The sequence below is a fragment of the Staphylococcus parequorum genome (genome assembly GCF_039237145.1).
Lineage (GTDB): Bacteria > Bacillota > Bacilli > Staphylococcales > Staphylococcaceae > Staphylococcus > Staphylococcus equorum_A.
Window position 1 is genome coordinate 1,902,398 of the sequence record NZ_CP150682.1, and the last position, 115,343, is coordinate 2,017,740.

Here is a 115,343-nt window from a genome sequence, read left to right on the forward strand (position 1 = left end):
TATGGTTGGTTAGACCAAGTTAATTTTTTAGGTGGTACATTGCCCACTTTAAGCGTTGCGCCTTTCTTAACTTCTTTAATTGGCGTTGGCGAAATGTCTGTTAAATCTACATTTTCATCTACGAAATCGGGAACAATGAAGTGTGTTAAACCTTCAAAATTATCAGTTCTTAATTTTGCCGGGCTATTTGCTAACGTGTCATAGTTTTGTTCTAAGATAACAAATGTTTCAGTGCCTCCGCTGTTGTCCCAAACTAAACCAGTATGACCCCATTTTTTATAAATGCCTTCGGTAAATACTGCAATTGAGGCGATAGGTGGCACATAATCCGGTGTGTTTTCAACAAGTTTCCAACCTTTAGGTAAAGCAACCCATGTTAAATCTTTTGCATTACCCCATATTCTGTAGCCGTTTGTTACATGGTCTGCATAATCAACAATTAAATCCATGCATTGAAAGGCAAATTTTTTATCAAAATCAACAAATAGACCTTTGAGGCTGTGCATGTACTCGATAGCCTCTTTGTAAGAAATATTTGTTTTAGGGCTTTCTGTTGGTTTTTCTTTCGTTGGTTCTGATAATTCTTTTGAAGGTTCGTTGTCGATTTCTTCATCTACGCCGTTAATATATTTAGCAATGATTTTATCTAAATTACTAACGTCACGACCATAACCGGCATGTTCTAATAGGTTGCCGGGGTCTACTTTACCTACTTGAATATCTTGGTGTCCCGGCACTTCCGTTTTGTAATCTATATTCCAATAGTTACATAGATAAGCTATAACACGTGCTAAATTGTCTAATGATTTTTGAGAACGTTTTTTATCTGTGAAATATGAACCTTCGGCACCAAACGCCCCGTCGTTAGCATCTACACCGTACATTTGATTATCAGCACTTGCACCATATAGTACATGCCATGCTTTTTCAGTAACCGGTATACATACCACACATTCTTTGTCGTCTACGAATATATGGGCGCTTGCCACGATAGACCAATCAATATTATATGAGTTCTTGTAATAGTTTATATTGTCTTGTGCTGTTGTATCTTTATTGCCTGTATCGTGTGCTACTGCGAATTTTGGTTTGCCTGTAGTTAAAGGTTGTCCGCTACGTCTTGTTCCAATTGGCAACCAGTCATAACGTACCGGAACGCCATTCCATTTTTCTTGTGCCATTTATAAAACCTCCATTAAATTTTCATATATAAAAACCGATTAAATGAATAACCGGTTAATCATTAATTATTTAATATTGCCCCCACCTTGTTTTTGGTGGTCGTCTTTTGTATTACCACTGCGTTGTTTACCTGTTTCCCATAATCCAGTAGCCATTAAACCACTAATAATACCACCTAAAATACGGGCGCCTACAGATAATTCAGAAAAGATTTCTGGAATGAATACGGAAACACCACCAATAACACCACCGATTACGATTGATATTAACGGTATAATATTTTTAGGTATTGCACCGGTTTGTTTTATGCCTTGTATAATTCCAATTGTTAATACTGATATGATTGTTGCGAAAGTTATAATTTGTTCCATTTATAAAAACCTCCAATTAATAAAATAAAAAACCGACTAAATTAATAGCCGGTTTGTTCGGTATTACTTTTTAGCAATCGCCGAACCAAAAACAAGTTAAAAATGAACCTAGTACGGTTACTTGTGGTAGTAGTTTGAACATAGTTTTTCACCTCCTTTAAAGGAAAAAATATTGGATAATGGCAATAGTTAACGGTATTAAAAAACTAAATACCATTCCCATAGTCCACCGCCTTGTATTTTTTATTTCTTTATTGGTTTTATCTCGTTCTTGTTTTTCAATTTTTTTGTTTTCTCTTTCTCTTACTAAATCATCGTTTACGTTATTCAAAGTAAATCGTAATTCTTGGTTAATTAACTTTTGGTCTGTTTGATTAGTATTGATTTCATCAAGTTTATTAGCTAATCTTTTGGAATCTTCAGTTTGTTCTTTGTGTTTAGCGTCCAATTTTTTATCTAAATCGTTGAAACTTTGTTCAATTTTCTTTTCTAAATTTTGGTCCGTTTTCTTTAATTCTCGGTCCGTTTGTTTTAACTCTTTAATATCTCTTTCTACTGCTCTTAATCGTGCGTCGTGTGATTCCAACGGATTAATTACCCTCCCGGTCAAATGTAGTGGGTAATGTAATTCTTTGTTACTGTTGTTTATTATGTTGTTTTACCGTCTGTGTTGTCTGTATTGTTTTCTGTTGTGGCATCATCTACATTTACGCCTTCTTTATCAAATAAAGTACGTGTTATATTTTCTTCGGCGTAATAAACAATGTTAGATTCTCCAAACATTTGGTTCATGCTATTTTGTAATTGGCACGCATTTTTTGCTTTTTCCGGCGTATCAAATTTATAAGCGTTGAAAGTTGTTGATGTACGTGAAAAGGCACTACCGTTATATACTTTTTGCATTGGGTATTCTTTACCTGTTTCATCGTCTTTCTCAACTAAATAAAATAATTGTTCTTTGCGTTCTAGCATAATTAATTCACTCCTAATAATTTTTGTATATTAAAAAAAGCTAACGATTTAATCGTTAACTTCTTGTGATTCGCTTAACTCTTTAAACTTTTCGTTTTGCTCTTGGATAATCGCTTTTAACATTGCGTTTTCTTTAGTTACTCGTGCGTTCTCGTCCACTAGGTAATTAACCATGTAGTCCGAATTAGGTTTGTGTTGTTGTGGTTGTTCACTTTGGTTATTTTGCATTATATCCACTCGCTTTCATTTGTATTTCATAATTGTAATAGACACTTTTACCTACTTGTCCTAGATGTTCTTCAACTGTAAGGTAGCATTGTAAATCTTCATTTAATTTATCACTGTGTAGAATAGTTAAATATTTTTTCTTGTTACTACCACTTGGCATTTCAACCATTCTTAGTGGCGTTAATGTTTCTTCAAAATATTCTCTAATATCTGTTTGTAAATTTGAAGGCGTTACACCACTAAAACTCATTGATTCTTCACTTTCTGTAGTACGATATATTTTATTAGTATAATCATCTACATACAAATGCTCTTGGTATTCATAACCCTCAAATTTATATGTTAAGATTCCTAGTTTTTGTAATTTATCCATTAATAATAGCCTCCAATGATTTTATTTTTCTTTCTAATTCATCATTTCTTTCAATTTGCTCTTTTAGTGCTTTAGTGTTTGTTGAAACCATTTCATATAAATCAATGGTATCAGTCCCTTTAATATGGTCCGGTGTTTCTCGTTCTAAAATAACCCCATGTTTTTTTATATCTTCGCCACGTTCTAAGTCCGAAATATAATTGTATTCATATAGTTTTGTGTCACGCAATGTTTGAGTTGCATCAATATTCCAATTTTCTATATTTGTTTTATATTTCTCAGAAGAATTGGGTTCAAGTGAACCATAGAAAGTGCGTGCTCTCACATTTTGATATTGCGTATCTCCACCATTCCACCAATTATTTGCTGTAATTCTTAATTCGTTATAACCTACACCAAAATAAACATCGGACCCACTGTGGTTGGCAAATGCGTAACTGTGATAAGTATTCAAACGCAATGCCTCTATATCTCTATAATTAGGGTCGCCACCGTTATAACCCATGATGTCGGTAACTCTTAACGAACCATTACTTTGTACACAAGCGTATAAATTGGTGTTTTTAGTTAGCCAATCGCCTTGAAAACCTTCGCCGTAAAAATAGCCACTTCCCATATCGCCATTATCATTTGTAGCGTAAACTACTGGTGCGCTTTTACTAAATCTGATACCGGACCCCATTTTGGTGCCGGAACCTGTTAAATTACCGTATAGTAATACGCCGTCTGTTGCGTCGGCTGTGGGATTGTCTTTAACATAATATTGAAATTCATTTACACCAACACGTGTATTTACGAACGGTCTAAGGTATACAGAATATTTATTACTACCAATGTTAACGGTATCGTCTGCCTCAATAACCATTCGGTTTGAATCAGCCCTTAATGCCACAACACCTAAACCGGATTGCAATGTCACACCACGTGCGCCACTATCGTATGTGTAATCAAAAAACTCTAGTGTCCCCGATGCGTTTCGTGGGTCGCCATCAAGATATGTTGAAACACCAAAATCAGATAAATAAATAGAACGGCTTAAATCATTATTTCTAAATCTTAAATGACCGTCTTTTAATCTTGTAAAAACTTCGTTGTAATCTGTTGAGCCTTGCCAAGTTCTTGTGTAACTACCATGTAATTCGATAGTGTCGTTTTCGATATTTAAGTATTGGTTGCTGTCGCCACCTCGAATACCTAAATTATTAACGTCAATATCCAAGCCTTCGGGCGATAAGTTTAAACGGTTAATAATGTTGTCTTGGTCTACTTTGTTATCTAAATCTTGTGCTACGACTTTAAAATCATCATTGACCGTAATATCTACGCTATCGCCTCTGATTGTCACACCGTCATTACCAACGTTAAAACTTGTTATCTTACCGTTTTCATCAAACGTATAAGTTAAACCGTTTGTCGTGTCTTGTGTGAGCGTTGAAACAACTTGCGATAATGTTTTATTACTTTCGTTAAACTCGGTTAAACTAACTCGGTCTTGTATTTGTTCGCCATTTTGTTGGATTGATGTTTCCATTTCGTTCAATCGTGTATCGGCTTGTTCCGGCGCCTCGTCGTAATCGCCGGCTTTATTACCTTCAACTAGCATTGCGTTTTTAATAACAAAGTCTTTTGTTGGGTCTGTCATTCCGGCAAGACCTTTATAAAGATACATCTTTTCACTTTTTGCTTGTGCTGTAAACGTTGCAATTACTTTATTATCTACGACCGATACATCTTTTCTCTCGCCTGCCGGGTCATATGGTAAATAACTTACTCGGTTTATCTGTTCCCCGGATAAATCATAAATTTCATAAGACAATGTGTATTCATCGCCAACGGTTAATGGTCTAGTAAGTTCATATTCAATATACCTATGAGTATCTTCCAAACCTATAAAATCATCACGTTCATTAGTGTTTAACATTAAGTTACGTGTACCGATGTTAAGATTCTGATATTCGGTTAACGTCACTCTATCATTAATTTCATCGCTTAATTGTTGGCGTTCTGTTTCGGCACTGTCTAATCGGTTAACAACATTTTCTTGGTCTGCTGTGTAGTCGCTAGTTGAAACCTTACTGTTGATTTCATCAGATTGTATGTTTAATTGTGCTGTATTATCTTCTACTCGTGATTCAACTTCGCCAAGCTGTTGTGTAACTGTTGTTTTATCAGCTTTTAAATCGATGCTATCTTTCATCAATGAAATTTCTGTGTTTTGTTCTTCGACTGTTGCGCCAATGCTACTAATATCATTTTTAAAATCTTCCGGTGCCGGTGTGTAATCTGTTTCTACCGTACCTTTTTCAAGTTTTAAATTAGTAATACGTATATTATCACTTTCTGATACTTCAACAGTTTGTGTTGTGTCTGTTGTTGTGCCGTCTGTTTGCTCTTGTGTGCCGTCGTTAACACTGCCTGTTGTATCTGTTGTTGTGTCATTTGTTGTTGTGTCATTTGTTGTTGTGTCATCTGTAGGCTCTTGAGTGCTTGTTGTATCGTCTGTTGTTGTTTCAGTTGTGTTTGTGTCTGTTGTTGTGTTTTGTTCGTCTGTGGTAGGCTGTGTGCTTTCTGTGGTGTTATCAGTATCGTTTTGCGTTGTATCATCAACAATTACGCTACCTCTAAACAAATTAGAATAGCCTATTAAATCATAATCGCCGGTTTTCATTTCAAACGTTTCTGAAATGTGTTCGGTATAACCGATTTCACGTGGCATTTCTTTTCTTGAACGCATTACATAATCGTTTGTCGCTCTATCAAAAAGAATTAATCCAGTAGATAACATTGTAGGTTCTAACTGTTGGTCTACGTCCGTTAATCCGATAACTTCAACATCGTATGAAATGGTATATTTTTCTGTAGGTTCCAATTTCTGATTGATATATTCGCTTAAATACAAATCTACGCCCCAACCGGAAAAATCAAAACCTTCTGTGCTTTCAATATATGATTTAACCAAACCGTTATATTGGTCTGCATAACTTACTAATAAGTTTCTAGCGCCTACTTCCAAACCGTTAACTTTTTCTTCCACGCTTGAAACACTAGCGCTTAATTCTTCTTTTGTTGCTTTAATATCGGTGTTAATCTTATCTACTAAATTATCGTTAAGCGTTTTTATTTCGCCGTCTACATAAGCATTAACGGTTGTTTTTAAATCGTTCAATTGCTCTTGGTTAGGTATATCAGCTAATAATTGACCTGTTTCACTGTTCCATTCCCCGTTTGGTAGTGTTTTTGCTACTTCGGTCATTGCATCATTAAATTTTTCTTCGGTGTATTGCTGTTGTAATAATTTTAAACGCTCGTCAATGCTTATTTTAGCGTTTTGTAGGCTATCATTTAGTTTTTGTAGGTTTTCCCTATAATCTTGAAACATTGCTTGTGTATCAATCAATTTGCCTATTGTAGCCGTATCTTTATCCATGCTATCTAAATTAGTTTTGATTTGATTAAATACAACGCTAACGCTGTCTAAATCTGTTTGTACTTGTTCTTTTAATTGCGTATCAACCAAATATTGACTATTTATTACATCGTATACATCAGTTTGTAGCATTGAGTGTTGTAACTGCAAATCTTCAAATGTGCTTACTAATTCATTATAAATTGTTTCTTCTCTCGTCATACCACCTAGTTGTTGTACGTCACTTGCTGTTTGGTTGTGCCATTCGCCGTTTCTGTATCTTCTTAATACTGCAACGTCCGGATTGCTTGTGTCGTACCATAACATGTCGTCAACGGGGTTTGTGGGTGGTTCGGGTTGCTTAACAATCTTTTGTTCGTAATATTTTTCTGTATATTCTGCTGTTTCTTGTAGTTGGGTATTAAGGTTTGTAATATCATCATTTAATTTTTCTCTTATTTCTTGTAAACGTTGTCTAAAGAATTGTGTCAAATCTTCTTCATTATATCTTATGACTTTACCAAATGAATAAACACTTTCTTTTCCTAGCAAGTCGTATTCTTCGCCGATAACCTCCGCCTCTAAATATAACGGTGGGTTAAAGTCTGTGTCCTTAACTCTAATTGTATCGCCGATTGATGTTGATTCATGTTGATGTAAATAATCAATATCTAACGATGAAATTTCATAGGTAACACTTGCTGTTTTAATTTTATCTAATTCGTTTTCGCCTAACGCTTTTAATCGACTTTCTGTTATATCACTGTCTTGCGATTCCGGTTTATATACGTCCCATATATAACGTTGAGGTAATCCGAATTGTTCTTGTGCTTGGTCGTCTGTAACGATAACCTCGGTTGTATTTCCGTTGTCATCTTCGGGACCTACAACCATTAAAGCCGTTTTAATTTCAGTGAAATCAATTTCTCTTGATAAACCTGTTAAATCTTTACCAAAAACAATTTCTTTACCTTTAAATAATCGTTTCGGTTTTTTCAATACGGCGTAACGATGTTCAACTTTATTTGAACCTAGTTCGATATAGAAATCTAATTCCATATCATAGGTAGTTTCAAGCTGTAATGCTACATCGTAAGGGGCTTTGTGTTCCGTCCATGTTGTTGTTTTTAAGCCGTTGTATTCTGTATCGGGTGCAACTTCCCAACCTGTATCACGTAACACCTCGGAAAGTGCTTGTGAAGTTGTCATATTTTCAAGTTTGCCCGGCACAAATGGTTTAGCTGTGCCAATATCTTCAAGATATGATGCGTTGGTTTGTATATCTGTCAAACCGTCCATATCGTCCGAAATACCAGTAATAATAAATTCCCTGTATTGACCGTCGCTGTCTTTGGTAATTACTCGGTTACGTTCTCTAAACTTTTCAGCTCGGCTTGAAAGAATAGTAAAATCAAATGTTTCTTTTTTATCTTTTTGTTGCCTGTCATGAACCGCCTCAAATAATGCCCCGTCATCTTCCGAAATAAAATCTATGATTTCGCCTTTAAAATTTAATAGATGAATCAATTAAACACCTCCATTCTTTTATAAATATCTATCTCGCCAAAATATCGATGTATCAAAAGTATCTTCGGGTAAAATGACTAATTCGTTTGTCCCACTTTCGATATTAAAGAAATCACTTGCAAAGGTTTTTTCTTGTAACATAGGTTCTTCATTAATGACTACAATATTATTTTCTGTGTCTACTCTAATGTCGTCCCCTTTTTGAATTATCATATCTCTAGCGCCTTTAGGTTTTTCCAATAATTCCCTATTGTACGTTCCTAAAATATAAATGTTAGCAAAATCGGTATTTTGATACCTAGCTTGATAAAGTGTGGTACTCGCTACTTTGCGTTGGTAAAAGTTTCCGGAATCGGTAAAGGTTTTTTCTCTTACTGCAATCGGTACTAATCTTTGTGGGTATGGCGTTTCGTCATACTTCCAACTTTTAACCGTAAACTCATTACCTTTTCTAGTTAAGGCGATATAAATAACAAAACTATCAAGACCTTGTATATACGGGTCATTATCAAAGTCATATATTTTCACTTGTTCGCCACTTTGATTAAATAAAGTAACAATAATTGTTCCTGTTCGTCTTGATTCACTTTTCTTAACATATCCGATTGATGCCAATAATCTATTATCTACATCATAAATAAATTGCGAAAATTTAGCCGTTCCTTTTTTCGTATTATTAAGTAGAATTTTAACCGTTGCCCTAAAATCTTGAACACTTTTTGAAAATGATTTTTTTAGACCGGCACCATTCCAACCGTTGTTTTCTAACGTATCTACATTTAGATATATACTATTGTTTGATGATGAACTTTGTAATTCGCCACCAGTGGTACCACCTAAATAATTATCGTTAATACTGCCACTACCTAATTCAATCCAATCTCTCATATCTCGCATTTCAGACGTTAATACGGGTGGGCTGTAATTATCTAACGGTTTATCTACATCATCATCGCCAACCATAAAAAATTCGTCACTATCGCCGTTATATCCTTTTGCAATCATAAAGTGACTACTAGGTTCTAAGGCTCTTGCCTGTATCTCGATTGGTGTGTTTTTATTACCGGCATTATATAACGTTGCTTGGTCTGATATAGCTGTTTGTTTGGTTCTTGTACTAGCGTATTTATAAGGGTCGATGCAAAGAAAATTAACTGTAGCTTTACCAAAATTAACAAAATAATCTTTATCAATTGCACCTTCTAATATCCCGTAATATATTCTGTCGGGTTCTCTAGCGAATTGTATCGGTTTTGGTTCGTCGGTTGTTAACCAGTCTGCCAAATCTTCGGCTACGTGTTCCAAACTTTCCCCAACTTCCAAACTATCAATTAATAAATTAACTTCGATTTTTCTAACTTTATCTCTTACAGATGTTAGGACGGTACCGGACCGTCCATTTACATCAGTAGTGTTAATTTCTCTATCTTGCCCCCAACTCGTTTTATAGTCGGTATAATAACAGTAATCTTTTTCAATACCATTAAATGAGAAATTACTCATTAGCAACCTCCTTTCTATCTACGATTAAAGCGTTTGTTTCTTCTTTCGATGTTTTCAATTTCAGTTTTAACCGGTTCTGCAACTTGTTTACCAACTTTCTTATTATCAAGATAAATTGGATTGTTGCCACTGTTACGTGTGTTAACTTCGATTGTTTCGTTCGTTTCGTTGCCTTCTTCGATAAGTTCCATGATACGACGTAACGTTTCGCCTTCGGTACTGAAACCTAGCTTGTCGCCTGTTTCTTTCCAAATAGCTTGTGATTTAACTTTGTTTGAAGGGTCGTGACTTATTATTGATTCACTGAAACCGCCTTCGGCAAGCCATGCGATTTCGGGACTATTAACAATGCCACCACTAGCATAGCCATGCCCATGTCCGATTACATCAAGTAATGATGAACCGTATTTTGCGCTTGCGTAACGCATACCGGCAATTAGGTTATCCGTACCGTTCATGATGTTGTCATGACCGGGTAGTTTAAAGGCGTTAAATGTACCGGGTTTAACTTGTACAAGTCCTTTAGCTCGACCGTCGAACAATCCGTCTGTACCACCGATAGCTTTGGGGTCGCCTCCACTTTCGGTTTGTATTTGTCTTTGCCATGCACTTACATAATCTTTTGAAGTTGGCAAACCGGCTTTTTTCAATGCACCTTTAACGTCCCATTTACCACCAGAACCACCAACATGTGATTTCAACCATGGTAACGGGTCAAATGGTTTGCCGTCTTGCCTCATTTCGTAATGTAAATGTGGTCCCGATGAACGCCCCGTATCGCCCGATGTACCTAGTTTGTCGCCGGCTTTAACTTGTTTCGTTCCGTCAAATGCAAAATCGCTTAGGTGTCCGTAAATAACTTCTAAACCACTACCATTTTTAATAGATACGTGATTACCAAAACCGCTACCGTCTTGCGGTATTGCTCTTGCTAGTCCACTGATTGTTGAATAAACTTTCTCATAGATATAGTTTAAATCAATGCCCATGTGTGGACTGTTAAACGGATAACCGGGCGCTCTACCGTTTGGACTATAAGGGAAATTTAGGTTGCCCGGCGAAAAGTCTAGGAAACTACTGTTGCCGGCTGTTACTTGTGCAAACCAACCTTTAATTTTTTCTTCTGCACCTTTTTTAAGGCGTTTTAATCCACCTCTAGCAAAGTCGCCAACGATACCGGAATAATCCCCAAAATCAACGCCAAATCCTTCAAGCGCTTTATCAAGTAATTTACCGGGTTTCTTGACCCAATCCATAACATCGCCGACGCTATCTTTAAGCCAATCTGCGCCTTTACCTACTTTGTCTTTAGTCCAATTATAGCCTTGTCCTAATTTATCGCCCGCCCAACTTAATGCGTTGCCGACAGTACCACCGTTTAAGCGTGGGTTTGCGTCGCCACCTAGCGTGCTGTTGGTTGGACTTTGGTTTAATAGTGCGTGTGTTTGTTTACCACTATATACTTTTGAACCTTTAGGCAAGTAAGTGTTGGTATCTCTATTTGGTGTAAATGATATTTTCCCATTAGGGTATTTAATCATTTCGTTACGATAACCACCCGGTCCATTGCCTTTACCTTTGTCGCCAACTGTAGCAAATGTACCTTCTTTTAATGCACCGTCACTTGATGTTTTAACTTTTCTATTAACTTGTTGATTGTGTGTTGTACCAGTGCTTAAATGTGGTATCTCTTTATCAATACCTAATTTATCGCCAACCCAATTAATACCGTCAATTAATTTATTTAATCCGTCTTTAATTGAATCGACCATATCGCCAATAAAACCTTTGATTTTATCAATGATATTTGATAAACCATTTTTCATATTATTAAAAATTGATTCTACTCGGTCCCATAAATCGCCTACAGTATCGACAACCGTATTTCTTATTGAGTTCCAAATATCGGAAAGGAAATTAAATACGTTGTTGAAAATGCGTTTAGATGTATTCCATAAATCTGTGAAATAACTTTTAACGCCATTGAATAATTTTTTCGCTAAATCTACTACTGTATTTCTGATTTTTCGCCAAGTATCATATAAGAAATTTTTAACAGATGTGAAAATTGATTTGATTGAACCCCATAAGGAATTGAAAGCACTTTTTACTTTGTTCCAAATATTACGGGCAAATGAAATAACTTTACCAGAAATATAATTCCAAGTTGAGATTAACCAATTTTTAACAGATGTAAAAATTGATTTAATGCTATTCCACAACCAAGTGAAATATTGCTTAACTTTAGACCAAATATTACGGGCAAAACTAGAAATTTTACTATAAATATAATTCCAAGTGCTTACTAACCAGTTTCTAACCGTTGTAAAGATAGATTTAATACTGTTCCATAACCAAGTAAAGTAATTTTTCACTTTAGACCAAATTAACCTTGCGAAATTACTTATTTTTGTATAAAGATAATTCCACGTACTAACTAGCCAATTTTTAACAGTCGTGAATATTGATTTAATACTGTTCCAAAGCCATGTGAAGTATTGTTTGACCTTCGACCAAACCAACCTAGCAAAGTTTGAAATTTTTCTATAAATAAAGTTCCACGTACTAACTAACCAGTTCTTAACAGTAGTGAAAATTAATTTAATACTATTCCATAACCACGTGAAGTAGTTTTTAACACCCGTCCATATCCATTTTGCAAAAGCTGTTACTTTTCCATAAATGAAATTCCACGTGTTAACTAACCACGTTTTAACGGTTGTGAAAATAAGTTTGGTATTAAGCCATAAGTTAGTGAAATAATTCTTAACACTCGTCCAAATCAACCTTGCGTAATAACTCACTTTTGAATAAATGGCAAGCCATACGGCAAAAAGCCAATTTCTAACTGTCATAAAGATTGATTTGATGCTAAACCAAAGTTGATTAAACCACGTCTTAACTTGGTTGTACATTTGTACAACTCTTGCAATGACTTGCGTTTTAATAATATTCCAAACCCAAACGAAAAAGTTCTTAATACCATTAAAAATCATTGTGATTGTAGACTTCCAAAATAGGAAATTCGCTTTGAGGTTTTGCCACCACAATTGAATAACTTTCATTACAAGGTTTTTTGCGTTCGTCCATATAAAGACTAGGAAATTTTTAACGGCTGTAAAAATCGTTACCGCCCAATATTTAATTGAGTTCCATATTCCTATTACCGCATTTCTAAAACCTTCGTTGGTTTTCCATAAATGAATGAACACACCAACAAGCGTTGTAATGATTCCAATAATGATTGTTACCGGTCCACCCATGAAACGAATTGCTAAACCTACTGCCTTCATGATTGGCGGTAGTATTTTTAATACCATTCCTAAACGTCTGATAATAGGTAGCACAATGCCAATTCCGATACCAATAAATTTAATAACACCGGATAAAGCAACTGCCGACGCTATAAATTTAGTTATTTGTGGGTGGGCTTTCATAAACTCGGCTGTCATTTTAGTTATTTTAACCGCAATGTTTAACACCGTTGCGCCTATTGGCGATACTGCTTGTACAAAGCGTACAAACACATCAACAATGTTACCGATTAACTGCCCAACCATTGGGGCATTTTCTCTTATATAAGACAAGAAATTTTGGAATGATTTATTTTGACTTAATGTAGCCGACCAATTTTTAAACTTATTAGTCATACTATCTAAACCATTTAACACCCAACCTGTTTCACTACTAAACGCTTTGAATAGGTTAATAATGCCGTTAAATACATTGCCAAAAATACTACCTAAAATAGGTAAGTTTGTTTTCGTGTAACTGATAAAGTCTTTAATGCCGTTTGCCGTTGATGTACTGTTAGCCCATTTTTGGAAACTGCGTGCCATGTTCTCAAAGCCTTGTGATGCCCATGTGAACAATGGATTAAGTTTGTTAAATAAAGCTACTGCACCGTCGCCAAAACTACCTATAGCATTTAAAATGTTTTTAAATACTTGTGGTCCTATCTTGTTTAATATCTTAAACATGTTTTGGGCGTTCTTGCTATTCTGCGCCCATTCTAGCAACTTGTTTGATGCTTTTGATGTAATACTAGCAATTTCGTTTATAGCCGGTGTGAGTTGGTCTAAGGCAAAATTTGCTGTCTTAATACCATTAGTCATAGTATTAAATATTTGTGCTTGATTACCTCTAACCAAATTATCAAATTGGGTTTTGATACCGGCTAACGCATCTTGATATTTTTGTGTTTCTGCTGTTGCTTTTAACAACCCTTCATCAAGCATCGCTAATGCACGTTTTGACATGCCAACCATTGTCATTGCGCCGGCACCGGCTATACCAAATGCACCGGCAAGCCCAACGGCACCACCTACTACGGCTGTTAATGATGAACCAATAGCCATAACACTTGAAACAACTGCACCGGCAACGGGTATGATTGCTGTAAAACTTGAAATCATTAAACCTTTAAACATACCACTAGCTACTTCGCCAACGTTACGTAAGGTAGTACCAATTTTATTTATTGTCTTAAACGTTTTTGAAAAATCGTTTCTCATACCACCAAGCGTACGTTTAACAGTTCCACCAACACTATTAACAACACGTGTTGTTGTACTAAATTTATCGTTCATAAACTTAATATCTTTGTTTAGTGAAGTCATTTCGTTACGGATTGAATTAAACGCAATTTTTGCCTTGCCCGGTAGCTGTGAAAACGAAATGCTTTTGATGTTCTTGTTTAGTTTCTGCGTTGTTTCATATGAGATATTACCAAATTGTTTAAATTCCTTTTCGGCTTGATGCAATGTTGCGTTGATTTCGTGCATACTTTTTGAATATGATTTGAAATCACTTTCATTCATTTTCTTTTGCATACTATATAACGACAATTCAGTGCTATTTAATTTGCTTTGTAAGTCTTTAAAACTATATCCAACTGTTTTGAAATCATCGCCCAATGACTTGCCGAAATTAATTTTGTCAATTTCTGTGAGTTGTGTATCAAGTTTGCCAACGTCTTTTGATAATGTGCTAAACGCTTTACTTGTCTTGTTTGTCATTTCAGATGTATCAACATTAGATATTGATTTTTGTAAATTAGTAAAGGTCTTTTGCGATACGCTACCAGTGTCTTTAAATTCCTTTTTAGCACTGTTTAATTCTGATTTAACGTTACTTAAATCTACGTCATCGCCCATTTCTGACATTGATTTATCAATTTTAGAAACCGATGTATTCATCATATCGAAACGTTTATTAACGTTCTTTTCAGTCGATGTTGTTTTGTCGTCAAACTCTCGCATTTTACGTTCCATACGGTCTACGGCTCTTGTAAATTTCGTTACATCAGCATTAAACTTTACATTAACTTTATCCATTTCAGCCATTCACTTTTTCCCTCCTTTCTTACCACTTTTTTGTATTACGCTATGAGTTTTCGATTCGTTTTAACTTCTCTAAACTGTCCCACTCTAATTCTTCACTTGAACGTGCTTGATTTTGTCCGGCGTTACCTTCTTTTCCGGGTTCAATGTTCTTCATGAATTTTTTGTTAGCTTTGTCTTGGTGCTTGTCTTGTGGGTTTGCGTGCATACGTGAAAGGTGGTTAAGATACAAGCGTTGTTTTTCTGCGTTTGCCTCTTGCTCTAAGGTTTCAAAGTGAATCAATAAATAACCTAGTAAATCAACCGCCGGTGCATCTATGACTTGTTCACGACCACCAACGATTGGACTAAGCGTATATACTAAACTATCTTCGACTGTTATTGTTTCTTGCTTGTTGTTTGTTTTGTTTCCTTGTTGAAATTCAGTGCCTTTCCCACTTTATCCATAAGTGATTTAACACGTTTAACGATTTTTTCAATATCGTTCACTTCAACTACTGCCTCGATAATTTCAAAGAAAGTATCCATATCTTGCACTTCTAAGTAAGCGCTATCAATACCACTTGCTACACTCGTCAATTCAATTGTTCTTTCCGGTACTGTTTCGATTAAGAAACCAAACGCCGATAATACATCGAAAATATTAAAATCTTCACTACGAATTAAATCTTCAATATCAAAGCCTTCTTGATACTGACCGAATAGTTTAATTACTGTATCTTGAAATTCTTTGTTATCTTGTAAATCTTTTTGAATAGCATTAACAACTTTTGCAATTGCGCCTAATTGTCCGGGTCTAATTGCTTTAATTTCTACTGCTTGTGATTGGTCTGTTTCGTGTAAGTTACCTTGTTTGTCTTGGTCGAATAATTGAATATTTACTTTAGTCATTTAAAATTCCTCCGATAATTGTTTGTTTTGCTTAAAATATTGTTTTTTGAAAAATAAAAAAGGTAGCCAATTTGACTACCTTCTAACTCTTGAAACTATTATGAAACTGTTACTGTTACTGTTGAAGTCACGTTGCTACCGTCATTTGCTGTTGCTGTAATTGTCGCCTCGCCTGTTGCTACTGCTGTAACTACACCGGCGTTATCTACTGTTGCGATTGATTCATCGCTTGATGCGTAAGTTACTGATTTATCAACTGCGCCTACCGGTTGTACTGTTGGTTGTAACGTTACCGTTTCGCCAACTGCTAATGTTTGTGATTCACTATTAAATGCAATGCTTGAAACTAACGTGTTATCTGTGTTTGAAGTGTTGCCATTTAATAAGTCGTCCCATTTAGGCAAGATACCGTTAGGGTCAACTGCGCCTGTAAAGAAATAGTTACCTTTACGGCTAGGGTTTGCGTTATCACGTGGGTATGCACTCATTGAGATTTCAAGTGAACCTTGTTCGTTTGCACTTGAAATTTCTACTTCATCGTTTGCGCCGGCTTTGTAGATATTAATATCGTTGTCGTGATTGTCGCCGTCTGCACGTCTATGAATACGTACCGGTCTAGCGTTCTTACGGTTTGATGCGCCTAACGGTGCGTCTGCTACACCTGTGATTTTACCGTTTTCGTCTACAGTATCAGTACCGGCAATAGCAAGTAATAACATATCTATTGTCTGTTGTGCTGCCACAATACTTACTGTTACGTTATAACCTGTTGAACGTTGGTCGTATGGGCTGTTACCGTAATCGGCAATTACCACATCTTCCATTTCCGGTTCGAACGATACCGAACCACCCTCGGCTTGTAAGTAACTGTTTGAATCGCCGTTTTTACCGTCGAATTTAATAATATCGTCGCCTTCGCCAACGATAATATCCGAAATACCGAATATAATTTCATCATCGCCACGACGTGTAGCTTGTGCAAAGTGCTGTAAGTTTAATTTAATATGGTCGCTTTTATCAGCGAATGGAAATACTTTTTGTTGTGTCATTCCTTTTGCCTCCTAATTTGAATTAAAAAAAGCGAACGCTATTTTTTGCGCTCGCTTGCTTTCTTGATTTGTGTTTCAAAATTTAAACTATATGACATGATGTTATCTTCATCTACACCCAACCTTGCCGGTAGGTGCAACCCGTCTATTGAAAACACATTGTAATCAATTTCACGTGTCTTATAACTAACTGTCATAGTGTCATACCTGTGTTGGTGTAATGCCTCGTAAATCTCTATTGCTACATCATTTGCTTTAGCAAAATCAGACGACTTAACAATTATTTGATAACGTGGTCTTATCAATTGACCTTCGTACATGCTCGGCGGTTCTCCGGGGTCGCTATAAACAACAATCGTATTATCGTTACGTGTAGTGAAATTCATAGAAATTAACATATCTGTTTGTATGTTCGATTTTAAATAATTCATTATCGCTTGTTCTATCATGTTTAACCTCCATAAGTTTCGGTAACGACTTTAGCCAATTGAGTGCGCCACCTATTTTGATTAAGTAGTTTTGCATTGGTTAAGTATTTTCTACCCGGTTCAAAACTACCAACATTAGGTTTAGCACGTGTTAACTCGCCCCGTCCGTTAAAGTAATAATCGGTATAAGTAACGCCCCTAGCGTATTTATTGTATATGCCTTTTCTTGAAGGTTCTTCGTGTCTACGCAACGCATAAACTAACGGCGAACCAACAGATAAAGATATTTGACCGTTTACATATTTTGCGCCGGTACTTCTTATTGATTGTTCTAACTGCCCCGTATCTCTTGGTGCCAATGCTTTCGCATCTGCCTCAACTTGGTAGCCTACTCTATTTGCCTTTTTAACCATATTGGTAACTAATTCTTTATCGGCTGTTTTCATCTTGGCAATAAAACTTTCTGTATCTTGGTTGTTGATACTAAAATGTTTACTTGCCATTGATAATCAACGTTCTAAAATAAGTTCTACTTGCCGATAAATTAGTAGTTTCCGTATAACTTTTAACGGTACCTGTCTTAACTGTTCCACGTCTTGTCGTGTACTCAACTTTAACACCTGTTTGAGCCGGTACGTTGTGCATTACGTCTACCTCGTCTACTGCGTCATCATATACAAAGGTTTTACTTCTTTGTAATTCAGCGTGTTCATTAACACGACATTTGAATGTTGATGTATCAGTTAACGGCTGTCCGTAATCGTTGTAACTTTCATTACCGTTTTCATCAAGTATTGGTACAGACATTGTAATGCTTTGTCGCATTGGTGGAATCATATTAACCTACCTACTTGCATTGTTGTTTTCGGTGTACCGTTTTTCTCGTGTTCCTTTTCGATAATAGAAACAACGTTAGGGCTTAATATTTCGTCTTGTTCTAATACGGCTTTCACATCTTTGACAGTATAATCAGTGATTCCCTGTCTTTTCAACATCGCTATGCCTTCATACTCTGATTCAACGTTGTATAAAGTCTGTAGGGCTATCATACGCTTTGATAAATCTACATTAGGATAGTTGGTTAGGAAATCGTTAATTTGTTCCTGTGCGCTAAATATATGCTTTGTAAGTGCATCTTCTGGTAAGTCGTCGAAATAATCCGGTGTGGGTAGTTTTAATAAATAACTTTTAACTTCTTGTTCGTTTATTTCCATACCTTACACCTCACGTTTCTAATTCTTTTAAAGCATTAATATAATCTGATTTTTTAGCCTTACGACCAACTTCGATATTATTATCTTTTGCTAGTTGCTGTAGCTCTTTAACTGTCATTGATTCATAGTCAACACTATTTGTATCGTTTGGTTCTTTGTTGTCTGATTCTTCGACAACCTCCACCAATTGATTAAGGCGACTATATTCGTCATCGTTTAGATAAATATAATCGCCTGTGCTAACTAATGATTTATGATGTGATATTGAGCCTTGTATAACTCTACATTTCTTCATCATAAAACACCTCTAATTAATTATGCTGTTGTTCCGTCGTCTACTGTGCCACCGTCTGTAGTTCCACCACTTGTTGGCGCTACGTTAAGGTAAACTGTACCGTTAACATTTTTAGTAACTGGCATAACAACTTGTCCTACAATTGTTTTTTCTGTTACTGGGTCTTTGTCAATTACAGTGATAACAAATTTGCCTTTTTCGAAATTGTTTTCAACACTTGGACCACTCATAGTAGAACCTAATACAGATGAACGTAATACTACTTTGTCGTCTGCTAAGTGTTCGTGTGTTTCAATCTCGCCAAGTTCGTTTTCAATTGCCGTTTCTGTGTCATCAATAACGATTGGTGGCAACTTAACAGAATTGAATAACGCTATAACGTCGTCATCTTTAACAATGCGTGGACTGTTTGTGTCGTTAAATAATTCTGTTTTGATTTGTCCGGAACCAACTAACTTGTTATAAGTAGTTGAGTTCATGTTAATAACTTCCGGTTTTTTACGACCATTAGTTTTTTGGAATTGCTTAACGGCGTTTTGTAAGTCTGTAATTGGTGTAGCTTGTTCCGTACCCCATTCATTAGATACCGCAACGTTGTTTTCTTCCGGACGGTCTAAGTCGAAAGTTAAACGTGTTTGCGTCATTGGGTCTACATAGTCTACACGACCGTTGTAAGCCATTTGAGAACGAATGTACTCTACTGTGTCATCAACTGATACTGATAATTCGTTAGTATCAATTAACACACCGTCAACAATTTTTTGACGTTCTGCGTCATTACGTGGGTTTCTGTAGTGATACATTTCAATTTCATCTAAGAAATTAGCGTTTTGAATTTTAGTAAGGCTTGCAATTGCTTGTTTGCCTTGTCCTTTGTTTTTGATTGGTGCGCCGGCGTTAAAACCTGTAATTGATGCCGATGCATTAATTTGTTGTTCTACAACGTTGTAAACGTTTTCAATTTCTTCTACTTCTTCAACTGGGTATGCGCTCGCTAACGGGTACTGATTCGGCGTATCTTGTGAACGTAAATTATCAGCCTCTTTAACAAACGCTTTTAAACTTGCTTGTTGTAAGCGTGTATCTTCTAATACCATTAATAATCCTCCTTATGATGTTAATAAAATTAAATGTCGAATACTAAACGACCTTGCGTCGCTTGTTTAAAGTTATCAGTAACACCTTTACAGCGTGCCTCAATAACCGATGCTTTGCGTACTGCACTAACAATTTCATTTTCGTTAGGCTCTACTGTTACATCGTTCGCTGTTAATACTGCACCTTTCATTGTTGCCGGTGTACTTCCTGTTACAAGTTCAAATAAACCTGTTTCTTCATTACGGAAAATAGCCGTACCAATTGGCACTTCTGTTACTTCTGTGAATGTTGAACCGTCTAAAGTAGGATTACCTACAGTATATTCAACGTTCTTGCCGTCACGTAAAAACTCAACTGATTTACCAAATGTTTTGTATGTTTTTGGTTTTAAATTCATTGGTTATGCCTCCTTGCCTAATAATCTTTGTGCATTACTTTTCCCGATTGCCTCGTCACTGTTATTAAAACCGTTATTGCCTTTTTTAGCACCCGGATTATAATTATTTGTTTGTGATTGGGCTTGTTGCTGTTGTGAGCCTTGAGCCGGGTCATCGGTATTTGAAGTTTCAACGAATAAATAAGAATCTGATTCACGTAATTTTTCCAGTTGGTCTTGTAATCCTATAACCTCGTTATCTTCATCGTTGAATTTAAGGTTATCTGATTCAAGTAATGCCCTAACCGCCTTAATGTTACGTGCGCCCGAATCACGTAATTTATTTTCTAAACTGTGATTGAAGTTTAATTCTTTAACTTCATTTTGGCGTTGTTCTTCTTTTTCTTGATTCGCTTGTCGCAAGTCACTAATAGTTTGTTGCAAGTCATCGCCGTTTTTCGCTTTCTCTTGTAAGTCTTTTAATTCGTTATCTTTTTGCTCGTTATCCTCTTTGTAAGAATCAACGGTAGTTTGTAACTCTTTAAGTTTGGAATCTTTTTGACTTACTTTATCTTTAAAACTTTGTATTTCTTGCCCATGTAGTGACATGATACCTTCAATCTTTTCATCATCAATTCCGATGCCTCTTAAATCTTCTCTTGTAAAACTCATTTACAATTCCTCCTTACGTTTTTTTCTACGGTGTGCGACACCGATTAGGATTAGCGTTGTAACGTAACGCCTACGAATCACGTATAAGGTAAACAAAAAGGCACACACCTTTTATTGATGTGTACCTTCAAAATTTATGTTCGCCAAATACATGAGGGATATATAATGACTACAACTTTCGTTGCAAGTTACATTGTACCGTATAACGTTACTTTATAGCAAACCATGTTATATACGTCACTTGTGCCACTGTATTTAATTCATATATGGCGTGTAATCTTCTGTGTTTTTATTGTATTCATTCGCTATATCTTTGTCGGCATCATCTATATATTTATATAAATCATTAGGCATTAACATAAATATATGTTCTAACGGGTCATTGTCTGCGTATGCCTCGATTACATCATCAAAACTTTGTTCGTTATCAAATGATTGCGCTATGTTATAACGTTCAATTGCTAACGCTAGTATTTTGTCTAACCAAAACATTTGTGTTTCTCTAGTCATTTACAACACTCACTTTTCCACGATTTAATAATACATAGTATTGTTGCCCTTCAATATACAACACGTCATAGCCTAACATAACAGCTAAGTTTGAAGAATTTCGGGTAATACCTTTTAATAAATCTTTTGTATTAGTATCTAAATCAGATAATTTAATATCCATTTCCCATTCTTTTTTAATCTTGTTCAAATCTTTTTTACTTATTACGTTAGCATCATCATTAAATTTCATGTTCATTATATTACTTGCGTTGTCTTTAGCGTAACGTGATAAAACAAGTTCTTTATTTTCTTCGGTCATTACTGCTGTATAAGTACCATGCCCAAATATTCCACGACCTATATAATGTTCGCCGGTCTTGTATTGTTCTATTAATTCACTTGCCGGTGTATCGCCAAAATCATTAAGCCCACGCATTAATTTATTACTTTCGTCTAACTTATCAAATTCATCTTGTGTAATTAACTGTGGTAATTCATTATATCCAAACATTTCAGAAATAACTTCCTGTGATTTTCTATTGAATGGTATTTCGTTTTCTTTATCAAAATCATCAAGTTCAAATTTAAGTTCGTTTTTTTGTGCATCTGCAAAATTAGTTCCAAATGTATTATCAAATGTTTCTAATAAAGTTGGTGCTAAATCTATTAATTCGTCTAATGTTTCGATAGGTTCAAATGAATTATTATCCTGTGTTGCATTTTGAGTATCGTTTTCGGCTTGTTTATTATCATCTTGAATATTTGTATCAGATACATTGTTTGCGCTTGTGTGTTCTTCCTGTGTGCTTTGTGTTTCATCTGATACTTTGTTAGGGTCATAGACTTTTTTCATCTGTGCTACCCATTCATGATATTTAGGTTTGTCATTTGTCTTAACCTGTAGGTATTCTTGGAACGTCTGCGGTCCGTCACTACCTAATCGGTTACGCATCTTGTTATACGAAAGACTGTTTCGTCTTGCTTTAGCCTTTGCCTTTTGGTCTGTGTTGTATCGTTCTTTTTCTGCCTGTGTTCGATTGTCTGTAGATTCATCAAATGTTTTTGAATGTTCCAAATCTCTTTTAATTTCTTCATCACTTTTAAAGTCTATGATATACGGTCTAAAGTTACATTGACAATTAGGGTGTTTTGGAAACGTTGTATATAAATTGATATACGGGAATTGGTCGCCACGTTCTGTAGCGAATACATGCCCTCTATATCTTACACATTCCCCGCATGTTGGAATGTTCCCCGTTACAGTTACATGTTTTATATCATCTTCGGCATATCTGTTTAAATGACTATGATTATATGCCGTTTGTGTTTTTGTTCTTACTACTGTTTCGGCGTAAAAGTCCAATGGCAAATGTTTGCCGTCTACTGTAACGAATGAAGTCATACCCTGTTCGCCAAACTTTTTAGCAACTCTTTGTGACATCTGCTTATTAGTCATACCAACCATTAAGCCTTTTGATATTTCGTTTTGTACATCTTTAACTGCAACGTCCACATTCTTTTTAGAATATTGTTTAGCTGTCCTAAATGCACTCGCTAAGTCTTGCATGGTATCAGTGACGATTGATGTTATAGCGTCTGTATGAACATACTCTTGGGCAATTGCATTTTGCACATTAAACGCGCCGTTACTTGTAATTAATCCTACATCAATTAATTGTTGTTGTGCGTTAGATAAACCATTTGCGTATTGCTCGTATATCGTTTGTGGCACTTCTTGTTGTACACTTGACCCAATGTTATCAAATAACTTTTCTATAGCCATATACATGCGCTGTGTGTCCTTATCGCTTTCGATGTTTACACCACTAACTAATTCTTTAACTTGATTCTGTAAAAACTGTGATAACTTCTTAATTTGTTCTGGTGTCAATGCCATTTATAACACCTACTCATTCAATGTTGGTGCATTTGTATTTTGTTCAATAGGGTTTCCCATTTCATCAAGTGGGTTGCCGTTGTCATCACGATTGTTCATAAAGTTTTGTAGTGATTGATTGCCTAAGTCCATACTCATGCTATCGCTTTGTGTCTGATTGCTTTGTATACGTTCAATTTCTTCTTGTACCCATTCTTCCGACTTTTCCGGATTAATGCGTCTTATTGTTTCTTCTAACGATTGAACACCTGCGTTATATTTAGAAATGTTTTCAGTGCTTACTTCTTCTTGTGGTTTCGGCAACATGTCTTTAACAATGATATTGGGTCTTTCGATAATGATTTCGTTGTCTTTATCATTCGCAAACCATAAAGCCGATTCAAAGGCATTTTGTAAAAACTCTACGTATTCATCACGTATCTTTTCAGATTTGATTACAGATAACATTAAGTCATAGAATTTAGCTATGCCGGATTGAGTACCACTACTTGATTCTTTTACTAACTCAATAGCGCTTTCCGACGTTTGCGTTTCTGCTAACATCATACGGACGATATCTTTTACATACGACATATCGCCAATTTTACTTGTGTCGATTTGGTGTACTTCCATTGATTTGCCGTTCTCGTCTATTTCTGTAACTTCTAAGTCCCTATGGTCTATCTTGTTCTCGTCCCCGAATTTATCTTGCGCAATGATTTTAAGCTGTTCCATTGTTCCTTTTGGTATAGATATTCTAGGCTTACCATTACGTTCGAATGTTTGCGCTGTACGTGTTACCGTCCAATTGATTTCTTCTTGCTTACCGGATATACCACGTAAAGCCGAATTACCTAGTTTGTTAGTAAATGTTGGGTCGTTTGCTAGATAACTTACGAATGTACGTTGACGCCCTTTAAATACTTTGTGTGTGTCTGCTAAATCAATTTGTAGTTTCTCTTGGATTATTTCCGGTTCTTCCACTAATACAAGATTGTTTTCATCGTTAGATTTATATAATCTATCCAGTGTTTCAATAGCATCTTCGCTTTCTCTTTCAGTGTATACGTGTACAAACCTAACGCCTTGTTCTTCTTCTTGCTGTGTTGGTTCCAACTCATATACTAAATCAACGCCTAGCCCGTCATCATGTGGATAATAAACATTACGTTCTTTAATATCAATTGCTATTTTACCGTTCTTAATCATTGGTACGGCTACGATTCCACCGTCAATTTGTAATTGGTTTAGATTCATAGTGTGATTGATATTACTATTCTTTTTAATTTGGTCTATAACTTCCTGTTGCTTGTCGGTTGTTTGCCCGTTAAAGTCTGTTGTTTCTGTTTGCTCTATAAATTCCTCTTGTTGTTGTCCCTGTGTGCTTACTGTAGTTTGTTGTATGTTGTTTAACATATCTTCTTGGGCTAAACTATCACTTGGATAATTGGTCTTAATTCCGTTAAGTGTGCGTGCTACAAGCATACTAGGTAAATCAACTATCACACGACTAATATTAATCATTAGGTAAGGCGTGCGAACGTTCTTTGATGCTACTTCATTTTGTGTGCTGTACACGTCGATAATCTCGCCTTGTTCGATTAGGTTAATTGCACGTGGAAACAACTCGTGGTGTCTACCCTCGTATAACCCCCTGTAGTAATACATATCGTCATGTACTTGTTTAATGACTTCTTTATCAAACTTAACCCATGTGTTATCTTGATTTCTAAATTGCATTGTGTACCTCCTTAATTCTATTTAGGTTATCTATTAACCTAATACGTTACATATTACCATGCGTTACCTGTAATCACACTAGCCGTTGGTTTAGATGCAAAGTAGTTTAACGCTTGTGTCATAGCATCTACGGTATCGTCATGTACTGCGTTATCAAACATTGTTAGTTCATCAATGAAATCATCAACACTAGGAACCTTCTTACCAACAAATACATTACCCGCCTCAAAGAATGGCGTTACGGCGTATGCCCTTGCTACCTTACTTTCTCTTGGTGTGATAGGTATGATGCCACTAATCTTTTGTTTTAATGTTGTAATGATTGCCGGACCATTTGCCTTATCCTCAATCAATATCTTTCTACATTTAGGATATTTATTCTTCATGCTTTCTACTGCTCTAACGCTTTGTGTAAAGTCCATTTTTGCCCGTATTTGGTCGATTAAATAAAAGTCTGCACCCTTCTTAATCCATACTTGCCCGACCGCATAGTCGCTTGATTCACTATCTTTAAAGGTAAAGTCCCAACTTACTAACATATCATCATGTTGTGGTGGCACCCTATCATAGTATTGTACCCATTCACGTTTAAATATGGTACCTTGTGCCGGCGACGGTCTTTGTTGGAATAACGATGCCCACGTTCTCGAACCTACTTCACGTTTTTTAAGGTCTGCCCATTCTTCATCATAGCCCAATTCTCTACATAATGGTTCTCCTTCTTCACGATTTAATAAATCGTCGTCATCTTCTGCAATTGCCGGCAACCTTAACCTGTTCCAATCATAAGGCGATTGCTCTAATAAACGCCCTATAAAATCGTCTTGGTGCCAACGGGTCATAATAACTATAACGCTTGCGCCGTCGTGCAAACGTGTAGATAAAGTGCTTTCCCATTCGTCCCAAATGTTCTCACGTATTGTTTTACTTTGTGCCTCTTTTGAGTTTTTAATAGGGTCATCAATTATCATTAAGTCGGCACCTTGTCCGGTAATACTACCGCCAATACCTGTAGCAATCATGCCACCGTTGTAATCTGCTAAACCCCAATCGGTTGTACTGTTGTTATCAGCCGATAAACCAAGATTAAATAAATCACTCGAAAATTCTTCAAACTTGTTACGGTTTAATCTACCGAATTTACGGGCTAACCCTTCGGAATATGCCGATGTAATAACTCTTTTTGTAGGGTTTTTCATTAAGAAGTACGACGGAAACGTTTCGGTAACAGTCATTGATTTACCATGACGTGGTGGCATTTCAATCATTAAGTGCATTTGTTCGCCGTCTGCTATACGTTGCAAATAATCACATATTAAATCAGTGTGTGCGTAATGTTCAAAGTTTCCATGATGCGCCGATTTAACATAACTGCGATAACTACGCCTTGCGCTTTCACGTCTTGCCTCTCGTATAATTAACTTCTTTTGTTCTGCTGTCATCGTCATTCTTCATCACTCATATTCGCTAATTTTTCTATATCTTTATCGCTTAATCCGGATAAATCAACTTTCTGTTCTATGCCACCGGCGTGTTCAATATTTTGTTTCTCTCGCCATACTTCTTGCTTACGGTTTTTAAGCCAAAATATTTGTGCTGTTGTATTAGGCTTTGCGTATTTCTCTACATCTACTACTTCGCCTGTATCTGTTAACTGTTGTTCTATATATTTAAAGCCTAGTGCGTTTTTAAACAAAGCGTTCTCTACTTGCCTGTCTGCACTATCTCTACTTACTTTTAAGGCGTCCGAAAAGTCTTTGCTCTTTTCAATCCATTTGTACAATGTTGATTTAACTATTCCTATGTTATGGGCTATCTGTTCCATTGTTAGTCCGTCCCTCGCCCAACCTTGTACACGTATTAAATTTTCTTCTTTTAACCAATCTTCAATTCTTACACGTCTTGCCATTGTTCCACCTCCTTAATTAAAATATGGTAAAAAAATAAACGCCACTTAATTAAAAGTGACGTTTTAAACAAAATAAACAAAAAGAAAAAAGCAAACAAAGAAAAACATTTAGAACACCACTTGTAGATGTTCTTAATTGATTTTACCACCTGTTTTAAATAACTACCACATGTGCATAATGTGTAATTTACGTCACTTATTATTAAGCAATATCATGCTTTTCTTTATACTGCTTATATTCTTCATCTGATTTACACATAACTTGAGCTATCTCGTTAATAATGTTTTGTACTCTAGTACGTTGTACCCTTAATGTACCGGCAATGTATTGGCAAGTATGCCCTTGTATTCTCAAAGCAAATACAATAATATGTTGGTCTTTGTGTAACTTGTATGCGTTATTGTCTATAAACGCTATTTTCTGTTCTAAATTATGAATCACATTATTGTTTTTCATTAATTGTTTAGCTTTTCTAAATGTTGGGTCGCTAACACCATTACCCTTTGGCATTGTTGCATCAATTCCGTATGCCATTGCACCGGCGCCCGGTTCCATGCTGTCGTTATATTCTTCTACTAAACAATGCAATGTGTGAACATCATCATTGTATGTTTTAAGCATATTAATAACTTGCTTTGGTTCGTATATCAATATAGCACCCACTTTTCATTTGTTATGCGATATTTAGATAATCGTAATAAATACCGTTTTTGCTTTTAATTTGTGTTTTATTTTCTCTAAACCAATTTAACGGAATTGATTTCCGTTCCATGTTTTCTTTTAAATACTCGTATTCGCTTATTGTGAGCTTATACAGTTCGTTTTCTTTAGTGAATAGTATTAATATAAACGCTAAGCCTTTTTGCTTATGTGCGTTCTTTAAATAGCTTTCTTGATGCTCTTGTAATCTACTAAATTCAAATCTAGGTGTATTACATTGTTTAGCATCGAATGAAACAAATTGACCTAGTGATACGCCTGTAAAATCAACTGTACTTTTCTTTGTATAACGAAATGTATTTTTTCTAGTGTTACCACTCATTGGCGTTGGTATTTTGTCTATCAATGCTAAACCTCGTTCTAAATATTGGTTGTTGGACTTCTCTATTACTTTTTCTAAAAAAGCCCCTCTATTCTTGTATATTGTATTAGTCATTTATGATTACTTCTTTTCTTTTTAATAAGTCCGTCAAATTATGAAACGACGGTGTACCAACATGTATTGGCATGATGTTTAAATTCTTAATTTCCCAACCGCCTATAATCTCGTCATTCTCGTTAATCATGACCAAACTAGGTTCGCCCGGTATTGAGTACATGAAATATCTATCGTTCGATTCTTCACTTATGTGTTCATCTTGAAAGTTTAAATTCTCATAGTTGATACGCATTGTAACGCCTCCAAGCCTAAAGTATCTTTAACCGTTACTTAACTTTAAATAAATAACTTTCGGGTCTTTCGTAAGCATCTTTAACATGTGCTTTTGGTTTATATGACATATAACCTTTAGTAAATTGATATATAGTTTTCGAACATTCCCAAATAGATATAACTAGAAATGCACGTGATAAACTTAATGCAATTTTCTTCATGCTATCCCTCTTTTCTTTAAATAACGTAATACGTTACTACTGTCATTATTATATCATTTGTAGCCTTGTAATTCATGTTAGATAAATAAAAAAACCATTGAAATTAATCAATGGTTAAAAGTTCGTACTTAATAAATAAAGGAGTTTGTAACATAGCTTTAAATTACGTCTGCAATTAAAAGTAAAACAAAAACTGTAAAAATATAAGGAAACAAATATATGGAAAAACTAAAAAAATAAGAAAGGTATAGATGAAATAATCTATAAATATATATTATAACGTATTACGTTATTTATCAACTCAAATGCAATAAAAAAAACAACGCCTTTTATTGACGTTGTTTAATAATACATAATATAGTATTGCGTTGATTTATACATAAACCGTTCTTATTGGTATTAATGTAAGTAAAAAGTACAAGGAATAATATAAGCGTATATTTAATATAACGTATAACGTTATTTATTGCAAATAAAAAACAACGGTCTGTCTATATGCAAACCGTTGTTACCCTGCTAAGTGGAGATATTAAATTTGAATGAATATAAAAGTTAGGTTTGAGCGACCTATTTATTATAATAACCTATTACGTTACTATAGTCTAATAAAAAATACTTGTTAGAACACCGTTGTGTCGATTAACAAATACACTGTGACGACCATATAAATAATTAAAGTAACTACAAACAAAAATATTCCAAATGCTATTTCGTTGTTGTCTTTATGTTCAATGCCTTTTTGTGCTGTAATCACACTATTAACCAATGGATATACAAGCAACACATAAGCTGTAATATAAAGAATAATTATTAACACCTACTTGTTATACTATTTTAAATTGAATAGCCTCTATATCCTTCTCATATAGCATGTGTGCTTTTTTAGTTTTATCGACAACAAACATTCTTGATATTTGATAACCTTCGGCGTGTATATCTTCAACGCAATCAAATATACAATCCTCAATCGTTTCATTTTTTGTTAAAACTGTTATTACTTCGCCCCTACGTATTTTATCAGTAATTAATTTTAAATTCATAATATCATATCCCATAACCAATATGCACCGGCACCCAATACAGATACTATAAAAAATGCTAGTGCAATCATTACAATTGCTACAAGTACGTTTATTACCTTGTTTTCGTTTTCACTAAGATTATTTTTCAATTTATCTTCATTCCTTTTATTTTGTTATTTGATTATCCATTACAAGAATCATCATAACGCCAATGTAAAGTGACCATACACAAACTAATGCAATTGTGAATGTTACTGCTACTTTTACATAACCCCTTTTATATGTTTCTCTAAGTTCTTGTGCAAAGTTGATTGTTTGATAAAACAAGAAAGCAAATGCAATTGACCCCACAACGTAAATCAAAGCGTTTAACATGTTTACCCTCCTTTTTTTATTCTTTTTGAAACTTCATTCAGCTTATCAGCATAATACTTCATTTTATTGCTAAATTGTTTCATATCCAATTTAACTTTTAACTCTACTGCATTTTTTGCCTCGACAATCATATAACTTTCATTCTCTTTTACTTTCTTCGCATCTATAAATACTTCGCCTGTATTGTGTTCTGTTTGCTTAACTAAATATTTCATTGCGTGACCTCATATGTTTTGTGGAATATATCCGGTTTGCATGGGTAGACTTCGCCGTTAACCCCTTTAATAATATAATCGCCTTTATTAACTAGCATATCTCCTTCTAGTGTGTTTACATACAAACGCTTTTGTTGTGTATCACTTTCAAAAACTAATTCGATTTGGTCGTTAGACCAATCGTATAAATCAACAATGTTTGTACCGTTTGTGTACTCTACAAACTCAATTTCTACCGGTTTTTTTCTCGCTTTGTTAATCATTTTTTGCCCTCCATTATTTCGTCTGCTTTACTTTTAACTTGTTGTCTTTCTATTTCTGCTACATTGCCTTGTGATTCAGTTTCTAACTTTAACGAATGTACAAAATACATGTTAACCAACCATTTAATAAATGCGTCTTTGTCTTGTATTTCGTCTAATTGTCTTTTTATAACGCCTGTCATTTAATCCCTCCTTACCTATCCGATGTAAACATTGCGGTTAATATACTTACTATTAGTGCGAAAACACTAATATATAAACCAAATTCATCTAAATTCATTTACCTAGCACCTCTTTTACTTTTTCGTATATATCTTTAGATTCCTGTTGAGCCGAAACCGTTTCGTCCTCTTGCTGTTTCATTGCTAAATTCATCTACTTTCTGTAATTCCGGCGTCCATATCGGAACAATAACCAATTGTGCTAACTTGTCGCCTTTGTTGATTTTGTACTTCTTGCCACTGATTATTTCAAACGGGTTGCCATTTTCGATTTTTTCGCCTTTGATGTCGTATACTAAAGGTTCATAACCTCGTTCTAATTCCTCGTTTCTTTGTAGTGTATGCCAATCCAAATGTTGTTCATCATTCTTAATATCAATCTGCATATGACCTATGTAACCGGCGTCAATCTTGCCTATTTCAATTACAAGGTTTGAACCGGTACTTACACCACTGCGACTTGTAAGTAATCCTACATAGCCTTTGGGAATGTTAACGGCTAAGTCTGTTTTAATCTTTGCTTTGTCTTGTGGTTCTAATATTTTTGTTTCTGATGAGAATATATCAAAACCGGCGTCTGTGTCATGGTGTCTTTCCGGCATTATTGCGTTCTCACTTAATAATTTTACTTCTAATGTATTGTTCATTGGTTCGCCCTCACATTCATTTTTATTTATTTCATCAAATGCTTTCGCTTTCTTCTCTAATTCTTCAACATATTCATTTTCAACATACACAAAACCGATTGGACGTGGTGCGCCTCCTTCTACCTCTAAATCTTCGCTATTCAATAAATTATTGCTATTTACGTTAAAAACTATTTCATCTTTCATTTACTCGTCCTCCACGTTCTTTTCAAACAACACATTGTTTTTTCTAGTTAATTCGTTTTTCTCATTTCGCAATTTACCGTTCTCACGTTGTAATCTTACGTTTGATGCCCTCACTACCGGCAAATCGTCTATTAATGTATCTCGTTCTTCCTTCATTTTTTTATATTCATTCAGCAAAGTATTATAATCATTTTCTAAACTTGATAAACTCGCTTTTAATTCTTTATTCTCTTGTTCAAGTTGTAATTTATTTTCCATTTCATGACCTCCGATTAATAAGGCACTAAGCCCAATTCTTTTTTTATTTCAGCAATACTTACTTTTTCAGCGTACATAATTCCACCACGTCTTTTTTTAATCGCTTTTTCTTCATGATACCGCCGGGTTGATGTCATGCTATCAAACATGCCCCCACTAATATTCATCTTCAACATGATTTCTTTACGTGTTCCGCCACAAATTACTTCATCGCCTTTATAAACTACATATTCATTTTCGGCTATACGTGGCATTTTCAAACCTCCTTACATAAAACTAAACAAATCTAACTGTTCTACTTCTTTTTGTTTAACATCTTCCACTTTTGGTAATTCACGATTGTATTCAATTTCATAATCGCCAATGAAAAAACCTTCAATTGCTCTTGTGTTGTTGTTCTCGTCTTTGCCTAAGAACATATCAATGTTGCCGGTTTCTCGTTTAAAAAACTCTATATATGCTACGTCGTTTATACCTACTTCCAATGCTTTATCTTTATTACAAACTTTTTCAATCATTTTATTACCCCTCTAGACTTTTTAAATTGTTATCAAAAATAATAAAGTTGTCGTTAATTTCTACTTTGATTCTTCCAATCCTAATTATTGCCGTACAGTCGCCGTTGTTATATATTAAGTCGTCCACAACCCCAAAATGAGATTGCGAATGACCTTTTTTAACAAACCAAATTTCCTGTTCTTGTATCAGCTCGTGTGTTTTTAAATACATATAAACCCCCTAACGTTACAAAGAAACTTATTACGTTACTCAATATTGTAATAAATCATCTAAACTTATTTGACCTAATTCAAATTCGCTTACAACGTCGAAATTTCGTTTAAATTCTTCTAATTGATGTTCGGTTAGCATTTCATCTTTGTAGCTTATATTCGTGCCTGTATGTCCTTTCAAATGGAAATCAATAGCATTTACTTTTATAACTGTCGCTACTTTGTTTCTTGAATGGTCGTAAAGGTAAAATTCCAATGTTATACCTCCCCGTCTAAATCTTTATCAAATTCGATTTGTACATCGTGTAACTTTGCTAAATCACTTGTAATTGATTCTGTAGGGTCTGTATATCGTGTGACTATATTACCTATCGTGTCGATTGATAAATTCATATTACTTAATTTTAATACGGCTGTTAACAATTCGTTGTAATCATAGTCTTTAACTTGATTAAAAATATCTTGCCATTGCTCGTTATTCGTTTCATATGTGACTAGCGCTATTATCTGTGGTGTGTCGTTCTTCGGACTAATACTTTTGTAGTCGATTGGAAACATAACCGAATGACTACCGATAAAATCGTTTAGTATGTTTTCAAATTCCGCCATGTTGTCCGTATAACCACTTATTGTTTCAACTTGTAAACTCATTTGTTGACCTCCTAGAATTGTTTCATCATTTGATTATATGTGACTTTCCAATACCTACTAATTTTTACTTTGTGCGTTTTATCTTGTTTAACTTTTTTTCTTAATTCTTTTGGTTTAATAACATTCTGTTTTTGAGTTTCGTGGTATTCTTCGATGAACAATCGTTCTTCTAAATCTTCTAAGTTCTCACTTACTTTTCGTTTTATCGCAATTTCAAAAGGTTCTCCTTTCGCAATGCGTGTATAAATTCGGTTCAAATCAACGCCAATCTCTACTAAATGTAAATATTGTTTGCTTGATAAGTGGTATAACTCGCCTTTAACTCTAAGTTGCTTATAAATTAATCCGTCGTCTGCTAGTTTAAAAGTTCTCGGTAATGAAATTGTTTCTTCAAGCGACCAACCTTGATTAATCCGTTTATTAAACATCTTGTTTGTTACGCTGTTTTTTCTCATTGTTTCTTTTTGTTCTTCCGTCAAATCTCTAATCGTTTCTATGTTCATCGTTCTTACTCCTTTTTAATTTCATTTATATATTTTGTATTTTTAATTTAGAACGGTAAATCGTCATCTTGTATATCAATTGGACCATTAGCATTAGAAAACGGGTTTCCTTGCGTTTGATTGCCTTGTGATTGGTTATTTTGCTGTTGCCAATTGTTTTGTGCTTGTCCTCGTTGTTGCTGTGGTTGTTGACTATTAAAGTTACTTTGTTGTTGTGATTCTTGGTTGTTTCTACCTGTATTGATTAACTGAATATTATCTGTAACAACTTCCGTTAAGTACACCATTTGCCCTTCATTGTTCTCAAACTGTCTTGTTTGCATACGTCCATGAATATTACATAAATCGCCTTTGTTCAAACGGTCATTCGCAATTTGTGCCGTACCTCTAAACGCTATAACGTTAATAAAATCGGCTTGATAGTTATTGTCTTTGTCCTTAAAACTTCTTTGTACTGCAAGCGTAAACCTTGCTACCTGTACACCACTTGTTGTTACTTGAAATTTAACTTCTTTTGTTAAACGTCCGCTTAACGTCACTGAATTAATCATTTTTTATTTCCTCCAATATCATAAAATTTTTCAACATAACTATTGTTTTTAAGAAATGCTTTTTACTTACTTCTTTTTCAAGCTCTCTATAAGTTTCAACAATAATATTTAATGCCTCGTTCCTACCTAAACGTTTTACATTTCCGTTTTGTTTTTCAAACACTTCTTTGTTAGCGAAAATACTTGCTATTGCGTATTTGATTATTCTTGGTTTTTCTACTTCAAAACTATTACTATCTGTTAATTTTAAACCCAATGCCTTAACTACTGATTTTGCTGTTTGATGTTCGTTTCGTACTTCCCAATTCTCTAATAAAAATTCAAATTCTTTCAAACCACCGTTTAACGCCTCGTTTATCATTTCGTTTTCTAAACCGCATAATAATTTTTCCATTTTATATCCTCCTACATCGCTTGTTGTTCGTTATCGTCATTAATTGATTGCTTGATTAAAAATACTGTCGATTGTGACGGGTACCAATTTAAAATCATATCTAGCACATCGTTAAAGTGTTTTTGTTTTAATTGCGTTCTAGTAACAATACCTGTCATACGCTTAATTTGACCGTTAATATCTTTGTACAACTCTTTGTTAACCTCGTTTGCATTTGGGAAGTTATACGCCGACTTGATGTATTTAACCCGTTTAGATACTGAAATACTAATTTGATTATATTCGCCTGTATCTAATCTTTGGTTTTCTTTCAAGTCGTGTACTTCATCTTGCAAGTAATCTACTTGTTCCTTTGTTTCCATTTGAGCTTTCATTGTTAACATCAATTGTTCATTAGCTGTCATTGGTGGTTGGTAACTTCCGGTTTTTCTAATTTCTTTTAAAATCTCTTTAACTTGTTTCTTAAATACTTTTGCAATTGGTTTTTGTGATTGCATTAACACTTCATAAACTCCTTGTTCTGTTAAAAAGGCTTTACTACCGCCACTATTACTATTTGTAATAGTGGTTTTTTCATCTTCATCAATTGTCATAAGCATTTTAGACACGTTGTAATAACCTTGACTTGTTTTACTGTAATCAATCCATTCTGCTATATCTTTCGCTAAGAACAATGGTTCTTCCGCTGTTCCGTAAATCGAAAAATCATTACCTAAAATGTCTTTCTGTTCCAAAACTTTTAATTCGTTCATAATCCAAAAAACCTCCTGTATTTTTACCTAGTTTCTTAATGCGTTACTTAAAATCAAATTTAAGGTATCTCATAAAGCGTATATTAAGCGAAATTACGTTTTTCGATACTTACTAACCGTTTACCTTTTTGTTTTAATTTGGTACTTATATTGCCTTTGTATAAACTAACGCTTTTTTCGTTAGGTTTAATTTCAACAATCGCTTGGTTATTTCGTTGTTTGTATAACTGTCTGTCGATTTGATAATTTAACTTGTCCTCGTCGCCGTCTGCGTACTCTACAACCTTCTGTGCGTATATTTCACTGCAATTTAAAACTTCTTGTATTTCTTTAATTAGCGTTACCATGCGTCGCCCTCCCTGTAATCATCGCCTAATACATTTAATCGTTTAGCATTAAACTTCATTCGTGAATAAACACGTTGCCAATTCAAATCATCGTTTAGTTGCTTGTTAGTGTAGTTTGTTGTGAATATGTTGTTTAGCCCTGTTCTATTATCGACTATATCCGATAGCTTATTTATTGCGTGTACGCTATCGTCTACGCCTACATCATCAAGAACCAATAAATCTAAATCGGTTAATTGCTTAATAATGTCCTCGATTGTTTCCGTTGCGTCACGTTTATAAGTTGATTTAATTCGATTCATTAATTTAGGTATGTGCATAAATGCCACTTTGTAACCTTGATTCTTCAACGCTTTAGTTATTGCAAATGCTAAATGCGATTTACCTGTGCCAATAGACCCATGTAATATTAATGATTTCGGATTATCTAACGAAAATGTTTTAACGTACTCTACAGCTATATCTTTTGCTCTTTGTTGCGATTCGTTTGTCGGTTTGTAATTGTTAACTGTAGCTTGTTTAATTGACGGGTTAATCTGTGACTGGTTAAACATTGCGTCAATCTTACGTTGTTCATGTTCTTGTTTACGTCTTTCGGCTGTTTCTTTTGCTTGTTTGATATTTTCACACTCGCAACCGTCTTTTACAGTGTAGCCACTTTCAAATTCGTGTAAGTCGTATTTATGACCGCAATATTCACAATATAAACCGGGTGTGACCTTTGTAGCCTCGTACTGTTTGAGTTGTTTTTTTAGTTTTGGACTTATTAATTTTTGCATTTGTTTGCCTCCTAATCCCAATAATTCGGGTCTTGCATTGCATCTTTCAACGCTTGCCCTTTTAATTGTCCGTCGGTGCCATTACTTTGTTTACTTCTTTGATTTTCTAGCGCTTGAATATCTTCAATGCTCTTAATACCTTTTTGGTACCATGCCTTTAATATTCCGTTTGCATAATTCCAATTAGTCTTGTTATTCATCAAAGATACTTTCATTGCCTCTATAACTATTTCATCGCCATGTTCTTTAAAATCATCTAACCATGCCCCTATTTGGTCTGCTATAAATGGTTGTAACATTCCAAAACCGTTTTGTTGGTAAAAATCAAACGATGATACCGATTGTTCTTTTGGTTTTTCTTGCTTGTCGTTCTTGCTAGATATAGGCATTACATTACTTTGTTTTTTAGATTCAAAATTTCTATGTTGGTTATAATAAGGGTCTAGTATGTGGTATACATTATGAAAGCCTTTAGCCGTCTTTTGTTTTGCTATATACAAATAACCTTTTTTACATAATGATTTTAAGTTAGTGTTTACCGTTCTCGTTGCCATGTTTATTTCTTCGGATATTCTTACAATACTTGGAAATGCACTATTTTTTTTACCGGCATACATTCTTAGATAAAGATATATTTTTAATTCGTTACCAGTAAGACTTGATAGTATTAAATCATTAAATGCTTTTACAAAATATCTATCTTGTTTTTCTACTTCGTCAATTATTGTTCCATTGACTTGATTTTCAAATTCCAACTCTTAACCTCCCAAAAACTACGACGATTTACTGTTCTCGTTATAGTTAATCTAGTTATAATTAATCTAGTTATAATTAATCTATATTACGTGTTAATTTTTAACATGTACCAATGTTAATTTTTAACATGTACCGATGTTAATTTTTAACATGGACCAATGTTAATTTTTAACATCACTTACCTTAACCTATGTTAATTTTTAACATGCTTGTTTTTACATACTCATACTACCGGCTGTTACGTCCTTAATTTCAAAAATATCTTCAAATTTAACGCCTAAGTTATCACAAATCTTTTGTGCTACTGCCGGCGCCGGACTTCTACGGTGTGATACAATCATAGAAATATAATTCGGTGTAATCCCACAACGTTTACCTAATTCAGTAAACGTTAATTCTTTTTGTAATAACAAAACTCTAAACTCAAAACTCTTTAAAACAATTTTTCTTTTCAAAATCATGTTTTAACCTCCTGTGATTAACTGATAAATACATTGTAACACAAATTGCGTTACTTGTAACGGATTACGTTACAATTTAGTTATAAAAAAGTTAATGCCAATAAATCAACTTGGCAAAAACTCTTTCATGTTCTGTTGTATGCGTTTCTATCCAATCATCTAAGTATCTTAATGATTCGCCCGTTACAAATTCTAATTCGTGTTCACTTTCGATAAACTCTTGATATATAATTTCATTTTCAGATAAGGGCGTTAGCATTAAAGCTACGCCGTTATCTACTAATTCAATGTTTTTGTTAAATTTAAAACCCTTATAAATGAATGTGCCTTTGTTACTACGCATAAATTAATTGCCCTCCTGTAACTGTGCCGGTTCGTCATTAACTTGTGAATAGTCTGTTACATCAATTATGTTTCCGTCATCATCTAATTGTTGCGCTTTACTGTCACTTGATACTGCGTCGTTCATTTCAATAGATTTAGGCGCAAATTTCAGTAAGTCTTTTAATACTGTCTTTTTAGCCATTGCGTTAAAATTTGTTTTCCATGGACTTTGCCAACCTTTTTGTACGGCTTTAGAAAATTGGTTTGCGTGTTGGTCTATCTTCGCTCTACTCCAATAAACAAAATCATAACCACCGTTTAACAAGTGATAAACTGCATAATATCCAATTGGTTCACTTTGTGGATTGTCTGCCGGCTTGTGTACCAAATCTTTTTGTAATCCGTACTGATATTCAAAATAATCTTCTTGGTACACTTCATGGGCGTAAATTGCCTTATATTGCTTACTGCGATTTGCTAGTTCAATCATACCTAAATACGAAACTTGCAATTGTACTTCTTTACCGTATGGAATCAAATATGCTTGTCCTAAATTTGTATTTGGTTCTAATCCAATTTGTGACGCTTGCATCAATGCCCCAATTAATGATTTAGGGTCACACTCTAATAATTTCGGCGTGCTTGATACTGCCGTCATGGCGATTCTTGCCATTCTGTCTGCGTTCATGTGTTTTGGTAATGCTTTTTGTATTTGGGGTGCCATTTGGTCTAACAAGTTACTAATTTGTTGTTTTGGTCCTACTGCCTTTTGTTGCGGTTGGTTGTTGCCGTCTTTCTTTTGTGTTAATTGATTTTTAAATTGATTTTGTGTAGCCATGTTTATATTCCTCCATATTTGCCCGTACAACGTATATACGGGCTATTATTTATTTTAAGTAGATTTATTCATAAAACTTAATTTCGCTTAATGTGTGCTTTGTGTATTCAATATAGCGTTACTTTGTTTCTTTATCCGTTACTTACTTTCAGTTTTTTAACATTCAAAGTACGTGTTGTACTTGATTTCTTAAATTGCTCGTATAATTCCGGGTATTCTTCTTTAAATCGTTTTGCATCAAATGATTCTCGATTTTGTTTCTTCCAACTCGCTTTGTAGTCTGATACTTCGCCAAACTCATTTTCGCCCAATAACTCTTTGAGTTGGTTTTGATGCCCTTTTAACTGTTTGTCTAATTCCTTTTGCTGTTCTTTGATTGCTAAAATACCTTTAAATAAAGCTGTTTTTTCTTCGTCAAAGTTTACTACGTCGGGTCTTGGGTTCTTCCAAAAGTTGTTTAACGCTTTTGAAGTAACTTCGCTATCGTCTGCCGGTGGTCTTTGACCTTTAACGATGTATTCGTTCCAAAACTCAACTTCGGCATTTATAATATCGTTTATGATTTCTTCGTCACGTTCGATTGGTTCGTAATGAAATTCACTGTTTCCAAACAATACGGCTATATAAACAACGTCCACGCCTGTTACTGCCATGTAGTGATAACATTGTGCCATGTAGCTTGCCGGTACGTTTCCGTCTTTCCATTTATCCTTTAGAAACTCACTTGTTGTTTTACATTCTAGCAAAGCATTTTCGCCAATTACTACTCTATCAACGTTTGCACTAATAAAATCATAATCTTTGTGATACATCATTTTGTTATGCTTGCGTACTTTTTTACCTGTTGCATCTTCAAATAGTTTCGCTACAAATTGTTCGTTGTAATGACCGAATTTAACTTGTATCTTGTCGCTTATATCTTCTTCGTATTCGTCCGCCCACAATTTCTTTTGCCATAAAGTGAAAGGACTTTCGTAATTGTTCATACCTAAGATAGTACCGCAATCAGAACCACCGATTGAGTGCGTTCGTAATTGTTTCCATTCTTCATCGCTCATATTTTTAGTATTAATTGATTTTAGTTTATTCATTTGATAAGACAAATGTTTAACCTCCTTGTATAATTAACCCATGCTTTAAATAAGCATAATCTCTTTTTTTAATTACATTTTTTATATTTTGGCGTTCGGTTGACAGCCGGACGTTTTTTTATTTCAAAAAATAATAAACTTCTTTAGTGATATTAAAGTTAGCGGTATTTTTTAATAAACAAGCCATAGTTTCCAAAATATCATTTTGGTTACTCCCACAAATTACTTGGTCAAAAGTATTACTACTCATTTCATAATATTTATAATTTGATTTTGTTTTACGTTTAATAACAATTTCATAATCTGCAACGCTTAAAACCACATTTTCTTTTTCTTGCTTATAACCACACTTAAATGTTCTTGCAAACCTTTTTATTGTTTCCAATTGTTATACCTCCCATTTTTAACCTCTTATGTTTCTTTCTTCTCTCATTTCGTCGTGTGCGCTTTCTTCTAAATATCCGAAAACATTTTCTTTTTCGTCCTCGTCGTGCATTGCGTCAAATTCTGCTAAACCATAAATTTGTCTGATTAAATCATTCATTCGTTAACCTCCAAAAGTTTTATTTTAGTTACTAGATAACTTATTACGTTACTTTATTACAAAAAATTTTTAACGTAATATCTTCCTATTTGTTTTATACCAAATGCCATACCCATAAAAATAAAGAAATAAAGAAATGTAAGCCATGTACCGTCGTTAACAAAATATGATGTTAAATGACTAAATACAAAAGTTAATGTAATACCAGTAAATAATAACGTTATATTAAACAACTCTTTTAACATTTTCATTGTCTTTTTCCTCCCAAAATAATGTATCTAATGATTCATTAAAGGTTTTTGCTATCGTTATCATTTCAGTGGAAGTAAAATCAGAATGTCCGTTTTCCTTGCTGTTATATGTTTGTTTTGAAATGTGTAGCAAGTCGGCTAGTTTCTGTTGCGTGAATCTGTTTCTCTCTCTAATGTTTGATAGTTTGAAATTTTTGTTTCCTTTTTTCAATTTTTATTCCCCCTCAAAATCTATATCAAAATAATCTTCAAGTTTGCCACCTAAATAATGACTAACTCGTAACGCCCCTTTAAGCGATTGTGCTTTACCATTAATAATATTCGTGAAATAAACACGTGACATATTAATTTCTTTTGATGCCTCAATATTATTAAGTATCTTCTTTTCTCTAAGTTGTGATTTTATCTTGTCTTTCATTGGTGTAATAACCAAGTGATGACCTCCCAAGTATTTTTCGAAAGAGTTTATACTTTCTTCAAAATCTTTCTTTCACAATAGTAATACAAAATTTAATATTTGTAAACAAGAAAATTACAAAAAAGTATTAAAACACGTTACTTTTTAGTGTATACTAACCTTATAAGTTACTTGATATTGATATAAATTATTGTGAGGGGGATTCGATGAGTAACAAAAAAGCTAGACCAAGAGCAAGCAAAGAATTAACAGATGTTCTTTTTAATGCTCGTAAGAATAAAGGTTACAGTTTGCACCAAGTTTCTAATAAAACCGGATTATCACACACATTCATTTCTGAATTAGAACATGGCAAACGTATGACACCAGTACCGGAAGATTTAAGAAAATTGGCAGATGCGTTTGATATAGATTATGAATATCTAATGGTTAAAGCTGGTTACTTAGATGAACCAAGAAACAATAATGAAGATGAATACTTTATGTTTAGGGATAAAGATGCTTTTGATAGTTTACCAAGTGAGGATAAAGAAAAAATCTTACTTACACTACGTGAACAAGCCGATTTTATGATTTCTAAATACCGAAATAGTAAGGGGGATTAATCAATTGGAAGAATATAGCAAAAATCTTAAATTTCTAAGGAAACAAAGAGGTATGACACAAAAAGCATTAGCAGATAAGACCGGACAAAGTAAACAAATCATATCAAATTTGGAACGTGGTTATACTTCGCCAAATAACAAGCAACTTTTAAAATTAGCACATGCACTTGATTGTACGACTAACGACATTTTGGGAGATGTTGAAAATACTAAAAGAAACTATCAATCAATCATGTTTAAAGATAAGGAATCATTTGATGAATTATCAAGTGAAGAAAAAACAAGAATCATACAGTCGTTGGAGGACCAAGCCGACTACTTAATAGCAAAAACTATAAAAGAAAAAAACGATGAAACATAGCATCGTTTATTTTTTTCACAAAAAATACATCAATGTAACTTAAAAGGGAGTAATAGTTATGCTTATAGATGATAAAGTTAATGAGTTAACAAATGAATTAAATGTAAACAATGTAGAATTTACTATTGAAGGAATAGCAGATTACTTAAATATAATAATCGTATACAATGAACATATGAGTTGTACGATGAAGATTAAAAGTTATGACATAATTTATATAAAGCAAGATGAACGCTGTAAAATGTGGGAAGATTTTACGCATGAATTAGGTCATTATATGCTACACGAAACAGACCAACGCAACATGAACGATATGTTTAATAAAAAACAAGAAAATGAGGCTGATAAATTCAGTTTGTTAATACGTATGCCTCAAAAAGAAATTGAATTACATGAATTGTTTACTGAAAAAGACTTAATGGTTTTTTATGATGTTGGGCATGGTGTAGCTAGAAAACGTTTAATTAGTTTATGCAATTATTATTGTAATGATGAAGTGAGTATATCAAATGACTGTTCATAAAGACCCCAACACAAATAATTGGTTCTATTCTGTACGTGTTGAAAATGTACAAGGCGAAAAAGTACATAAGAAAAAACGGGGGTTCGCCAAAAAGAAAGATGCCCTAATTGCCCAACAAAGATTTTTAGAAACATACGATACAGACATTGAAGAACAATATACATTTAGAGAAATCGCCGAAAGATTTATGCGTTATTCTAAAGGACGAAAAAAAGAAACTACTATTTATAATCAGAATAATCTGATAAATCATATTCTGATACCACACTTTAAAACCACACCGATTAAGAATATAAAGCCAAAACATATCGACGACTTTTATCAAACTATTTTCGATAAATACAGTAATTCCATGTTAAGTAATATACGACGTAATTTATCGGCTATATTTAATTTTGCTGTTAACTTCTACAACTTATCACGTAACGTTGTAAAGGTTGTATCACTTCCAAAACATGAAGAACGTCGCAAACAAGAGTATTGGACTATTGATGAATTTAATCACTTTATAAATGTAGTAGATAACGTGGTATATAAAACGCTGTTCATGGTCTTGTTTTGGTCCGGCGCTCGTAAAGGCGAAATATTAGCCTTACGATATTGCGATGTTGATTTTGAAAATGAAGAAATAGAAATAAATAACTCATGGAATGATAAAACAATCACTACAGTTAAAACCACACCGTCGGAACGTACAATAACAATACCAAAACACGTAATAGAACAATTAAAAGAATTAGAACAATACCAATTAGAAAAATTTAAATATATTAATAACGATGATTTCATTTTTACAGTTAGAACAATAGCAAAACCAATGGCATTATCAAATGTTAATAAACAATTTAAGATTGGTATTGATAAAGCGAATGTTAAACCAATAAGAGTACACAACTTGCGACACTCACACGCAACATTGTTAATTAACAATAACGTACAGTTGTATACTATTTCTAAGCATTTAGGACATTCAGATATAACCACAACTGCGAACACATACGGACATTTATATCCGAACACTGAAAAGGAATTACAATCCGTATTAACTAACGCTTATAATAATAGTTTTTAGTTTTGTTGCCAATTTGTTGCCAATAGCAAAAAGAACGGGGTTTACTAACACTTATCAAAGTGCTGTAAACCCCGTTCTCATGCCTTATTTAGGCTTTTTCATTTGGTCTTGCTGATTCTTGTTCATCATCGTCATCATTTGATTTATTTTCTTTTGAGATGGTTTTTGACCCATTTGCATCATCATCATACGTAGCATTTCTTCGTTAATTGGTGGGTTCTTTTTAAGATAATCCATCATATATTTTCTTGCAAGGAAAAATCCACCGACTAGTCCTAGAATTAGTGCTAACACGATTAATAAAATTGCTAACCAAGTTGCCATTGTTTCACCCACTTTCCTATCCTAATGAATTTTACTAAAATTGGTGCTCCTTTTCAAGAGCAACTCAATTAATATATATTTTTTCAACCTTATGTATTATATCAATTACAAAATCAATTTGTAAATATAAGCTATGCTTTATATCTAATAATAAAAATTGGTATGAGAACTTTCGCTCTCATACCAACAATTTAAATAATTAATTATATTAATTAGAATGTTTGTATTTGATTCAATACGTTTTCTTTAGTGAAACCATATTTTTCAATTACTAAATCGCCAGGCGCACTTGCACCAAATCCATCAATTGCGATGACTTTGCCTTGTGTGCCGACATATTTATGCCAACCAAGTGGTGAAGCCATTTCAATAGCTACACGTTTTGTAATTGATGATGGTAATACTGATTCTTTATACTCAGCAGATTGTTGATCGAATGCATTCCAGTTAGGCATTGATACAACACGAACGCCTTTACCTTGTGCTTCTAAATCTTTTGCTGCATCTACAGCAAGATTAACTTCAGATCCTGTTGCTAATAATAAGAATTCTGCTTCTTTGTCAGATTCAAACACTACATAAGCACCTTTACGTACGCCCTCTTCAACTGTTTCTTTTGGTAAGTCCATTGTTGTAAGGTTTTGACGCGTTAATACTAATGATGTTGGTGTACTTTCTGATTCTAGAGCTACTTCCCAAGCCACACGTGTTTCGTTACCGTCTGCAGGACGAATCACATTCATATTAGGAATCGCACGTAAACCAGCTAATTGTTCGATTGGTTCATGTGTTGGACCATCTTCACCAACAGCAATTGAATCATGCGTAAAGATGAATGTTGAATTTAAGCCCATGATTGATGATAAACGAAGTGCTGGTTTTAAGTAGTCACTGAATACGAAGAATGTTGCACCGTATGGATGTAATCCACCATGTGCAGCCATACCATTTACTGCAGCTCCCATTGCGAATTCACGCACACCAAACCAAATATTTTTGCCTTCTGGTGTATCTTTGTCAAAATCAGCCGCATCTTTTACGTTTGATTTGTTAGAACCAGCTAAGTCTGCTGACCCACCAAAGAATGAAGGTACTGTTTTACTTAATGCTTGTATTACTTCACCAGAATCAGCACGAGAAGCACCACTATGGCCAGCTTCGAAGTTTGGTAACTCATCTTTATAATTTACTGGTAATTTACCACTAATAGCTAGTTTAAATTCTTCAGCTAAATCTGAGTACTTACTGCTATATTCTTCAACAAGTTTATTCCATGCTTCTTCGTTTTCGTTAGCACGTTTTAGCATAGTTTGTTGGAAAATTTCATATACTTCTTCAGGCACATTGAAACGTTTTTCAGGATCTAAACCATAATTTTCGAAAGCTAATTTTCTTTCGTCTTCACCTAATGGCGCACCGTGCACACCATGAGAAGCTTGTTTGTTTGGTGCACCATAACCAATAATTGTTTTAACTTCAATTATTGTAGGTACATCATTAGACTTCGCTTCTTCAATTGCTTTATCAATTGCTTCGATATCATTACCGTCTTCAATTAAAATATGCTTCCAACCGTATGCTTCGAAACGACCTTTAACATCTTCAGAAAATGCTTTATCTAAATCACCATCTAAAGAAATATCATTTGAATCATATAAAACAATTAGTTTATCTAATTGACTATGACCTGCTAATGAAGCAGCTTCATGTGAAACACCTTCCATTAAGTCACCATCAGAAGCAAGTACATAAGTATAATGATCTACAACTTGTGCGTCATCTTTATTAAATTTACCAGCTAAGTGTTTTTCTGCCATTGCCATACCAACTGACATAGCGAAACCTTGTCCAAGTGGACCTGTTGTTACTTCAATGCCATCCGTATGTCTAAATTCAGGATGACCAGGCGTTTTAGAATCCCATTGTCTAAATTGTTTTAGCTCTTCTAATTCTAAACTACCTGAAACATGTAATAAACTGTATAATAACGCAGACCCGTGTCCCGCAGATAATACAAAGCGATCTCTATCAAAGAAATCTTTTGATTGGGGGTTAAAGTTTAAATGACGCGTCCATAAAGTATAGGCCATAGGAGCAGCGCCCATTGGTAATCCAGGGTGACCTGAGTTTGCTTTTTCAATAGCATCGATACTTAACGCTCTAATCGTATCTATCGCTAATTGATCTTTTTCTATATTCATCTAACATGACTTCCTTTCTTCTAGCAAGATTCAATACCATTATACATTAATTTTCTTCTATTTAACAAAAAAGTGATTTAGTTTTTATCTTCTTTGTCTTTAGAATCTAATATTTTTTTCACTTTATTAGGTGTAACATCATTTCCTTCTGAATCAATAATTCTAGTACTTTCAATTTGTTGCTTGAACTTGCCTCTAAATTCGTCTAAATAAGCTTTGCGCAACTTAGATTGCTCTTTGGCTTCAATTTGAGTAAGTCCCTGTTCTTTTTTCTTCTTTGCTAATTCATTAATACGTTCTAAATCTACGCTACCCTTGTTAGCCATAGTTAACCTCCGTAATTTATAATCTAGGAAAAATATAACAAAAAAGTGAGCGAAACTAAATCGTTTCGCTCACTTTATCCCTATTTACTATTAACATGCTTGCTTTCCCAAATCACTTCTATTTAAAAAATTATTTAACCGCTGCTATAACCGGTTGTTGTTCGTGTTCGCTATTCTCTTCGATTTTCACATTGTATTGTTCGCTTTGTGCTGGTTCATGCGTTATTTGATGATCGGTCATTTCGTACGTCTGTTCTGATTCTGCATTGTTATGTGCACTTAAAATAAATAATGCGCTTAATAGCATCGTAACAAGTAACACTGTTACATACGCTTTTATTTGGTGTTTATATATTTTCAACATTAATAGCCACTCCTAGAACGTTTGTTTGTATTTACACCTTACCAGAACACTTGTTCCGAGTCAACAAGAAACGAACAAACGTTTGTAATATATATATATGCATGCTATAATAAAAACAAATTAATCTAGGGAGTGCCTACTATGAGAGAGTTAACAAAGCGACAAAGTGAAATTTTCGAATATATAAAACAAACAGTTCATTCAAAAGGATATCCGCCAAGTGTAAGAGAGATTGGTGAAGCCGTAGGATTAGCATCAAGTTCTACAGTGCACGGTCATTTATCAAGATTAGAAGAAAAGAGTTATATAAGAAGAGATCCTACTAAACCTCGTGCAATTGAAATTGTATCAGAACAATTAGGTGATACTTTAAATATGGAAGAAACTATTCATGTTCCTGTAATCGGTAAAGTAACAGCCGGTATACCGATTACTGCCGTAGAAAATGTTGAGGAATATTTCCCGTTACCCGAACACTTCACTTCAACTCATAATAGTGATATTTTCATTCTCAATGTCGTTGGAGACAGTATGATTGAAGCAGGTATCTTAGATGGTGATAAAGTAATCGTTAGAAGCCAAACAATCGCTGAAAATGGAGATATTATTGTTGCTATGACTGAAGAAAATGAAGCTACTGTTAAACGGTTCTATAAAGAAAAGACACGTTATCGCTTACAACCTGAGAATAGTACAATGGAACCTATCTATTTGGAACATGTAACTGTATTAGGTAAAGTTGTAGGCCTATTTAGAGAAATGTAATTATAAATTGAATCCTTTAAAAACACTCTCACAAAAATAAGAGATTGAGCAATGAGCTCAACCTCTTATTTTTTGTCTTTTTTATCTAAGACTTCTTTTACTTTTTCAAGTATATCTTCTGTTTTATCTTTTTTATTTGTTGTCATAACTTATTCATCCTCACAAATTATAAGATACCCTCTTATAACAATCAATAAACACTATCCACTGTAATTTTCAGTCCAATAAGGTTGTCTATCTTCATTAAAGTCGACACCTACACCTAATGTTTTGAATTCTTTTTTTAGTATGTTCTTTCTATGTCCCAATGAATTCATTAAACCTTGGTGTGCATAAATGCTACTTGTTTGACCATAAGCTAGATTTTCACCTGCTGCATTAAAATCATGACCGTCAGCTTCTAATCTGTCGAATGGTGAATCACCTGATAAATTATCATGATCAAAATAATCATGCTCTGCCATATCTACACTATGTTTTCTAGCAGTATCAGAAATACTAGCCGAATAATTTAACGAGGCTAAATCACGTTGGACTCTCTCAGCGTTTACTAAATCAAAGTTTTGTAATTCGAAACTTTGCGCTAACCCTTCTGATGGTGCAGCGTATTGTTGTTGTAAGCGGTTTTCCATTTTTTCACTAACTTGTAAAAGTGCAGTTAAGTTATTGTTCTCATGTTTGTCGTAAAAAGCTGTTGTATAAATCTGATCATCATGGAAATTGTCGAATTCGTCATCTTGCACATCAAATTTTACATGACCTTTTTCTTTTTCAGTAATAGGTTCACCTAATCTATCTCTAACGACTTCTTTGGGTGTTCCATATTTAATTTTTGATTTTGATGAAATCACATTCTGATTACTATAAAGTGCATTTACTTTATCATCAATGTAACTCACCATCACAAATGATCTATAATCACCAGAGTAGTAAGTATGCCAATTTGTACCGTACTCACTAGAAGTCACACGTTGTGCGTCTCCTAACTTTTTGTCAACTTCATCTTTAGTCATGTTCATTTGAATATTATTCACAGCAAATTCTTGTTCACTCGGCACTTTCAACGCATCATCAGAAGTAGATTGTTCTGATGTCCAACCATCCACTTTTGATTTAAACTGTTGTTGTAACGATGTCATAGGAGCTGTTTCTTTGATTGGAACGACTAATACTATGATTAACAAAACAACTATATATAATAAAATTTTTCTGATTTTATACACCCACTATAAAACTAGTCTCTATCACCATTAAAAATAGAGTTTCTAACAATTACATAATCCACTTTTCTTAACGCATTCAAATCTTTGCCACCTGAATATGAAATTGAACTTTGTAAATCTTGTTGCATTTCTATTAAAGTATTCAGTAAAGAACCTTTGTGTTCAACAAACATTTTTTTACCTTCAACATTTTTGTGTTCGCCTTTTTGGAATTCAGAAGCACTACCAAAGTATTCTTTATACATTTTACCATCTAATTCAACAGTTTCGCCAGGAGATTCTTCATGTGCTGCAAATAATGAACCCACCATTACCATTGATGCGCCAAAGCGAATTGATTTAGCGATATCACCATGTGTTCTGATACCACCATCAGCGATGATTGGTTTTCGTGCTGCTTTACTACAATGGTTGAGTGCTGATAACTGCCAGCCACCAGTTCCAAAACCAGTTTTAATTTTAGTAATACAAACGCGACCAGGGCCTATACCTACTTTCGTAGCATCTGCACCGGCATTTTCAAGTTCACGAACGCCTTCAGGTGTACCCACATTACCAGCTATTACAAATGTCTCTGGAATATGTGCTTTTATATGTTTAATCATATTAATGACTGAATCTGAATGACCATGTGCAATATCAATTGTAATATAGTCAGGGATTATTTTTTCTGCTGCTAATTTTTCAACAAAACCGAATTCACGCTCTTTCACTCCTACAGAAATAGATGCGAACAAACCTTTATCTTGCATCCTTTTAGTAAATGGAATACGAGCTTCTTCGTCAAATCTATGCATAATATAAAAATAATTATTTTCTGCAAACCATTCTGCTAATTCTTCATTCATCACTGTTTGCATATTTGCTGGTACTACTGGCAATTTAAAGTTTCTTGAACCAAATTTAACAGTTGTATCACATTCAGAGCGACTATCAACAATACATTTATTTGGTATCAGTTGGATATCTTCATAATCAAAAATTTTCATAATTTAACAAACCCCTAACATCTTTAATAAAACAATAATATAATGGTAAGATTTTCATGATGATTTTAAATATTATATAAGGAAAATACATGTTTTTACATCAGATTCCGAACAATAACTTTTTAATTTATCTTAACCAATTGATAATATACATTGTTTTACTATAAATGTAAACGAACTTGGGTCGTATTTACCAACTTGATTTTTTAATACCTGGAATTTGTCCTTTATGTGCATATTCACGGAAAGCAATTCTAGACATTGCAAATTTTCTGTAAACACCTCTAGGTCTTCCAGTAACTTTACAACGACGTGTTAATCTTGTTGGTGAGGCATCTCGTGGTAATTTTCTTAAAGCTTCATAATCTCCTTTAGCTTTCAATTCTTGACGTAATTCATAATACTGAGCGACTAACCGTTCTCTTTTTTGTTCTTTTGCTATTTTTGATTTTTTTGCCATTAATATAACTCTCCTTTTAAATCGTAATGATTTCGTTTTAAATCATAACACATCTATTTAATTAATCAAATAGAAAGTTCTAAATCCAACTCATTATTACAATTTGTTTGAATGAGATAATTCATATCTTCTTTAATGCATATATATTTTAGAAAAGTAATTGAAATTGAATAATTTATATGATAGAATTTTAAAGCGTAATCATTCCTGTTAAGAAAGAGGTGTCAACTTTGCGCGTAAATATTACATTGGCTTGTACTGAGTCTGGCGAGCGTAACTATATTACTACTAAAAATAAACGTAATAATCCCGAGCGTATAGAACTTAAAAAGTTCTGTCCAAGATTAAACAAATATACGTTACATCGCGAAACAAAATAATATGATGTTAGACCTTATCTTTTGAATACGACATATTTAAAAGTAATACAGAACTTAAATGATTTGTTAAGTTCCAGAAATAAAGGTGTTTCCATAATGGTGTCACCTAAGAACGTAGATAGGGAGTGGGACAGAAATCTAATTTTTCTAATAAAATTTTGTCGTCCCACCCCAGCACAGCTGACTAGAACTGAAAAAAGCTTGATATAAGCGCATTTTCAATTCAGTCAGCCACTGCCAATATAAAAATGAGCCTGAGGACATATGCTATGTCCCAGGCTCTATTTCCTACGATTAGTCAAGTACTAGTATTTAAAAAAGGCATACTAAAATAGACCTTATGATTTTATTTTTTAAAATAAGGTGTTAATATATATTTGATTGTATGATTGTTTTAATGTGGGGACATTTGATAATCATATAACTTATTATTAGTAACTAAATAATGAATTGTTTTCAATAGGCGGTTCATACAAGCTACTATTGCAGTCTTATGAGATTTCTCATTAGGCTGCTTTCTTAATTTATAATAATAATCTACTATATGATTTTCAAAACGGTGTTGACCACGTAATATATTACATATAACCAAAAATAATAAACGACGTGCTTTTTTGTTTCCACGTTTATTAATTGTGTCTCTATAATGCGTTAACCCAGATTGATATCGTTTGATATCAATACCTACAAATGCGTTTAATTGTTTATGAGAGTGAAAGTTAGAAATATCTCCCAATTCTCCAATAATCATCGCCGCTGTTAATTCTCCTATACCTGGAATAGAAATAATATTTTGAAAGCAATTTAATTCTCGTGCTAAATCAATCATCTCATTATCTAGCTTATCCATCTGTTGAATAGAAAATTTTAATTGTTGAGTAATAATTTGAACTTTTTGGACTAAAAATGATTCTGCTTCTACATTTGGATAACTTTCATTCGCTAATTGAAGTAAAAGTGTTGAATACTTGTCTGCTTTTTCTAGAGACATACCTTTATTTGTTGAGTTAAGTATATCTAAAGTTAATGTGTGTGGGGCTTTTTGAAGCACAAAGTCTGGATGAGAAAAGCATTCCGCAATATTAAGGGCAATTATAGAATAGCGATTTTTAAAAAGATTTTCTAATCCGGGAAAAGTTTGATGAAGCACTTCAATCAATTCTATTTTTAAACGATTTTAATTATTTTCGATTTCAAGATGAAATCGAGCTCTTTCTCTTAATTCGAAATAAATAGAACTATCTGATTGTTTCATACTCTTTTTTGAAAGATTTGGTGCTAATAGAGCTAACTTGTGAGCGTCAGACTTATCCGTTTTCCAGGACCTTAAAGAACTTGTTTTAAACTTTGCTTCTAACGGATTAATTTCAACGAAATTAATATGATTTGTCTTACAAAACTTAGCCATAGCTCTTGAATAAATTCCAGTCGATTCAAATATGAGACACATATCATGAAATTGCTTCAAATATTTAAGTAAATGGTTAAATCCATTTTGGTTATTTTGCATTGTAAATTCTTTAACAAATTGCTTTTCAGAATAGTGGGCAATTACACTATCTTTTTTACTAATATCAATTCCTAAGTATTCGATATAAATCAAACCTCCTAAAAAAAGTTTGAGAAGCGAAAACTTTACTTAACCTTTCTCATTTCACTTTCCTATACACGGTTTCAAGAACCCAACATACTACAATCGAATTTCAAAAGGCGAGAGTAAAGCTGATCAGTTTTTAGTACGGATTTAAAATCCAAGAGTCTGCTCGATCTACTTCTCTCTACAACTATAAAAAATAGCTGTGAAAAAATCTATCGTCATAGATTTCTTCACAGCTAATCTTAGTATGTTTTTTATATTCATTTTTATTGAGAGTATCTTTTTTTATTTCATTTTCTAAGGGCTTTTTCATAATAGAGATTCCTTTATTTTTATTATGAAACTTTAAATTTGATTAGATCATCACACAGAAATAAACCCTTTTGCCATGCATTCCATAGCTTTCAAATCTTATAGGTCATTAATAAGTGTTAATTAACATTTTACAACTTAATTGTCACTTTTAAATTTTTAAGCAGTCTTCTAATCAACCGTGAAACATCTTATAATAGAATAAGTATTTATTATTGGAGGAGAATTTTATGGAAAATCGCCACATGTCAGACGAGCAGAAAAGTCATATCATTAATTCAATAACGACAAAAACAAAAGACAAAAGTATTTGTAATTGTGAACAGCCTAAAATCGAAATTTTAAATGGGCATTATTTCGCGCCCTTATTAACAGCTTCATTAGGAAATGATGCAACGCCGTTAATTGCACTAATGTGCAATAATTGCGGTAAAATCCATTTTTATTCACAAAACTTTTTAGGAATTAAAACGAGATAACATAAAAAGGTAGCCTCCATTATATTGGAAGCTACCTTTAATTATAAATTCTGCTTTAAGGTTTTAAAAATCTTAGAAAGTTAATACCCATCATATTAACTTAGTCTGCTACTTCTAAATCTACATCATTGATATCAATACCTAATGCATTCGCTACGCCTTTACCATATTCACTATCAGCTTTGTAACAGTGACGGATATGACGGTGTTGAACTTCTAATGTAGTACCTTGCATTTCATTTGCAGTATTTACAAATATACGCTCTTGTTGCTCTTTAGATTGTAATCTAAACAAGCGACCTGGTTGTTCGAAGTAATTGTCATCATCTTGTCTAAAATCATATTCATATGCTTCGCCTTCAATTGGTAATCCAGGTTTTTTAAATTGTGGTTGATCTTCAAAAGAACCATCACTATTTGGATAATAGTGTGTGCCACCGCCTTGATTATTATCTAAAATTCTCATTTGACCATCTCTACTGAATGGACAAATATTTTCAACACCTACACCTTTAGGTTGGTTTACTGGAATTTGCCAATGGTTAGCACCCAGTCTGTAACGTTGTGTATCACCATATGAGAATAAGCGGCCTTGTAACATTTTATCCGGTGAAAAATCTAATCCTGGTACAATGTTTGTTGGCGCAAATGCAGCTTGTTCAACATCTTGGAAGTAGTTATCAGGGTTACGGTTCAGTTCCCATTCACCAACTTCAATTAGCGGATAATCACCTTTATACCAAACTTTAGTTAAATCGAATGGATTATCTTTATGATTTCTTGCTTGCTCTTCAGTCATCACTTGAATATATAATTTCCATTTTGGATAATCTTTATTTTCGATTGCTTCGAATAAATCACGTTGTGATGATTCTCTATCGTTAGCAATAACGCTTGCTGCTTCCTCAGGTTGTAAGTTTTCAATGCCTTGTTGAGTTCTGTGATGGAATTTCACCCATACACGTTCACCTTTGTCATTGTACATTGAATAAGTATGAGAACCGAAGCCATGCATATTTCTAAAACCTTTTGGAATCCCTCTATCTGACATCAAGATTGTTACTTGATGTAATGCTTCTGGTAACGAAGTCCAAAAGTCCCAATTGTTTTGCGAACTACGCATATTAGTTCGTGGATCACGTTTTACTGCGTGATTAAGACTCGCGAATAATTTAGGATCTCTAAAGAAGAATACTGGTGTGTTATTACCTACTAAATCCCAGTTACCTTCATCCGTATAAAATTTCAAAGCAAATCCACGGATATCACGTTCAGCGTCTGCTGCACCACGCTCTCCAGCTACTGTTGAAAAACGTGCAAACATTTCTGTTTGTTTTCCAACTTCTGAAAAAATACTTGCAGAAGTATATTTTGTAATATCATTTGTTACTGTGAATGTACCAAATGCTCCAGAACCCTTCGCATGCATGCGTCGTTCAGGAATAACTTCTCTATCAAAATGAGCCATTTGCTCTAAAAAGTACCAATCTTGCATTAATAGTGGTCCTCTAGGTCCTGCCGTCATACTATTTTCTCTGTCCGAGACTGGCGCACCAAAAAGGCTTGTCAATTTTTTATCATTACTCATAAAAATTCCCCCTCGATTTTCTAAATAATAATAATTATTATCTAGCACTTATTTTAATGTAATATGATTTTAAAAGCAACAAAGTATCATTGAAATATGTGAAAGTTTTCTAAATATTTAAATATTTTATGAATTTTAAGTCACAAAAGGCATTGCTTGTATCACTTAAAAGCATTAAAATGGACTGTATATATAAAATTCAATAGATTATAGGAGATTTTTTATGGCACAAAATAATATGAATCGTGGTCTTAACTCTCGACATATTTCAATGATAGCAATAGGCGGCGCCATCGGTACTGGTTTATTTGTAGCAACTGGGAATGTTATATCTCAAGCTGGTCCAGGCGGCGCAATATTGGCGTACTTGATTATTGGCGTAATGCTGTATTTCTTAATGTCATCTATCGGTGAATTAGCTACGTTTTATCCTGTTTCGGGGTCATTCAGTTCATACTCTACCCGTTTCGTGGATAGTTCATTAGGCTTTACGATGGGTTGGTTATATTGGGCAATATGGTTACTCGTAACGAGTGTTGATATCATTATATCTGCAAGCGTACTTTATTATTGGGATGTATTTCAATTCTTCTCACCAATGACGTGGAGTATTATCTTTTTATGTTTACTCTTTTTACTGAACATTTTTTCAGTTAAAGCTTTTGGTGAAACAGAATTTTGGTTGTCACTTATAAAAGTTATCACAATTGTTGTATTTATTGTGATTGGTGTATTAACTATTGTTGGTATCTTAGGTGGTAAAACATATGGTTTAAGCAATTTCACAAGCGGAGAAGCACCGTTTGTTGGTGGGATTTCAGGCTTCTTAGGCGTATTACTGGTCGCAGGTTTCTCTGTTGGTGGTACTGAGGTTGTTGCTGTAACGGCTGGAGAATCCTCCAATCCGCATCGTTCAATGCCTAAAGCAATTAAACAAGTATTTTGGAGAATTTTATTATTCTATGTATTATCAATAGCTGTCATATCAGCAATTATTCCTTATACTGATCCAATGTTATTGAACAAAAGTGAATCAGTAGCACAAAGTCCATTTACAATTGTATTTGACCGTGTAGGTATTGCATTTGCAGCATCTGTAATTAACGCTGTAATTTTAACTGCATTATTATCTGCAGCGAACTCAGGTATCTATACTACGAGTCGTATGCTATTCTCAATGGCAGAAGATAAGCAAGCACCAAGATTCTTAGGTAAATTAAATAAAACTACAAAATTACCAATGGCTGCACTTTTTGTTACTTTTATCATTGTATTAGCTATAATTATTATCGCCCAATTCAAATCTGATATTATTTTCACATTACTTAATATCATTGGTTCTTTAGTCATTGTAATTTGGGGATCCAGTATTTTAGCACAAATAAGATTACGGTCAGCAATTAAAAAACAAAATAAAAATCCTGATGATGTACTTCCTTATAAAGCACCATTTTACCCATTAGGACCTATCATTGTAATTCTTGCTTTACTATTCTTATTTGTTGGAAATTCATTTGGTGCTGTAATGGCTCGTGATTTCGGAGCATTATTCCGAAATATTTTCCCTATGGTGATTTTAGCTATTGTTTACTTTGGTCATAAGTATTTCAAAAAAACTAAAATTGTTAAACTTGAAGAGTTGGATTTAAAAAGTCACGATTACAGTTAATGTCTTAGCATTGATGCACAGAAGCAATTATTTGTTTCTGTGCATCAATGCTTTTTCTTTTATAATAAATCGTGTTTATTGAATTCAACACATATTCAAATCTATAAGGCGATGATATTTTCAGTTGAAGAGAAATATAGTATAATGGATTATAATAATAAACGTAACTTAGAGGTGGAAATTATGATTGGACAAACGAATTTATTTGACGATATTTTAGAAACTGAGGAACGCTTCGTTATTGTTGTGCAATCACTTGAAGATAGACATAACCGCTTAATTAAACGCACATTAAGGGAGTATAGTAGTTTAGACCATTCACAAATGGAAAGTCTTTTTAACCATCTTAAAGATTTATTTCTCGAAGAAGATTTTGAAGAGAATCAATCCGCATTTTCTATTACAGTCTACACAAATTTAGATTATGCAGCTGATCAGGTATACGCGCATGTTAAACGACATCGCGGTAAAAATGAATGGACACATACAGCAAAATAAATACGTAAACGAACTTTAGACGATTGCTCTATTCATAAAACAAATCACCAATTCAATGGCTTGATATGCCAAGGAATTGGTGATTTTTTAAATTGAACAAATATAAACTAAACTTAAATCCAAGCCTATTTTATTATTTTTTGTAACGTATGTGGAATGCCATTATCAATATTACTTAAAGTAATTTCATCAGCTACAGCCTTCACAGCGTCATTTGCGTTGTCCATAGCTACTGCATAGCCTACAACTTCAAGCATTGATATATCGTTAGAACTATCACCAAATGCGACGACTTGTGCTATATCTATATCCAATTTCTCACATAGAGCAATAATTGCATTTCCTTTAGATACGTCTTTTGTCATAAATTCTAAAAAGTAAGGTTTGCTTGTTGTAACATCTACAGCTTCATTGAAACTGCCATCTAATTCAGTGTTAATAGCTGAAACTTTAGAAACATAATCAACGCCCATAATTTTAGGCACATCTGATTGAATATACGCCTTTATATCAACTACATGCTTCATTGGTAAACCAGTAAGCTCTGATTCAATGTTCATGTATTCGTGTTCACCTTCATATATGATGTGACCATCTTGATAAGTTAAAACAAACAATTCATGTTTTCTACAAAAATCTACAATTAAATCAAAATTTTCTTTCGTTATTGCTCGGCTCACTTCAACCGCTTCATCACGAACATTGATTGTTTGACCACCATTGTAACTAATCACATAACTATTATGTCGATCTAACTCTAACAATTTCGCAGTGGGTAGCATACCTTCAGTTGGACGACCTGAAGCTAAAATAACTTTATACCCTTGTTTTTGTATCTCAATTAAATAAGATTCTGTCTCAGGGCTGACTTTATTTTCAGCATTCATCAACGTATCGTCCATATCCATTACTATTACTTTATATTTACTCATGTTGCCTATCTCCTTTCAACATCTTCATTCTATACTACACCAAATTAAAGATGTTGGTACAATACTTTAGTTTCTACACCAGATTCGTTGATTGTAACAAGTTCAGATCGGCAACTTTCAAATTCATGCTTTAATTCTCTTACCAACTCACCACTACGTTCAGGTGCAATTAAATTTAATACTGTAGGCCCTGCACCACTTATTACTGTCGCATAGGCTTGGTACTGTTTAGCAATCGCTTTAATCGATTGGAACTCAGGTATTAAATGCTGTCTATAAGGTTCATGGAAGCCATCTTGCTCCATCATCTTGCCAGCAAGTTCATAATTATGCTGTATGAGTGCACTAATCATCGTATTACTTATTGCACTGTTTTGAACCGCTTTTTTGTGTGAAAAAGTATCAGGCAACGCATTTCTTGAGTCAGTTGTCTTCAATTCATATGATGGAATTGTGATAATAATATCTACTTTCGGTGTGTCAATATAAGACACATCTGTAACCTTTGTATCTGGATTATAATACCCGAGTACTAAACCACCATATATCGTAGGTGCGACATTATCAGGATGCCCTTCAAATTCTGTAGCAAGTTGAAGCAATTCATACTTAGACAATTCTATATCACCAAAATAGTTAGCAATATAAAGCGCACCTACCAATGCAGAGGCTGAAGAACCTAATCCTCTCGCTAATGGAATTTCACTTCTCATTTCTATATCTAAGTTGGGTAAAGTAACGTTATACTTACGCGCAACCTTTTGAGCAACTTGGAAAATATAGTGACTGTCATCAGTTGGTAATCCTTCAACATTTGGGCCGTTATGGTTAAATGTCCAAACATTATTCTTACTTACTTTCACATCTAAATATAAAAATTTATTTAAAGCCATTCCTATAGAATCAAAACCGACACCTAAATTTGCAGTAGATGCCGGAATTTTTAAATATAACCTATCGCTCATGCTATAGTGCTCCTTTGATGTAGTCTAGAATACTCTTTCTATCATTTGGTAAAGGTTTAATAGGGTTATCTAATAAAGAAATTGCAGTGTCAGGATCTTTTAAGCCATTACCTGTTAATACAGCTACTACCTTTTTACCTTTTGGTAGTTTTCCAGAACGGTGTAGTTTAATTAATCCCGCGATTGAAGCATTACTTGCAGGTTCACTAAAGACGCCTTCTTTTCGTGCCATAAGTTGATATGCTTCTAAGATTTCTTCATCAGTTACACTGTCGACTAATCCATTAGATTCATTCAATGCATTTGTCGCTTTATCCCAACTTGCAGGGTTCCCTATTCTAATTGCTGTTGCAACTGTATCAGGATCCTTCACTACTTTGTTTTGTACAATTGGCGAAGCACCTTCAGCTTGGAATCCGTACATGTTAGGTAATTGCGTATCATGCTTGTCGTGATATTCTTTAAAACCTTTCCAATAAGCCGAAATGTTTCCAGCATTACCTACTGGTATAGATAAAATATCAGGGGCAACACCGTCCAATTGTTGAATTACTTCAAAGGCACCTGTTTTTTGACCTTCAATACGGTATGGATTCACTGAATTTACAAGTGCAATTTCACCATTTTTAGCAACTTCTTGAACAATTTCTAAAGCTTCATCGAAATTGCCTTCTATTGAAACAATTTCAGCACCATACATAACAGCTTGAGATAATTTGCCTAAAGCAATTTTCCCTTCTGGTATTACAACGATTGCTTTTAAACCAGCACGTGCAGCGTATGCTGCAGCTGATGCTGATGTATTACCTGTAGAAGCACAAATCACTATTTTTTTGCCTTCTTCTTTTGCTTTGGCCATAGCCATAACCATACCTCTATCTTTAAACGAACCTGTTGGATTTGCACCTTCATACTTCACATGTAATTCAATATCAAGCATCTCTGACATGTTCTCACAGTAAATTAAAGGGGTATGTCCTTCATTTAATGTTAACTGTGGTGTTGCTTCATTTACGGGTAAATATGATTTAAATTCTTCTACTAATCCTTGCCATCTTTTCATAAATATTAAACCCCTTCTACTGGATAAATTTTCTTAACAATATAACCTGACTCTGTAATAGAGGTCTCTGGTGCTTCATCGATACCAACGATGACTATACCTACAGTATGCGCATCACGCTCTGATACTGATAATGATTTATGGAAAGGTAATATACTTTTAATTTGAGTTTCAACTTTGTTTATTTCTTCACCATCTGTTTGGACTACTAAGTAATAACTTTCTTTATCTTTAAACGAAATTGTATCCTCGTCATCCATCATTTCTTTTGTTTCTGCAGTTTTCAATTCAAAGTGTGGTGGTAATGTATGCAAATTCGTTTCAAAGTTTAATGTGACATTCAATAAGTCACTTACTACAGCACTACCTGTAGCTAAACTACCTGCACCTTTACCATAAAACATTGTTTCACCGACAGCATCACCGATAACATAAATTGCATTGAATTCATCTTCAACTGAAGCTAATTGATGCGATTTATTAACTAGTGTTGGCGCTACAGAAGCTTGTACTTGGCTATTTTCATATGTACCTTTACCAATTAATTTGATTTTATATCCTAATTCATCGGCTACTTTAATATCTGAAAGTTCAACGTCACTAATACCATGTCTATCTACATCAGCTAAATTGATGACTTGGTTAAATGATAAATAAGACGTAATTACTACTTTTCTTGCTGCATCGATGCCTTCAACATCATCAGTAGGATCTGCTTCAGCAAAACCTAATCTTTGCGCTTCGTCTAAAGCATCTTTAAATGATGTTTCTTCTTGTGTCATTTTACTTAAAATAAAGTTTGATGTTCCATTTAAAATACCCATGAATTTACTGATATTATTTGCATTTAAACCGTTATTTATCGCATTGACGATTGGTATACCACCTGCAACACTTGCTTCATATTTTAAAGCTACATCATTTTTTTGAGCTAATTCTTCTAATACATTCAAGTGAACTGCCAATAAATCCTTATTTGCTGTAATAACATGTTTTTTCTCGCTTAAAGCACGTTTCAACCAATCTACTGTTGGTTCAATACCACCCATGACTTCTACGACGATATCAATTGAATCATCATTTAATATTTCATCAATGTCTTCCGTCAAATGATACTTCGAAACATTTATAGGTCTTGAACGACTCTTGTCGCGTACCAAGATATGTCTAATATTAATATCTTTGTTCATTGTTTCTTTAATTTGTTCTCTATTCTCTTCAATAATTTTTACTACACCTGAACCTACAGTACCTAAACCGAGCAGGGCTACATTTAATTCCTTCATAAATTCATTCCTCCGATTGTTCTTCTAAAAAATACAATTGTACAGTTGAAAAATACTTGAATATGGTATAGTATAAATTCATTCATTATTTTTGTAAAGCTTGAAAATCTAAATCGTATATCTATCCTATCACTCTCGTGATAAAAACTAAACAAAATTTTCTGATTTTTTAGAAAGGTTGTATGTCACTATGAAAGTTTCAAAATTTGGAGGAAGTTCTGTTTCTAATGCAGAACAAATAAAAAAAGTATTAAATATTGTTAATTCGGACGAAGATAGAAAAATCACTATTGTTTCTGCACCAGGGAAACGACATAAAGAAGATGTGAAAACAACTGATTTATTAATTCGTCTATACGAAAAAGTAATTGATCGTTTAGACTATATTTCTAAAAAAGAAGAAATCATTCAGCGCTATGCCGATATTATTCATGAATTACATATGAGTGATACATTACTATCTACGATTGATCAAACACTAGAATCTTACATTGCTACATTAAAAGACAAACCTTCTCGTTTGTTAGATGCTTTATTATCTTGTGGAGAAAACTTTAATGCTCAATTGATCGCTGAGTATAATAACAGTCAAGGCATCCCTACCCGTTATATTTCGCCCGGAGATGCTGGCATAACTGTTACAGATTTACCCCAAAATGCCCAAATCTTAGATCAATCTTATGAAGCATTGTATAAATTAAGAGCATATGATGAAAAATTAATTATTCCCGGTTTCTTTGGCCTTTCAAGACAAAATTACATTGTTACATTCCCACGTGGCGGTTCTGATATTACTGGAGCAATTGTCGCTAGAGGTGTTAGAGCAGATATATATGAAAACTTTACAGATGTATCTGGTATTTTCAGAGCCAATCCTTCTATAGTAAAAGATCCTGAAGTGATTGATGAAATTACTTATAGAGAAATGCGTGAACTTTCATACGCCGGCTTTGGTGTCTTCCATGATGAAGCACTGCAGCCATTGCATAAAGATAGAATTCCTGTCGTCATTAAAAATACGAATAGACCTAATGATATAGGGACATATATTCGTCATGATAGAGAAATAAACTCTAATAACGTTGTCAGTGGTATTAGTTGTGACAAAGACTTCACAGTACTGAACATCAAAAAATACTTAATGAATAGACAAGTTGGTTTTACACGTAAAATATTAGGTGTACTTGAAGATTATGAGATTTCATTCGATCACATGCCTTCAGGTATAGACAGTATCAGTATCATAATGCGTTCAAAAGAAATTCAACATAGAGAAGAGCAAGTCTTAAACGATATTCGCGAACGTTGTGATGTTGATGAGTTGAGTGTAGAGCACGATTTAGCTGTACTCATGATCGTAGGAGAAGGTATGCATAGAATTGTCGGCACAGCCAATACAATAACGCATGCGCTTGCCGAAGCTAATATAAATTTAAAAATGATGAACCAAGGTGCTTCGGAAATATCTATCATGTTCGGTATAGATGTAACAGATGCAGAAAAAGCGGTTAAATCAACATATGAATACTGCTATAATGGTCAATGTTTAAAAATCTAACACGATGCATTCATAAATATTAAATAAAGAAATCCTTCAAATCAAATGTGCTTTAGTTAAAAGACTGACATTCTGATTTGAAGGATTTTATATTGCTTTCTTTTCTGAAATTAATGCTTGGTTAATACGTTCATCTCCAACAACTAAGCGTAAGATAACGAATTGATAATAACTTAATGAATCAATGACACTTCTATAATTAGGAATTTGATGATAATCGATAGGATCCAACAATTCATACATCAAGACGATTTCTGGTTTAACATAATCTACATCCCATTTGATTGAATGGAAATAAATATGTTTCTCAGGCATCCTAATATTATGATTCCATCTAAACATCCAATCTTCATCTTCTACATCATAAACAATAATCGTCATGATGATATCTTCGTTATCAAAGATATTAGCGTGTGTCACTTTAGGAAAATCAATTTTCGTGAAATCTGACGTTGAGGATGTGCCATCATATAGCACAGATTTAAATGTTTTAGGTATATATTTTAAAACTTCCCCTAAAAATTTTCTTTCAACACTTATGTCTACTTTTCCATTTAAATTAAATTTATCATGCAAAAATAATTGTTTAGCAACTTCACCATTATATTTAAATAAACTAGCTACATTTTCATTTAGCGTCTCTACAATTTGTTTAATATTATTATTTTTAGTATCTGGCAAATGAGCACCTCCTATTCAAAGTAAGCGTTTCCAATAATATTCATTATATAATTTGTAGAAGCGTTTTTCAATGTATAAAACATGAAAATGTGAAATAAAACACATTTAATTTTAAAAATCACCTATATGTATAAAATCATGTGCTAATCTGGTATTTAAAAATTCAGGTCTATTAATAAGCAAAAATTGATCAGCACTTTGTATTAGCGCAACTTGAATTTCAGCTACTTCAGGTATAGTCTGATATAATGAATTATCTGCCATATAAGGCATAGTAGCAAAATACCGACTAATACGATATTTTGAAAATGTTTGAGCAACATCTGTCCCTACTATAATATGATATTCACTGCTAACCACACCATTTGATAATATAATATTAAAATTTGTATGTTTAGCTACATATTTAATAATATCCGTAGAATAACTAATCACTGAGATTTTAATTCCATTATAAAATAATTGATCAATTATTTTATAAGCAGCAGGATGATTATCAAATGCGATAATTTCATTTTCATTGATCTTCTCAGTAATTTGCTCGAGATAACTTTTAATAGCACTCAAATTGTCGTCCTCCATCTACACTATTTATATTGCGCATAATTTATTATATCTATTTATAGTCATAAGTAAAACTATAAATCATTGTTCAAACGTTCACTTAGTTAACTTTTATTATAGGAATAATCACACAAATAATAACAATTGTTATTAATAATGATTTTATTGTATTTTTTATAACAATTTAATAAATACAATTTGTACTACTTTAAAGAAAGGCGTAAAATAAACCTTGTTAAAAATTAAATTAAGATTAGGATGATACACATGTTTTTAATTTCTATTTTACTTATAATAATTGTTCTATTAATTATTATTGTATTTATAAATCATCACCTTATGAAACATAAGCTTGATACTGAAATATATTCTAAGAATCAATTAGTTAATAAAATCAGTATGGTTACGAGTGAAAACACATACTTAAAAAATCAGATGTTAGATATTGATGCAAATAACGATACATATCATCATGGATTAAGAAAAGCCAAACAGGATTTAAATGAAATTTTATCACAATACAAAACAGAAACTAAGATTAAGTTTTATGACATCATTGCTACAAGTAATCTTGCAGTAAAACATCCGTTATTTGAATATGCAAGAACATTCGATTATATCGTGATAACTGATAAAGGGCTCTTCAACATTAATGTTAAAAATTGGAAACAAAAAACGTTCTACCATTTTAATGTAGACTCTAACTTAGAATCTTTATCTAATAATGAAGACACAGTAAATCAAACTGTCGGTCGCTACATTGCGAATCAATATCATTCACAATTTCAAACAACACGAAAAACAAGTTATACATTTATAGAACGTATCAAAAATAACTCAGTGATTTTTGAATTTTATAATTATGATCCATATGAACAATCTTCTCAAAATGCCAAAGTATTAGAAGATAAAATAAATGAACACTTAAAACGTCAAATCAAGAGTATAGGACTTGTTTATTTTACAGATGGTAGTGTGAATATCATAGATGGACCAACAATTAGAGGAGATTACGCAGAAACCGTCTCTTCAAAATCATCTTTAAAAGAAGTCATTGGTGAAACACTAGCATCTTCAAATGAATCATTAACTGAAGAACAATATAATAAATTAGTGAATCATATGCATTAATCGATATTACTAGAAAGAATAGTGGCAAAAATAAAAAGGTAGCTCCCTAAAATGGGAAGCTACCTTTTATTTTGTGCACAAAGTCACATGATTCCTTTTAGCATTTATATGCATACTTTGTACAACCACGTTCGGTTGATTACTTTAACTCCAAATATTCTCATTGTTATTTTTTGCTTGTTGTTCAGCTTTTTCAAATACGTCTCTGTATTTACCATTAGGTGCATAATATTTTTCTTTAGCTAAACCTTTTTTTATTAATTCTTCATTAAACATTGTATGCTTATCTAACCATAAATAAGCTAATGTTCTTCCATATTGATCTTCTTGTTCTTTATCATATTCCAAAAAAACGTCTTTGTTTGTCAATTGTGCTTTAGAATAATCAGAAGCTTCTTTACCATATGGTTGAACTGGAGTATCAGGTTTAACTGTTTCTGGCGTGTCCACTCCGATAAGTCTAACCTTCAGTTCTTTGTTATTGTCATCTTTGGCAACCAAAGTATCACCATCAACAACACGTTCAATGTGCACTTCCTCAGTTTCGTTAGGTCCAGAATCTGATTTTGATCCATTATTTTGAAAAGGCCCTGTTCCATTTATAAATTGAAACGCAAGTACACCTAACACAATCACACTAACAACTAATATCGTCATTTTTTTAGTCGATTTCACTGTTGCACCTACTTCTTTTGAATTGTCCAAATTATCATATAGAAAATCAATTAAGCCGTCAAGTTAGCGTAGTCCACAATATTTTATACTTTAATTCAAATGACAAAATTCTGTTATAATATTCAACGTAATTATAATGACGAATAATAATATTTTATTTTATATCACTGATAAACTCGTGCTATAATACATTAGATAGGAGTGAACAAATTGAGTATATTTAAAGAGAATATGATTACAATCATCGCAGTGATTATTGCAGTGATTGTAGGACTCATATTACAAAATCAATTTCAATTACCGTTAATGGTATCAGCAGTCGTAGCGATTTGTTTAGGTGTCCTTATTGGTTTCATTGTTTTTGTTATCCAAGCAGTCGTAACGAAATATAAAAAGAAATAACCTTTACTGCCGCATATCAAATGCAGGCAGTTTTTTTATGTATCATTTTAATACGTATTAGCAATAGAACGATAAGAAATAAAATTTTTCACTTTAGTTTACATAACTATATTATAGTAGTTTTAACATCTTTCTTAAATTATCGTCGTTACTTTATAGATCCTTTTCACAAAATAAAAAAGTCGAGTAAAAAGTTAAAACTTCATACTCGACTTTTTTATTTTAAGTATTTTTTATGAATGTCAGTATAGCATTAAACTCTTCTTCATTCGATGAGTATGTGCGTTCCTCAACTTCTCGTACTGTAGCATTTAGTAACTGATAACCTGCCACTTCATCATCTTCTAAAAATGCATTAATACTACTCTCTAATTCTTTTAATGATGCCGCTCTCAATGTACTTAGTTTAATCTTGTTCATCTACCCATCCCCTTATCAAGATAAATAATATTTATTAGTTACATATTACTACTTATACATCATACATACAATTAATAATACAATAGCTTCAAATATTAATGTGCATTATAATGCTCTTTGTTGACTCTTATAATCCTTTTATCTTAAAATTAAGTTTCAGTTTATAATGATTGAGGTGATTATTTTCTTCAAATCAAAAGAAGCGCGTGCATTTATTATATACTTTGGAATATGTCTTACTTTATTTACATTATATTTATTACCTTTCGTGCACGCGATATTCGGTTAATATAGGTGTATCACTACAATTATATTATCTCAACAAACAGCCCCAAATAACTCAAATCGAGTTATTTGGGGCTGTTCTTTATTAATAATGTTTTAACGTAAGATGTTATTAAAATAGCTAAGATTTGCATGAGTAATATAATTAATATGTGTCGCTTCTTTAGACAACATATCCTGTGATTTAATTAATTTTTGTATTTGCAAATCATTTTTATGCTTGTTTTTCATCTGACTTTTAGTAATAAAGTGGGCTAAAAATGGTATAACTATAAAAGTGATTATCCAGTTTGGAATTTAAAACCTGCACCAAAAACACTTCCTAACATTAAATCGGTGCAAAAAAACAACCCGAGATCATTCATTCAGAATGACCCGAGTTGTTGATATTACTGATATTATCCCTCTTGTTTAGCACCTAGTATTCTTTAAGGTATTGTTCTCTTTCCCATTCAGAAACTTGTGTTCTATAATAATCCCACTCAATTGATTTAGAGTTAATAAATTGATTATAAATATGATTGCCTAAAGCTTCTTTAATTGGTGCGTTATTTTTCATTGCTTTAACAGCAGTGTATAAAGTTGAAGGTAAATCTTCTATACCAACAGCTTCACGTTCTTCGCGATTCATTTCATAAATGTTTTGGTTAACTGGTTCTGGAACTTCTAGTTTATTTTTAATACCATCTAAACCTGCTTCTAAAAGTGCTGCTAATGCTAAATATGGATTGGCAGCTGGATCTACTGAACGTACTTCAACACGTGTAGATAATCCACGAGAAGTTGGTACACGGATTAATGGTGAACGGTTTTTACCACTCCAAGCGATATAACATGGTGCTTCGTAACCTGGAACTAAACGTTTGTATGAGTTTACTAAAGGATTACATACAGCTGTGAAACCACGTGCGTTTTTCAAAGTACCTGCTATGAAATGATAAGCATCTTTCGTCATTTGCATATCGCCATCTGGATCATAGAATGCGTTCTCTTTGCCCTTGAATAATGACATGTTAAAGTGCATCCCACTACCATTAACACCGAATAAAGGTTTCGGCATGAATGTCGCATGTAGATTATGTTGACGTGCAATTGTTTTTACAACAAGTTTAAATGTTTGAATGTTATCACAAGCTGTAATTGCATCTGCATATTTAAAGTCTATTTCATGTTGACCTGGTGCGACTTCATGGTGACTCGCTTCAATATCAAAGCCCATGTCTTCAAGTTCTAATACAATATCACGACGACAATTTTCACCTAAATCTGTTGGTGCAAGGTCAAAGTATCCACCATTATCATTTAATTCTAATGTTGGTTCGCCTTTTTCATCTAATTTAAATAAGAAGAATTCTGGCTCAGGCCCCAAATTCAAATCTGAGAATCCTAATTCTCTCATATTTTCTAAGACACGTTTTAAGTTTGAACGTGGATCACCTTCAAATGGTGTATGATCTGTTTTATAAACATCACAGATAAGTCGAGCAACTTTTCCTTGTCCTGCTGTCCATGGGAAGATAACCCATGTATCTAAATCTGGGTATAAATACATATCTGACTCTTCAATTCGAACGAAACCTTCAATTGAAGAACCATCAAACATCATTTCATTATCTAATACTTTTTCTAGTTGGCTAACCGGTACTTCTACGTTTTTAATTACGCCTAGAATATCAGTGAATTGTAAGCGTAAATATCTTACGTTTTCTTCTTTAGCAAACTTATGAATGTCTTCTTTAGTAAATGTACGTTTTGGCATTGTAAATGTCCCCCGTTAATATTATTTGATAAAACGTGATAAGTCACCACGATTTATCGGTATTGCTTCTCGTTGTGGTTTCTGGGTAGCTTCAACTATCATTTGTTTTCTTGTTTCTTGTTCATCATCAGAAAGATGACTTTGCTCTTCATTAAGAATTTGCTTAATACCCTTGATATTAAATCCTTTTTCAATCAGTTTTTTAATTTCTAAAAGTCGTTCCAAATCATTTAATGAAAAGAGCCTCTTATTGCCTTCTGAACGTTGTGGTTTAATCAGTTCATGTGTTTCATAGTAGCGAATTTGCCTTGCGGTTAATTCACTCAATTTAGTTACAACACTGATAGAGAATACAGGCATATTGCGTCTTAATGTATCGTTTGACTTCAATTCCCTCACCTCTATTTTTGAACTTGTTCTAAATTTAGCACAATTTTTCAATAATTTCAAAAATATGTAAGGTTTCCTCACATATCCTTTGAACCCTTGGTATCACTAACGTGCGTCTTATCAACATTTATAAATCATATTAATTTTTAGAAAATTCCTTTAATTTGTTCAAAAAAATCCATATATTTTATCTAAATTCACATCATTAGCAAGTATATTACTTCAAAATGTGTGTTTGATAGAATACATGGATTTTAGCTTCCTTTTATATCAGTTGCTGTGATTTAAGATTTGCTGCAGCTCTTGTTACTGCCAATTTCACATGCTCGTAAGTTAAGCCACCTTGTACATAGGCTTCATATGGTGGTCGAATTGGACCATCAGCTGATAATTCAATAGACGAACCTTGGATAAACGTACCAGCAGCCATAATAACATCGTCTTCATAGCCTGGCATAGAAGCAGGTTCTGGCTTAAAGTGCGCGTTAATCGGTGAAGCTTGTTGAATACTTTGGCAAAATTGAATCATTTGCTCTTTCGTATCAAATTCAACTGTTTGTATAAGATCCGTTCTCGGAACATCATATCTTGGTTTTGTATGCATGTTCATTTTTTCTAATAGTAGACTCGTAAACAATGCGCCTTTTAAACTTTGGCTAACAACATGAGGTGCTAAGAAAAAGCCTTGGTACATTTCTTGTAATGAGTTAAGAGAGGCACCCGCTTCTTTACCTATACCAGGTGCAGTTAAACGGTATCCACATCTAGCAACCAAGGATTCTTTGCCGGCAATATAACCACCAATTTTAGCTAAGCCACCACCTGGATTTTTAATTAATGATCCAGCAATTAAATCTGCACCACATTCTATCGGTTCACGCGTTTCAACGAATTCACCATAACAATTATCTACAAAAATAATCACGTCCGGATACTGTGATTTTATTGTTTGAATTGCGCGCTCAATCACTTCTAAATTAAGAGAAGGTCGTTGATCATATCCTTTAGAACGTTGAATTGCAATAACTTTGGTTTGTGGTTTGATTTGATTCATTACTTCTTCTATATCTATATCATCATCTTTTAAATCAACTTTATTATAACTCACGCCGTATTCTTTCAAACTTTCAATACCATTTCCATTTATGCCAATAACCTCTAATAAAGTATCATAAGGATTTCCTGTTATATATAACAGCTCATCACCATATTTTAATGTGCTTTGTAAAGCAATCGTTATCGCATGGGTACCTGAAATAATTTGCGGTCTGACAATAGCATCTTCTGCTTTAAAAACATGAGCATAAATTTCTTCTAAATGGTCTCTACCAAAATCATCATAGCCATAACCAGTAGTGCCTTGCAAGTCATTTTCAGTTGCTCTAACCGCATGAAATGCATCTAATACTTTTTCCTGATTAACATATGCTGTTGCCTCAATGTTTCTGAAATATGGTGCTAACGTTTCTTCTGTATTAGCAATCAGCTGTTTCATATCTTCCATTAATCATTACTTCCTTCTATTCTTTTTTATATCCTTTAATTTCATATGTCGCATCATCTTCATTAAATATTAATTCTGAGACAAGTGTATGCTGTTTGAGAAAATATAATCTATCCGCATTCGCACTTGGTATGGTTTCTTCATAATATGTGAGTGTTTTTTGCACTTGATCAAATAGCAATTGTTTTACTTTGTCTATATCTGCTTCATCTCGACTAGAAACAAATACCGATGGCTTATTCGTTGTCGGCGTCGCACCTTCATGTAAATCTTTTTTATTAAATATAATCGCTTGCGGAATTTGTGCCATATCTAAATCTGCAATAATTCCATTCACAGTATCATATTGCGCTCTATACTCAGGATGACTACTATCAACGACATGTAATAATAGATCCGCATTTTTTGCTTCTTCAAGCGTTGATTTAAAAGCTGCAATTAATGTCGTTGGCAGCTTTTGAATAAATCCAACTGTATCTGAAATAATTAAGTTAAACCCATCATTTATCTGGATTTGTCGTGTTTTAGGGTCAAGTGTTGCGAATAATAAATTCTTTTCATATGTTGTTTCATTGGCAAGCATGTTAAACCAAGACGATTTACCTGCGTTCGTATAACCTATGAGTGCAACTTGGAAAACATGGTTCTGTTCACGTTTATTACGATAACGTTCACGATGTTCAACCACTGTTTCTAATTGGTGTTTAATTTCATTCATTCTCGTTCTAATATGACGACGGTCCATTTCTAGCTTCGTTTCACCAGGGCCTCTTGTCCCAATACCGCCACCTAAACGTGACAAACTACGTCCATGCCCTTGCAATCTTGGCATTAAATAATCAAGTTGCGCTAATTCAACTTGTAATTTACCATCTTTACTGCTTGCTCTTAATGCAAAAATTTCTAATATTAATTGCGTTCTGTCGATAATTTTCACATTTAAATTTCCATTTAGCGCTTTTGATTGTGCTGTTGTTAATTCATCATTAGCAACAACGACATCGATATCATGATATTCAATATACGCTCGAATATCTTCTAATTTCCCTTTACCAACATAATATTTTCTATCAAAATGCGTTCTGTTTTGAGTAAACTGTTCTTGAACGTTTAGTTGACACGTTTCTGACAATGATGCTAATTCTTCCATTGTCGACTCAAAATCAAATTCATCATCATTTTGAGCATGTACTCCAACTAAAATAGCTGTTTCTAATTCTTTTTTTGTATTATAAGTTTGTTGTTGGGTCATAACATGCACCTCTTTTCTTAGCTATTCTATCATAGTGTATATATAAAGACTACAGCGCCAATTTATGTTAGATTATTTATAAGAGGTGAATTAAAATGACTATATATGACATAGAAGTTCAGAAACCAAATGGAGAATCGTACAAATTAGATACGTACCAAGGACAACCCATGTTAATTGTTAACACGGCTAGTGAATGTGGTTTTACACCACAGTTCGAAGGACTTCAAAGTTTATATGATAAATATAAAGATCAAGATTTTATAGTATTAGGTTTCCCTTGTAATCAATTTGGAGGTCAAGAGCCTGGCACTGGTGAAGAAGCTACACAAAACTGTAAAATTAACTATGGCGTTACTTTCCCAATGCATGAAAAAGTTGATGTCAAAGGTGAAAATCAACACCCACTATTTGAATTTTTAACTAAAGAACAAAATGGTGTCTTCAATGAAAAAATCAAATGGAACTTCACTAAATTCCTAGTAGATAAAGATGGTAAAGTTGTAAAACGCTTTTCTCCACAGAAAAAACCTAATCAAATCGAATCAGAAATTGAAGCATTATTATAATTTGAAGATTTTATGATTTTCTGAAACAATATTAATCATTACAATATCTATAAATAAATATAAGCTACACTAGATGTCAATTAATCTAGTGTAGCTTTTTTAGTTTTTAATTTTTAATTATATATTTTCTGATTATGATGTTTGAGGTACATCATCAATTGTAAAAGTACTGATAGCATGTTTATAAATAAAATGCTGTTTACCTTGAGATAATAAGCATACTACATACTTATCATAATCCTCAATAACACCTTTCATTTGAAAACCATTCATTAAAAACACAATCACTTTTGTTTGATCAGTCTTAAATTGTCCTAGGAATTTATCTTGGATGTTTTCTGTTGTCTTCATGTTCTATACTCCTTTTCTTTATTTGGACTGAAACTTCATCTAACATCGATGAAAGTGACATTTTCTCTTTATCTAACCATACTACGTCTAGCTTATTTTTGAACCAAGTCATCTGTCGCTTTGCATAGTTTCGAGAATGTTGCTTTAATTTATCTATTGCGTCATTTTTATTTGTACCGCACTTCACTACAGGCAACATTTCTTTATAGCCTATAGCTTGCATACTTTGACATGATTCATATCCCGCATCTACGAGTTGTTTCACTTCATCAAGTAAACCACGTTCCAACATTATATCTACGCGTTTATTTATTCTTTGATATAATATGTCACGCGACATTTCTATCCCTAATAATAATGTATCATAATTTTCTGTATATTGTTGAACTTTCTTTCGAGAACTTAAAAGTTTTTTTGTTTTTAAATAATATTGTATTGCCCTGCGCACTCTTTTTCTATTATTAGGATGAATATCTTCTGCTGACTCACTATCAAATGATGATAAATACTGATGTAACGCTTCATTTGATAGCTGATCTAATTCTGCTAATTTTTTATCTACTAATTCACTTTCTTCTTCTGTGATTGTTTCATCTTCAAACGCATAATCGTGAATCAGAGACTGGATATATAAGCCCGTGCCTCCAGCAATTATAGGCACACATCCTCTATCAGTAATCTCAGTTATTAATTGCTGGGCTCTATTTTTAAAATCAAATGCAGAAAATGTTTCATCTGGTTCTAATATATCTATCATATGATGTGGCACGCCTGACATTTCATCTGGTGTAATCTTTGCTGTACCTATATCCATATGCTTGTATACTTGCATTGAATCGCCACTGATAATTTCACCATTAAATTTTTTCGCTAATTCAATGCTAAATTCTGTCTTTCCAACAGCAGTCGGTCCTACAAGTACGATTAAAAAAGGTTTATCGTTATGCACGTGTATATCAACTCTCTTTAGTTATTTACTATTATTATTTATCTTTTTTAAAATTTGCTTTTCAATCCATTCATACATGTTATTCCATGTAATATCAGAATCCGTATCGAATAAAACTTCATGGCGTTTATTTTTGTATAAATGGACGGTTACATGTTTCACACCACAGCGTTTATATAATTTCCCTAGTTTTCTAATACCTTTACCTTTGCCACCTAACGGATCGTCTTTACCCGATATGAGTAGTACAGGAAGTTCTGTATTCATTTTTTCAATATTTTTTACACGACTTGTGGCTAATGCGTGTTTTATTATTTGGTATATAAGTTGATTGGAAACTAAAAAACCAGTATTCGGATCTTTTATAAATTTAGCCACTTCTCGAGCATCGCTAGATAACCAATCGCTTGAAGTTTTTTGATTTTTGATATCTTTATTGAATGATTTATACATTAATCGGTTAATCCACTTCAATCGACGTCGTTTCCCTAATATTAAAGTAATGATTTTCATTAATGCAGCAATGGGTAGACCTAAATACTTTGGATATTGTGCTGTGCCACTAAGAATTAAACCTTGCGCTGCATCAGGATATTTTTGAGCAAATACACGCGCTATAATAGAACCCATAGAATGACCAATCATAATGTATGGGATGTTTGTATAGTGTGTACACATTGTTTGAGCAATTTCATATGTATCATCCGCTACTTGTGATATATCATCTATATGTCCGCGTTCTTTTTCATTTATTTCTTTACCATGACCTCTATGGTTATGGCGTAATACATCATATCCTTGTTGATTAAACGATTCAACAAGTTCATCATATCTTCCCATATGTTCTGCCATACCATGAAGCAAATGTACAACACCAATTGTTTCATGTTTGGCTTTATCTAATTTCACTTCTAACATTGTGCCATCTTCAACAGTAATCTTAAATTCCTTTTGACTCATGTGATAGCCCCCAAATCATGCATCATTTCAATCTTCTTATACTATACAATATACCCTCAAAATTCAATGTTATCAAATAGAATGCAAAACGTTAACCACTAGACAACGATATATTAAAAAACATTGATTTTATAAATACTTAAGAAAATATTCTCACCAATAAAAATGCAATAATCCTTCGAAACCCTAATATGATTCTATATTAAAAATGTTATACTCAATATCAAGTATTGAATCAATAATAGGTATTGAGTTAATCATGCTCATCATAAAATGTAAAACAAACAACAATTCGTCGAGGAGGACATCTAATGGATATAACGATTTTTATTTTTATTTTATTAGCTATATTCTTAGGTGCTTTAGTCCGAACATACTTTGGCTTTGGAGAAGCTTTAATCAGCATGCCTTTATTAGCTTTAATCGGTTTAGATATAAAAACAGCTATATCTTTAGTGGGTATCGCTGGTCTAACTGTGGCTTTATTCAATATTTTTTCTGAAATGAAGCATATTAAATATAAGACTTTGGCAGTCATGATGTCCGGTAGTTTAATCGGCATACCTATAGGCATATGGATACTCCATCATTTTGATACTGAAAAAATACAATTACTGTTAGCTATTTTTCTAATCTTTTATGGTATTTATGCATTTATCAAGACCGTTTTTCTTACCCATCACGCTAAAATTAAACTTAAATCTTCTCTATGGGAAGGTTTGGCAGGACTTGTTTCCGGCATGCTAGGCAGTATTTATAACTCTCATGGTGTACCAATCGTTATTTTCGGAACGCTAAGTCAATGGCATATTAAAGACTTTAAAAGTACAATTCAGGCTCATTTTCTATTAACAGCTATCTTTGTTGTCATAGGTCAATTGTTGGGTGGTATATGGACGAGTCAAACTATTCAATTATTCTTAGCTACTTTACCTGTATTGATTGTTGCAGTTTTATTAGGTAAGTATTTATCGAAAAAGACACACCATAATCATTTTGAAAAATGGATTTATATTTTTATAGTTATCTTAGGTATATTAATGCTTTCAACACAGTAATTAGATTTTATATTACTTGCTTCAGAAAACAAAGACTTAAATATAATTTAGCAAAGGTTGGTTTATTATGTTTGAAAATTATGCTTCTAAAAAGTTAATAAATAAAATGCACGAAATGGTAAATGACTTTTCTCCAATTAATTTTGAAGTTGAAAAATGGAATCATGAATATGAGGCTTTTAATTTTAACTTAGCCCATCATACTTTTAAAAGTCGGTTAGCTAAGAAGACACCTAAAAAAACTGGTTATTTTGTTGCAATGTGGCATAAAAATGAAATAGCTCAAAATACTCCTTTTAATTGCGAGGGTTCTAAAGATTACTTGGTTATTAATATTATTGATGGTGATCGTAAAGGACAATTTATTTTTCCGAAAGATATTTTGTTAGCAAATGGCGTCTTAACTTCAACCCAATACAAAGGCAAAATGGCAATGCGTGTTTATCCCAATTGGGAATCAAATTTAAACAAGACTGCATTAAAAACACAAAAGTGGCAAAGCCCTTACTTTTTAGATTTATCTGTCCCCTTCAACGAAAAAGATATCTATACATATTATGATATAAAGTAACACAAAGATATATTGAGGTAGACAAACAAAAACTGGCGACAAAGTCCTAAGACCTTGTCGCCAGTTTTACTATTTATACATATTTATTCTTTAACTGCTGGTTGGTTATTACCTGTTTGTGCTTCTTTAATCGCAGTTTCTAATTCTTTTGTATATAATTCTTTTTGAATATTTGTATAGCCTAATAATTCAGCCATTACATCAATTACTTGTTCTTTATAATTTAATACATCATCAATCTTGAAATATAATTTACCTGTACGACGGATAAAGAAATCTGTTGGACGGTGAACCATTTCATTTTGAATTGAATAAATTAATTCTGTGTAGATATCTAACGGTAAACCAGTTTCTTGATATTGCGCAGTTTGTGCAATTTTGAATAACTCTTCAGCGTTTGAACCATATTTAGATACAAAGTGACGTGCAGTCGCTTCGTCTATTTGATAAGCTTTTGCATCTTCAACTTTTTGTTCAATATATTTATCAAAGTTTTTACTGCCGCCTACATCGCCACCAGAGATTGGTAAGTGTTTTGTTGCCGCTTTAGCGAAAGTAAGTTTATATTCTGATTTTAAGCGTTTTGCTAATAAATCAACAATTTCTACTGCCATATGACGGTAACCAGTTAATTTACCACCTGCAATTGTTAATAAACCAGATTTACCTTCCCAAACTTCGTCTTTACGAGAAATTTCTGAAGGATCTTTACCTTCTTCTAAAATAAGTGGTCTCACACCAGCCCATGATGATTCAATATCTTCATCAGATACGTTAACATCAGGGAACATATAGTTAATTGCTTCAATTAAATAATCTCTATCTTCTTGGTTAACTAATGGTGATGTCTTAACATTGTCATAAAAAGTATCTGTAGTACCAACATATGCTTTGCCTTCACGTGGAATAGCAAAAATCATACGGCCATCGTTTTCTGTATCAAAGTATACAGCTTGACCTAGTGGGAATTTAGATTGATCAATTACAACATGAACACCTTTTGTTAAACGTAATTCTTTATTGTTACGTGCATAATCGCCACTACGTACTTCATCTACCCATGGACCACTTGCATTGATAACTTTTTTAGCTTTAATTGGGTAAGTTTCATTGCTAATTTGGTCTTCTACTTGAATACCATTAACTGTTTCATTTGAATCATATGTGAAATGAACAGATTTTGTATGGTTAATGATAGTAGCGCCTTTTTCTTCAGCACGTTTCATTACTTCAATAGTTAATCGTGCGTCATCTGTACGGTATTCAACATAAGAGCCACCAGCTTTAAGACCAGCTTTTTTAACAAGTGGTTCTTTTGCAAGTGTTTCTTTTGCATTTAACATTGTTTTACGTTCAGCTTTTTTAACACCTGCTAATCTATCATAAACGCCTAAACCAATCGATGTAGTGAATTTACCCATAGATCCGCCTTTATGCAATGGTAATAACATGCGTTCTGGTGTTGTTACATGTGGACCATTTTCATAAACAATCGCACGTTCGCGACCAGTTTCTGCTACAACGCCTACTTGTAATTGTTTTAAATAACGTAATCCACCATGTACTAATTTAGTAGAACGTGAACTTGTACCTTGTGCAAAGTCTTGCATTTCTACTAAAGCGACTTTCATACCTCTATTACTAGCATCTAAAGCAATCCCAGCTCCGGTAATTCCGCCACCAATAATCACAACGTCATAAGCGTCATTTTTCAATTCTTTCTTAATCTGTTCTCTTTTTAAAGTTGATAAACTCATAAAATCCAGCGCCTCCTAAAGTATTAAAAAAAGAGAGACCCATCCCATACATATATAATTGTACGAATTGAATCTCTCATTTCTCATCTCGATATTATTAACTTACCCGTATTGTAGCACAGATAACACTTTTAAGTCTAATTTTTTTACTCATCATCTAATTTAAAGACTTGAGTAGCTTCTACAGCTTTCTTCCAGCCTTTATAATATTTTTCTCTTTCTTTTTCTACCATGTCTGGATTGAATTGTTTTTCTAATTTCCAACGATTAGCAATTTCATCTTTACTATCCCAGAATCCAACTGCAAGTCCAGCTAAGTATGCTGCACCTAATGCTGTTGTTTCACTAATTTCTGGACGTTCAACACCAACGTTTAAGATGTCGGATTGGAATTGCATAATGAAATTATTCTTAACTGCGCCGCCATCGACACGTAAATTATTTACTTTAATACCAGAATCTTTTTCCATCGCTTCTAATACGTCACGTGTTTGGTAACATAATGATTCTAAAGTAGCACGAATGAAATGTTCTTTTTCAGTACCACGCGTAAGTCCGAAAATAGCACCACGCGCTTCTGCATCCCAGTATGGTGTGCCAAGACCAACAAATGCTGGTACAACGTATACACCTTCAGTTGATTCGACACGTTCTGCATAATTTTCTGATTGCGGCGCTGAATTAATCATTCTGAGTCCATCTCTTAGCCATTGAATTGCAGAACCTGAAACGAAGATAGAACCTTCAAGTGCATAATTGACTTTACCATCAATACCATACGCGATTGTTGTTAACAAACCACTCTTAGAAGTTACAGCTTCTTCTCCTGTATTCATTAACATGAATCCACCAGTACCATAAGTGTTTTTCGCATCACCACGGTTGAAACATGCTTGGCCGAATAGTGCAGCTTGTTGGTCACCAGCGATACCAGAAATCGGCACTTCTTTACCAAAGAAATGGTAATCAACTGTGTTAGCATAAACTTCACTAGAAGATTTTACTTCAGGAAGCATTGAATTCGGAATTTCTAAAATGTCTAATAATTCTTGATCCCATTCTAGGTCATGAATGTTATAGATTAATGTACGACTTGCGTTTGTATAATCTGTGATATGTGCTTGTCCACCTGATAGTTTCCATACTAGCCATGAATCAATTGTTCCGAATAGTAAGTCACCATTGTCAGCTTTTTCTCTTGTACCTTCAACATTATCAAGTATCCATTTTACTTTTGTACCTGCAAAGTAAGGATCTAATAAAAGGCCTGTTTTTTCACGGAATTTGCTTTCTAAACCTTGGTCTTTTAAGTCTTGACAAATACTTTGTGTTTGACGCGATTGCCATACAATTGCGTGATACACTGGACGTGACGTATGTTTATCCCAAACTACTGCTGTTTCACGTTGATTTGTAATACCGATACTCGCGATTTGATCTGCGCCAACATTTTCTTCATTAAGCACTTCAGCAATAACTGCCAATACAGACGTCCAAATTTCGTTTGCGTCATGTTCTACCCAACCAGATTTAGGAAAATATTGTTTAAATTCACGTTGTGCTACGCCTTGGATTTTCCCATCTTGGTCAAAAAGAATCGCTCTTGAACTTGTTGTACCTTGGTCAATTGACAAAATATATTTTTTCATATTGATAATCTCCCTTTTATTATATTTGTTGAATAAATAATGTATGTGAAATGTATGTTTCCCAACAATCTACCTGTATACATTTCTTTTTAATAATTCAACAAACATATTCATATTATTTATTTTTTTATAATATAAGACCTGTTTATATTTTAACGTATAAACAGGACAGTTAAAACTTATTTAATAAATTGTTTCGATACCTTTTGCACTTTTTGCTTTGTTTAAAGCGATTCCAAGCGCAATTGTTACAATTAATAACACGATTGATACAACAGACATCATATCAAACGCACCTTTATAGAACAATCTATAAATGACCGCACCCATCATACCACCTGTAATAGGTCCTAAAACCGGAACAATTGCATAACTCCAATTTGATTTGCCTTTACCAGCTATTGGTAAAATGGCATGTGCGATACGAGGTCCTAAATCACGAGCAGGATTAATGGCATAACCAGTTGGACCACCTAAACTTAAACCAATCGCAACAATTAAACTACCAACAATTAATGGATTTAAGCCGTCAGCTATTTTATTCATTCCAATGAATAATAAACCCATTGTTAAAGCAGCAGTACCAATAATTTCACTTAAAAAGTTGGCAAAGTAATTTTTTATTGCTGGTGCTGTAGAAAACACAGCTAATTTTGTATCTTTATCTTCAGTTGCTTTCCATTGTGCTAAATACATTAACCAAACTAAAATACCACCGATGATACCACCAAGTATTTGACAAATGATGTATCCAGGAACCATACCCCAGCTTAATGCACCGTCCATTGCGAACGCTAAAGTAACAGCCGGATTTAAATGCGCACCAGATATTTCACCAGTAGCGTAAACGCCCATAGTTACGGCAAGCCCCCAACCTGTAGCAATTACAATCCAATCAGCACCGTTACCATTGCTTCGTTTTAAATTAACGTTGGCAACAACGCCACCCCCAAATAATACTAATATTGCTGTTCCCAATAATTCAGCAAAATATACACTCATAGAGACTCCTCCTAAAAAAGACAAAGAGACTCCTACAATTATGTCCAGTGTTAATCCACTGGTTTAATGACTGTAGAAATCTCCCATCTCTGTTCTAATTATTAACTTGTGTTTATCTTACACCTCTATTGAAAGCGTTGTCAATCTTTTTTGTAAAAAAATTGCCACAATTTAAAAATCAATAACAGCGCTTTCTTTAATTTCGAATTGCTGAGTATGACAATTAATTTTTGCTGATAAGCCATAAGGCATGCTGTGCTTGGGTTCATTGTGTCCAAATGACAAATTATATAAAATTGGAATGCTTGGTTTATTACTTCTTTTAATAATTTTTAATATTTCATTTTTATACGCTTCATAATATATTTGATTAAATGGTTTACCAAAAACAATGCCTTCTACTTTATCTAACACCCCTATTTGTAATAATTGATTAAACATTTTCGAAAATTCTAAAGGAGATGGTGTATCTTCTGAAGTTTCTAAAAAAAGTATCGCATGATTGAAATGCTCTAATTCCGGAAATATGGGAGTATCTATCAAACTCACAAATGTTTCTAAATTACCTCCAATTAAATGGCCACTCACAATACCTGCCCCATTTATAACTTCATAACTTTGGTTGTCTCTTTTAGTCCTAGCAATATTTTTATTTTCTACTTTCCATTCTAATCCTGTTGGTCTTGTATAAGGCGTAGGCAATCGTTCGCCAATTGCTGAACTATTGAACCAACATTTTTCAATATCTTTAATTGTATAGCTATCCATTTCTATATTCTCCGCAAAATCTGTCAATAAGGCTTGTCCATAAAAACTAACGATACCCATTTTATAAAACATCATGTGCACAGTCGTTGAATCGGAATAACCCGAAAAAATCTTGGGGTTATCATAAATTGCTTGAAAATCTACATAGGGTAATATGCTAATGGCATCTTCACCACCAATACAACTTATAATCGCTTTTACATCACTATCTTTTAATGCTTCATTCAAATCTGAAGCACGCAGTTCAGGGTGTTCACGGACATATTTTATACCTTTGAGTGCATTGGGCATAATTTTTACATGCAAACCAAATACGGATTCCAGTCGTTCGATTCCTTGTTTTGTTCGCCATAAAATCGAATCTTCTCCGGCTAAACCAGAAGATAAAGATACAATTGCAACAGTGTCACCTCTTAATAATTTCCTCGGTTTTATCATTAAATGTTCCCCCTAGGTTTTTAATTTACATAAATTGATACTTAATCATTAAAAAATGGTATAAAAAAGAATTAGCTATAAGCTTTAGAAATGATTATACATTAATAAAATGATTTAATCTGTTTCTAAAATAGCTAATTCTATTAAGACAATTACATTATGATCAACATCATTCAATCTTTATGCTTTAATAGAACGATTGTTAATTTAACTGCTTTAGCTTTATTACCATAAATCCCGATCACTTGTAGTGATATATTTCGCACCATTTTTTACCGCAACATCAACTTCCTCAACGTCATTAATCAACCCACCAGCAATCACAGACGTATTCGTCTCTTCATTAATGATTTTTATGGCCTTTGTTGCTATACCTGGCAACACTTCAACAAAGTCAGGCTCAACACGTTTTATAAGCTCAATACTTCTAGTTAGTGCATGACTATCTAGAATAAATACACGGAAAACCGTAGTCGTATTCAACGCTTTGGCTTTGTTTATAACTTTCGTTTTTGTCGATACGATGCCTTTGGGATGATAGTTTTGAATGATAAATTCACAAGCAAATTCATCGTGACTCATACCTCTAATTAAATCAATATGCATATACACTTCTATATTATTCTTCTTCATCAATTCCATAATACTTTTAATATGACCTATATGCGTATCTAATAACACACATTCTTTATAATCTGTCTGTATCAGTTTTTCTAAATCTTTCATTGAGCGAATAGCCGGTAAAATATATGGCTTCATCCACTAACCTCCTATATAATACGCTTAAATAAGCGTTCTAATTCATAATTTGAAAAATTAATGATTATCGGTCTGCCATGTGGACATGTAAATGGATCTTCTGTTTCTCTCAATTGATTCACTAAATCTGCCATTTCATTATTCTTTAAATAGTGATTTGCTTTAATTGATTTCTTACAACTCATCATAATAGCAGCTTCTTCACGTATTTTTTTAACATTCACTTTTTTATGTTCTAAGACATACTCAATCATATCTTTAATAATTTCTTCCGCTTCAGCAGCAGGAAACCACACTGGATAACTATCAACAATATAATCATTACCACCAAACGGTTCTAAATGCACGCCCACTTTATCTAATTCTTCAACGTGTTGATTGATAATCATCAACTCGTCTTTAGAGAAGTGAAAAGTTAAAGGAATTAATAAATTTTGTATTTCATTAGATACATCACCTATTTTTTCTCTAAAATATTCGTATTTAATCCGTTCTTGCGCAGCATGTTGATCAATCATAAACATACCGTTCTCATTTTGCGCAATAATATATGTGCCATGTACTTGACCTACGACTTCCATATAAGGTATACGCTGTGAAGGATTGCTACTGATACTCCCTTTAATGTCTGGTACTTCAGCTACATCTTCAGAAGGTGCTAATGTATTAGTAATATCTTGTTCTTCCATATCTGTCAAGACATCTCTTTGCGTCTTAGCATAATCATAAGTCGATTCTTGCACTGAATAGGAATCCTCTGAGGAGGTATTCGGACTTGAGAGTGTATGATCTAAGGCTTGATTAGATTGATTTGTTTCATTGGGCTGTTTATCCTCAAGGTCAAAATTCAAATTCGTTGAATGTGTAGCATCTCTTTGCTGTTTACGTTTCTCAAAATCAATTTTCTGTTGTTCAAATTTATCCAGCACTTTATTTTTCTGCGTCAATTTATTCATATCATTTTGTGGTATTAAAATACGATCTTTAAAAGCTTCTCGTATTTTTTCTACAATCAATTCAAACAACTGATCTTCTTTAGATAAACGTACCTCTAATTTAGTTGGGTGCACATTGACATCGACCAGTATCGGATCCATTTCAATATTAATATAACAAATCGGGAATCTGCCAATCATTAGCAGTGTATGATAACCTTCTAAAATTGCTTTGTTTATCAAAAAGTTTTTGATATATCTACCATTAATAAAAATAGATATATAATGTTTATTACTTCGGGAATGTTCTGGTTTAGCAACATATCCCTCTAAGCGATAGTCGCTCGTTTCACCAGAGATATGTACTAAATCTTTAGCCACTTTCATCCCATATATTTCTGCCATTACTTCATTTGTACGTCCTGAACCATTTGTTTTTAAAATCGTTCTGCCATCTGAAATAAGTGAAATACGAATGCCTGGATGACTCATTGCCATTCGATTTACGATATCAGTAATTTTACCTAATTCAGTATATAAACTTTTAATATATTTTAAGCGCGCTGGTGTATTATAAAATAATGATTCAACTAATATATCAGTACCTTGTTTCGCTTTTGCAGGTTTTTGATTAAGAATTTCACCATTTTCCACATAAATCTCTTGGCCTTCTTCATTATCTGTACATGTTTTCAGTGTCACTTTGGAAACAGAAGAGATACTCGCTAATGCTTCTCCACGGAATCCAAGTGTGCGAATATGAAACAAGTCATCATCTGCATCTAATTTACTAGTTGCATGACGATGAAAGACGAGGCCTAAATCTTCTATATGAATACCCGTACCATTGTCAACCACACGAATGGATGCTACGCCAGATTGTTCAACTTCGATATTGATTTCAGTCGCTTGGGCGTCAATGGCATTTTCTAATAACTCTTTGACTACTGAGCCTGGACGTTCAACAACTTCCCCAGCAGCAATCTTATTCGCTAATGATGTTTGCAACTCTTTAATTTTACCCATTTGACTTCACCTCTATTTCAATTGTTTTTGTAATTCACTTAATTTAATTAATGCTTCTATCGGCGTCATGTTAGATAAATTCAACGTCTTAATTTCATTTTCTATTTCAGATTGCTCGACCGGCGCATCAAATAGTTCAAATGCTGTTTGTTCAAATTGATTTCTATTATCATCCTGTTTTGCATATTCAGATTGCTCAGGATATGTTGCAGCTGCTTCTTCTACATTTGAGTATTGCGCTTCTTGAATACTTGAGTCTACTTCAAGTTTGTTAACTACGACTTGGTTTTCTTGTTTGTCAGTCTGTTCAAACGCATCTAATATGACTTGCGCCCGTGAAATTACTTCATCAGGTAAATGTGCTAATTTAGCTACTTGAATACCATAACTATCATCTACTGCGCCATCTTTAACCTTATGCAAGAAGATAAGTTCACCTTTATATTCGTTTGCTGCTACATGCACATTTTTCAAACAAGATAAAGATTGATCTAAAGTTGTTAACTCGTGATAATGCGTAGAAAATAGTGTTTTAGCATGAGACGTATTCGCAACGTATTCTATCATCGATTGTGCAAGTGCTAATCCATCATACGTCGATGTACCTCTTCCAATTTCATCAAAAATAATCAAACTATTTTCTGTCGCATGTGCGAGTGCTTTCTGCGCTTCTAACATTTCAACCATAAATGTACTCTTACCTGATACAAGATCATCTGCGGCGCCTATTCTTGTAAATATCTGGTCAAAGACTGGGAGTGTTGCAGATTCACAAGGGACGTATGCTCCCATTTGGGCCATAATACTAATTATGGCTACTTGACGCATATAAGTGGATTTACCCGACATATTAGGTCCAGTTATTAAATAGACAAATGTATCTTGATCTAATTCACAATCATTTGGCACATAATCATTATGGTCCATCACGCGTTCGACAACCGGATGACGCGAATTTGTTAATTGTAGTGTTTTATCTTCACTAAAATTGGGACGTGCATAGTTATATTTTTGCGCAATTTCTGCAAAACTTTGTAAACAATCAAGTTCTGATATAACTTTAGCTTGTTTTTGTAAACGTTCTGTATAGGTTTTAATTTTTTCTCTTAGCTGAACAAACAATTGATATTCTAATTCGATTGCTTTATCTTCAGCGCCAAGAATGATGTCTTCTTTTTCTTTCAATTCATCTGTGATAAAACGTTCTGCGTTAGATAATGTTTGCTTGCGATGATAACCAAATGCTGTGGGATCCAAGTCTTGTAAGTTCGCTCTAGTAATTTCAATAAAGTAACCAAACACTTTATTAAAACTAATCTTTAATGATTTAATGCCAGTACGTTGGCGTTCTTTAGCCTGTAATTCAGCTAGCCATGACTTCCCATTTTTAGATGCCTCTAAATACTCGTCTAACTCACTATTAAAACCAGTTTTAAAAAGGCCACCCTCTTTTACAGAAATTGGTGGTTCTTCTTTTAAACTTTCTTCTAGTAAGCCAAGTAATTCATCTAAGGGCTCTAGCGCTTTAAATTGTGCAGTCATCTGTTCATCAAAATCATTAAGTAGATTTTTAATATTTGGGATTTCTGAAATAGAATGTTTCAACTGAATTAAATCGCGTGCATTGACGTTGCCATAACTTACACGGCCTACTAAGCGTTCAATATCATAAACTTGATTCAAATGATTTCTTAATGTATCTCTTTCGATAAAATGATTAATAAACTGTTCTACTGTATCTAAGCGAGATTCTATATGTGCTTTATGGATAAGTGGTCTATCAATCCACTGTTTTAATCGTCTGGCACCCATTGGTGTCTTAGTCTCATCCATTAACCAGAGCAATGTTCCTTTTTTAGTTTTTAAACGAATACTTTCTGTTAATTCTAAATTTCGTTTAGCGTAAAAATCCATTTTCATAAAGTCTACCGCTTCATATTTAACAACTGCTTCAATATGGGATAAATCTCTTTTTTGTGTGTGATATATATAATCTAACAACAATTGTGTCGCATTAAACAAGTTGTCTTCCGTCATAGTATTCACACTATACTGTGCATCTGAAATTTCCGATAATACCGTTATTGTTTCAGTTGTTAAACTGATTTGTCGTTTTAAATCATCATCAATATTCTCGTTTACGACGATTTCATTAGGATTAATAGTTGTAATTTCATTCATTAGTGTCGCTTCATCTTCGAAATGTGTAACTTTCAATTCTCCAGTTGAAACATCACAATAACTTAATGCGTAAGCGACATTATCTTTCACAAAACTTAATATATAGTTGTTTTGTTTTTCATCAACGCCACCTTTATCCATTACCGTTCCAGGTGTAACGATTCTAACAACTTCACGACGAACCATACCTTTAGTCTGTCTTGGATCTTCCATTTGCTCACATATAGCTACTTTATAACCATTGCTAATCAATGTTTCAATGTAGCCATCTGCTGCATGATAAGGTACACCACACATCGGTATTGGGTTCGTTTTTTTGGCATCCCTTTTCGTCAAAGTGATTTCTAATACTCTTGACGCCTCTTTCGCATCATCGAAAAACATTTCATAAAAATCGCCCAATCTAAAAAATAATAGACAATCTTGATATTGTGATTTTATTTTTAAATACTGTTGCATCATAGGAGTTTGGTTAGTCATTTTGATATTTCACAATCCTTCTATTAGTTTCTTACTTTTCAAAAATTAAATTCAATTATTATTGTATCTTTGAATATGTATGTGTAGTCATGTAGCACACATTTCAAATATGCACTGAGCGTGTTTTCATATTCATTTTTGTACCGAAAGCCTCTTTAATACTATCCATTTTCGTTTAATTTTCTTTAACTTTATTAGTTAATTTAACTCTTAAATTTTAACATAACTTTAGATATTACGCCTATTTATTCAATCGTAGCGTTAAAGCTTAATTATTATCAAAATATTTATCAATAAAGTAACCGTAGATTTAAATTCAAAAAAACGAGACCAAGTCTCTATAAGTAATCAAGAATAATAGCACGACATAACTTGTTTCGTTATCCATCTAAAACTTCCTGATTAGTTATTTGAGTCTTAATCTCGTATCGTAAATCTGACATAGCTTATAAGAAGCGTTTTAATATGCCTTTTCTTTTCAATATCATTAATAATATATAACTGATGATAGCACCAATAATACTAGAAACGATAAATGCTAACATTAATGGTTTAATAGCAAAATCTGAAAAGCCAAGTATCCAAGCTAATGGAATACAAATTATACTACCAATAATACCTGTTCCTATCACTTCACCTACCGCAGCCATGAAGATATGCTTACGGTAATGATAAAAACCACTTGCGAGTAGTACACCTACCATACTTCCAGGAAAGGCGAAGAAGCTACCAGTACCAAAAATCATGCGTAATACAGAAGAAATAAATGCTTGAGCTAGTCCAAACCACGGACCAACAAACACAGCACATAGTACATTAATCAAATGTTGAATAGGTGCTGCTTTAATAGGGCCTAACGGAATGACAATGATACTACTCAACACTACATTAATAGCGATGAATATTGCGGTTAAAGTTAACCTTTTCGTCTTAATTGTCTTCATTCGGTTCATTCCTTTCCTGAAAGTACATTACACGCTAGTCATCATTTTGTTCATGTTGATTTAAACGATTAGACATTGTACTTATCATCATTTGTAATAAATCGTTGGCTTCAGTTTGTGATTCTCTGAACTCTTCCACTATAGGTAATACATTAATATCTTGCTCAATACCTTGTATTTTACCTTCAGATTGTTTTAGCGCTTCTGTTTTACCGTAATTTTGTAAGTTTACGGATTGCTTTTGTGTTTTCTTTAAATCTTTCATGCGTTGTTCAATATTTTTATTGTAATGAATTTGTTGTTCTACAGTGTGATAATCTTTAACTGTATCCAATGATTTGATTCGTTCACTAATGCGATTTGCTTCAGCTAATATGTCATCTTTTTCATACATTATTGAGTCACCACTGCTTTTTCACTCATGCGTAAGAATGTACCATTTAATGAAAATTGTTTCGCTTCATCAACTTGTACATCTACAATTCTACCTATCATTTCTTTAGGTGCTTTGAAGTTAACGAGTTTATTTTTTGAAGTATAGCCTGCTAACACAGTATTATCCTTCTTACTGGCACCTTCACACAATACTTGGATGACTTCGCCTTCATATTGTTTCATAGCTCGTTCTGAATAATAAGCCACTTTTTTATTTAATTGTTGTAATCTATCTTTCTTCACGTCTAAAGGCACATTATCTTTCATCTTCGCTGCTGGTGTACCATCTCTTTGTGAATAAATATAAGTATATGCATGTTCAAATTCAACTTCGTCATACAATGTTAAAGTTTCTTCAAATTGTGCTTCAGTTTCATTTGGATAACCTACGATAATATCCGTAGTCAGTGCAACGTTAGGTATCTTCGTTTTAATTCTATCTACTAAATCTAAATAGCTTTCACGTGTATATTTACGTCCCATAATTTTTAATACTGCGTTGTTACCTGATTGAACTGGTAAATGTACGTGAGGTACAATATTGCCCCCGTTTGCAATAACTTCAATCATACGATCCGTAAAGTCCCAAGGATGGCTTGTAGTAAATCTCACTCTTGGTATATCAATTTGTGTAATATCTTCTAATAAATCACCCAAACCATATTCTAAGCCCTCTATATCTTTACCATAAGCGTTTACGTTTTGACCTAGCAGCGTAATTTCTTGATAACCTTGACGCGCTAAATCTCTTACTTCAGCAATGATATCATCTGGACGTCTACTACGTTCTTTACCTCTTGTAAAAGGCACAATGCAATATGTACAGAATTTGTCACAGCCATACATAATATTTACCCAAGCTTTAATATTACCTTTTCTCACTTTAGGAAGGTTTTCAATAACGTCTCCTTCTTTTGACCATACTTCTACGACCATCGCTTTTGATAAATAAGCTTCTTCTAAAATTTCTGGTAAACGATGAATATTATGCGTTCCGAAAATCATATCAACGTTCTGGTACGATTTGAGAATTTTGTTAACAACTGATTCTTCTTGTGACATACAGCCACATACGCCGATAACTGTTTCTGGTTTTTCTCGTTTTAAGTGTTTTAAATTACCAATCTCACTAAACACTTTACTCTCCGCATTTTCACGTATTGCACATGTGTTAATTAAAATCACATCAGCTTGATTGATATCTTCTGTTGCTGAATAACCTAAAGCGCCTAAAATACCAGCCATGACCTCTGTATCATGCGCGTTCATTTGGCAACCATATGTTTTAATTAAAAAGGTCTTCCCTTGACCCATATTACGATATTTTTCATCTATGTGAAAATCACGGTTATAGTTTACTTCTTCTTTACCGCGTTTACGTGCTTCTTTTAAACTTGGTGGTTGATAGACATGCTCAAAATACTTGCTATAATCTTTAGTCTTCTTATCTCGTTCAGCTAAAATATCTATAGAAGTACTTTTTCTTTGCTCTTCATTCACTCTACAAAATCCTTTCTATATCATATAAACTAAGAACAAGTGTTTTTAAATATGTTTTATACTTTGGTATTTCAACCTAGGTGTTCAAAGTTCTATAACTTTATCCATAATCATTACTTCATTATATTAAATTTAGCCCCAAAGTGCAAAAGGTCTTTCCCAATAAACAAAAACGATTCAACATCTTGATATGTTAAATCGTTTTTGTTTATTATCTATTTTTTAAATTTCATCATATTTTCCAGTAAGTGTCTCGATTGTAATACCTTCAGGGACATGATAAAACTTAACCTGACTAATCGTACTCGGTATTTCTAATTCAACCATACGCTCATTTAACTTTTGAATCAAGATCAAACATTCATTCATCTCACCTTGTACTGTTGTTTCTAGTGGTCCAACTCTATAAGTCAAACCAGAATCATCAATTATCTTTATTGCTTCATCAACATAAGGTATAACATCTTCACCATTAGCAGTTTTCGGAATAATTTGGACACTCATTAACGTATCATGCATATTTCTTCAGCCCCTTATATGTTTTACTTATCTTTTAGTTTATCAAATAAGATGTTCAAGGCATAGATATAAAACGTTAATCATTTATATCATAAGATTTATTTTAAAAATCTTCACTAATTTGTGTCATCATTACCATTTTAGCAACCATGCCACCATTAGCTGCTGCATCTATGATTTGACCCGCGAAATTATCTTTTGTTTCACCTGCAATATAAAAATGCTTAATCGAAGTTTCACCAAAAGCATTGACTTCAAATTTTTCATTTTCATCACGCTCTAAACTCAAATTTTCCAAAAAATCAAAATGAGTATCCCATTGCATTTGGCTAAATGCACCTTCAACTTCAACTTTATCGCCGTTTGCCAATTTAATATGAGTCAATTGATCCTTTTCCCCACTTAAATCAGCAATGGGTTCAGTATATATATCAATATTTTTAGCTTTAAGCCAAGCTTTGTCTTCGGCTGTAACACTTTCCCCATTTGTAAAAACGATAAGTTCTTTTGAAAAGTTGCTTAATAATTTAACCATATGTGTTATCATCTCAACTGAATATATGACAGCCAACCTACGATGACGCATTTCATAGCCATCACACCACGGACAATAAAATATAGATTGTCCATAAAAATCATTGAAACCAGGTATGTCTGGTCCTTGTTCATTTAATCCTGTTGCGAGTAACACTTGTCTGGCTGTAAATGATTGTCCTTGGGTAAAAACTTCAAATCCTTCATCATTTTCTTTAATATCTATAACACGTTCTGCTAAAAATGATACATCTTTGTATTTAGCAATATCTTGTTTTGCTTTTTGTTTGAATTCAGTTGGTGAAATACCATCTTGTGTTAAATAACCATGTGATTCTGATGTCACTCGATTTCGTGGTTTATCCTCATCGATAACTAATGTATGCATCATACCTCTTCCAAAATTCAATGCTGCGCTTAAACCAGCAGGACCGCCACCAATAACTATGATTTCATAATCCATTTATTCCACTCCTTTACACCTTTTAAAGACTCTTAATATCTATAATTAATTGAAAAATTAAAGAACTTAGCGTTAAGCCAAGTCCTTTAATTTTTTTTGTTCTAAATTATTTATTAAACTACGTTCCGCTTCATCCATAATTTGTTTAATAGAACAACCTTCACCATGACTAAAACTATCCTCTAGTAAGCTTTGTTTGCCATCTATAGTTACGATAATTTCATAAATTGAAATATCTTGCCATCCATTTTTTAATTGATAGCCGCCTTTTGCACCACTATTTGCTGAAATTATCCCAGCTTTTACAAGTCGTGTTAAAATTTTAGATAAATAAGTCGTAGAAACTTTCAATACGGCTGCTAAGTCTTGTACTGGTATTCTTTTTGAATCGCCGTCACTTTTTATCATAAATAATAAAGCGTGTAATGCATAATCTGTTGCCTTAGAACATTTCATCTGTTTATCAACTTCCTATTATAGATATAATATATCTATAATATCTTATTATGTTTTGTTTTGCAAATATTATTTCTAATGTTAGTTAAAATGACATCATAAATGGTTAATTGCGCTCTTTTTGATAATGGCTTACAGCATCAATGATTGCTTGCGTAAAATCAGCCATTAATGAAGACCAATTATCTCGATTTTCCCTATCATAAAGATTATATTTTTTGTTAATAAAGAAATTTTTTCTTAGACACGCAGTTAATTCTAGCTGAACGCCAGCTTTGTGTTGGCAACAATTAACAAAATTATCATCGTGAAGTCCAGAAATATGGGATGGTGCATCTTTAACAATGATATTAATTTCAGATAAATAGTGTTTAATATATTTTCTTAGTGCTTGATCTTTTCCTCCAATATACACTTCTGGTTTATCACCCATGCAACCATGAACAGAAATCGCATGCCGATTATCATCGATCATTTGTAACAGTTTTGGCTCATCAAAATGTCTTGATGTCACATGTAGTTCGTGATTTTTATTATGACGTACACCTTTAAAAGTATAAAAATCATAGTTACCACGCTCACTTATCGATTGAGCAAGTTCAGTTGTGCCACGTTCAATCGCCCCACCATGGACTGCCGTAATAATCATTGGCTGACTTGCTCGCCGCGTATGAATTTCCCAATCTTTACCTTCACTTGTCTGTAACAAAAGTTCAGTCATTGAATTAAATTGGTCTACCATCGTATTCCCTCCAAAGTATAAAGCACTGTTTAGCTTCTATAATACTATAAACCAGAGTAAAATATTCCTACATTTACTAAAAAAAGCTGATACTATACGATATTGAATTTGTCTTAATTCAAGCCCCGTATGTAATCAGCTTATATGCTATCATTTAATTATTTTTACTATATAAATATTATCTATACTTCGAATTTAAACAAATTGCTTTGTTAATTCATTGAACTGCGTTTCATCAATATGGATATCTCTTTTAGCTAATGGCGTATCTTCCATCTCTTCAATTTGAGATTCATATGAAGGTGTTTCCGTATCTTGATAAACAATTCCTTTAATTAGAGAATCATACTCTAACACTTTTTGTGTTGCATTACTTTTATCTGTAACATCAAAACCTTCTATATCATCAATACTTGTAAGGTTTTCTTTAAACCAATCATAAGTATTCACTTTATTATATGTTACACATGGTGAAAAGACGTTCACAAATGAAAAACCGTCATGGTTAATAGCATCTTCAAGCATTTTTGTAAGTCCTTTTATATCACTTGAGAAGCCTTGTGCTACAAATGTTGCTCCAGAAGATAATGCGAGCTCTAATGGTTTAACATTTTGCTCGATATTTCCTTTTGGTGTTGATTTTGTAACAAAACCTGGCGCTGATGAAGGTGATGTTTGACCTTTAGTCAGTCCATAAATTTGGTTATCCATTACAATATATGTCATGTTCATATTTCTACGCAATGCATGAACAGTATGGCCCATACCTATTGCATAACCGTCACCGTCTCCTCCGGAAGCAATAACAGTCAAGTCTTTGTTCGCCATTTTCACGCCTTGTGCTAATGGTAATGAACGACCATGTATACCATGTACACCATAAGAATTTACATATCCAGATAAACGACCAGAACAGCCGATACCAGTAATGATTGCTACTTCCTCAGGTTCTAAGCCAATATTGGCTGCTGCTTTTTGAATCGCTGCTTGGACTGAAAAATCTCCACAGCCCGGGCACCAATTGGGCTTAACATTATTTCTAAAATCTTTAAACGTTGCCATTTATACCAGCTCCTTTAAATCTTTGGCAATCTCAAGTCCTTTTGTTTCAATTTCATGTGGCAAGAATGGCGTCCCATCGTATTTTGTTTGGTTCACTAATTTATCACTCAATGTAACATTCATCTTCAAGATACTTGCAAGTTGTCCTTGATAATTGTGTTCTACTACGACAACTTTCGATGCTTTATCAATAGATTTTTGAAGTGTTTCTTTAGGGAAAGGATGCAATTGTCTAATTTGTATATGATTTACTTTTAAGCCTTGTGCTTCTAATCTATCTTTACCTTCTTGAATTGCGCCTTTAGTCGAAATGAAACCTAAATATAAAATATCTGCTTCATCATGTTGTTCATCTGCTTCTACTGGCTCATTAATTAGTAAATGCTCAGTTTTACGCATACGTTTATCCATTTGTTGTTGTCTGTTATCAGCTGCTTCACTCGTCTTACCTTCTTCGTTATGCTCGACACCTGTTACATGGTGTATACCACCTTTAACACCTGGAATAGGTCTAGGTGATACGCCACTCTCAGTCAATGCATAACGTTTGAAATAAGCTTTGTCGTCTTCTTCTCGCTCTATGTCAGATTGAATTGTTTCGCCACGGTTAATTTCGATTTTGTTATAATCTAATTTTTCTACAGTTTGTTTGCCTAATGACAATTGTAAATCACTTAAAATAATCACTGGACATTGATACATTTCTGCTAAATTAAATGCTTCAATCGTAAGATAAAATGCATCTGCTGCATCAGTAGGTGCAACTACGATTTTAGGGATATCTCCATGTGTACCGTATATCATCTGCATTAAATCAGATTGTTCTTGTTTAGTAGGCAATCCTGTAGAAGGCCCACCACGTTGGGTATTAATCACTACAAATGGTGTTTCTGTCATACCAGATAAACCAATCGCTTCCATCATTAATGAAAGTCCAGGTCCAGCACTGGCAGTAAAAGCACGTACACCAGCATAGTTTGATCCAATAGCCATGTTTGCAGCAGCAATTTCATCTTCAGTTTGTACAACTGTGCCGCCTACTTTTGGTAGATTATCAATCATGTACTCCATAATTTCTGAAGCAGGCGTAATAGGATATGCCGCCATAAATCTTGATCCAGCTGATAAAGCACCTAAACCAATTGCATCATTACCAATCATATATAGATGTGGTGTTCCATTTGTTTCTTCTAAAACAAAGTCACCTTCAACAGTATTAAGTTGCTCCATCATTAAACGATAACCTTCATTTAATGCTTCTATATTCATTTCGACAACTTTTGCGCCTTTTCTAGTAAACATATTAGTAATAAGCGTTTCAAAAGCTGAAATATCTAATTTCATCACTGCACATGTCGCACCAATAGCAACCATGTTTTTCATTAAGGCAGTGCCTAATTCTTTAGCTGTTGCCGTAAACGGTAAATCTATGAGTTGCGCACGACAGCCTTCAGGTTTTTCTGGTTTTGCCTTGCTGTCTGCAATGATAATACTGTCTGTTCTCATTTCATGATGGTTAACTTCTATTGTTTCTTGATCAAAAGCGATTAATATATCTAAATCATCACTTATCGCGTGTACAGGTGATGTTGATACTCTTATTTTATTATTCGTATGTCCGCCCATTATTCTACTTGAAAAATGACGATATCCATATAAATAGTATCCTTTACGGTTCATCGCAGTAGCAAAGATTTCCCCCGTTGATTCAATACCTTCTCCTTGCTGGCCGCCAACTTTCCATGATACTTGTGATTTCATACCATCTTGCCTCCTAATGGTTATAATAATTCATAATCAATCATATCAAAATAAACCACCCTATTACTATGTAAAGAGTGGTTTATTTTAAAATTCATACTAACGGACGATAATTAAAATGGATGATCATCGTTAATGAGCACGCGTTCAATATGCGTTGCTTTACCATCTTTATTAATATCTATAATAACACCAGATAAGACACTACGTCCTTCATCTGGCACTACATGTCTTTGTGGTAGGCTAGTAATAAAGCGTGTGATAACTTCTCCTCTATTGATTCCAAGTATACCATCATAAAATCCTGTCATACCTACATCTGTAATATAGCCTGTACCACCTGGCAATATTCTTTCATCAGAAGTTTGAATATGCGTATGTGTACCTACAACAGCACTCACTCTATTATCTAAATACCAACCCATTGCATTTTTTTCAGAAGTTGTTTCCGCATGAAAATCTACAAATATATAATCTGTCTCTTTTTGTGCTTCAGCAATTAATTCATCTGCTTTTTTGAATGGATCATCTATATCTTGCATAAATGCACGACCTTGTAAGTTAATAATCGCCAATTTCAAGTCATTGATTTGAATAATGCGCATACCTACACCTGGTGCTTCATCTGGAAAATTTGCTGGTCGAACCATGCGCTTAGCACTTTCTATAAAATCATAAATTTGACGTTGTCCGTAAGTATGGTTCCCCATAGTCATGAAATCTACGCCTTCTCTTAATAATTCTTTATATATCTTTTCAGTTAATCCTTTACCATGTGCGGCATTTTCCGCATTTACAATTGTAACTGTAGGACGATGCGTTTGTTTAAGCTTAGGCAAGTACGTGTTAATTGCTTCTCTACCTACTTTACCTACGATATCTCCAATAAATAATATTCTCATTTACTTGTTCATCCTCTCTTAATGTTAGTTTAATGTAAATAATTTAAGTTGAAAAGGTTCTTTAGTAAATATTTCTTTAATTTTTAAGTTTTATATTTTGTAATGGGGGTATAATTCATTATAGTAATTATTTTAATCCACAATATAGGAGTTGGAAGTAATACATGTCAATTAATATCGATCCACAACATTTTGCTGATCTAGTTGTTACAGCAAATCCATCAAAAAGTGAAGACGCAGAAGATATAGCAAAAGATAGTCTAGAGCTATATATCAATGCTTATCGTTTAGCAGAAAGATATGCAAATATCGCTACAAACTGCTATGACACAGCTGAAATTATCAAAGAAGTTAAAGTTGCAGATTTAGAATTAAACTAATTAATAAAAATATAAATTGCTTAGTATAGTGAGGTTTTACTTCAGTATACTAGTAAGTTGAGGCTGGGACATAAATACATGTCTCAGCCTCAACTATTATTTGGACAATGGCTGATTGAAATAAAAGTGCACTTACACCAATCTCTTGTATTCCATTTTGTCAGCTGTGCCGGGCTGGGCTCATACGATGAAATCTTATTAGAAAAATTAGATTTCGTCATCCCACTCTTTTTTTGTTGTTTGAGACTTCAAATATCTTTTACTATTTAAAAGCCGTATAATATCACTTTGTTCGAGAAATGTCATAAACACAATTAATGATACGAATCATCAAAAAACTGCCAACAAGTCTTATGACTTTGTTGGCAGTCTGTCGTTAGTCATTGAATGGCTAACATTTATTTTGCGTATTCAATTGCTCTAGTCTCACGAACAACTGTCACTTTTATATGACCAGGATATTGAAGTTCGTCTTCAATTTGGCTTTTTATATCTCTTGCTAAGCGATGTGATTTTAAGTCGTCGATAGTATCTGGTGATACAATAACTCGAATTTCTCTACCTGCTTGAATTGCAAACGCTTTTTCGACACCATCATAATTTTCAGAAAGTGTTTCTAATCTTTCCAATCTTCTAATATAATTTTCTAATGTCTCTTTACGAGCACCTGGTCTCGCAGCTGATAATGCATCTGCTGCTGCTACCAATATAGAAATAATAGAAGTTGGTTCAACGTCACCATGGTGGGAATGAATTGCATTAATAACTGTTTCATTTTCAGCATATTTTTTCGCTAATTCTACACCTATTTCAACATGGCTACCTTCAACTTCATGATCGATTGCTTTACCAACATCATGAAGTAGACCAGCACGTTTAGCTAATGTAACATCTTCACCTAATTCAGCTGCTAACATACCACTTAAGTGTGCAACTTCGATAGAATGTTTCAATACATTTTGTCCATAGCTTGTACGATATTGTAAACGACCTAAGATTTTAACTAAATCTGGATGCATATTATGCACATTTATTTCAAATGTAGCTTGTTCCCCTGCATCTCGAATAATATCGTCTACTTCTTTACGAGCTTTGTCTACCATATCTTCTATTCGTCCAGGATGGATACGTCCATCCGAAACAAGATTTACTAATGCAGTTCTTGCAATTTCACGTCTAATTGGGTCAAAACCAGAGAGGATAACCGCTTCTGGCGTATCATCTATAATTAAATCAATACCCGTTAATGTTTCTAACGTACGGATATTTCTTCCTTCTCTACCAATGATTCGACCTTTCATTTCGTCGTTTGGTAAATTAACAACTGATACTGTAGATTCAGAAGTATGTTCTGCTGCTAATCTTTGAACAGTAGTTGCTAACAATTCTTTTGCATTTTTATCGACTGCTTCTTTTGCTTCTTTCTCTTTTTCCTTAACAAGTATTGCAATATCTTGTGACAATTCATCTTCAACTCTTTGAAGTTGCTCTTGTGCAGCTTCTTCTTGAGAGAGACCAGAGATGCGTTCTAATTCTTGTTCATGCTTATTTATTAATGTTTGAACACTACTCTCTTTTGCATCTACTTGTTGTTGTCGTTCTTCAAGTTTAGACTCTTTTTGCTCTAAAATCTCATCTTTTTTATCTAATAGATCAGATTTTCGCTCTAAGTTTTCTTCTTTTTGAAGAAGTCGAGCTTCTTGCTTTTGAAGATCACCGCGTCTTTCACGAAGTTCGTTTTCACTTTGTTCTTTTAAGATTTGATTTTCTTCTTTAGCTTCTAGGAGCTTTTCCTTCTTAGTATTCTCTGCTTCCTTATTACCTTGTTCAATAATATCTTCTGCAGTTTGTCTTGCTTGTAATTGCTTTTGATGCAATAGATTACGGGCTACAATGTACCCTACAACAACTCCGAGAATAATACCTAGCAAAATGAGTAGGAGGCCTAATAAACTCACACAAACACCCCCTTTTTATCTAGGATTTTGCTCTGTATATCAATTTCAATATGATTATATGAAGTTATATAAGAATCATACAATGTAATTGTACGGTTTTAAACTAAGAAGTGTCAAGGTTTCCTACACATTAATTCAATATTTGAGACCCCTCTTTTACACTATTTCTCCTATAACTATTGTTGTCACTTATGTTATTAAGCTTATATAGCAAAATATTTGTCATATTATATTTTAAAATTCTTATATTTATATAAAAAAATAAGCGCATATTTTTATATATACACTTATTTTATAGTAAATCTTTAAATTGTTTTAGATAACACTATTCGTCTTCAAGAAGCGTAGTTTGTTTTTCATCTTCGTCTTCTTTAACATCACCATCAACAATGCCTAGTGCTTCACGCAATCTACGATTAATATCTTCTTTAATTTCAGGGTTTTCTTTTAGATATAATTTAACATTTTCTTTACCTTGTCCCATACGATCACCATTGTATGAATACCAAGCACCTGATTTATCTACAATTTCATTTTCAACACCTAAGTCAATAAGTTCTCCTTCTTTAGAGATACCTTTACCATACATCATATCCACTTCTGCAACTCTGAATGGTGGTGCTACTTTATTTTTAACAACTTTAATTTTCGTTCTATTACCAACAATATCTTGGCCTTGTTTTAATTGTTCAGCACGACGTACTTCTAAACGTACAGAACTATAGAATTTTAACGCACGTCCACCTGGTGTTACTTCAGGGTTACCGAACATCACGCCTACTTTTTCGCGAATTTGGTTAATAAATACTGCTGTTGTTTTTGATTTGGAAATAGCGGCTGAAAGTTTACGCAATGCTTGTGACATTAAACGTGCTTGTAAACCAACATGTGTATCACCCATTTCACCTTCAATTTCAGCTTTTGGAGTTAATGCAGCAACGGAGTCAATAACTACGATGTCAACAGCACCACTTCTTACGAATGCTTCAGTAATTTCCAGTCCTTGTTCCCCATGGTCAGGTTGAGATAAATATAGATTTTGAATATCTACACCTAAAGCTTCTGCATAGACAGGATCTAACGCATGTTCAGCATCAATAAACGCCGCAACGCCACCATTTTTTTGTACTTCTGCAATAGCATGCAATGCTACTGTAGTCTTACCAGAACTTTCTGGCCCATATATTTCTATAATTCTTCCTTTAGGGTAGCCACCTACACCTAACGCATTATCCAAAGTAACTGAACCACTTGAAACGCTAGAAACTCTTTGGGCTTTATTGTCACCTAATTTCATAACTGCGCCTTTACCAAATGATTTTTCCATATTTTTAATTACTGTATCTAAAGCTTTTTGACGATCGTTATCCAATGCTGGACCTCCTAATTGAGATTAATCTCTGTAAAATATCTTAACTCTACTATACCTTGATTTAAATAATTCCGCAAGCTTTTTGCGAATATTTGTTCGCTTATACAGACAAAACTTACACCTAAAACAGAACACACGTGCTATATTTTTAAGTTTTTGCAGTCTTCAAATGCTTATTTAAACCAATTTAGTAATCGTATTAGTACATAATTTTGAGTTCTGCTTTTTATTAAATTTCTTCTTTGCGTCATTTTAAAGGACTGAATTTCAAGTCGTTCATTTTCTAAAATGCCTAAATAAATTGCATCCTTATAATACATTATTGAAATACCTACTTCTGTTTGATACAAATCTTTAACGATATTGGCAGAGACAGAAAGTTGAGTTTCAATTGTATCATGTTCATCTATAAATTGCGTATGATGTGGTAACATCCCTTGAAGTAATTGTGAAGTATTAAAATTCTTCAGTCTAGAATATAATTCTCCATCTGTAACAGCATCATATAGAGCAAATGATTGATGAATTTTATCCATCAGAGATTGTTCCAGTAGTATATCATCAGAACCATAATAATATTCACCAATGCGTGATAAAATTTCTGATTTAATAGGAGCGATAAGTTGCTCGCATTCACGTTGCGTATCTCCATTTGCCGTTAATCTAATATTAACTTCATGCGTTCCAGCCAATGGCGCAATCGTAGGATTTGTCTGTCCATCTATTAAATCCATTAATACTGTTTCTACTTTAGATTCGCCGATGCCTGCAAAACGCAATAATTCTGAGAATATAGTGCTTTCACCATTGAAAAAGAATGGCAAAAGTTCGTTTTTAGCCATAGGTTGCATTTCTCTTGGTGGTCCTGGTAACAATACAATACGTCGTTCATCTTGATCTACTACCATACCAGGCGCCATGCCGACTTTATTTTCTAATATATGTGAACCTTCTATAACTAACGCTTGTTGACGATTATTTGGAGTCATTTCAATATTCTGCTCTTCGAAGAATTGTTCAATGTAATTCAGAGCATGTTTATCAATAACTAATTCTCGTCCTAATACCTTAGCAACAGTATGTTTCGTTAAGTCATCTTTAGTTGGGCCTAAGCCACCAGTTAGTATAACAGTATCATAATGATTAAATGATGCTTTTATCACTCTTTCTAAGCGTTCTGGATTATCACCGATTACTGTATGTTCTACCACACTGTGACCTACACCATTCAGCAATTTCGATAAATATTGTCCATTGGTATTAGCTATTTGTCCTAATAATAATTCTGAGCCTACTGCAATGATAGATATCTTCACAACTTCTCCTCCTCAACACCAAGTTACATGATTTACTTTAGTTTATATTTTTTATGCACTAAAAAGCGAGTGCAAAATTATTCGATAAACTTAATTATAAATCTTAATTCCTCAAAAAACTAAAGATTAGATTTTTATATATTTTAAAAAGCTTAGTAAATCAATTATTATACTATTTTATCAAATAAAATAAAAACAGCCCAAATTTTATCACTTTGGACTGTTTTGCTATATTAAAGTACTTAATTTTATTGGTAAGTGTGGGTGTGGCACATGTATTGGAACTGCCCCCCCATTATTTCGCTTTAAATACATCTCTACCTTTATAGAAGTATTCAATTCCAGATAATATTGTGAAGAATACACCGATGTATAACAGAACTTGTCCTAATTCAAAACCAATCCAAGTTGCTAAAGGATCACCTAGGAGAATCCAAACAATTGCGACCATCGTAACAGCAGTTTTAATCTTACCTAATTGCCCTGCAGCACTTACAAAACCTTGCTCAATTTGTAATAGACGTAATCCTGTTACAGCGAACTCACGTGCAATGATAATAATCGCAACGATTGAATTTGTTAAATCAATTTGTACAAGCGCGATTAAAGCGCTTGAAACGAGTAATTTGTCAGCTAATGGGTCTAAGAATTTCCCCATATTAGTTACAAGTTCCCATTTTCTTGCTAAATAGCCATCAACAAAATCACTTAACGACGCGATAATAAAAATAATACCACTAATTAATAATTCAATTCTAATTTCATTACCACCGATAAATGAAATATTACCAAATCCAAAATCTATCAGTGCAAATAGAAGAAATATTGGAATTAGTATAACTCTAAAAACAGTTATCCAATTCGGTATATTCATAAGAAGTCCTCTTTTCTTTTTATAACTTAATCGTTTCTTTATACTTTAACAGATTATAATACTAAAACAGCTAAAATCCATAATAGTGCTGAGATGATAACAACAACACTAACTATAACAGCTACTTGCAACGGTTCTTTATTCTTACTGCGATATGTAGGCTTACTTTCTTTAGAAAAAGCTTCAATCGTCTCTTGCATGCTTTCATCATTATTTGGGATTTCGTCTCTATGTGCTTTGATTAACTGTGCAGAATCAATATTAACGGCTTTTGCATATTTTTTAATAAAACCTTCTGCATAATCAACTTTATTCAAAGATTCAAAATCGTTATTTTCTATCAAAGTCAAAGTTTGACGTTTTATCTGTGTGCGTGTTTCTAATTCATTTAAAGTCATACCTAAGCGTTCTCGGCGTCCCTTTAAAGTTTGACCAACTGTGTTCACGATGTCAGTCCTCCTTGATAACTATTCATTTTTTTATTCAAAGAAACCAAATCCGCCACCAAATTCATCGTTACCAAAGTCTAAGTTGTTTTTACTTTTAACAGTTTGTTTCTTCATTTCTTCATAATGAATTTCTTGATTTTTATTTTCTCTTAATTCAATAATATAATCGAAATCGCTCATCTCATAATCACTTGTTTCAACAAACAAGTCAGGATGCTCTACCACCTTGATTGAAGGCAAACTCATCACTTCTTTTACTAATTCTTGGTGTTTTACATTAGATTCTCTAGCTGTTACAGCACCATCAATAATATAAACATGATTAGGATCGTACTCGCCTTTAATTAATGAGCTACGCACAGTTTGTTTGATTAATGTAGAACTGATGAACAACCAACGTTTATGCGCACAGACACTGCCAGCAACAATAGATTCTGTCTTTCCAACTCTAGGCATACCTCTAATGCCTATTAATTTATGACCTTCTTCTTTAAATAATTCTGCCATAAAATCAACGAGCAAACCTAAGTCTTCTCTTTCAAAACGAAATGTCTTTTTATCGTCAGCATCTTGCTCTATGTACCTGCCATGTCTTACTGCCAATCGATCACGAAGTTCAGGTTTGCGTAATTTAGTAATAGAAATATCGTCAATTTCAGTAACAATATTTTCAAATCTACTCACTTTTTCTAAGTTATCAGATTTAATGAGTAAACCTCTTCGACCTTCATCAACGCCATTAATCGTTACAATATTGATACCCATCATACCTAACAAACTAGATACATCGCCTAATAAACCTGATCTATTCAACGTTATCTCATATTCTAAATACCATTCTTTTTTAGTAGCTACTGTCATGAAATAAACACCCCTTAGTTTAAAAACAACGGTTATTTTATAATAGACTGGTGCTGAAGAAACATCTATTAATATCACTTTTTTAAATCATGTGATTTATTGTACTGTTATTATATCATTGAATGTTTCATAGTTGGCTTATTTTTTTACACAATATTAAAATTTATAAATACCATGCGCCATTCACTTTTTGTACTGTCCCCGTGATACTCTTTGCTAATGGATGGCATAAATAACTACACGTATGTGCAACTTCTTCAGGTGCAATCAATCTTTGTTGTGGTAAATCGCTTGTTATGTCACTAAGTTCGTCTGCCGTCCAGACTTGAGTCATGTTGCCACTTACCAAACCAGGTGCAATAGCATTAACCGTAACATTTGTCATAGCTAACTCTTGGCTAAGCGCTTTAACAAAACTAATTTGTGCACCTTTCATAGCTGAATAAACAGTTTCCATACTTGCGCCAGTTTCGCCCCAAATAGATGAGATAACGATGATTCTACCATTTTTACTTTGTCTTAATTGATCTGTAAAATATCGACTTGTTCTTATAAATTGACGCACATGTATTTGATAACTCGAATCGATCATTTCGTCTGTCATATCCTGTAATTGCCCATATAAAGCTGAACCACTACTATAAATTAAACAATCTAAATTCTTTATAAAGCCAAAAGCTTTGTCCAATTCATTACACTGAGTTAAATCACATTTTACAAATTGTACTGACTTTTGTTCATAGCGCTTAGTTAGAGTTTCTATGTTTGATTTATTATAGTGTACGATGACTTCATACCCATCCGTTAATAAACGATCGACAATTGCAGAACCTATTGTACCAGATCCTCCCATGACCAAAGCTTTCATTTTATTTCATCTCCAAACGACTATCTACAACTTGTGTTAGATTTAAACATGTATTTGCTGTTTCGTTCACGCTATCTAAAGTGATACTCTCAACAATGTCTAATAAGTCGAATAAGCTTACGCCTTCAAAATAAAGTTTTGTGTATTGATTAGCAATATACTCTGGTGAGTTTAAACCTGAGATAAATTCTCCGATAAATTGTTTTTTCAATAAATTAAAGGCCTCTGCATCACTTAGTTTACCTTGTGTGTTTTCTAATTCCTCTAATAATAGTGCTTTCAATTTATCAGGATATTGCGTTGCACTCGTGATAACTGAAAAGCTATAAGTTGGTTCTAAAACAAATTGATAACCAAATGTTTCATCTATTAAATCTTGATTAAGCAACGTTTGATAAAAATCTGTCTCTTCACCAAACACCATTTCATAAAATAGTGTCATTTCTAAATCACGTTTAACATAAGCTTCGTTAGGTTCATTTTTTAAAGTTTCATTTTTAAAACCAAGCATTAATCTTGGTGATTGAAGTTTCATGGATTCTGATACGTTTACCTCATTAACTTCGCTTTTTTCAGCTAAAGCATCTCTGACAATTTGTGGTTGATTCACTTTGTCTCTTTTATTTTCGTGCTCAGCAATGACTTCATAAATGTGCTCTGCATCTACATCACCTACAACAAATAACACCATGTTCGATGGATGATAGAATGTTTCATAGCATAGATATAAATCATCTTTAGTTATTTCATAAATGCTTTCAACACTACCTGCAATATCTACACGAATCGGATGTGTTTCATACATAGCCTTTAGCGTATTGAACATTAATTTATAGCCTGGTTGTTCTTGATACATTTTAATTTCTTCTTCAATGATTCCTTTTTCTTTATCAACTGTCTCTTTAGTAAAATAAGGCGTTTCTACCATCGTTAATAAACGTTTGATATTGCGGTCTACATTATCAGTAGCACTGAATAGATAGCTTGTTCGATCAAAGCTCGTAAAGGCGTTAACTTGAGCGTTGTCTTCCGCAAAAGCAGTAAATAAGTCTTCTTCTTCATTTTCAAATAATTTATGTTCTAAAAAGTGTGCTACGCCATCAGGTACTGTGACATATGTATCGCTACCATGTGGTTTAAATTTATTATCTAATGAACCAAATTGTGTTGTGTATGTGACGAAGGTTTTTTGAAATCCTTTTTTCGGAATAACAAATAATTTGAGTCCATTATTTAACTCAGCTTCATAAACTTTTTCGTCTATTTGTTTATAATATTTTTCATTCATCAGTCATTACCTCCTTTCGTCAAAATGTAAATCGTATCTAATATTGTTTCTTGTGCTAATTGCTGAATCTCTGCTCTAGATACATTTTGTATACCTTCAATAAAACTTGTTTCTGACATATCTTCATCAAGTAAAATATTGTTATTTAATATTTCAATAATACTTTTTGGTCTATCATGAGATTCTTGACGTTGTGAAATAATTACTTTTTTAGCTAGCTCTAATTTATCGTCATCAAACTCACCTTGTTGGAATTTTTCAAATTCAGCTATTATTGTATCTTTAGCTATTTCATATTTGTCAGCTGAAACACCACTAAGTACAAACATAAAACCATTTTTAGCATCCATTTGAGAGTGTATTGAATACGCTAAGCTCTGTTTCTCACGTACTTCATTAAATAATACGGACGATGGATCACCGCCAAACATGACATTTAACACGACCATAGCAAAGTATTGTGGATCGCCATATTGTGCTGGGAATTTATATCCCATATTTAATTTAGCTTGATCCACTACATCTGTTTCAATAATTTCTTGTGGTAAAGTATGTGATGTCGGTGTTGGTACTGCATGTGATAATTCAAATTGAAAAGGTTTAAGATCAAAATATGATTGAATTTGTGATTTCACTGCTTGCTCATCTACGTTGCCTACTACATAAACCGCGCAGTAGTCATCTTTTAGCATAGATTGATATGTATGATATAAATTTTTTGGTGTTATGCCTGATATGTATTCTACTTGCCCTGACGCTATATGGCGATAAGGTTGGTCTCCAAACATATTTTTCAGTAAGTTTAAAAATGCAATTTGTGATTTATTATCAACTATAGCATCTAATTTTTTTGTTAATAACGATTTTTCTTGTGCAACAAAAGTTTCATCAAATTCACCATCTGTAATTAACGGGTTCCAAATCATTTCTTTTAACAGATTCAAACCTTTTTCAAATAAGGGTGTCTGGTCTTTTAAATAACGTTCGTTTACGATTTCTAAAGATATTGTAATTACATGCTTGTCTTTGAATTTTGAAATAAAACTATTGACATATGCACCATATAATTGTGATAAGTGTTGGTTAAATGCTTTATCCGTCGGCCATTGTTTTGTCGCACGAACGAGTACTTTGCTCAATAGTGAACGTGCTGTCATTGTTTCGCTATCTAATGGCGCCATAAATTTCAATGTGATTGTGGTTGTTTTAAATTTTGTTGTTGGCATTACTTTTATATGCAAGTCATTTTGCTGTTTATCTATCTTCAAATTGTCATGCCCCGCTTTCATAATTTTGTTTTTATATTCTATTTCTAACCGTTTTAAATTTTACTAAACTACTTTTGAAATAATTAAAAGAATAAAGTATTGGATTATCTTCATTATCGTAATGTATTAATTTCAAAAGCATGAGCCCTTCATGCGGTGATGCGTCTAGCACGTCCGAGATATGAGGTTCGTAACTAATTGCCTCAATTTCTGTATTCGCATAGGCAACTTTTTTATTAGCATAAGCTTCAATCGCGTTTAATAAAGATTCATCGCTATTTTGATACTGTGCACACGTTAAATCATCAGCGGGCACTTTATCTAAGCAATATACTACTGGTTGTCGATCTGCCAGTCTGACACGCTCTATAATGGTCACAGAAGCTTTATCAGGAATGTTTAATCTTAATGCATCCAATGAAGTAGCTGGTTTTTCATCTAAGCTTATAAATTCTGTTCTAGCATTAAAGCCTTGTTGTTCTATCATTTGACTAATACTTACAAGTTCACCTAAAGGATAGAAGAACGGGTGCAGTGATTTAACACTCGCACCTTCCCCTAAGTTATTAGATAATACTTGTTCTGTAATCAATTCATCTACGGCATCATAAACGTCATCTGTTTTAACGTTTAGTGTTCTAGCCACTGCTAAATTACTTGGCAATGGCTCTCCAGGACTCAATTTACCTTCTTTAATTTGTTGAATCATCCACTCTTTAACTTTATACACAGAAGTAAGTTCCATATTTACACCTCATCACTATCTAAATCCACAAGTATCTGTCTAGGTTTGCTACCTTTTTGTGGTCCAATAACTTGATTCCGTTCTAAATCATCCATCAGTCTTGAAGCTCGATTATAACCAATTCTAAACTGTCTTTGTAGCAAGGATGTACTTGCTTTTTGTTGTTCAATTATAAATATATATGCTTCATCATAAAGTGAATCTTCACTTTTCATTTCTGATTTTTCAACTGGTGCATCTGGTTCCATTTCTTTAACATAGTTCGCTTTTTGTTGTTCAACAACATAATTAACAATATCTTGTACCTCTTGATCGCTTAAAAATGCACCTTGCACGCGTGTTCTCGTAGAGCCACCATTTGCAACGTATAACATATCACCTTTACCTAGTAACTTGTCTGCGCCGCCACTATCTATGATCGTTCTAGAGTCAATTTGAGAACTCACAGCGAAAGCGATTCTTGATGGAATGTTATTTTTGATTATACCAGTTATAACATCTACAGAGGGACGTTGTGTTGCAATAATTAAATGAATACCTGCTGCACGTGCCATTTGAGTAATTCGTTGAATTGCATTTTCCACATCTTTACCTGCAACCATCATTAAATCTGCTAATTCATCAACTATCACCACAATATATGGTAACTCAGATTTCTTCTCTTCTAGTTCCTTATTTTGTCGTCTAATTGCTTCGTTATAGCCTTCAATATTTCTAGTTGAAGAATGTTGGAATAGATCGTAACGTCTTTCCATTTCAGCAACTACTTTTTCTAGTGCTTGTGATGCTTTATGTGGATTTGTCACAACGGGTATAAGCAAATGCGGTATACCGTTATATATATTCAACTCTACCATTTTTGGATCAATTAACATAAGTTTTACTTCATGTGGCTTAGCATTAAGTAAAATACTTGTAATAATGCCATTAATACAAACTGACTTACCACTACCAGTTGAACCTGCTACTAGTAAGTGAGGCATTTTATTTAATTCAACTGTAATTGGATCACCTGAAATGTCTCTACCTAATCCAACTTCTAATTTGTTTTTGGCAGGAAACTTCTCATCTAATACTTCTTTTAATGAAACGAGTGATACTTTGTCATTAGGCACTTCTATACCGACAGCTGAACGACCAGGTATTGGTGCTTCTATACGAATATCTTTCGCAGCAAGTGCTAAAGCAATATCATTATGTAAATTAACAATTTTACTTACTTTCACACCTTGCGCAGGTTGTATTTCATATTGTGTCACCGCTGGACCAATTTTTATTTGAGTCACTCTAGCATTAACACCAAAGTTTTTGAGCGTGGTTTCTAGTAACTGACCTTTTTTTTGTACTTCTGCCTTAGATGTAGCTTTTTGCTTAGCAGGTTGATTGAGTAAGGAAAGCGGTGGTATTGTATATGCTTCGTTTTCAACCTCACCTGCTTCAGATATTGAATTTGCGCCTTCTTCATCTGAGGCTTGTTCAGATTCATCTATCAACTGATCTAATGAAGCTTGTTCCTCTTTAGAACTTTGTTGTGATGGTATTGGCTCATTGGCATCTTCTTGATCGCGCGTGCGTTGACTACGTTTGTATTTTTTATTTTCCGTAGGTTGAGCACTATCATCATCGTTATCACCATGTCCATATATAGGTATGGATTGTTGCTGTTCTGCAGTTAAATTTGAAACTTCAGGTAAATCACTTACATCTTTAACTTCATTATTAGCTTCATCCTGAGTAGCAGCTTGTTGTGCTTGCAATTCAGCTTTTTTCTCTGCTTTTACACGCATTTTAGCATCTTTTTTAATTTTATTTTGTTTTCTTTTTTCTTTTAAGTTTACAGAAGCATCTTGACTTTTAATTTTCACCTTTTCAAATACGATTTTCGATACATCACGATGACTTTGCTTTAAAAGTAAAATTGCACTTGAAGCAATCAATAAAATTGTCACAATAATAATACCAACAATAGAAATTAAAGGCGTGAATAAAGTTAATAAGTAATATCCTATTAACCCTCCACCAAAATTAGGGAAGTTAGTCTGTTCATAAGCCTTATAGACAAATGACAATACTGGTTCTCGTTCAGCTTGTGCATTATTAGTAAAGTAAAAGAAGATTTGTGTCACTAACAATAGTGCGAATTGTAATAGAAAAGCACCAACTGTACGTCTTGTCTTCGGTAAAGCTTTATAATAAGTGATAAATATTGTGCCTATAATTAGTAATATATATGTTATGAAACGGCTATTACCGAATAAATAGTTCAAGAAACTATCTATCATTGTTCCAATAATACCAAGTTGGAACGCGCCTAGTATAATTAATACAAAAGCGATAATAGCAAAAACATATCTAATAGGACTGTCGCTTTGTTTTTTCTTTTTATTTGTTGTTTTCTTTCTTGTATTTGTTGGTTTTCTCTTAGTTGTAGTTCTCTTTTTTGTTTGTGCCACGTTCCACACCTACTTTTCTAACTCTGATTTCAATTTTATTTTAATCCTATACCCATTGATTGTTATGTGAATCACTTTTATTCATCGTAAATAATATGTATTTAGATTTTATTATATAAGTATGTTTGTATAATAAAAGTTTATTTGTATTCTATAATAACATAAAAGAGGTAAGACAATGTTCGCTTTGAGTGGATTTAAAGGTTGCTTGCATGTCATATTTAAGATATAACAATCAACTGCAATCTACTTTTAAATATGTTTACCTAAGCGTTTGTCTTAACCTCTTTGTTTAGTATGGAAACTATTAAATTTCAGAAATAACTGGAATAATCATCGGACGACGTTTCGTGTTTTCAAATAATAACTTGCTAATTTGATCACGCATACTTTGTTTGATTTCAGACCATTCAATGCGTTTTTCTTGTAGTCCTAGTTCAACGATTTCACGCACTTTTTCTTCAGCTTCATTTAATAAAGCTTCACTTTCTCTAACATAAACGAAACCTCTAGATTGAATTTCTGGTCCAGCTGCAATTCGTCTGTTTTTCGGATCAAGTGTTACGACCGCAATAAAGATACCATCTTCTGCTAATAAATGACGATCTCTCAGAACGATATTTCCTACGTCTCCAACACCAATACCATCGATAAGCACGTTACCAAAATTCACTTTTTCATTTAAAATCATTTCGTCACCATCATAGTTAACGACATCACCTTTTTCCACAAGGAAGATTTTCTCAGGTTTTACGCCTGATTCATTCGCTAATTTTGCATGAGCAATTTGCATTTTAAACTCACCATTTACTGGTATAAAGTATTCTGGTTTCATAATATTAATCATCATCTTCAATTCTTCCATGCAACCATGACTTGAAGTGTGTATTTTTTTACTACTAGGTAAGATTTCTGCACCAGCACGCGCTAATTCATTTAGCGTGTTACCAACGATGACTTCCATACTTGCAGAAGCAGTAATTGCTAGGAATACAGAATCCCCTTGTTCAATATTCATTATTTTATGTTTCTTTTGAGCCATTTGACTTAATGCTTCTACTGGTTCACCTTGCATACCAGTTGCAATAATAATAACTTCATTTTTAGGATAATTTTCAACTTCATTAATTGGAATTAATAAGTCCTTAGAAATATCAAAATAGCCCATCTTTCTAGCGATATTAAATGAACTTTCTAATGAACGGCCTAAGAAAGAAACTTTTCTATTCAATCTCTGAGCCAAATTCAATACTTGCTGAATGCGGATAAAGTTCGATGCGTAACATGAAACAATTAGTCTGCCTTTTACTTTAGTAAACGCATCATACATATGTGATTCAATGACATTTTCTGGTGTATTATAACCTGGTTTTTCTGCCTCAGTGGAATCACTGATGAGCGCAAACACGCCTGCTTCGCCTATTTCAGTCATTTTTTTCAAGTCTGGTGCATAATGACCTTGTAGACTTTGATCAAATTTAAATTCGCCAGTATAAACAATCGCACCATATGATGTATGAATACATACGCCTAAACTGTCTGGAATACTATGCGTTGTATTGAAAAATGTAATGTTTACCCCTTTAAAACGCATAACTGATTCATTATTCACTGTATAATATCTTACTTTTTTATTAATATTACGTGCTTTCATATTTTCTTTAATTAACGCGATTGTCAATTTAGAACCGTACACAGGTGCATCTACTTGTTCTAATACATATGTGACAGCCCCGATAGCGTGTTCATGGCCATGCGTTAAAAATATACCTTTTAATTTATCTTTATTATCAATGACATATTGAATGTCAGGAATTACAATGTCCACACCTAGCATTTCATCTTCTGGGAACATCAGCCCTGCATCTAACATGAACATTTCATCGTCTACTTCAACGACATACATATTTTTCGCAATTTCTCCAACTCCGCCAAGTGGAATTATACGAATATTTTTATTTTTTTTCTTAATTAAACTCAAAATGTTACCTCCTATTTAAATTCCCGTCCATATATAAACTCATAGTATATTATAAGTTAAAATAGGCTTTATGTACACTATTAAAGTAATTACTATAAATAGTTCGGGATTGATATCAATAAATAAACAATTACTTATAAATCTTCAATATTTTCTATGTTTTGTTTTATATTTTCATATTCACGTTTTTACTACAATAGAAACTATGAATTTCCTGAAAATTAAACTTTAGTCTTATACACTTATGTATTTAATTACTTACGCAATAATTCTGCTAATATTTGCATTAAATAAAAAAGAAACCAGTATACTTTGATATGAAAACCGTTTAAGAATAGAACAGGAAACATTCTATCGTAACGCGATTCATATCATTTACTAGTTTCTAATAAAATTCGATTTTTTATTTTATATTAATTTGATAAAAGCACTTTATGAGACGCATTCACGCGACCTTGTTTATCAATTTCTGTTACTTTTATTTTAAATGTATCTCCAATTTTCAATACATCTTCTACTTTATCAATACGTTCATTTGCAATTTGTGAAATATGAACTAAAGCATCTTTACCAGGGAATAATTCAACAAATGCACCGTATTTTTCAATACGTTTTACTTTGCCTTCATATACTTGGCCAACTTCAGCTTCACGCGTAATATCTTCTATGATACTACGTGCTTCGGCGATTGCATCTTTATCAACAGCACCTATAAAGATTGTACCATCTTGTTCAATATCAAGTTTCACACCTGTTTGATCAATGATTTCATTAATTTTCTTACCGCCAGGTCCAATAACATCTCTGATTTTTTCAGGTTTGATTGTCATCGTAACGACTTTAGGTGCAAACGCACTTAACTCACCGCGTGTTGTATCAATTGTTTGTAGCATATGTTCTAAAATAGCTAAACGACCTTCACGTGCTTGGTCTAAAGCTTCTCTAATAATCTCTTTTGTTAGACCATCAATTTTAATATCCATTTGTATTGCAGTAATGCCTTCAGACGTGCCGGCTACTTTAAAGTCCATGTCACCTAAAGCATCTTCCATACCTTGAATATCCGTTAAAATAGTGTAACTATCATCACGTGTTACTAATCCCATAGCAATACCGGCTACTGGTGCTTTAATAGGAACACCTGCATCCATTAAGGCTAACGTAGAACCACAAATTGACGCTTGTGAAGATGAACCATTTGATTCTAATACTTCACTCACAATTCTTACAGTATAAGGGAAGTCTTTAGTATCTGGAATAACATGACTCAATGCACGCTCACCTAAAGCACCGTGACCAATTTCACGACGTCCTGGAGAACGAACTGGACCTGTTTCACCAACTGAATAGTTAGGGAAGTTGTAATGGTGCATGAAACGTTTTTGTTGTTCCTCACCAAGGCCATCAAGAATTTGATATTCGCTCATTGAACCTAATGTTAACACAGATAGTGCTTGTGTTTGACCTCGTGTAAATAAGCCAGAGCCGTGTACGCGTGGTAACACACCAACTTCTGATTCTAGTGGACGAATTTCATCTGATTTACGGCCATCAGGTCTGATTTTTTCTTCAGCGATTAATCTTCTTACTTCTTCTTTTACTAAACTATTTAAAATGCCATGCACATCTTTAATTAGTGCAGCATTATTAGCATCTTCTTCATCAATAAATTCTGAAACAACTTTTTCTTTTAATGTGTCAAGATTGATATCACGTTGCTGTTTATCAAACGTTAATACAGCTTCTTTCAAACCATTGGCTTCAGTAAGCTGTTTCACTTTTTCTGCAAGCGTTTCGTCTTGTTCAACAGGTGTGAATGGTGTTTTCACTGGTTGGATGTGATCCACGATTTCTTGTTGGAAATTAACTAAACGTTGTATTTCATTATGACCAAAGAAGATTCCCTCAAGCATTTCACTTTCAGTAATTTCACTTGCGCCTGCCTCAACCATATTTACAGCATCTTTGTGACCAGCAACTTCTAAATCAAGACGCGACACTTCTTTCTGTGCAACAGTTGGGTTAATTACGTATTCACCATCAACATAGCCTACGTTGACACCAGCAATAGGTCCTTGGAATGGAATGTCTGAAACACTAAGTGCCATAGATGAACCTATCATCGCTGCCATTTCTGGAGAACAATCAGGATCAGCACTTAATACGGTATTCATGATTTGTACATCATGTTTATATCCTTTAGGGAAAAGCGGACGAATTGGTCTGTCAATTAAGCGCGCAGTTAATGTTGCTTCGTCGCTTGGACGTCCCTCACGTTTTTTAAATCCACCAGGAATTTTACCTGCTGCATACATTTTTTCTTCATAATTTACCATTAATGGGAAAAAGTCAACATCGCGTGGTTCTTTTGAAGCTACTGCAGTAGATAATACTACTGTATCACCATAACGAACTAGCACGGCACCATTAGCTTGTTTAGCAAGTTGCCCTATTTCAATCGTTAATGATCTATTTGCCCATTCAGTTTTAAAAACTTTTTTCTCTTGAGACATTACGAATCTCCTCTCATATATCTATTAGTTACATCATATCATTTCTTAGAAAAATTTTATATTAGTATATTACTTTTTAAATAATATGCTTTCTAGATTATAAAAAAGGGAAAGGACCCTGAAGGTTCTTTCCCTTTCAATATCCATCTTAAAATTAACGACGGATACCTAATGATTTAATTAATTCACGGTAACGTTGTACATCTTTGCCACGTAAATAGTTAAGTAAATGTCTACGACGACCTACCATTTTTAATAGTCCACGACGTGAATGGTGGTCTTTCGTGTGTTGACGTAAATGTTCGTTTAATGTAGTGATTTCTTCAGTTAACACAGCGATTTGTACTTCTGGAGATCCAGTATCCGCTTCGTGTGTACGATATTCTTTAATTAGTTCATTTTTACGTTCTTGTGAAATTGCCATAGTCAATTTCCTCCTTTAATTTTTATGCGCCTTTAACCGAGCGAACCGTTGGAGACTCGGACTGCCAAGATAAAGGTGCCTTAAATGTGTAAAACACATTCGA

The 115,343-nt window shown here is 33.5% G+C and carries 127 protein-coding genes and 3 pseudogenes (1 of these 130 cut by a window edge); 16 read left to right on the forward strand and 114 right to left on the reverse strand.

Annotation, left to right across the window (positions count from 1 at the left end; translation table 11 throughout):
* The 58 genes from AAA453_RS09215 to AAA453_RS09500 form a co-directional block, all read right to left on the reverse strand.
* Window positions 1-1,181, reverse strand: the 5' portion of a protein-coding gene (locus AAA453_RS09215; protein ID WP_427704535.1) for a peptidoglycan recognition protein family protein. The gene continues 532 nt to the left of window position 1, outside the view; only the first 1,181 of its 1,713 coding nucleotides appear in the window; it begins with the start codon at window positions 1,179-1,181; the stop codon falls past the left edge of the window.
* Window positions 1,182-1,247: 66 nt separating this feature from the next.
* A complete protein-coding gene (locus AAA453_RS09220; protein ID WP_427704536.1) occupies window positions 1,248-1,553 on the reverse strand; it encodes a holin in 306 nt (101 codons plus the stop codon).
* A 157-nt stretch (window positions 1,554-1,710) separates the two neighbouring features.
* Window positions 1,711-2,139: a hypothetical protein gene (locus tag AAA453_RS09225; RefSeq protein WP_427704538.1), complete on the reverse strand. Its 429-nt coding sequence runs from the start codon at window positions 2,137-2,139 to the stop codon at window positions 1,711-1,713.
* A gap of 62 nt (window positions 2,140-2,201) precedes the next feature.
* The gene (locus AAA453_RS09230) at window positions 2,202-2,525 is read right to left on the reverse strand and encodes a hypothetical protein (RefSeq protein WP_427704539.1); all 324 of its coding nucleotides are present in this window, start codon (window positions 2,523-2,525) and stop codon (window positions 2,202-2,204) included.
* Window positions 2,526-2,573: 48 nt separating this feature from the next.
* Window positions 2,574-2,753 (reverse strand): hypothetical protein, encoded by a 180-nt coding sequence (locus tag AAA453_RS09235; protein ID WP_427704541.1) that lies wholly within the window; start codon window positions 2,751-2,753, stop codon window positions 2,574-2,576.
* A complete protein-coding gene (locus tag AAA453_RS09240) occupies window positions 2,743-3,126 on the reverse strand; it encodes a hypothetical protein (RefSeq protein ID WP_285328999.1) in 384 nt (127 codons plus the stop codon). Before AAA453_RS09240 ends, AAA453_RS09235 begins: the two co-directional genes overlap by 11 nt.
* Entirely contained in the window at window positions 3,119-8,059 is a 4,941-nt protein-coding gene (locus tag AAA453_RS09245; protein ID WP_427704543.1) for a phage tail spike protein, read from the reverse strand. Before AAA453_RS09245 ends, AAA453_RS09240 begins: the two co-directional genes overlap by 8 nt.
* Window positions 8,060-8,077: 18 nt before the next feature.
* Entirely contained in the window at window positions 8,078-9,562 is a 1,485-nt protein-coding gene (locus AAA453_RS09250) for a distal tail protein Dit (protein WP_427704546.1), read from the reverse strand.
* Window positions 9,563-9,576: 14 nt separating this feature from the next.
* A complete protein-coding gene (locus AAA453_RS09255) occupies window positions 9,577-14,907 on the reverse strand; it encodes a peptidoglycan DD-metalloendopeptidase family protein (protein WP_427704549.1) in 5,331 nt (1,776 codons plus the stop codon).
* Between the two features lie 40 nt (window positions 14,908-14,947).
* Window positions 14,948-15,187, reverse strand: coding sequence for a hypothetical protein (locus AAA453_RS09260; RefSeq protein ID WP_427704552.1), 240 nt, complete (start codon window positions 15,185-15,187; stop codon window positions 14,948-14,950).
* Between the two features lie 95 nt (window positions 15,188-15,282).
* Window positions 15,283-15,795, reverse strand: a complete 513-nt coding sequence (locus AAA453_RS09265; protein ID WP_427704554.1) for a hypothetical protein — start codon at window positions 15,793-15,795, stop codon at window positions 15,283-15,285.
* 98 nt (window positions 15,796-15,893) lie between these two features.
* Window positions 15,894-16,844: an Ig-like domain-containing protein gene (locus tag AAA453_RS09270; RefSeq protein ID WP_427704557.1), complete on the reverse strand. Its 951-nt coding sequence runs from the start codon at window positions 16,842-16,844 to the stop codon at window positions 15,894-15,896.
* 38 nt (window positions 16,845-16,882) lie between these two features.
* Window positions 16,883-17,293 (reverse strand): minor capsid protein, encoded by a 411-nt coding sequence (locus AAA453_RS09275; RefSeq protein ID WP_002507715.1) that lies wholly within the window; start codon window positions 17,291-17,293, stop codon window positions 16,883-16,885.
* Window positions 17,294-17,295: 2 nt separating this feature from the next.
* The gene (locus AAA453_RS09280; protein WP_427704560.1) at window positions 17,296-17,775 is read right to left on the reverse strand and encodes an HK97 gp10 family phage protein; all 480 of its coding nucleotides are present in this window, start codon (window positions 17,773-17,775) and stop codon (window positions 17,296-17,298) included.
* Window positions 17,765-18,109, reverse strand: coding sequence for a hypothetical protein (locus AAA453_RS09285; RefSeq protein ID WP_427704563.1), 345 nt, complete (start codon window positions 18,107-18,109; stop codon window positions 17,765-17,767). Before AAA453_RS09285 ends, AAA453_RS09280 begins: the two co-directional genes overlap by 11 nt.
* Window positions 18,106-18,486, reverse strand: a complete 381-nt coding sequence (locus tag AAA453_RS09290) for a hypothetical protein (RefSeq protein WP_427704565.1) — start codon at window positions 18,484-18,486, stop codon at window positions 18,106-18,108. Before AAA453_RS09290 ends, AAA453_RS09285 begins: the two co-directional genes overlap by 4 nt.
* 10 nt (window positions 18,487-18,496) lie before the next feature.
* Window positions 18,497-18,781, reverse strand: coding sequence for a hypothetical protein (locus AAA453_RS09295; protein ID WP_427704567.1), 285 nt, complete (start codon window positions 18,779-18,781; stop codon window positions 18,497-18,499).
* Window positions 18,782-18,801: 20 nt separating this feature from the next.
* Window positions 18,802-19,878: a major capsid protein gene (locus tag AAA453_RS09300; protein WP_427704569.1), complete on the reverse strand. Its 1,077-nt coding sequence runs from the start codon at window positions 19,876-19,878 to the stop codon at window positions 18,802-18,804.
* Between the two features lie 29 nt (window positions 19,879-19,907).
* Window positions 19,908-20,276 (reverse strand): hypothetical protein, encoded by a 369-nt coding sequence (locus AAA453_RS09305; protein WP_427704572.1) that lies wholly within the window; start codon window positions 20,274-20,276, stop codon window positions 19,908-19,910.
* A 3-nt stretch (window positions 20,277-20,279) separates the two neighbouring features.
* Window positions 20,280-20,927, reverse strand: coding sequence for a phage scaffolding protein (locus AAA453_RS09310; RefSeq protein WP_427704574.1), 648 nt, complete (start codon window positions 20,925-20,927; stop codon window positions 20,280-20,282).
* Between the two features lie 255 nt (window positions 20,928-21,182).
* Window positions 21,183-21,437, reverse strand: coding sequence for a hypothetical protein (locus AAA453_RS09315; RefSeq protein WP_427704576.1), 255 nt, complete (start codon window positions 21,435-21,437; stop codon window positions 21,183-21,185).
* Window positions 21,430-23,316, reverse strand: coding sequence for a phage minor capsid protein (locus AAA453_RS09320; protein ID WP_427704578.1), 1,887 nt, complete (start codon window positions 23,314-23,316; stop codon window positions 21,430-21,432). The genes AAA453_RS09315 and AAA453_RS09320 overlap by 8 nt, the downstream gene beginning before the upstream one ends.
* 9 nt (window positions 23,317-23,325) lie before the next feature.
* Window positions 23,326-25,035, reverse strand: coding sequence for a hypothetical protein (locus tag AAA453_RS09325; RefSeq protein WP_427704580.1), 1,710 nt, complete (start codon window positions 25,033-25,035; stop codon window positions 23,326-23,328).
* 53 nt (window positions 25,036-25,088) lie between these two features.
* Window positions 25,089-26,483, reverse strand: coding sequence for a phage terminase large subunit (gene terL / locus AAA453_RS09330; protein ID WP_427704582.1), 1,395 nt, complete (start codon window positions 26,481-26,483; stop codon window positions 25,089-25,091).
* Complete coding sequence (locus AAA453_RS09335; RefSeq protein WP_002507727.1) at window positions 26,480-26,944, reverse strand: hypothetical protein; 465 nt, start codon at window positions 26,942-26,944, stop codon at window positions 26,480-26,482. Before AAA453_RS09335 ends, terL begins: the two co-directional genes overlap by 4 nt.
* A 202-nt stretch (window positions 26,945-27,146) precedes the next feature.
* Complete coding sequence (locus AAA453_RS09340) at window positions 27,147-27,596, reverse strand: hypothetical protein (RefSeq protein ID WP_270893068.1); 450 nt, start codon at window positions 27,594-27,596, stop codon at window positions 27,147-27,149.
* A gap of 22 nt (window positions 27,597-27,618) precedes the next feature.
* Window positions 27,619-28,101 carry a Holliday junction resolvase RecU gene (locus AAA453_RS09345; protein ID WP_427704584.1) on the reverse strand — a complete coding sequence of 161 codons (483 nt, stop codon included), beginning with the start codon at window positions 28,099-28,101 and terminating at the stop codon, window positions 27,619-27,621.
* The gene (locus AAA453_RS09350) at window positions 28,094-28,336 is read right to left on the reverse strand and encodes a hypothetical protein (protein ID WP_270893070.1); all 243 of its coding nucleotides are present in this window, start codon (window positions 28,334-28,336) and stop codon (window positions 28,094-28,096) included. Before AAA453_RS09350 ends, AAA453_RS09345 begins: the two co-directional genes overlap by 8 nt.
* Window positions 28,337-28,370: 34 nt before the next feature.
* The gene (locus tag AAA453_RS09355) at window positions 28,371-28,538 is read right to left on the reverse strand and encodes a hypothetical protein (protein ID WP_423164694.1); all 168 of its coding nucleotides are present in this window, start codon (window positions 28,536-28,538) and stop codon (window positions 28,371-28,373) included.
* Window positions 28,539-29,362: 824 nt separating this feature from the next.
* Complete coding sequence (locus AAA453_RS09360) at window positions 29,363-29,578, reverse strand: hypothetical protein (RefSeq protein WP_427704587.1); 216 nt, start codon at window positions 29,576-29,578, stop codon at window positions 29,363-29,365.
* The gene (locus AAA453_RS09365; RefSeq protein ID WP_427704590.1) at window positions 29,575-29,709 is read right to left on the reverse strand and encodes a hypothetical protein; all 135 of its coding nucleotides are present in this window, start codon (window positions 29,707-29,709) and stop codon (window positions 29,575-29,577) included. Before AAA453_RS09365 ends, AAA453_RS09360 begins: the two co-directional genes overlap by 4 nt.
* 16 nt (window positions 29,710-29,725) lie before the next feature.
* A complete protein-coding gene (locus AAA453_RS09370; protein WP_427704593.1) occupies window positions 29,726-29,935 on the reverse strand; it encodes a hypothetical protein in 210 nt (69 codons plus the stop codon).
* 2 nt (window positions 29,936-29,937) lie between these two features.
* Complete coding sequence (locus tag AAA453_RS09375; RefSeq protein ID WP_427704595.1) at window positions 29,938-30,150, reverse strand: hypothetical protein; 213 nt, start codon at window positions 30,148-30,150, stop codon at window positions 29,938-29,940.
* A complete protein-coding gene (locus AAA453_RS09380; protein WP_427704598.1) occupies window positions 30,147-30,413 on the reverse strand; it encodes a hypothetical protein in 267 nt (88 codons plus the stop codon). Before AAA453_RS09380 ends, AAA453_RS09375 begins: the two co-directional genes overlap by 4 nt.
* Window positions 30,410-30,595 carry a hypothetical protein gene (locus AAA453_RS09385; protein ID WP_427704600.1) on the reverse strand — a complete coding sequence of 62 codons (186 nt, stop codon included), beginning with the start codon at window positions 30,593-30,595 and terminating at the stop codon, window positions 30,410-30,412. The genes AAA453_RS09380 and AAA453_RS09385 overlap by 4 nt, the downstream gene beginning before the upstream one ends.
* Before the next feature lie 134 nt (window positions 30,596-30,729).
* Window positions 30,730-31,281 (reverse strand): dUTP diphosphatase, encoded by a 552-nt coding sequence (locus tag AAA453_RS09390; RefSeq protein WP_427707058.1) that lies wholly within the window; start codon window positions 31,279-31,281, stop codon window positions 30,730-30,732.
* 186 nt (window positions 31,282-31,467) lie between these two features.
* Complete coding sequence (locus tag AAA453_RS09395; protein ID WP_427704603.1) at window positions 31,468-31,725, reverse strand: hypothetical protein; 258 nt, start codon at window positions 31,723-31,725, stop codon at window positions 31,468-31,470.
* A gap of 14 nt (window positions 31,726-31,739) precedes the next feature.
* On the reverse strand, window positions 31,740-31,979 hold the full coding sequence (locus AAA453_RS09400) for a hypothetical protein (protein ID WP_427704605.1): 240 nt from the start codon (window positions 31,977-31,979) through the stop codon (window positions 31,740-31,742).
* A gap of 12 nt (window positions 31,980-31,991) precedes the next feature.
* Entirely contained in the window at window positions 31,992-32,243 is a 252-nt protein-coding gene (locus AAA453_RS09405) for a hypothetical protein (protein ID WP_427704607.1), read from the reverse strand.
* Between the two features lie 4 nt (window positions 32,244-32,247).
* The gene (locus tag AAA453_RS09410; protein WP_427704610.1) at window positions 32,248-32,454 is read right to left on the reverse strand and encodes a hypothetical protein; all 207 of its coding nucleotides are present in this window, start codon (window positions 32,452-32,454) and stop codon (window positions 32,248-32,250) included.
* 39 nt (window positions 32,455-32,493) lie between these two features.
* On the reverse strand, window positions 32,494-32,712 hold the full coding sequence (locus tag AAA453_RS09415; protein WP_427704613.1) for a hypothetical protein: 219 nt from the start codon (window positions 32,710-32,712) through the stop codon (window positions 32,494-32,496).
* Window positions 32,713-32,714: 2 nt separating this feature from the next.
* Window positions 32,715-33,107, reverse strand: coding sequence for a hypothetical protein (locus AAA453_RS09420; RefSeq protein ID WP_427704615.1), 393 nt, complete (start codon window positions 33,105-33,107; stop codon window positions 32,715-32,717).
* Window positions 33,108-33,118: 11 nt separating this feature from the next.
* On the reverse strand, window positions 33,119-33,610 hold the full coding sequence (locus AAA453_RS09425) for a hypothetical protein (RefSeq protein WP_427704617.1): 492 nt from the start codon (window positions 33,608-33,610) through the stop codon (window positions 33,119-33,121).
* 47 nt (window positions 33,611-33,657) lie between these two features.
* On the reverse strand, window positions 33,658-34,161 hold the full coding sequence (locus tag AAA453_RS09430) for a single-stranded DNA-binding protein (protein WP_427704620.1): 504 nt from the start codon (window positions 34,159-34,161) through the stop codon (window positions 33,658-33,660).
* Window positions 34,154-34,555, reverse strand: a complete 402-nt coding sequence (locus AAA453_RS09435) for a hypothetical protein (protein ID WP_427704623.1) — start codon at window positions 34,553-34,555, stop codon at window positions 34,154-34,156. The genes AAA453_RS09430 and AAA453_RS09435 overlap by 8 nt, the downstream gene beginning before the upstream one ends.
* An 11-nt stretch (window positions 34,556-34,566) precedes the next feature.
* A complete protein-coding gene (locus AAA453_RS09440) occupies window positions 34,567-35,307 on the reverse strand; it encodes a BRO family protein (RefSeq protein WP_427704625.1) in 741 nt (246 codons plus the stop codon).
* Between the two features lie 83 nt (window positions 35,308-35,390).
* Window positions 35,391-35,654, reverse strand: a complete 264-nt coding sequence (locus AAA453_RS09445; RefSeq protein WP_427704628.1) for a hypothetical protein — start codon at window positions 35,652-35,654, stop codon at window positions 35,391-35,393.
* Window positions 35,648-36,433 (reverse strand): ATP-binding protein, encoded by a 786-nt coding sequence (locus AAA453_RS09450; protein ID WP_427704630.1) that lies wholly within the window; start codon window positions 36,431-36,433, stop codon window positions 35,648-35,650. The genes AAA453_RS09445 and AAA453_RS09450 overlap by 7 nt, the downstream gene beginning before the upstream one ends.
* 11 nt (window positions 36,434-36,444) lie before the next feature.
* Window positions 36,445-37,188, reverse strand: coding sequence for a DnaD domain protein (locus AAA453_RS09455; RefSeq protein ID WP_427704632.1), 744 nt, complete (start codon window positions 37,186-37,188; stop codon window positions 36,445-36,447).
* A 216-nt stretch (window positions 37,189-37,404) separates the two neighbouring features.
* A complete protein-coding gene (locus tag AAA453_RS09460) occupies window positions 37,405-37,650 on the reverse strand; it encodes a helix-turn-helix domain-containing protein (RefSeq protein ID WP_427704635.1) in 246 nt (81 codons plus the stop codon).
* Between the two features lie 91 nt (window positions 37,651-37,741).
* Window positions 37,742-37,993: a hypothetical protein gene (locus AAA453_RS09465; protein WP_423164669.1), complete on the reverse strand. Its 252-nt coding sequence runs from the start codon at window positions 37,991-37,993 to the stop codon at window positions 37,742-37,744.
* A 3-nt stretch (window positions 37,994-37,996) separates the two neighbouring features.
* Window positions 37,997-38,812, reverse strand: coding sequence for a recombinase RecT (locus tag AAA453_RS09470; RefSeq protein ID WP_423164667.1), 816 nt, complete (start codon window positions 38,810-38,812; stop codon window positions 37,997-37,999).
* 131 nt (window positions 38,813-38,943) lie between these two features.
* Window positions 38,944-39,915, reverse strand: coding sequence for a YqaJ viral recombinase family protein (locus AAA453_RS09475; protein ID WP_427704637.1), 972 nt, complete (start codon window positions 39,913-39,915; stop codon window positions 38,944-38,946).
* Window positions 39,916-40,021: 106 nt separating this feature from the next.
* Window positions 40,022-40,288, reverse strand: a complete 267-nt coding sequence (locus AAA453_RS09480; RefSeq protein WP_427704639.1) for a hypothetical protein — start codon at window positions 40,286-40,288, stop codon at window positions 40,022-40,024.
* Window positions 40,289-40,306: 18 nt separating this feature from the next.
* Window positions 40,307-40,447 carry a hypothetical protein gene (locus AAA453_RS09485; RefSeq protein ID WP_196769877.1) on the reverse strand — a complete coding sequence of 47 codons (141 nt, stop codon included), beginning with the start codon at window positions 40,445-40,447 and terminating at the stop codon, window positions 40,307-40,309.
* A 56-nt stretch (window positions 40,448-40,503) separates the two neighbouring features.
* On the reverse strand, window positions 40,504-40,698 hold the full coding sequence (locus tag AAA453_RS09490) for a hypothetical protein (protein WP_423164661.1): 195 nt from the start codon (window positions 40,696-40,698) through the stop codon (window positions 40,504-40,506).
* Window positions 40,673-40,909, reverse strand: coding sequence for a helix-turn-helix transcriptional regulator (locus AAA453_RS09495; protein ID WP_427704642.1), 237 nt, complete (start codon window positions 40,907-40,909; stop codon window positions 40,673-40,675). Before AAA453_RS09495 ends, AAA453_RS09490 begins: the two co-directional genes overlap by 26 nt.
* A 3-nt stretch (window positions 40,910-40,912) precedes the next feature.
* A complete protein-coding gene (locus AAA453_RS09500; protein WP_423164658.1) occupies window positions 40,913-41,131 on the reverse strand; it encodes a hypothetical protein in 219 nt (72 codons plus the stop codon).
* Between the two features lie 191 nt (window positions 41,132-41,322).
* On the opposite strand from AAA453_RS09500, the gene AAA453_RS09505 reads away from it, so the two are divergent.
* Genes AAA453_RS09505 through AAA453_RS09520 form a run of 4 tightly spaced genes read left to right on the forward strand, consistent with a single transcriptional unit; the run spans window position 41,323 to window position 43,677 of the window.
* Window positions 41,323-41,721, forward strand: a complete 399-nt coding sequence (locus AAA453_RS09505; RefSeq protein ID WP_427704644.1) for a helix-turn-helix domain-containing protein — start codon at window positions 41,323-41,325, stop codon at window positions 41,719-41,721.
* A 4-nt stretch (window positions 41,722-41,725) separates the two neighbouring features.
* Window positions 41,726-42,082 (forward strand): helix-turn-helix domain-containing protein, encoded by a 357-nt coding sequence (locus tag AAA453_RS09510; RefSeq protein ID WP_427704647.1) that lies wholly within the window; start codon window positions 41,726-41,728, stop codon window positions 42,080-42,082.
* Window positions 42,083-42,140: 58 nt separating this feature from the next.
* Window positions 42,141-42,605, forward strand: coding sequence for an ImmA/IrrE family metallo-endopeptidase (locus AAA453_RS09515; protein ID WP_427704649.1), 465 nt, complete (start codon window positions 42,141-42,143; stop codon window positions 42,603-42,605).
* Window positions 42,592-43,677: a tyrosine-type recombinase/integrase gene (locus AAA453_RS09520; RefSeq protein ID WP_423164650.1), complete on the forward strand. Its 1,086-nt coding sequence runs from the start codon at window positions 42,592-42,594 to the stop codon at window positions 43,675-43,677. The genes AAA453_RS09515 and AAA453_RS09520 overlap by 14 nt, the downstream gene beginning before the upstream one ends.
* An 84-nt stretch (window positions 43,678-43,761) precedes the next feature.
* On the opposite strand, the gene AAA453_RS09525 is transcribed toward AAA453_RS09520, so the two are convergent.
* The 4 genes from AAA453_RS09525 to sosA form a co-directional block, all read right to left on the reverse strand.
* Window positions 43,762-44,001 (reverse strand): YneF family protein, encoded by a 240-nt coding sequence (locus tag AAA453_RS09525; RefSeq protein WP_427704652.1) that lies wholly within the window; start codon window positions 43,999-44,001, stop codon window positions 43,762-43,764.
* A gap of 212 nt (window positions 44,002-44,213) precedes the next feature.
* Window positions 44,214-46,202, reverse strand: coding sequence for a transketolase (gene tkt, locus AAA453_RS09530; protein WP_069815888.1), 1,989 nt, complete (start codon window positions 46,200-46,202; stop codon window positions 44,214-44,216).
* Between the two features lie 77 nt (window positions 46,203-46,279).
* Window positions 46,280-46,528: a DUF896 domain-containing protein gene (locus tag AAA453_RS09535; RefSeq protein WP_069815891.1), complete on the reverse strand. Its 249-nt coding sequence runs from the start codon at window positions 46,526-46,528 to the stop codon at window positions 46,280-46,282.
* Window positions 46,529-46,658: 130 nt separating this feature from the next.
* A complete protein-coding gene (gene sosA / locus AAA453_RS09540) occupies window positions 46,659-46,892 on the reverse strand; it encodes a DNA damage-induced cell division inhibitor SosA (RefSeq protein WP_069815893.1) in 234 nt (77 codons plus the stop codon).
* A gap of 141 nt (window positions 46,893-47,033) precedes the next feature.
* On the opposite strand from sosA, the gene lexA reads away from it, so the two are divergent.
* Entirely contained in the window at window positions 47,034-47,657 is a 624-nt protein-coding gene (gene lexA / locus AAA453_RS09545) for a transcriptional repressor LexA (protein ID WP_069832155.1), read from the forward strand.
* 200 nt (window positions 47,658-47,857) lie between these two features.
* Here the strand turns inward: lexA and AAA453_RS09550 are convergent, their stop codons facing one another.
* The 3 genes from AAA453_RS09550 to rpsN all read right to left on the reverse strand — a co-directional run bounded on the left by AAA453_RS09550 (window position 47,858) and on the right by rpsN (window position 50,329).
* On the reverse strand, window positions 47,858-48,880 hold the full coding sequence (locus tag AAA453_RS09550; protein ID WP_427704654.1) for a CAP-associated domain-containing protein: 1,023 nt from the start codon (window positions 48,878-48,880) through the stop codon (window positions 47,858-47,860).
* A gap of 11 nt (window positions 48,881-48,891) precedes the next feature.
* Window positions 48,892-49,869: a GMP reductase gene (gene guaC, locus AAA453_RS09555; protein ID WP_427704657.1), complete on the reverse strand. Its 978-nt coding sequence runs from the start codon at window positions 49,867-49,869 to the stop codon at window positions 48,892-48,894.
* Window positions 49,870-50,059: 190 nt separating this feature from the next.
* Window positions 50,060-50,329, reverse strand: coding sequence for a 30S ribosomal protein S14 (gene rpsN / locus AAA453_RS09560; RefSeq protein WP_427704659.1), 270 nt, complete (start codon window positions 50,327-50,329; stop codon window positions 50,060-50,062).
* A 230-nt stretch (window positions 50,330-50,559) separates the two neighbouring features.
* On the opposite strand from rpsN, the gene rpmG reads away from it, so the two are divergent.
* Entirely contained in the window at window positions 50,560-50,709 is a 150-nt protein-coding gene (gene rpmG / locus AAA453_RS09565) for a 50S ribosomal protein L33 (protein ID WP_002507773.1), read from the forward strand.
* Between the two features lie 394 nt (window positions 50,710-51,103).
* Here the strand turns inward: rpmG and AAA453_RS09570 are convergent.
* Window positions 51,104-52,303 (reverse strand): annotated as a pseudogene (locus AAA453_RS09570) (IS110 family transposase).
* 545 nt (window positions 52,304-52,848) lie between these two features.
* Between AAA453_RS09570 and AAA453_RS09575 the strand changes: the two are divergent.
* On the forward strand, window positions 52,849-53,097 hold the full coding sequence (locus tag AAA453_RS09575; RefSeq protein ID WP_427704662.1) for a hypothetical protein: 249 nt from the start codon (window positions 52,849-52,851) through the stop codon (window positions 53,095-53,097).
* Window positions 53,098-53,197: 100 nt separating this feature from the next.
* Here the strand turns inward: AAA453_RS09575 and AAA453_RS09580 are convergent, their stop codons facing one another.
* On the reverse strand, window positions 53,198-54,685 hold the full coding sequence (locus AAA453_RS09580) for a catalase (RefSeq protein ID WP_427704665.1): 1,488 nt from the start codon (window positions 54,683-54,685) through the stop codon (window positions 53,198-53,200).
* Window positions 54,686-54,908: 223 nt separating this feature from the next.
* Between AAA453_RS09580 and AAA453_RS09585 the strand changes: the two genes are divergently transcribed.
* Together AAA453_RS09585 and AAA453_RS09590 are read left to right on the forward strand one after the other, a co-directional pair.
* Window positions 54,909-56,354, forward strand: a complete 1,446-nt coding sequence (locus AAA453_RS09585; protein ID WP_427704668.1) for an amino acid permease — start codon at window positions 54,909-54,911, stop codon at window positions 56,352-56,354.
* A 183-nt stretch (window positions 56,355-56,537) separates the two neighbouring features.
* The gene (locus tag AAA453_RS09590; protein ID WP_002507777.1) at window positions 56,538-56,852 is read left to right on the forward strand and encodes a hypothetical protein; all 315 of its coding nucleotides are present in this window, start codon (window positions 56,538-56,540) and stop codon (window positions 56,850-56,852) included.
* A gap of 125 nt (window positions 56,853-56,977) precedes the next feature.
* Here the strand turns inward: AAA453_RS09590 and AAA453_RS09595 are convergent, their stop codons facing one another.
* Genes AAA453_RS09595 through AAA453_RS09610 form a run of 4 tightly spaced genes read right to left on the reverse strand, consistent with a single transcriptional unit; the run spans window position 56,978 to window position 61,098 of the window.
* Window positions 56,978-57,784 carry a Cof-type HAD-IIB family hydrolase gene (locus tag AAA453_RS09595; RefSeq protein ID WP_069815908.1) on the reverse strand — a complete coding sequence of 269 codons (807 nt, stop codon included), beginning with the start codon at window positions 57,782-57,784 and terminating at the stop codon, window positions 56,978-56,980.
* A 44-nt stretch (window positions 57,785-57,828) separates the two neighbouring features.
* A complete protein-coding gene (gene thrB, locus AAA453_RS09600; protein ID WP_069815910.1) occupies window positions 57,829-58,749 on the reverse strand; it encodes a homoserine kinase in 921 nt (306 codons plus the stop codon).
* Between the two features lies 1 nt (window position 58,750).
* Window positions 58,751-59,812, reverse strand: a complete 1,062-nt coding sequence (gene thrC, locus AAA453_RS09605) for a threonine synthase (RefSeq protein WP_069832829.1) — start codon at window positions 59,810-59,812, stop codon at window positions 58,751-58,753.
* 5 nt (window positions 59,813-59,817) lie between these two features.
* On the reverse strand, window positions 59,818-61,098 hold the full coding sequence (locus AAA453_RS09610) for a homoserine dehydrogenase (protein ID WP_069815914.1): 1,281 nt from the start codon (window positions 61,096-61,098) through the stop codon (window positions 59,818-59,820).
* 190 nt (window positions 61,099-61,288) lie between these two features.
* Here AAA453_RS09610 and AAA453_RS09615 point away from each other — a divergent pair, with 190 nt between their 5' ends.
* The gene (locus AAA453_RS09615) at window positions 61,289-62,656 is read left to right on the forward strand and encodes an aspartate kinase (RefSeq protein ID WP_427704670.1); all 1,368 of its coding nucleotides are present in this window, start codon (window positions 61,289-61,291) and stop codon (window positions 62,654-62,656) included.
* Window positions 62,657-62,743: 87 nt separating this feature from the next.
* On the opposite strand, the gene AAA453_RS09620 is transcribed toward AAA453_RS09615, so the two are convergent.
* Together AAA453_RS09620 and AAA453_RS09625 are read right to left on the reverse strand one after the other, a co-directional pair.
* Window positions 62,744-63,337, reverse strand: coding sequence for a hypothetical protein (locus AAA453_RS09620; protein ID WP_069815918.1), 594 nt, complete (start codon window positions 63,335-63,337; stop codon window positions 62,744-62,746).
* Between the two features lie 111 nt (window positions 63,338-63,448).
* Window positions 63,449-63,904, reverse strand: a complete 456-nt coding sequence (locus tag AAA453_RS09625; protein ID WP_427704673.1) for a hypothetical protein — start codon at window positions 63,902-63,904, stop codon at window positions 63,449-63,451.
* A 264-nt stretch (window positions 63,905-64,168) separates the two neighbouring features.
* On the opposite strand from AAA453_RS09625, the gene AAA453_RS09630 reads away from it, so the two are divergent.
* Entirely contained in the window at window positions 64,169-65,032 is an 864-nt protein-coding gene (locus AAA453_RS09630; RefSeq protein WP_427704675.1) for a hypothetical protein, read from the forward strand.
* Window positions 65,033-65,176: 144 nt separating this feature from the next.
* Here AAA453_RS09630 and nucI read toward each other — a convergent pair whose 3' ends face one another.
* On the reverse strand, window positions 65,177-65,707 hold the full coding sequence (gene nucI, locus AAA453_RS09635; RefSeq protein WP_427704677.1) for a thermonuclease NucI: 531 nt from the start codon (window positions 65,705-65,707) through the stop codon (window positions 65,177-65,179).
* Window positions 65,708-65,917: 210 nt separating this feature from the next.
* Between nucI and AAA453_RS09640 the strand changes: the two genes are divergently transcribed.
* Window positions 65,918-66,109, forward strand: coding sequence for a hypothetical protein (locus AAA453_RS09640; protein WP_069815926.1), 192 nt, complete (start codon window positions 65,918-65,920; stop codon window positions 66,107-66,109).
* Window positions 66,110-66,331: 222 nt separating this feature from the next.
* On the opposite strand, the gene AAA453_RS09645 is transcribed toward AAA453_RS09640, so the two are convergent.
* From AAA453_RS09645 to hflX, 5 genes are all read right to left on the reverse strand, one after another.
* Entirely contained in the window at window positions 66,332-66,529 is a 198-nt protein-coding gene (locus tag AAA453_RS09645; RefSeq protein ID WP_069815928.1) for a hypothetical protein, read from the reverse strand.
* Window positions 66,530-67,232: 703 nt separating this feature from the next.
* Window positions 67,233-68,573 carry a type I glutamate--ammonia ligase gene (gene glnA / locus AAA453_RS09650; protein WP_065337891.1) on the reverse strand — a complete coding sequence of 447 codons (1,341 nt, stop codon included), beginning with the start codon at window positions 68,571-68,573 and terminating at the stop codon, window positions 67,233-67,235.
* A 21-nt stretch (window positions 68,574-68,594) separates the two neighbouring features.
* Window positions 68,595-68,963: a MerR family transcriptional regulator gene (locus AAA453_RS09655; RefSeq protein WP_002507792.1), complete on the reverse strand. Its 369-nt coding sequence runs from the start codon at window positions 68,961-68,963 to the stop codon at window positions 68,595-68,597.
* A 265-nt stretch (window positions 68,964-69,228) separates the two neighbouring features.
* Window positions 69,229-70,467, reverse strand: a complete 1,239-nt coding sequence (locus AAA453_RS09660) for an aminotransferase class I/II-fold pyridoxal phosphate-dependent enzyme (protein WP_427704679.1) — start codon at window positions 70,465-70,467, stop codon at window positions 69,229-69,231.
* A 16-nt stretch (window positions 70,468-70,483) separates the two neighbouring features.
* Window positions 70,484-71,719 (reverse strand): GTPase HflX, encoded by a 1,236-nt coding sequence (gene hflX / locus AAA453_RS09665; protein WP_427704681.1) that lies wholly within the window; start codon window positions 71,717-71,719, stop codon window positions 70,484-70,486.
* A 95-nt stretch (window positions 71,720-71,814) separates the two neighbouring features.
* On the opposite strand from hflX, the gene AAA453_RS09670 reads away from it, so the two are divergent.
* Entirely contained in the window at window positions 71,815-72,288 is a 474-nt protein-coding gene (locus AAA453_RS09670; protein WP_065337888.1) for a glutathione peroxidase, read from the forward strand.
* A gap of 132 nt (window positions 72,289-72,420) precedes the next feature.
* On the opposite strand, the gene hfq is transcribed toward AAA453_RS09670, so the two are convergent.
* The 3 genes from hfq to AAA453_RS09685 are packed head-to-tail and all read right to left on the reverse strand — an operon-like array spanning window position 72,421 to window position 74,548.
* The gene (gene hfq / locus AAA453_RS09675; RefSeq protein WP_285323125.1) at window positions 72,421-72,639 is read right to left on the reverse strand and encodes an RNA chaperone Hfq; all 219 of its coding nucleotides are present in this window, start codon (window positions 72,637-72,639) and stop codon (window positions 72,421-72,423) included.
* Entirely contained in the window at window positions 72,611-73,588 is a 978-nt protein-coding gene (miaA, locus tag AAA453_RS09680; protein WP_427704684.1) for a tRNA (adenosine(37)-N6)-dimethylallyltransferase MiaA, read from the reverse strand. The genes hfq and miaA overlap by 29 nt, the downstream gene beginning before the upstream one ends.
* A 21-nt stretch (window positions 73,589-73,609) precedes the next feature.
* Entirely contained in the window at window positions 73,610-74,548 is a 939-nt protein-coding gene (locus AAA453_RS09685; protein WP_069815940.1) for an alpha/beta hydrolase, read from the reverse strand.
* A gap of 311 nt (window positions 74,549-74,859) precedes the next feature.
* Here AAA453_RS09685 and AAA453_RS09690 point away from each other — a divergent pair, with 311 nt between their 5' ends.
* Window positions 74,860-75,606, forward strand: a complete 747-nt coding sequence (locus AAA453_RS09690) for a sulfite exporter TauE/SafE family protein (protein WP_427704687.1) — start codon at window positions 74,860-74,862, stop codon at window positions 75,604-75,606.
* A gap of 67 nt (window positions 75,607-75,673) precedes the next feature.
* Complete coding sequence (locus AAA453_RS09695; RefSeq protein WP_069832840.1) at window positions 75,674-76,177, forward strand: MepB family protein; 504 nt, start codon at window positions 75,674-75,676, stop codon at window positions 76,175-76,177.
* Between the two features lie 83 nt (window positions 76,178-76,260).
* On the opposite strand, the gene AAA453_RS09700 is transcribed toward AAA453_RS09695, so the two are convergent.
* The 17 genes from AAA453_RS09700 to AAA453_RS09780 form a co-directional block, all read right to left on the reverse strand.
* The gene (locus tag AAA453_RS09700; RefSeq protein ID WP_069815945.1) at window positions 76,261-77,934 is read right to left on the reverse strand and encodes a glycerol-3-phosphate dehydrogenase/oxidase; all 1,674 of its coding nucleotides are present in this window, start codon (window positions 77,932-77,934) and stop codon (window positions 76,261-76,263) included.
* A 146-nt stretch (window positions 77,935-78,080) separates the two neighbouring features.
* Window positions 78,081-79,583 carry a glycerol kinase GlpK gene (gene glpK / locus AAA453_RS09705; protein ID WP_427704689.1) on the reverse strand — a complete coding sequence of 501 codons (1,503 nt, stop codon included), beginning with the start codon at window positions 79,581-79,583 and terminating at the stop codon, window positions 78,081-78,083.
* 183 nt (window positions 79,584-79,766) lie between these two features.
* On the reverse strand, window positions 79,767-80,585 hold the full coding sequence (locus AAA453_RS09710; RefSeq protein WP_069815949.1) for an MIP/aquaporin family protein: 819 nt from the start codon (window positions 80,583-80,585) through the stop codon (window positions 79,767-79,769).
* Between the two features lie 171 nt (window positions 80,586-80,756).
* Window positions 80,757-81,791: a S66 family peptidase gene (locus AAA453_RS09715; RefSeq protein ID WP_427704692.1), complete on the reverse strand. Its 1,035-nt coding sequence runs from the start codon at window positions 81,789-81,791 to the stop codon at window positions 80,757-80,759.
* Between the two features lie 225 nt (window positions 81,792-82,016).
* On the reverse strand, window positions 82,017-82,550 hold the full coding sequence (locus tag AAA453_RS09720; protein ID WP_069815953.1) for a glycerol-3-phosphate responsive antiterminator: 534 nt from the start codon (window positions 82,548-82,550) through the stop codon (window positions 82,017-82,019).
* Between the two features lie 11 nt (window positions 82,551-82,561).
* Entirely contained in the window at window positions 82,562-84,511 is a 1,950-nt protein-coding gene (gene mutL, locus AAA453_RS09725; protein WP_427704695.1) for a DNA mismatch repair endonuclease MutL, read from the reverse strand.
* Window positions 84,512-84,523: 12 nt separating this feature from the next.
* Window positions 84,524-87,172, reverse strand: coding sequence for a DNA mismatch repair protein MutS (gene mutS, locus AAA453_RS09730; RefSeq protein ID WP_427704698.1), 2,649 nt, complete (start codon window positions 87,170-87,172; stop codon window positions 84,524-84,526).
* A 446-nt stretch (window positions 87,173-87,618) separates the two neighbouring features.
* Complete coding sequence (gene thiW, locus AAA453_RS09735) at window positions 87,619-88,116, reverse strand: energy coupling factor transporter S component ThiW (RefSeq protein ID WP_069815959.1); 498 nt, start codon at window positions 88,114-88,116, stop codon at window positions 87,619-87,621.
* Window positions 88,117-88,150: 34 nt separating this feature from the next.
* Complete coding sequence (locus tag AAA453_RS09740) at window positions 88,151-88,510, reverse strand: RicAFT regulatory complex protein RicA family protein (protein WP_427704700.1); 360 nt, start codon at window positions 88,508-88,510, stop codon at window positions 88,151-88,153.
* Entirely contained in the window at window positions 88,510-90,051 is a 1,542-nt protein-coding gene (miaB, locus tag AAA453_RS09745) for a tRNA (N6-isopentenyl adenosine(37)-C2)-methylthiotransferase MiaB (protein ID WP_069815963.1), read from the reverse strand. Before miaB ends, AAA453_RS09740 begins: the two co-directional genes overlap by 1 nt.
* Before the next feature lie 222 nt (window positions 90,052-90,273).
* Window positions 90,274-90,570: a thiamine-binding protein gene (locus AAA453_RS09750; protein ID WP_069815965.1), complete on the reverse strand. Its 297-nt coding sequence runs from the start codon at window positions 90,568-90,570 to the stop codon at window positions 90,274-90,276.
* 103 nt (window positions 90,571-90,673) lie between these two features.
* Window positions 90,674-91,567 carry an NAD(P)/FAD-dependent oxidoreductase gene (locus AAA453_RS09755; RefSeq protein WP_427704702.1) on the reverse strand — a complete coding sequence of 298 codons (894 nt, stop codon included), beginning with the start codon at window positions 91,565-91,567 and terminating at the stop codon, window positions 90,674-90,676.
* A 72-nt stretch (window positions 91,568-91,639) separates the two neighbouring features.
* Window positions 91,640-92,023: an RrF2 family transcriptional regulator gene (locus AAA453_RS09760; RefSeq protein WP_427704704.1), complete on the reverse strand. Its 384-nt coding sequence runs from the start codon at window positions 92,021-92,023 to the stop codon at window positions 91,640-91,642.
* Window positions 92,024-92,129: 106 nt separating this feature from the next.
* A complete protein-coding gene (locus AAA453_RS09765) occupies window positions 92,130-92,765 on the reverse strand; it encodes a poly-gamma-glutamate hydrolase family protein (protein WP_427704707.1) in 636 nt (211 codons plus the stop codon).
* A gap of 195 nt (window positions 92,766-92,960) precedes the next feature.
* Window positions 92,961-93,827 carry a 2-oxoacid:ferredoxin oxidoreductase subunit beta gene (locus AAA453_RS09770; protein ID WP_069815973.1) on the reverse strand — a complete coding sequence of 289 codons (867 nt, stop codon included), beginning with the start codon at window positions 93,825-93,827 and terminating at the stop codon, window positions 92,961-92,963.
* Window positions 93,828-95,588: a 2-oxoacid:acceptor oxidoreductase subunit alpha gene (locus tag AAA453_RS09775; RefSeq protein ID WP_427704710.1), complete on the reverse strand. Its 1,761-nt coding sequence runs from the start codon at window positions 95,586-95,588 to the stop codon at window positions 93,828-93,830.
* 113 nt (window positions 95,589-95,701) lie between these two features.
* Window positions 95,702-96,490, reverse strand: coding sequence for a TIGR00282 family metallophosphoesterase (locus tag AAA453_RS09780; RefSeq protein WP_002507824.1), 789 nt, complete (start codon window positions 96,488-96,490; stop codon window positions 95,702-95,704).
* Between the two features lie 164 nt (window positions 96,491-96,654).
* Here AAA453_RS09780 and AAA453_RS09785 point away from each other — a divergent pair, with 164 nt between their 5' ends.
* The gene (locus AAA453_RS09785; RefSeq protein WP_069815977.1) at window positions 96,655-96,870 is read left to right on the forward strand and encodes a hypothetical protein; all 216 of its coding nucleotides are present in this window, start codon (window positions 96,655-96,657) and stop codon (window positions 96,868-96,870) included.
* Between the two features lie 398 nt (window positions 96,871-97,268).
* Here the strand turns inward: AAA453_RS09785 and rny are convergent, their stop codons facing one another.
* The 15 genes and pseudogenes from rny to rpsO all read right to left on the reverse strand — a co-directional run bounded on the left by rny (window position 97,269) and on the right by rpsO (window position 115,240).
* Window positions 97,269-98,828: a ribonuclease Y gene (gene rny, locus AAA453_RS09790; protein ID WP_069815980.1), complete on the reverse strand. Its 1,560-nt coding sequence runs from the start codon at window positions 98,826-98,828 to the stop codon at window positions 97,269-97,271.
* A 325-nt stretch (window positions 98,829-99,153) separates the two neighbouring features.
* Window positions 99,154-100,200 carry a recombinase RecA gene (recA, locus tag AAA453_RS09795; RefSeq protein ID WP_069832855.1) on the reverse strand — a complete coding sequence of 349 codons (1,047 nt, stop codon included), beginning with the start codon at window positions 100,198-100,200 and terminating at the stop codon, window positions 99,154-99,156.
* 173 nt (window positions 100,201-100,373) lie between these two features.
* On the reverse strand, window positions 100,374-101,516 hold the full coding sequence (locus AAA453_RS09800; RefSeq protein WP_427704713.1) for a CinA family nicotinamide mononucleotide deamidase-related protein: 1,143 nt from the start codon (window positions 101,514-101,516) through the stop codon (window positions 100,374-100,376).
* Window positions 101,517-101,811: 295 nt separating this feature from the next.
* Window positions 101,812-102,390, reverse strand: coding sequence for a CDP-diacylglycerol--glycerol-3-phosphate 3-phosphatidyltransferase (pgsA, locus tag AAA453_RS09805; protein WP_069815986.1), 579 nt, complete (start codon window positions 102,388-102,390; stop codon window positions 101,812-101,814).
* 53 nt (window positions 102,391-102,443) lie between these two features.
* Window positions 102,444-102,836, reverse strand: coding sequence for a helix-turn-helix domain-containing protein (locus tag AAA453_RS09810; RefSeq protein WP_427704716.1), 393 nt, complete (start codon window positions 102,834-102,836; stop codon window positions 102,444-102,446).
* A gap of 33 nt (window positions 102,837-102,869) precedes the next feature.
* A complete protein-coding gene (locus AAA453_RS09815; protein WP_069815990.1) occupies window positions 102,870-103,700 on the reverse strand; it encodes a YmfK family protein in 831 nt (276 codons plus the stop codon).
* A gap of 163 nt (window positions 103,701-103,863) precedes the next feature.
* Window positions 103,864-104,568, reverse strand: coding sequence for an elongation factor P 5-aminopentanone reductase (ymfI, locus tag AAA453_RS09820; RefSeq protein WP_427704718.1), 705 nt, complete (start codon window positions 104,566-104,568; stop codon window positions 103,864-103,866).
* 1 nt (window position 104,569) lies between these two features.
* Window positions 104,570-105,856, reverse strand: coding sequence for an EF-P 5-aminopentanol modification-associated protein YfmH (gene yfmH / locus AAA453_RS09825; RefSeq protein WP_427704721.1), 1,287 nt, complete (start codon window positions 105,854-105,856; stop codon window positions 104,570-104,572).
* Complete coding sequence (gene yfmF, locus AAA453_RS09830) at window positions 105,856-107,145, reverse strand: EF-P 5-aminopentanol modification-associated protein YfmF (RefSeq protein WP_427704723.1); 1,290 nt, start codon at window positions 107,143-107,145, stop codon at window positions 105,856-105,858. The genes yfmH and yfmF overlap by 1 nt, the downstream gene beginning before the upstream one ends.
* 10 nt (window positions 107,146-107,155) lie before the next feature.
* A complete protein-coding gene (locus AAA453_RS09835) occupies window positions 107,156-107,869 on the reverse strand; it encodes a GntR family transcriptional regulator (protein WP_069832860.1) in 714 nt (237 codons plus the stop codon).
* A gap of 2 nt (window positions 107,870-107,871) precedes the next feature.
* A pseudogene (locus AAA453_RS09840) lies at window positions 107,872-109,338 on the reverse strand (DNA translocase FtsK); the annotation flags it as partial.
* Window positions 109,339-109,496: 158 nt separating this feature from the next.
* Window positions 109,497-110,322, reverse strand: a pseudogene (locus AAA453_RS09845) (cell division protein FtsK); the annotation flags it as partial.
* Between the two features lie 307 nt (window positions 110,323-110,629).
* Window positions 110,630-112,303: a ribonuclease J2 gene (gene rnjB, locus AAA453_RS09850; protein ID WP_069816002.1), complete on the reverse strand. Its 1,674-nt coding sequence runs from the start codon at window positions 112,301-112,303 to the stop codon at window positions 110,630-110,632.
* Between the two features lie 413 nt (window positions 112,304-112,716).
* Complete coding sequence (pnp, locus tag AAA453_RS09855; RefSeq protein ID WP_427704726.1) at window positions 112,717-114,816, reverse strand: polyribonucleotide nucleotidyltransferase; 2,100 nt, start codon at window positions 114,814-114,816, stop codon at window positions 112,717-112,719.
* A gap of 154 nt (window positions 114,817-114,970) precedes the next feature.
* Window positions 114,971-115,240: a 30S ribosomal protein S15 gene (gene rpsO, locus AAA453_RS09860; RefSeq protein WP_427704728.1), complete on the reverse strand. Its 270-nt coding sequence runs from the start codon at window positions 115,238-115,240 to the stop codon at window positions 114,971-114,973.
* Window positions 115,241-115,343: the final 103 nt, after the last annotated feature.

Excerpts from the sequence above, each read along its gene's own strand:
- AAA453_RS09445 (WP_427704628.1), bottom strand. The coding sequence starts at position 35,654 with ATGGTAACGCTAATTAAAGAAATACAAGAAGTTTTAAATTGCAGTGAA.
- terL (WP_427704582.1), bottom strand. The coding sequence starts at position 26,483 with ATGACGATGACAGCAGAACAAAAGAAGTTAATTATACGAGAGGCAAGA.
- AAA453_RS09535 (WP_069815891.1), bottom strand. The coding sequence starts at position 46,528 with ATGGCTAACAAGGGTAGCGTAGATTTAGAACGTATTAATGAATTAGCA.
- AAA453_RS09815 (WP_069815990.1), bottom strand. The coding sequence starts at position 103,700 with ATGACAGTAGCTACTAAAAAAGAATGGTATTTAGAATATGAGATAACG.
- AAA453_RS09280 (WP_427704560.1), bottom strand. The coding sequence starts at position 17,775 with ATGGCAAGTAAACATTTTAGTATCAACAACCAAGATACAGAAAGTTTT.
- AAA453_RS09695 (WP_069832840.1), top strand. The coding sequence starts at position 75,674 with ATGTTTGAAAATTATGCTTCTAAAAAGTTAATAAATAAAATGCACGAA.
- AAA453_RS09515 (WP_427704649.1), top strand. The coding sequence starts at position 42,141 with ATGCTTATAGATGATAAAGTTAATGAGTTAACAAATGAATTAAATGTA.
- AAA453_RS09575 (WP_427704662.1), top strand. The coding sequence starts at position 52,849 with ATGGAAAATCGCCACATGTCAGACGAGCAGAAAAGTCATATCATTAAT.
- AAA453_RS09295 (WP_427704567.1), bottom strand. The coding sequence starts at position 18,781 with ATGAAGAAATGTAGAGTTATACAAGGCTCAATATCACATCATAAATCA.
- AAA453_RS09425 (WP_427704617.1), bottom strand. The coding sequence starts at position 33,610 with ATGAACATAGAAACGATTAGAGATTTGACGGAAGAACAAAAAGAAACA.
- AAA453_RS09405 (WP_427704607.1), bottom strand. The coding sequence starts at position 32,243 with ATGATTGAAAAAGTTTGTAATAAAGATAAAGCATTGGAAGTAGGTATA.
- AAA453_RS09775 (WP_427704710.1), bottom strand. The coding sequence starts at position 95,588 with ATGAAATCACAAGTATCATGGAAAGTTGGCGGCCAGCAAGGAGAAGGT.
- AAA453_RS09700 (WP_069815945.1), bottom strand. The coding sequence starts at position 77,934 with ATGAGTTTATCAACTTTAAAAAGAGAACAGATTAAGAAAGAATTGAAA.
- AAA453_RS09760 (WP_427704704.1), bottom strand. The coding sequence starts at position 92,023 with ATGAAATGTTCTAAGGCAACAGATTATGCATTACACGCTTTATTATTT.
- AAA453_RS09400 (WP_427704605.1), bottom strand. The coding sequence starts at position 31,979 with ATGCCACGTATAGCCGAAAATGAATATGTAGTTTATAAAGGCGATGAA.
- AAA453_RS09450 (WP_427704630.1), bottom strand. The coding sequence starts at position 36,433 with ATGCAAAAATTAATAAGTCCAAAACTAAAAAAACAACTCAAACAGTAC.
- AAA453_RS09230 (WP_427704539.1), bottom strand. The coding sequence starts at position 2,525 with ATGCTAGAACGCAAAGAACAATTATTTTATTTAGTTGAGAAAGACGAT.
- guaC (WP_427704657.1), bottom strand. The coding sequence starts at position 49,869 with ATGAAAATTTTTGATTATGAAGATATCCAACTGATACCAAATAAATGT.
- rpsN (WP_427704659.1), bottom strand. The coding sequence starts at position 50,329 with ATGGCAAAAAAATCAAAAATAGCAAAAGAACAAAAAAGAGAACGGTTA.
- mutS (WP_427704698.1), bottom strand. The coding sequence starts at position 87,172 with ATGACTAACCAAACTCCTATGATGCAACAGTATTTAAAAATAAAATCA.
- AAA453_RS09275 (WP_002507715.1), bottom strand. The coding sequence starts at position 17,293 with ATGATAGAACAAGCGATAATGAATTATTTAAAATCGAACATACAAACA.
- AAA453_RS09255 (WP_427704549.1), bottom strand. The coding sequence starts at position 14,907 with ATGGCTGAAATGGATAAAGTTAATGTAAAGTTTAATGCTGATGTAACG.
- AAA453_RS09220 (WP_427704536.1), bottom strand. The coding sequence starts at position 1,553 with ATGGAACAAATTATAACTTTCGCAACAATCATATCAGTATTAACAATT.
- thrB (WP_069815910.1), bottom strand. The coding sequence starts at position 58,749 with ATGAGCGATAGGTTATATTTAAAAATTCCGGCATCTACTGCAAATTTA.
- AAA453_RS09770 (WP_069815973.1), bottom strand. The coding sequence starts at position 93,827 with ATGGCAACGTTTAAAGATTTTAGAAATAATGTTAAGCCCAATTGGTGC.
- yfmH (WP_427704721.1), bottom strand. The coding sequence starts at position 105,856 with ATGAATGAAAAATATTATAAACAAATAGACGAAAAAGTTTATGAAGCT.
- AAA453_RS09750 (WP_069815965.1), bottom strand. The coding sequence starts at position 90,570 with ATGCATGATACGTTAATGAGTGTCCAAATTATTCCGAAAACTGCTAAT.
- AAA453_RS09410 (WP_427704610.1), bottom strand. The coding sequence starts at position 32,454 with ATGTATTTAAAAACACACGAGCTGATACAAGAACAGGAAATTTGGTTT.
- rpsO (WP_427704728.1), bottom strand. The coding sequence starts at position 115,240 with ATGGCAATTTCACAAGAACGTAAAAATGAACTAATTAAAGAATATCGT.
- AAA453_RS09780 (WP_002507824.1), bottom strand. The coding sequence starts at position 96,490 with ATGAGAATATTATTTATTGGAGATATCGTAGGTAAAGTAGGTAGAGAA.
- AAA453_RS09670 (WP_065337888.1), top strand. The coding sequence starts at position 71,815 with ATGACTATATATGACATAGAAGTTCAGAAACCAAATGGAGAATCGTAC.
- AAA453_RS09785 (WP_069815977.1), top strand. The coding sequence starts at position 96,655 with ATGTCAATTAATATCGATCCACAACATTTTGCTGATCTAGTTGTTACA.
- AAA453_RS09580 (WP_427704665.1), bottom strand. The coding sequence starts at position 54,685 with ATGAGTAATGATAAAAAATTGACAAGCCTTTTTGGTGCGCCAGTCTCG.
- AAA453_RS09645 (WP_069815928.1), bottom strand. The coding sequence starts at position 66,529 with ATGAACAAGATTAAACTAAGTACATTGAGAGCGGCATCATTAAAAGAA.
- tkt (WP_069815888.1), bottom strand. The coding sequence starts at position 46,202 with ATGAATATAGAAAAAGATCAATTAGCGATAGATACGATTAGAGCGTTA.
- AAA453_RS09595 (WP_069815908.1), bottom strand. The coding sequence starts at position 57,784 with ATGAGTAAATATAAAGTAATAGTAATGGATATGGACGATACGTTGATG.
- AAA453_RS09420 (WP_427704615.1), bottom strand. The coding sequence starts at position 33,107 with ATGAGTTTACAAGTTGAAACAATAAGTGGTTATACGGACAACATGGCG.
- AAA453_RS09525 (WP_427704652.1), bottom strand. The coding sequence starts at position 44,001 with ATGGCAACTTGGTTAGCAATTTTATTAATCGTGTTAGCACTAATTCTA.
- glnA (WP_065337891.1), bottom strand. The coding sequence starts at position 68,573 with ATGCCAAAACGTACATTTACTAAAGAAGACATTCATAAGTTTGCTAAA.
- AAA453_RS09350 (WP_270893070.1), bottom strand. The coding sequence starts at position 28,336 with ATGCGTATCAACTATGAGAATTTAAACTTTCAAGATGAACACATAAGT.
- glpK (WP_427704689.1), bottom strand. The coding sequence starts at position 79,583 with ATGAAAAAATATATTTTGTCAATTGACCAAGGTACAACAAGTTCAAGA.
- AAA453_RS09315 (WP_427704576.1), bottom strand. The coding sequence starts at position 21,437 with ATGACTAGAGAAACACAAATGTTTTGGTTAGACAAAATACTAGCGTTA.
- AAA453_RS09740 (WP_427704700.1), bottom strand. The coding sequence starts at position 88,510 with ATGTATGAAAAAGATGACATATTAGCTGAAGCAAATCGCATTAGTGAA.
- AAA453_RS09250 (WP_427704546.1), bottom strand. The coding sequence starts at position 9,562 with ATGAGTAATTTCTCATTTAATGGTATTGAAAAAGATTACTGTTATTAT.
- AAA453_RS09355 (WP_423164694.1), bottom strand. The coding sequence starts at position 28,538 with ATGAAGAAAATTGCATTAAGTTTATCACGTGCATTTCTAGTTATATCT.
- AAA453_RS09240 (WP_285328999.1), bottom strand. The coding sequence starts at position 3,126 with ATGGATAAATTACAAAAACTAGGAATCTTAACATATAAATTTGAGGGT.
- sosA (WP_069815893.1), bottom strand. The coding sequence starts at position 46,892 with ATGTTGAAAATATATAAACACCAAATAAAAGCGTATGTAACAGTGTTA.
- hflX (WP_427704681.1), bottom strand. The coding sequence starts at position 71,719 with ATGACCCAACAACAAACTTATAATACAAAAAAAGAATTAGAAACAGCT.
- AAA453_RS09265 (WP_427704554.1), bottom strand. The coding sequence starts at position 15,795 with ATGACTAAAGTAAATATTCAATTATTCGACCAAGACAAACAAGGTAAC.
- AAA453_RS09485 (WP_196769877.1), bottom strand. The coding sequence starts at position 40,447 with ATGAATGATTTAATCAGACAAATTTATGGTTTAGCAGAATTTGACGCA.
- AAA453_RS09325 (WP_427704580.1), bottom strand. The coding sequence starts at position 25,035 with ATGCAATTTAGAAATCAAGATAACACATGGGTTAAGTTTGATAAAGAA.
- AAA453_RS09755 (WP_427704702.1), bottom strand. The coding sequence starts at position 91,567 with ATGGATTATGAAATCATAGTTATTGGTGGCGGTCCTGCTGGTTTAAGC.
- thiW (WP_069815959.1), bottom strand. The coding sequence starts at position 88,116 with ATGAAGACAATTAAGACGAAAAGGTTAACTTTAACCGCAATATTCATC.
- AAA453_RS09470 (WP_423164667.1), bottom strand. The coding sequence starts at position 38,812 with ATGGCTACACAAAATCAATTTAAAAATCAATTAACACAAAAGAAAGAC.
- AAA453_RS09660 (WP_427704679.1), bottom strand. The coding sequence starts at position 70,467 with ATGGAAGATATGAAACAGCTGATTGCTAATACAGAAGAAACGTTAGCA.
- AAA453_RS09345 (WP_427704584.1), bottom strand. The coding sequence starts at position 28,101 with ATGACTAATACAATATACAAGAATAGAGGGGCTTTTTTAGAAAAAGTA.
- AAA453_RS09835 (WP_069832860.1), bottom strand. The coding sequence starts at position 107,869 with ATGGAACTTACTTCTGTGTATAAAGTTAAAGAGTGGATGATTCAACAA.
- AAA453_RS09520 (WP_423164650.1), top strand. The coding sequence starts at position 42,592 with ATGACTGTTCATAAAGACCCCAACACAAATAATTGGTTCTATTCTGTA.
- AAA453_RS09685 (WP_069815940.1), bottom strand. The coding sequence starts at position 74,548 with ATGAGTCAAAAGGAATTTAAGATTACTGTTGAAGATGGCACAATGTTA.
- AAA453_RS09335 (WP_002507727.1), bottom strand. The coding sequence starts at position 26,944 with ATGGCAAGACGTGTAAGAATTGAAGATTGGTTAAAAGAAGAAAATTTA.
- AAA453_RS09615 (WP_427704670.1), top strand. The coding sequence starts at position 61,289 with ATGAAAGTTTCAAAATTTGGAGGAAGTTCTGTTTCTAATGCAGAACAA.
- AAA453_RS09715 (WP_427704692.1), bottom strand. The coding sequence starts at position 81,791 with ATGATAAAACCGAGGAAATTATTAAGAGGTGACACTGTTGCAATTGTA.
- AAA453_RS09305 (WP_427704572.1), bottom strand. The coding sequence starts at position 20,276 with ATGAATTTAAAACCAAAAACATACAAAACATTTGGTAAATCAGTTGAG.
- AAA453_RS09630 (WP_427704675.1), top strand. The coding sequence starts at position 64,169 with ATGTTTTTAATTTCTATTTTACTTATAATAATTGTTCTATTAATTATT.
- AAA453_RS09300 (WP_427704569.1), bottom strand. The coding sequence starts at position 19,878 with ATGGTATTAGAAGATACACGCTTACAACAAGCAAGTTTAAAAGCGTTT.
- AAA453_RS09290 (WP_427704565.1), bottom strand. The coding sequence starts at position 18,486 with ATGGAAATAAACGAACAAGAAGTTAAAAGTTATTTATTAAAACTACCC.
- mutL (WP_427704695.1), bottom strand. The coding sequence starts at position 84,511 with ATGGGTAAAATTAAAGAGTTGCAAACATCATTAGCGAATAAGATTGCT.
- AAA453_RS09385 (WP_427704600.1), bottom strand. The coding sequence starts at position 30,595 with ATGACAGGCGTTATAAAAAGACAATTAGACGAAATACAAGACAAAGAC.
- AAA453_RS09380 (WP_427704598.1), bottom strand. The coding sequence starts at position 30,413 with ATGATTAACAAAGCGAGAAAAAAACCGGTAGAAATTGAGTTTGTAGAG.
- AAA453_RS09710 (WP_069815949.1), bottom strand. The coding sequence starts at position 80,585 with ATGAGTGTATATTTTGCTGAATTATTGGGAACAGCAATATTAGTATTA.
- AAA453_RS09505 (WP_427704644.1), top strand. The coding sequence starts at position 41,323 with ATGAGTAACAAAAAAGCTAGACCAAGAGCAAGCAAAGAATTAACAGAT.
- pgsA (WP_069815986.1), bottom strand. The coding sequence starts at position 102,390 with ATGAATATACCGAATTGGATAACTGTTTTTAGAGTTATACTAATTCCA.
- AAA453_RS09590 (WP_002507777.1), top strand. The coding sequence starts at position 56,538 with ATGATTGGACAAACGAATTTATTTGACGATATTTTAGAAACTGAGGAA.
- AAA453_RS09390 (WP_427707058.1), bottom strand. The coding sequence starts at position 31,281 with ATGAACAATACATTAGAAGTAAAATTATTAAGTGAGAACGCAATAATG.
- AAA453_RS09460 (WP_427704635.1), bottom strand. The coding sequence starts at position 37,650 with ATGATTTTGAAAAGAAAAATTGTTTTAAAGAGTTTTGAGTTTAGAGTT.
- AAA453_RS09690 (WP_427704687.1), top strand. The coding sequence starts at position 74,860 with ATGGATATAACGATTTTTATTTTTATTTTATTAGCTATATTCTTAGGT.
- AAA453_RS09360 (WP_427704587.1), bottom strand. The coding sequence starts at position 29,578 with ATGAATTTAAAATTAATTACTGATAAAATACGTAGGGGCGAAGTAATA.
- pnp (WP_427704726.1), bottom strand. The coding sequence starts at position 114,816 with ATGTCTCAAGAGAAAAAAGTTTTTAAAACTGAATGGGCAAATAGATCA.
- hfq (WP_285323125.1), bottom strand. The coding sequence starts at position 72,639 with ATGAAGACAACAGAAAACATCCAAGATAAATTCCTAGGACAATTTAAG.
- ymfI (WP_427704718.1), bottom strand. The coding sequence starts at position 104,568 with ATGAAAGCTTTGGTCATGGGAGGATCTGGTACAATAGGTTCTGCAATT.
- AAA453_RS09585 (WP_427704668.1), top strand. The coding sequence starts at position 54,909 with ATGGCACAAAATAATATGAATCGTGGTCTTAACTCTCGACATATTTCA.
- AAA453_RS09395 (WP_427704603.1), bottom strand. The coding sequence starts at position 31,725 with ATGGAAAATAAATTACAACTTGAACAAGAGAATAAAGAATTAAAAGCG.
- AAA453_RS09375 (WP_427704595.1), bottom strand. The coding sequence starts at position 30,150 with ATGAAATATTTAGTTAAGCAAACAGAACACAATACAGGCGAAGTATTT.
- thrC (WP_069832829.1), bottom strand. The coding sequence starts at position 59,812 with ATGAAAAGATGGCAAGGATTAGTAGAAGAATTTAAATCATATTTACCC.
- AAA453_RS09270 (WP_427704557.1), bottom strand. The coding sequence starts at position 16,844 with ATGACACAACAAAAAGTATTTCCATTCGCTGATAAAAGCGACCATATT.
- AAA453_RS09490 (WP_423164661.1), bottom strand. The coding sequence starts at position 40,698 with ATGAAAATGTTAAAAGAGTTGTTTAATATAACGTTATTATTTACTGGT.
- AAA453_RS09235 (WP_427704541.1), bottom strand. The coding sequence starts at position 2,753 with ATGCAAAATAACCAAAGTGAACAACCACAACAACACAAACCTAATTCG.
- AAA453_RS09440 (WP_427704625.1), bottom strand. The coding sequence starts at position 35,307 with ATGAACGAATTAAAAGTTTTGGAACAGAAAGACATTTTAGGTAATGAT.
- lexA (WP_069832155.1), top strand. The coding sequence starts at position 47,034 with ATGAGAGAGTTAACAAAGCGACAAAGTGAAATTTTCGAATATATAAAA.
- AAA453_RS09610 (WP_069815914.1), bottom strand. The coding sequence starts at position 61,098 with ATGAAGGAATTAAATGTAGCCCTGCTCGGTTTAGGTACTGTAGGTTCA.
- AAA453_RS09435 (WP_427704623.1), bottom strand. The coding sequence starts at position 34,555 with ATGGAAAAATTATTATGCGGTTTAGAAAACGAAATGATAAACGAGGCG.
- AAA453_RS09320 (WP_427704578.1), bottom strand. The coding sequence starts at position 23,316 with ATGGCATTGACACCAGAACAAATTAAGAAGTTATCACAGTTTTTACAG.
- AAA453_RS09310 (WP_427704574.1), bottom strand. The coding sequence starts at position 20,927 with ATGAGTTTTACAAGAGAAGATTTAAGAGGCATCGGAATTGATGATGAA.
- AAA453_RS09765 (WP_427704707.1), bottom strand. The coding sequence starts at position 92,765 with ATGGTAGACCAATTTAATTCAATGACTGAACTTTTGTTACAGACAAGT.
- AAA453_RS09430 (WP_427704620.1), bottom strand. The coding sequence starts at position 34,161 with ATGATTAATTCAGTGACGTTAAGCGGACGTTTAACAAAAGAAGTTAAA.
- AAA453_RS09720 (WP_069815953.1), bottom strand. The coding sequence starts at position 82,550 with ATGAAGCCATATATTTTACCGGCTATTCGCTCAATGAAAGATTTAGAA.
- AAA453_RS09285 (WP_427704563.1), bottom strand. The coding sequence starts at position 18,109 with ATGATTCCACCAATGCGACAAAGCATTACAATGTCTGTACCAATACTT.
- yfmF (WP_427704723.1), bottom strand. The coding sequence starts at position 107,145 with ATGAAAGCGGGGCATGACAATTTGAAGATAGATAAACAGCAAAATGAC.
- AAA453_RS09370 (WP_427704593.1), bottom strand. The coding sequence starts at position 29,935 with ATGTTAAACGCTTTGATTTACGTTGTGGGGTCAATTGCATTTGCTTTC.
- AAA453_RS09465 (WP_423164669.1), bottom strand. The coding sequence starts at position 37,993 with ATGCGTAGTAACAAAGGCACATTCATTTATAAGGGTTTTAAATTTAAC.